Annotated in this window: 100 protein-coding genes, 2 tRNA genes and 1 riboswitch (1 of these 103 running past the window's edge); of the genes, 43 read left to right on the plus strand and 59 right to left on the minus strand. The window is 57.1% G+C overall.

Annotation, left to right across the window (positions count from 1 at the left end):
• The 4 genes from AO726_RS18770 to AO726_RS18785 all read right to left on the minus strand — a co-directional run.
• Nucleotides 1-1,987: Ig-like domain-containing protein (locus tag AO726_RS18770; protein ID WP_152987324.1), on the minus strand; the 1,987-nt coding region annotated here is incomplete at its 3' end.
• A 279-nt stretch (nt 1,988-2,266) separates the two neighbouring features.
• On the minus strand, nt 2,267-3,397 hold the full coding sequence (locus AO726_RS18775; protein WP_241492151.1) for an HlyD family efflux transporter periplasmic adaptor subunit: 1,131 nt from the start codon (nt 3,395-3,397) through the stop codon (nt 2,267-2,269).
• A gap of 109 nt (nt 3,398-3,506) precedes the next feature.
• Nucleotides 3,507-5,681: a type I secretion system permease/ATPase gene (locus AO726_RS18780; protein ID WP_058069640.1), complete on the minus strand. Its 2,175-nt coding sequence runs from the start codon at nt 5,679-5,681 to the stop codon at nt 3,507-3,509.
• Entirely contained in the window at nt 5,678-7,198 is a 1,521-nt protein-coding gene (locus tag AO726_RS18785) for a TolC family protein (protein ID WP_082629189.1), read from the minus strand. Before AO726_RS18785 ends, AO726_RS18780 begins: the two co-directional genes overlap by 4 nt.
• Nucleotides 7,199-7,532: 334 nt before the next feature.
• On the opposite strand from AO726_RS18785, the gene AO726_RS18790 reads away from it, so the two are divergent.
• Complete coding sequence (locus AO726_RS18790; RefSeq protein WP_241492147.1) at nt 7,533-8,762, plus strand: tetratricopeptide repeat protein; 1,230 nt, start codon at nt 7,533-7,535, stop codon at nt 8,760-8,762.
• Nucleotides 8,763-8,819: 57 nt separating this feature from the next.
• Here AO726_RS18790 and speA read toward each other — a convergent pair whose 3' ends face one another.
• The 5 genes from speA to AO726_RS18815 form a co-directional block, all read right to left on the minus strand.
• On the minus strand, nt 8,820-10,733 hold the full coding sequence (gene speA, locus AO726_RS18795; RefSeq protein WP_058069643.1) for an arginine decarboxylase: 1,914 nt from the start codon (nt 10,731-10,733) through the stop codon (nt 8,820-8,822).
• 212 nt (nt 10,734-10,945) lie between these two features.
• Nucleotides 10,946-11,317 (minus strand): translation initiation factor Sui1, encoded by a 372-nt coding sequence (locus AO726_RS18800; protein WP_058069644.1) that lies wholly within the window; start codon nt 11,315-11,317, stop codon nt 10,946-10,948.
• Between the two features lie 20 nt (nt 11,318-11,337).
• A complete protein-coding gene (locus AO726_RS18805) occupies nt 11,338-11,523 on the minus strand; it encodes a hypothetical protein (RefSeq protein ID WP_058069645.1) in 186 nt (61 codons plus the stop codon).
• Between the two features lie 53 nt (nt 11,524-11,576).
• Complete coding sequence (locus AO726_RS18810; protein ID WP_058069646.1) at nt 11,577-12,119, minus strand: NUDIX hydrolase; 543 nt, start codon at nt 12,117-12,119, stop codon at nt 11,577-11,579.
• Nucleotides 12,120-12,122: 3 nt separating this feature from the next.
• A complete protein-coding gene (locus AO726_RS18815; protein ID WP_058069647.1) occupies nt 12,123-13,184 on the minus strand; it encodes a DUF2333 family protein in 1,062 nt (353 codons plus the stop codon).
• Nucleotides 13,185-13,490: 306 nt separating this feature from the next.
• Between AO726_RS18815 and AO726_RS18820 the strand changes: the two genes are divergently transcribed.
• The 19 genes from AO726_RS18820 to ureC all read left to right on the plus strand — a co-directional run bounded on the left by AO726_RS18820 (nt 13,491) and on the right by ureC (nt 36,182).
• Nucleotides 13,491-15,122: a response regulator gene (locus tag AO726_RS18820; RefSeq protein WP_058069648.1), complete on the plus strand. Its 1,632-nt coding sequence runs from the start codon at nt 13,491-13,493 to the stop codon at nt 15,120-15,122.
• Between the two features lie 1,293 nt (nt 15,123-16,415).
• Nucleotides 16,416-17,195 carry a methyl-accepting chemotaxis protein gene (locus AO726_RS21675; RefSeq protein ID WP_446737435.1) on the plus strand — a complete coding sequence of 260 codons (780 nt, stop codon included), beginning with the start codon at nt 16,416-16,418 and terminating at the stop codon, nt 17,193-17,195.
• A 148-nt stretch (nt 17,196-17,343) separates the two neighbouring features.
• Entirely contained in the window at nt 17,344-19,116 is a 1,773-nt protein-coding gene (dsbD, locus tag AO726_RS18830; protein WP_082629195.1) for a protein-disulfide reductase DsbD, read from the plus strand.
• A 120-nt stretch (nt 19,117-19,236) separates the two neighbouring features.
• Nucleotides 19,237-19,686, plus strand: a complete 450-nt coding sequence (gene aroQ, locus AO726_RS18835) for a type II 3-dehydroquinate dehydratase (protein WP_058069651.1) — start codon at nt 19,237-19,239, stop codon at nt 19,684-19,686.
• 22 nt (nt 19,687-19,708) lie between these two features.
• Nucleotides 19,709-20,170 carry an acetyl-CoA carboxylase biotin carboxyl carrier protein gene (accB, locus tag AO726_RS18840; RefSeq protein ID WP_058069652.1) on the plus strand — a complete coding sequence of 154 codons (462 nt, stop codon included), beginning with the start codon at nt 19,709-19,711 and terminating at the stop codon, nt 20,168-20,170.
• Between the two features lie 17 nt (nt 20,171-20,187).
• Complete coding sequence (gene accC / locus AO726_RS18845) at nt 20,188-21,537, plus strand: acetyl-CoA carboxylase biotin carboxylase subunit (RefSeq protein WP_058069653.1); 1,350 nt, start codon at nt 20,188-20,190, stop codon at nt 21,535-21,537.
• Between the two features lie 197 nt (nt 21,538-21,734).
• A complete protein-coding gene (gene prmA, locus AO726_RS18850; protein ID WP_058069654.1) occupies nt 21,735-22,613 on the plus strand; it encodes a 50S ribosomal protein L11 methyltransferase in 879 nt (292 codons plus the stop codon).
• Nucleotides 22,614-22,676: 63 nt separating this feature from the next.
• A complete protein-coding gene (locus tag AO726_RS18855; protein WP_058069655.1) occupies nt 22,677-23,969 on the plus strand; it encodes a DUF3426 domain-containing protein in 1,293 nt (430 codons plus the stop codon).
• Nucleotides 23,970-24,144: 175 nt separating this feature from the next.
• A complete protein-coding gene (dusB, locus tag AO726_RS18860; protein WP_058069656.1) occupies nt 24,145-25,146 on the plus strand; it encodes a tRNA dihydrouridine synthase DusB in 1,002 nt (333 codons plus the stop codon).
• Nucleotides 25,143-25,463, plus strand: coding sequence for a DNA-binding transcriptional regulator Fis (gene fis, locus AO726_RS18865; protein ID WP_058069657.1), 321 nt, complete (start codon nt 25,143-25,145; stop codon nt 25,461-25,463). Before dusB ends, fis begins: the two co-directional genes overlap by 4 nt.
• 74 nt (nt 25,464-25,537) lie before the next feature.
• Nucleotides 25,538-27,145, plus strand: a complete 1,608-nt coding sequence (purH, locus tag AO726_RS18870) for a bifunctional phosphoribosylaminoimidazolecarboxamide formyltransferase/IMP cyclohydrolase (RefSeq protein ID WP_058069658.1) — start codon at nt 25,538-25,540, stop codon at nt 27,143-27,145.
• A 251-nt stretch (nt 27,146-27,396) separates the two neighbouring features.
• On the plus strand, nt 27,397-28,686 hold the full coding sequence (gene purD, locus AO726_RS18875; protein ID WP_058069659.1) for a phosphoribosylamine--glycine ligase: 1,290 nt from the start codon (nt 27,397-27,399) through the stop codon (nt 28,684-28,686).
• Nucleotides 28,687-28,801: 115 nt separating this feature from the next.
• A complete protein-coding gene (locus AO726_RS18880) occupies nt 28,802-31,579 on the plus strand; it encodes a hybrid sensor histidine kinase/response regulator (RefSeq protein WP_058069660.1) in 2,778 nt (925 codons plus the stop codon).
• Nucleotides 31,580-31,687: 108 nt separating this feature from the next.
• The gene (locus tag AO726_RS18885) at nt 31,688-32,290 is read left to right on the plus strand and encodes a MarC family protein (RefSeq protein ID WP_058069661.1); all 603 of its coding nucleotides are present in this window, start codon (nt 31,688-31,690) and stop codon (nt 32,288-32,290) included.
• A gap of 182 nt (nt 32,291-32,472) precedes the next feature.
• Nucleotides 32,473-33,306, plus strand: a complete 834-nt coding sequence (locus AO726_RS18890) for an urease accessory protein UreD (protein ID WP_058069662.1) — start codon at nt 32,473-32,475, stop codon at nt 33,304-33,306.
• A gap of 3 nt (nt 33,307-33,309) precedes the next feature.
• Nucleotides 33,310-33,612, plus strand: a complete 303-nt coding sequence (gene ureA / locus AO726_RS18895; RefSeq protein WP_058069663.1) for an urease subunit gamma — start codon at nt 33,310-33,312, stop codon at nt 33,610-33,612.
• Nucleotides 33,613-33,622: 10 nt separating this feature from the next.
• Entirely contained in the window at nt 33,623-34,159 is a 537-nt protein-coding gene (locus AO726_RS18900) for a GNAT family N-acetyltransferase (RefSeq protein ID WP_058069664.1), read from the plus strand.
• Nucleotides 34,156-34,485, plus strand: coding sequence for an urease subunit beta (locus AO726_RS18905; protein WP_058069665.1), 330 nt, complete (start codon nt 34,156-34,158; stop codon nt 34,483-34,485). Before AO726_RS18900 ends, AO726_RS18905 begins: the two co-directional genes overlap by 4 nt.
• Complete coding sequence (ureC, locus tag AO726_RS18910; RefSeq protein ID WP_058069666.1) at nt 34,482-36,182, plus strand: urease subunit alpha; 1,701 nt, start codon at nt 34,482-34,484, stop codon at nt 36,180-36,182. The genes AO726_RS18905 and ureC overlap by 4 nt, the downstream gene beginning before the upstream one ends.
• 65 nt (nt 36,183-36,247) lie before the next feature.
• Here ureC and AO726_RS18915 read toward each other — a convergent pair whose 3' ends face one another.
• The 5 genes from AO726_RS18915 to AO726_RS18935 all read right to left on the minus strand — a co-directional run bounded on the left by AO726_RS18915 (nt 36,248) and on the right by AO726_RS18935 (nt 40,253).
• Complete coding sequence (locus AO726_RS18915; protein ID WP_058069667.1) at nt 36,248-37,138, minus strand: DMT family transporter; 891 nt, start codon at nt 37,136-37,138, stop codon at nt 36,248-36,250.
• A gap of 97 nt (nt 37,139-37,235) precedes the next feature.
• Nucleotides 37,236-38,132: an alpha/beta hydrolase fold domain-containing protein gene (locus AO726_RS18920; RefSeq protein ID WP_058069668.1), complete on the minus strand. Its 897-nt coding sequence runs from the start codon at nt 38,130-38,132 to the stop codon at nt 37,236-37,238.
• Nucleotides 38,133-38,147: 15 nt separating this feature from the next.
• Nucleotides 38,148-38,414: a DksA/TraR family C4-type zinc finger protein gene (locus tag AO726_RS18925; protein WP_058069669.1), complete on the minus strand. Its 267-nt coding sequence runs from the start codon at nt 38,412-38,414 to the stop codon at nt 38,148-38,150.
• Between the two features lie 74 nt (nt 38,415-38,488).
• A complete protein-coding gene (locus tag AO726_RS18930) occupies nt 38,489-39,352 on the minus strand; it encodes an isocitrate lyase/PEP mutase family protein (RefSeq protein WP_058069670.1) in 864 nt (287 codons plus the stop codon).
• 169 nt (nt 39,353-39,521) lie between these two features.
• The gene (locus AO726_RS18935) at nt 39,522-40,253 is read right to left on the minus strand and encodes a substrate-binding periplasmic protein (protein WP_241492148.1); all 732 of its coding nucleotides are present in this window, start codon (nt 40,251-40,253) and stop codon (nt 39,522-39,524) included.
• Between the two features lie 302 nt (nt 40,254-40,555).
• Between AO726_RS18935 and AO726_RS18940 the strand changes: the two genes are divergently transcribed.
• From AO726_RS18940 to AO726_RS18955, 4 genes are all read left to right on the plus strand, one after another.
• A complete protein-coding gene (locus AO726_RS18940) occupies nt 40,556-41,290 on the plus strand; it encodes a VC0807 family protein (RefSeq protein ID WP_058069671.1) in 735 nt (244 codons plus the stop codon).
• 24 nt (nt 41,291-41,314) lie between these two features.
• The gene (locus tag AO726_RS18945; protein WP_058069672.1) at nt 41,315-41,752 is read left to right on the plus strand and encodes a YqaA family protein; all 438 of its coding nucleotides are present in this window, start codon (nt 41,315-41,317) and stop codon (nt 41,750-41,752) included.
• Nucleotides 41,753-42,013: 261 nt separating this feature from the next.
• Entirely contained in the window at nt 42,014-42,958 is a 945-nt protein-coding gene (locus AO726_RS18950) for a lysylphosphatidylglycerol synthase transmembrane domain-containing protein (RefSeq protein WP_177330573.1), read from the plus strand.
• A gap of 80 nt (nt 42,959-43,038) precedes the next feature.
• Nucleotides 43,039-44,310: an Hsp70 family protein gene (locus AO726_RS18955; RefSeq protein ID WP_058069674.1), complete on the plus strand. Its 1,272-nt coding sequence runs from the start codon at nt 43,039-43,041 to the stop codon at nt 44,308-44,310.
• A 60-nt stretch (nt 44,311-44,370) separates the two neighbouring features.
• On the opposite strand, the gene AO726_RS18960 is transcribed toward AO726_RS18955, so the two are convergent.
• From AO726_RS18960 to rnr, 10 genes are all read right to left on the minus strand, one after another.
• Nucleotides 44,371-46,671 carry a YgiQ family radical SAM protein gene (locus AO726_RS18960; protein WP_058069814.1) on the minus strand — a complete coding sequence of 767 codons (2,301 nt, stop codon included), beginning with the start codon at nt 46,669-46,671 and terminating at the stop codon, nt 44,371-44,373.
• 236 nt (nt 46,672-46,907) lie between these two features.
• Nucleotides 46,908-47,348 (minus strand): hypothetical protein, encoded by a 441-nt coding sequence (locus tag AO726_RS18965; RefSeq protein ID WP_058069675.1) that lies wholly within the window; start codon nt 47,346-47,348, stop codon nt 46,908-46,910.
• Nucleotides 47,349-47,549: 201 nt separating this feature from the next.
• On the minus strand, nt 47,550-48,629 hold the full coding sequence (alr, locus tag AO726_RS18970; protein WP_058069676.1) for an alanine racemase: 1,080 nt from the start codon (nt 48,627-48,629) through the stop codon (nt 47,550-47,552).
• Nucleotides 48,630-48,719: 90 nt separating this feature from the next.
• Nucleotides 48,720-50,114: a replicative DNA helicase gene (dnaB, locus tag AO726_RS18975; protein ID WP_058069677.1), complete on the minus strand. Its 1,395-nt coding sequence runs from the start codon at nt 50,112-50,114 to the stop codon at nt 48,720-48,722.
• Between the two features lie 115 nt (nt 50,115-50,229).
• A complete protein-coding gene (gene rplI / locus AO726_RS18980; RefSeq protein WP_058069678.1) occupies nt 50,230-50,676 on the minus strand; it encodes a 50S ribosomal protein L9 in 447 nt (148 codons plus the stop codon).
• Between the two features lie 21 nt (nt 50,677-50,697).
• Nucleotides 50,698-51,591, minus strand: coding sequence for a hypothetical protein (locus tag AO726_RS18985; protein WP_058069679.1), 894 nt, complete (start codon nt 51,589-51,591; stop codon nt 50,698-50,700).
• 36 nt (nt 51,592-51,627) lie between these two features.
• Nucleotides 51,628-51,858 (minus strand): 30S ribosomal protein S18, encoded by a 231-nt coding sequence (gene rpsR, locus AO726_RS18990; RefSeq protein ID WP_013793173.1) that lies wholly within the window; start codon nt 51,856-51,858, stop codon nt 51,628-51,630.
• A gap of 28 nt (nt 51,859-51,886) precedes the next feature.
• Entirely contained in the window at nt 51,887-52,315 is a 429-nt protein-coding gene (gene rpsF / locus AO726_RS18995; protein WP_058069680.1) for a 30S ribosomal protein S6, read from the minus strand.
• Between the two features lie 188 nt (nt 52,316-52,503).
• Nucleotides 52,504-53,256, minus strand: a complete 753-nt coding sequence (gene rlmB, locus AO726_RS19000; RefSeq protein ID WP_058069681.1) for a 23S rRNA (guanosine(2251)-2'-O)-methyltransferase RlmB — start codon at nt 53,254-53,256, stop codon at nt 52,504-52,506.
• On the minus strand, nt 53,253-55,811 hold the full coding sequence (rnr, locus tag AO726_RS19005) for a ribonuclease R (RefSeq protein WP_058069682.1): 2,559 nt from the start codon (nt 55,809-55,811) through the stop codon (nt 53,253-53,255). Before rnr ends, rlmB begins: the two co-directional genes overlap by 4 nt.
• Nucleotides 55,812-56,008: 197 nt before the next feature.
• On the opposite strand from rnr, the gene AO726_RS19010 reads away from it, so the two are divergent.
• A tRNA-Leu gene (locus AO726_RS19010) sits at nt 56,009-56,095 on the plus strand.
• 78 nt (nt 56,096-56,173) lie between these two features.
• Nucleotides 56,174-56,260: transfer RNA gene (locus AO726_RS19015), tRNA-Leu, on the plus strand.
• A 124-nt stretch (nt 56,261-56,384) separates the two neighbouring features.
• Here AO726_RS19015 and AO726_RS19020 read toward each other — a convergent pair.
• The 12 genes from AO726_RS19020 to AO726_RS19075 all read right to left on the minus strand — a co-directional run bounded on the left by AO726_RS19020 (nt 56,385) and on the right by AO726_RS19075 (nt 69,344).
• On the minus strand, nt 56,385-57,680 hold the full coding sequence (locus AO726_RS19020; RefSeq protein WP_058069683.1) for an adenylosuccinate synthase: 1,296 nt from the start codon (nt 57,678-57,680) through the stop codon (nt 56,385-56,387).
• Between the two features lie 63 nt (nt 57,681-57,743).
• Nucleotides 57,744-58,931, minus strand: coding sequence for an ATP phosphoribosyltransferase regulatory subunit (locus AO726_RS19025; RefSeq protein WP_058069684.1), 1,188 nt, complete (start codon nt 58,929-58,931; stop codon nt 57,744-57,746).
• A gap of 37 nt (nt 58,932-58,968) precedes the next feature.
• On the minus strand, nt 58,969-59,154 hold the full coding sequence (locus AO726_RS19030; RefSeq protein WP_058069685.1) for a DUF2065 domain-containing protein: 186 nt from the start codon (nt 59,152-59,154) through the stop codon (nt 58,969-58,971).
• Nucleotides 59,155-59,256: 102 nt separating this feature from the next.
• Nucleotides 59,257-60,126: a protease modulator HflC gene (gene hflC, locus AO726_RS19035; protein ID WP_058069686.1), complete on the minus strand. Its 870-nt coding sequence runs from the start codon at nt 60,124-60,126 to the stop codon at nt 59,257-59,259.
• Nucleotides 60,126-61,289, minus strand: a complete 1,164-nt coding sequence (hflK, locus tag AO726_RS19040) for an FtsH protease activity modulator HflK (RefSeq protein ID WP_058069687.1) — start codon at nt 61,287-61,289, stop codon at nt 60,126-60,128. The genes hflC and hflK overlap by 1 nt, the downstream gene beginning before the upstream one ends.
• A gap of 96 nt (nt 61,290-61,385) precedes the next feature.
• Nucleotides 61,386-62,687: a ribosome rescue GTPase HflX gene (gene hflX, locus AO726_RS19045; protein ID WP_058069688.1), complete on the minus strand. Its 1,302-nt coding sequence runs from the start codon at nt 62,685-62,687 to the stop codon at nt 61,386-61,388.
• A 16-nt stretch (nt 62,688-62,703) separates the two neighbouring features.
• Nucleotides 62,704-62,964: an RNA chaperone Hfq gene (hfq, locus tag AO726_RS19050; protein ID WP_058069689.1), complete on the minus strand. Its 261-nt coding sequence runs from the start codon at nt 62,962-62,964 to the stop codon at nt 62,704-62,706.
• Between the two features lie 98 nt (nt 62,965-63,062).
• On the minus strand, nt 63,063-64,037 hold the full coding sequence (gene miaA, locus AO726_RS19055) for a tRNA (adenosine(37)-N6)-dimethylallyltransferase MiaA (RefSeq protein ID WP_058069690.1): 975 nt from the start codon (nt 64,035-64,037) through the stop codon (nt 63,063-63,065).
• A 33-nt stretch (nt 64,038-64,070) separates the two neighbouring features.
• Entirely contained in the window at nt 64,071-65,963 is a 1,893-nt protein-coding gene (mutL, locus tag AO726_RS19060; protein ID WP_058069691.1) for a DNA mismatch repair endonuclease MutL, read from the minus strand.
• Complete coding sequence (locus AO726_RS19065) at nt 65,960-67,372, minus strand: N-acetylmuramoyl-L-alanine amidase (protein ID WP_058069815.1); 1,413 nt, start codon at nt 67,370-67,372, stop codon at nt 65,960-65,962. Before AO726_RS19065 ends, mutL begins: the two co-directional genes overlap by 4 nt.
• Before the next feature lie 14 nt (nt 67,373-67,386).
• Nucleotides 67,387-67,857, minus strand: a complete 471-nt coding sequence (tsaE, locus tag AO726_RS19070; protein ID WP_058069692.1) for a tRNA (adenosine(37)-N6)-threonylcarbamoyltransferase complex ATPase subunit type 1 TsaE — start codon at nt 67,855-67,857, stop codon at nt 67,387-67,389.
• Nucleotides 67,845-69,344, minus strand: a complete 1,500-nt coding sequence (locus tag AO726_RS19075; RefSeq protein WP_058069693.1) for a bifunctional ADP-dependent NAD(P)H-hydrate dehydratase/NAD(P)H-hydrate epimerase — start codon at nt 69,342-69,344, stop codon at nt 67,845-67,847. The genes tsaE and AO726_RS19075 overlap by 13 nt, the downstream gene beginning before the upstream one ends.
• A gap of 59 nt (nt 69,345-69,403) precedes the next feature.
• Here AO726_RS19075 and queG point away from each other — a divergent pair, with 59 nt between their 5' ends.
• Nucleotides 69,404-70,465, plus strand: coding sequence for a tRNA epoxyqueuosine(34) reductase QueG (gene queG, locus AO726_RS19080; RefSeq protein ID WP_058069694.1), 1,062 nt, complete (start codon nt 69,404-69,406; stop codon nt 70,463-70,465).
• Between the two features lie 150 nt (nt 70,466-70,615).
• Here queG and orn read toward each other — a convergent pair whose 3' ends face one another.
• Nucleotides 70,616-71,158 carry an oligoribonuclease gene (gene orn, locus AO726_RS19085; RefSeq protein WP_058069695.1) on the minus strand — a complete coding sequence of 181 codons (543 nt, stop codon included), beginning with the start codon at nt 71,156-71,158 and terminating at the stop codon, nt 70,616-70,618.
• Between the two features lie 40 nt (nt 71,159-71,198).
• The gene (locus AO726_RS19090; protein WP_058069696.1) at nt 71,199-71,972 is read right to left on the minus strand and encodes a class I SAM-dependent methyltransferase; all 774 of its coding nucleotides are present in this window, start codon (nt 71,970-71,972) and stop codon (nt 71,199-71,201) included.
• A gap of 116 nt (nt 71,973-72,088) precedes the next feature.
• Between AO726_RS19090 and rsgA the strand changes: the two genes are divergently transcribed.
• Complete coding sequence (gene rsgA / locus AO726_RS19095) at nt 72,089-73,120, plus strand: small ribosomal subunit biogenesis GTPase RsgA (RefSeq protein ID WP_058069697.1); 1,032 nt, start codon at nt 72,089-72,091, stop codon at nt 73,118-73,120.
• Between the two features lie 47 nt (nt 73,121-73,167).
• Here rsgA and motB read toward each other — a convergent pair whose 3' ends face one another.
• Entirely contained in the window at nt 73,168-74,145 is a 978-nt protein-coding gene (motB, locus tag AO726_RS19100; RefSeq protein WP_058069698.1) for a flagellar motor protein MotB, read from the minus strand.
• Between the two features lie 8 nt (nt 74,146-74,153).
• Nucleotides 74,154-75,005: a flagellar motor stator protein MotA gene (motA, locus tag AO726_RS19105; RefSeq protein ID WP_058069699.1), complete on the minus strand. Its 852-nt coding sequence runs from the start codon at nt 75,003-75,005 to the stop codon at nt 74,154-74,156.
• Between the two features lie 121 nt (nt 75,006-75,126).
• Here motA and AO726_RS19110 point away from each other — a divergent pair, with 121 nt between their 5' ends.
• From AO726_RS19110 to AO726_RS19135, 6 genes are all read left to right on the plus strand, one after another.
• A complete protein-coding gene (locus AO726_RS19110) occupies nt 75,127-76,641 on the plus strand; it encodes an HDOD domain-containing protein (RefSeq protein WP_058069700.1) in 1,515 nt (504 codons plus the stop codon).
• 53 nt (nt 76,642-76,694) lie between these two features.
• Nucleotides 76,695-77,510, plus strand: a complete 816-nt coding sequence (locus AO726_RS19115; protein ID WP_058069701.1) for a rhodanese-like domain-containing protein — start codon at nt 76,695-76,697, stop codon at nt 77,508-77,510.
• Between the two features lie 26 nt (nt 77,511-77,536).
• Nucleotides 77,537-78,394 carry an archaetidylserine decarboxylase gene (gene asd, locus AO726_RS19120; RefSeq protein ID WP_058069702.1) on the plus strand — a complete coding sequence of 286 codons (858 nt, stop codon included), beginning with the start codon at nt 77,537-77,539 and terminating at the stop codon, nt 78,392-78,394.
• A 159-nt stretch (nt 78,395-78,553) separates the two neighbouring features.
• A complete protein-coding gene (locus tag AO726_RS19125) occupies nt 78,554-80,353 on the plus strand; it encodes a hypothetical protein (RefSeq protein ID WP_058069703.1) in 1,800 nt (599 codons plus the stop codon).
• 62 nt (nt 80,354-80,415) lie between these two features.
• Entirely contained in the window at nt 80,416-82,485 is a 2,070-nt protein-coding gene (locus AO726_RS19130; protein ID WP_058069704.1) for a GGDEF/EAL domain-containing response regulator, read from the plus strand.
• Between the two features lie 108 nt (nt 82,486-82,593).
• Entirely contained in the window at nt 82,594-83,337 is a 744-nt protein-coding gene (locus tag AO726_RS19135; RefSeq protein WP_058069705.1) for an SDR family oxidoreductase, read from the plus strand.
• Between the two features lie 36 nt (nt 83,338-83,373).
• Here the strand turns inward: AO726_RS19135 and serB are convergent, their stop codons facing one another.
• Nucleotides 83,374-84,588: a phosphoserine phosphatase SerB gene (gene serB / locus AO726_RS19140; protein ID WP_058069706.1), complete on the minus strand. Its 1,215-nt coding sequence runs from the start codon at nt 84,586-84,588 to the stop codon at nt 83,374-83,376.
• 276 nt (nt 84,589-84,864) lie between these two features.
• On the opposite strand from serB, the gene AO726_RS19145 reads away from it, so the two are divergent.
• Nucleotides 84,865-86,436, plus strand: coding sequence for an AhpA/YtjB family protein (locus AO726_RS19145; RefSeq protein ID WP_058069707.1), 1,572 nt, complete (start codon nt 84,865-84,867; stop codon nt 86,434-86,436).
• 91 nt (nt 86,437-86,527) lie between these two features.
• On the opposite strand, the gene AO726_RS19150 is transcribed toward AO726_RS19145, so the two are convergent.
• From AO726_RS19150 to AO726_RS19190, 9 genes are all read right to left on the minus strand, one after another.
• Nucleotides 86,528-87,241 (minus strand): PqiC family protein, encoded by a 714-nt coding sequence (locus AO726_RS19150; protein WP_058069708.1) that lies wholly within the window; start codon nt 87,239-87,241, stop codon nt 86,528-86,530.
• A gap of 138 nt (nt 87,242-87,379) precedes the next feature.
• Nucleotides 87,380-89,638, minus strand: coding sequence for a DNA topoisomerase IV subunit A (parC, locus tag AO726_RS19155; protein ID WP_058069709.1), 2,259 nt, complete (start codon nt 89,636-89,638; stop codon nt 87,380-87,382).
• 7 nt (nt 89,639-89,645) lie between these two features.
• Nucleotides 89,646-90,185 carry a retropepsin-like aspartic protease family protein gene (locus AO726_RS19160; RefSeq protein ID WP_058069710.1) on the minus strand — a complete coding sequence of 180 codons (540 nt, stop codon included), beginning with the start codon at nt 90,183-90,185 and terminating at the stop codon, nt 89,646-89,648.
• A complete protein-coding gene (locus AO726_RS19165; RefSeq protein WP_058069711.1) occupies nt 90,182-91,189 on the minus strand; it encodes an esterase-like activity of phytase family protein in 1,008 nt (335 codons plus the stop codon). Before AO726_RS19165 ends, AO726_RS19160 begins: the two co-directional genes overlap by 4 nt.
• Nucleotides 91,189-93,087 carry a DNA topoisomerase IV subunit B gene (parE, locus tag AO726_RS19170; protein WP_058069712.1) on the minus strand — a complete coding sequence of 633 codons (1,899 nt, stop codon included), beginning with the start codon at nt 93,085-93,087 and terminating at the stop codon, nt 91,189-91,191. Before parE ends, AO726_RS19165 begins: the two co-directional genes overlap by 1 nt.
• Nucleotides 93,088-93,101: 14 nt before the next feature.
• Entirely contained in the window at nt 93,102-93,713 is a 612-nt protein-coding gene (locus AO726_RS19175) for a YqiA/YcfP family alpha/beta fold hydrolase (RefSeq protein ID WP_058069713.1), read from the minus strand.
• A gap of 62 nt (nt 93,714-93,775) precedes the next feature.
• Entirely contained in the window at nt 93,776-94,597 is an 822-nt protein-coding gene (gene cpdA / locus AO726_RS19180) for a 3',5'-cyclic-AMP phosphodiesterase (RefSeq protein WP_058069714.1), read from the minus strand.
• Between the two features lie 147 nt (nt 94,598-94,744).
• The gene (locus AO726_RS19185) at nt 94,745-95,197 is read right to left on the minus strand and encodes a DUF1249 domain-containing protein (RefSeq protein ID WP_058069715.1); all 453 of its coding nucleotides are present in this window, start codon (nt 95,195-95,197) and stop codon (nt 94,745-94,747) included.
• Complete coding sequence (locus AO726_RS19190) at nt 95,188-95,799, minus strand: NUDIX domain-containing protein (protein ID WP_058069716.1); 612 nt, start codon at nt 95,797-95,799, stop codon at nt 95,188-95,190. Before AO726_RS19190 ends, AO726_RS19185 begins: the two co-directional genes overlap by 10 nt.
• Before the next feature lie 206 nt (nt 95,800-96,005).
• Between AO726_RS19190 and AO726_RS19195 the strand changes: the two genes are divergently transcribed.
• Nucleotides 96,006-96,749 carry an RsiV family protein gene (locus AO726_RS19195; RefSeq protein ID WP_058069717.1) on the plus strand — a complete coding sequence of 248 codons (744 nt, stop codon included), beginning with the start codon at nt 96,006-96,008 and terminating at the stop codon, nt 96,747-96,749.
• A 68-nt stretch (nt 96,750-96,817) separates the two neighbouring features.
• Here AO726_RS19195 and thiC read toward each other — a convergent pair whose 3' ends face one another.
• A complete protein-coding gene (gene thiC / locus AO726_RS19200) occupies nt 96,818-98,701 on the minus strand; it encodes a phosphomethylpyrimidine synthase ThiC (RefSeq protein ID WP_058069718.1) in 1,884 nt (627 codons plus the stop codon).
• Between the two features lie 93 nt (nt 98,702-98,794).
• A riboswitch (TPP riboswitch) is annotated at nt 98,795-98,901 on the minus strand.
• Between the two features lie 219 nt (nt 98,902-99,120).
• On the opposite strand from thiC, the gene AO726_RS19205 reads away from it, so the two are divergent.
• Nucleotides 99,121-100,563, plus strand: a complete 1,443-nt coding sequence (locus AO726_RS19205; RefSeq protein WP_058069719.1) for a TolC family outer membrane protein — start codon at nt 99,121-99,123, stop codon at nt 100,561-100,563.
• Nucleotides 100,564-100,661: 98 nt separating this feature from the next.
• Here AO726_RS19205 and waaA read toward each other — a convergent pair whose 3' ends face one another.
• On the minus strand, nt 100,662-101,948 hold the full coding sequence (gene waaA, locus AO726_RS19210; protein WP_058069720.1) for a lipid IV(A) 3-deoxy-D-manno-octulosonic acid transferase: 1,287 nt from the start codon (nt 101,946-101,948) through the stop codon (nt 100,662-100,664).
• A gap of 33 nt (nt 101,949-101,981) precedes the next feature.
• Nucleotides 101,982-102,866 (minus strand): LysR family transcriptional regulator, encoded by an 885-nt coding sequence (locus AO726_RS19215; RefSeq protein WP_058069721.1) that lies wholly within the window; start codon nt 102,864-102,866, stop codon nt 101,982-101,984.
• A gap of 85 nt (nt 102,867-102,951) precedes the next feature.
• On the opposite strand from AO726_RS19215, the gene AO726_RS19220 reads away from it, so the two are divergent.
• The 4 genes from AO726_RS19220 (at nt 102,952) to AO726_RS19235 (ending at nt 106,298) form a co-directional block, all read left to right on the plus strand.
• Complete coding sequence (locus AO726_RS19220; RefSeq protein ID WP_058069722.1) at nt 102,952-103,284, plus strand: DMT family transporter; 333 nt, start codon at nt 102,952-102,954, stop codon at nt 103,282-103,284.
• A 66-nt stretch (nt 103,285-103,350) separates the two neighbouring features.
• The gene (locus AO726_RS19225) at nt 103,351-104,523 is read left to right on the plus strand and encodes an NAD(P)/FAD-dependent oxidoreductase (RefSeq protein WP_058069723.1); all 1,173 of its coding nucleotides are present in this window, start codon (nt 103,351-103,353) and stop codon (nt 104,521-104,523) included.
• Nucleotides 104,523-105,329: an aldo/keto reductase gene (locus tag AO726_RS19230; protein ID WP_058069724.1), complete on the plus strand. Its 807-nt coding sequence runs from the start codon at nt 104,523-104,525 to the stop codon at nt 105,327-105,329. Before AO726_RS19225 ends, AO726_RS19230 begins: the two co-directional genes overlap by 1 nt.
• A 93-nt stretch (nt 105,330-105,422) precedes the next feature.
• Nucleotides 105,423-106,298, plus strand: coding sequence for a hypothetical protein (locus tag AO726_RS19235; RefSeq protein ID WP_058069725.1), 876 nt, complete (start codon nt 105,423-105,425; stop codon nt 106,296-106,298).
• Nucleotides 106,299-106,309: 11 nt separating this feature from the next.
• Here AO726_RS19235 and AO726_RS19240 read toward each other — a convergent pair whose 3' ends face one another.
• From AO726_RS19240 to msbA, 4 genes are all read right to left on the minus strand, one after another.
• Nucleotides 106,310-107,518, minus strand: coding sequence for an acyl-CoA dehydrogenase family protein (locus AO726_RS19240; RefSeq protein WP_058069726.1), 1,209 nt, complete (start codon nt 107,516-107,518; stop codon nt 106,310-106,312).
• A gap of 10 nt (nt 107,519-107,528) precedes the next feature.
• A complete protein-coding gene (locus tag AO726_RS19245) occupies nt 107,529-108,812 on the minus strand; it encodes an acyl-CoA dehydrogenase family protein (RefSeq protein WP_058069727.1) in 1,284 nt (427 codons plus the stop codon).
• 113 nt (nt 108,813-108,925) lie between these two features.
• Nucleotides 108,926-110,347 (minus strand): bifunctional D-glycero-beta-D-manno-heptose-7-phosphate kinase/D-glycero-beta-D-manno-heptose 1-phosphate adenylyltransferase HldE, encoded by a 1,422-nt coding sequence (hldE, locus tag AO726_RS19250; protein WP_058069728.1) that lies wholly within the window; start codon nt 110,345-110,347, stop codon nt 108,926-108,928.
• Nucleotides 110,348-110,387: 40 nt separating this feature from the next.
• Nucleotides 110,388-112,190 (minus strand): lipid A export permease/ATP-binding protein MsbA, encoded by a 1,803-nt coding sequence (gene msbA / locus AO726_RS19255; RefSeq protein ID WP_058069729.1) that lies wholly within the window; start codon nt 112,188-112,190, stop codon nt 110,388-110,390.
• A gap of 109 nt (nt 112,191-112,299) precedes the next feature.
• On the opposite strand from msbA, the gene AO726_RS19260 reads away from it, so the two are divergent.
• The gene (locus tag AO726_RS19260; protein ID WP_058069730.1) at nt 112,300-112,992 is read left to right on the plus strand and encodes a toluene tolerance protein; all 693 of its coding nucleotides are present in this window, start codon (nt 112,300-112,302) and stop codon (nt 112,990-112,992) included.
• Nucleotides 112,989-113,957: a glycosyltransferase family 2 protein gene (locus AO726_RS19265; RefSeq protein WP_058069731.1), complete on the plus strand. Its 969-nt coding sequence runs from the start codon at nt 112,989-112,991 to the stop codon at nt 113,955-113,957. Before AO726_RS19260 ends, AO726_RS19265 begins: the two co-directional genes overlap by 4 nt.
• On the opposite strand, the gene AO726_RS19270 is transcribed toward AO726_RS19265, so the two are convergent.
• Together AO726_RS19270 and AO726_RS19275 are read right to left on the minus strand one after the other, a co-directional pair.
• A complete protein-coding gene (locus AO726_RS19270) occupies nt 113,925-115,091 on the minus strand; it encodes an O-antigen ligase family protein (protein ID WP_160320971.1) in 1,167 nt (388 codons plus the stop codon). The genes AO726_RS19265 and AO726_RS19270 overlap by 33 nt on opposite strands.
• Nucleotides 115,084-115,343, minus strand: partial view of a glycosyltransferase gene (locus AO726_RS19275; protein ID WP_058069733.1) — the 3' end only. Its footprint extends 874 nt past the window's final position; 260 of the gene's 1,134 nt are visible here — the last part of the coding sequence; its start codon lies beyond the right edge, outside the window; the stop codon is at nt 115,084-115,086. The genes AO726_RS19270 and AO726_RS19275 overlap by 8 nt, the downstream gene beginning before the upstream one ends.

Genomic DNA, 115,343 nt, shown 5'->3' on the forward strand with positions numbered 1-115,343 from the left:
CGCCAAGACCGGTTTCGTTATTGGTCTCGATCACCGGTGCATCCGGCGCGATCAGGTCAGCCTTGCCGGTAGCCGTTTCACCGCTGACGTTGCCGCTCGGGTCAGTCGCAGTGACCTTGCCTTCTTCGCCGTCAGCCAGTGGGTTCGGTTGCATCGCCCACTTGCCATTGGCGTCAGTCACGGTGGTAACCGTGCTGCCGTCTGGCTTGGTCAGGGTGATGGTGCTACCGGCTTCACCTGTACCGGTCAGGCCGCCCAGGTTGTTGCTCTCTACGATCGGAGCATCCGGAGCAATCACATCGGAGCCACCGGTGTTCACCGGTTTACTGATGTTGCCAGCCTCGTCGGTCACGGTGACGTTGGCGCTTTCACCATCATCCAGTGGGTTCGGCTGAATCAGCCAATGACCGTTTTCATCAACGGTTGTCGTCAGTGTGCTGCCGTCCGGCAGTTTGACCACGATGGTGCCACCTGCCTCGGCACTACCGCCAAGACCTGACTCGTTATTGCTCTCGATCACCGGTGCATCCGGCGCGATCAGGTCGGCCTTGCCGGTAGCCGTTTCACCACTGACGTTGCCGCTTGGGTCAGTCGCAGTGACTTTGCCTTCTTCGCCGTCAGCCAGCGGGTTCGGTTGCATCGCCCACTTGCCATTGGCGTCAGTCACGGTGGTGACCGTGCTGCCGTCCGGCTTGGTCAGGGTGATGGTGCTACCGGCTTCACCTGTACCGGTCAGACCACCCAGGTTGTTGCTCTCAACAATCGGAGCATCCGGTGCGCTGAGGTCGGTCGTATCAGTTTCGGTCGGCTCACTGGTGTTGCCGTTTGGATCGGTGATGGTAACGCTACCCTTCTCGCCTTCGCCTAGCGGGTTCGGGTGGATTTCCCAGTGACCGTTCTCGTCAACAATGGTGGTGACTGTCGATCCATCTGGACGCTCAACCACGATGGTGCCGCCAGCTTCACCACTACCGCCAAGGCCTGACTCGTTGTTGTTTTCCACAACCGGAGGGGAAGGCGGAGTGACATCAGCGGCGCCGGTTTCAGCATAATCCCCCTCGTTGCCCGCTTTATCGGTCGCGGTGACTTTGCCTTGTTCTCCATCCTCAAGTGGATTGGGTATGAACGCCCAATGGCCGTTCTCATCTGCATTAACCGTAACGGTATTACCACCCGGGAGGGTTAACGTGATTGTCGCGCCAGGCTCACTGGTACCTGTCAAACCTGAGAGATTATTTTGATCTACAACCGGCGCATCAGGAGGTGTGATATCAGTCACCCCCGTAGACGTTTTTTCACTTTCATTGGAGGAAGCGTCTTTTGCAGATACATAACCCTGCTCACCTTCCCCCATTGGGTTGGGGTTGAAATGCCAGAGCCCATTTTTATCTGCTTGAGTAACTACTGTCGTACCGTCCGGGCGATACAACGTGACAGTGGCGTTAGCCTCAGAAGTTCCCGTCAAGCCATGCTTGTTATTGAATTTGATTACCGGACGCTCAGGAGCAATCTCATCAGGCATGACTTTAGGACCAGAGCCATAGTTATGCCCTGAACCGCCATCATCACTGGCCAGCGCAACAGCACCTGCAGCTCCAGCCCCACCCAGTAGAAGTAGCGGCACCATTCCGATGCCACTCTCAGGCTCTACTAGCGTGTCCAGCGAATCCAGCTGGACCAAGTCTGCGCCATCCCAAGGCTCTTCATATTCAGCCAGCCACAAGGTACCTCCAGCCTGGTCGTCCTCAATAACCAGATCGCTCTTCGTCCCCTCGTGAACAATGAAGAAATCCGCAAAGGTTAGTACCTCGCCACTTTTCAACTTCACTATAAGCGAGTTCCCTTCCCGGCTAATAGATACAACATCTTTCGGGGAAGCCTTGATTACAACAACTGAACTACTATCCAGCCAGATTTCACTATCAAGCCCAGTTACTTTATTGCCGGTAGACTTATCAATAAGCGTTATAGAAGGCATATTTTCCATTCCATTGAATCCATAGCTGCGCAAACCTGGCACTCTTTAAAAAGACAAAAGAGCACCACAGCCGCACAGCAGAGGCGATTTATTTAATTGACTATTAATTTGAGATCAGAATCTCAATCTGTACTACACATTAAACGTGGGAAATGGCATTACACCTAGGAGAATTCCTAAATGGACGAAAGAACCAAATACGGCAAGTACGAGGAGCAAAAAACAAACTACCGAGGCAACCGCACAATAAAAGAACCGTACAAATTCATTGCAAAAAAACCAAAGCTTTCAGCGCTCTCTCAAGGCTTCTTTGGCACGATTAAGCGGCTTAACCAGATACTCCCAAACTGTTTTACTTCCCGTATTAATATCCACACTGGTGATCATCCCTGGAAAGATTGGAAACTCATCCCCGCCTTTATTATTCAGAACATCCTCAGCCGTACGAACAAACACACGGTAGTAATACACATCACGTTTAACGTCGTCTTGAATCGTATCGGGGGAAATCATCGTTACATACCCCGTCAGCCCGCCATAAATTGAATAGTCATATGCTGTTACTTTGACCGTGGCCGTCTGACCAGGATGAATAAAAGCCACATCCCGCGGCGATATGCGCGCCTCCACCAGCAATTGGTCTTCCATCGGCACAATTGCCATCAATCGACCATTCGGCGGAATCACCCCTCCGACGGTAGTGACAGTCACATCCTTGACTACGCCACGCACTGGCGAAGTGATGGTCATACGCGAGAGCATGTCAGCCCGCCCTTGCATGACCGAGCCCTGGGCCTCTACTTCAGCATTGGCCTTAGCCAGTTCTTCATGGGCTTTCACGTAATATTGGCTAAGCGTGTCGTTGGCCTTCATCTCCAACTCGTTAGCCTGCCGTTTCAGTCGAAGCACTTCGACGTTACTGGCCGCCCCCTGCCTTACCAGCGCTTCAGTAAGTTGCAACTCTTTACGCACCAGACTCAAGGCTTCAGAGAGTCCACTCAGGCTTTTCTCAAGACTTTCTCGGCGCGAGTTGTAGAGCGCGGTTTCTGAGCGAACCAAGGCAGCATCCGCCCGGATCTGCTCAGGAAAAACCAACGGTTCTCCTGTCACCTCAGCTCGTAATCGCGCAGCAGTAGCCAACGCAGAATTAACCCGCGAGGCACTCTCATCGACAGTGGACTTGATCCGTGTCTTGTCCAGCTGAGCCAATATTTGCCCACGCTCAACAACCTCACCTTCCTTGACTTTAAGCTCAGCAATAATCCCCCCCTCAAGGGATTGAATAATTTGCTCTCGCGAAGTGGGAATAACTTTGCCAACTCCGGTTGTTACCTCATCCAAGCGAAATGTGTAAGCCCAGAGGAAAAAAGCCAGTAGGCCTACAGCTATCAGCCAGACCATTACCGATGAACGCGGCATTTGAGCTGCCTCACTACTCAGCCGCGCCTGTGGACTTCCACCAACCGAACCACTAGCCGACATCGCAGCGACAGTACTACCGTGACCACAAACAACACCTGTGCCCTGTTTACTCATGGGACTTCACCTTGTGCTGCGCAGGTGAGCTGCCCGACCTCAGAGACAGCTCCTTAATAACCTGCTCCTTGCTGCCATCCATAACCACGCGTCCTGCCTCAAGAACAATGATTCTCTGCGCCCAGCTCAGTAACGCCGGACGATGTGTAGCGACCACCAAGGTGCGCCCGGCCAACCAAGGTTGAAGTGTCTGAATCAGGTTGCCCTCGGTGACTTCATCCAGCCAAGCCGTCGGCTCATCGAGCAACAAGACATGCGGATTACGAATCAGTGTTCGTGCTAGCAATAACGACTGACGCTGCCCACCAGACAGCCCCTTCCCACCTTCCATCAGCACATGATCAAGGCCGTCCGGCAACACCTCCAGAAGCGTCAGGGAACCACTGAGTTTCATCGCTTTGAGGATTTCATCATCACTGGCCTGAGGGCACCCTAGCGTGACATTTTCACGCAAGGTGCCGTAAAACAGTGTTGAGCTCTGAGACAGCAAGCCAACATCCCGACGGACATCTGACGGATCAATCAAAGGCAGGCTCAAACCATCCAGACTAACCATGCCCTTCTCAGGAGTCGCAAGCCCGGACAGCAACTGAAGCAAAGTTGACTTACCAGCACCGTTACGTCCGAGTATCGCAACCCTTTCACCTGCTCGGATTTCCAGATCGGCAATGTTAAGCGCGACTTCTTTCGACTCCGGATCGTATTTGAAGAGCGCCCCCTTCAGACGGAAATGCCCCCTCAAAACCGGACGGTGTAAACGCTTGCTATGTGCTGGCTGGTCAACTGGGCGCTTCATCAGCTCCTCAAGTCCCTCGCGAGCCACTTTCGCCTGCTGCCAACGCGCCATGATTCCGGATATTTGCGCAAGTGGGGCCACCATCCGAGATGACAGAATCGAAGCACCGATCAAAGCTCCAGTGGTGATATCTCCATTCATCACCATGAAGCAGCCCACTAGGATGACGGTCACATAAACCAGTGACTGAAGCTCTTGTGTCCAGGCAATCATCGCCCCGGTTATGAAGCGCTGGCGCATGCTGAAGCCCGCCGTGACTTCATTGGCATAGTTCCATTGATTCTGAAACTTGGCCTCAGCCCGCAGCAGCTTGATGTCATCAATCCCCTGCACCGCCTCGACCAGCATGGAGTTGCGTAATGAAGATTCACGCATGCCCAATTTGGCCAGCTTGGCCAAAGGCTTCTGCAGAAGCAGCCCTGGAATCACTAACAGAGGAATCACTGCCAACGGAACCAAGGCAATTGATCCGGCCACCATCCACAAAACCACCAGGAACAGGAAAAAAAATGGCAGATCCGCGATAGCCCCTAATGTGCTTGAGGTAATCAACTCCCGCACTTGCTCCAACTCTCGCAGTTGAGAAATAAACGAACCCGTTGATTTAGATCGGTACTCACTGCGAATCCGCAGAGCATGCCCGAACACTCGGTCTGAGATTCTCAAATCGGCACGTTTGCCAATCCTGTCCGAAATATGCGTTCGAGCCAGGCGCATACAGAACTCAAGGACAATGGCCAGCATTACACCGCCAAACAAAACCCACAGAGTGGGCTCCGATTGAGCAGGAATAACCCGATCGTAGATCTGCATAGAAAAAATCATCGAACTCAACGCCAGCAGATTGGCCACCAGCGAAGCGAGCATGATGTCGCCGTAGCGCGGCCAGTCAGACAACGCCAACTTCCAGAACCAACCTGCGTCATAGGGCTTTATATAGTCGTCAACCCGCGCATCAGGCACGGCGATTTGCGGCCTTAGAATGACAACCCGCAGCGTTCTTGCCGCCACATCTTCAAGCGACCAGCTCTGCACAACTGAATGCTCGTCGCCTAGGCGTACGCCAACCTGGCCATCACTGCCCATACTTTCAATAAGGCCGACCCGACCTTGGCCAAAATCAGCAAGCAGCGGTAAGCGCCAAGAATCCAAACAAGACAAGCTAAATGGCTGAACAGAAAAGGAGAGGCCGATATTGCGGGCCATTTGTTCCAGCTGTTGTTCCAACGACTGGCCTTGCCCCCACGAAAGAGCGACACGGATCTGCTCAATTGAAGCGTTCAACCCATAGTGCCGGGCGATCCCCAAAAAACCCTGAATCCAAGCCTCATGAGGAGAAGGCTGAGCCTCCCTGTTCTGCACACTGCTCATTGCCTTGCCTCCGCAACCAACGACTCAGAGAGGTCAAAGACCGTACGCATCTGCCCGGTTGCCTGAACGTAATCGAGGCGCGCCTGTAGCAGATCATGTACGGCGTTCTGCCACTCAAGTTCGGCCTGAAAAATTTCCTGCTCGGAGTTGAGCAAGTCCAACAGCGAACGTGTTCCCAGTGAAAGATACTGTTCACGGTATAAGCGGCGCGTTTCAGTGATGCTCTTCTTACGGGATGCCAACATCGGCAAGCGCGTCTCGAGACCGGCAATTTGATCGCTAATACTCTGCCACCGCTCTTTCAGCCCCAGGCTGACATCGTCAATATTTTCCTGAGCCGACGTGATCGCATGCCCGGCGGCACGCTGTTTAGCTCGGAGCGCCCCCCCCTCAAACAGGCTGTTGGTGACATTGATCATCAGGTTGTAATCGTGATCATTCTGAGTGTTGCGCAGCTCGCCCATATTTTGATCAAGCCCCGCACTTACAGAGATCGTCGGCAATTGATCCGCTTTCGCTCGGTTCAACTGCAAACGGGCAATCTCAAGCTCGAGCAGCGCCACCTGCACCTGAGGCACCTGATTCAAATCGGGCGTAATGAGCTGGGTGGCCTGTAATAGCTCAGGCTCGGGGGAAACGCTGATAGAGGCAGGCAGCGGCTCATTCACCAGCTGCCGAAGCTTGCTCTGCCACTGCAAGAGCTGCGTTCTGATGAAATGCAGTGTCGACTGTGCTGCATCCAGACGTGACCCAGCCTGTACAGGGTCGGCCTGATTACTGGCCCCGAGCGATACCCGCGCCTGAGCAACTTTAAGCAGATCGGTAATTGCATCAATCTGCTTCCGCGCAGCAATTTCCTGCAGCTGAAAACGTCGCACCTCTATGACAGCCTGAGCAGTTTTACGGGCAACGTCATCAACAACTATCAGCACCTGAGCATACTGACGCTGCACATCAGCATTGGCTCGACTCACCTGGCTGCCGACCTTGCCAAAGTCGTAGAGCATCTGTGATGCATTGACTGAAAAGGTTTGACCACTGCCGACGTTGCCCTGACGACCAGCGCTAACACCTGCTTGTACCGTGGGGTAATACCCCGCACGGGCAACATCCAGCGAGCTGCTCTGCTGTTCCAAGGCTGCAATTGCACTGCGGACAGAGGGGTACGTACTCACAGCAGAATGCACCGCTCGCCACAGATACAAACCTGTACGAGCCTTTTGCTCTTTCCCAATACTTTCAGGGCTGAAACTTGCCGCACCTTTAACAGTGGCTGGCGTATCTAACGAGGGCAGGGATTTATATGCGCCAGATGAGTTGGATGAAACATTATGGGAAAGTGAGAACGTATCTCGCCCCATCACTCTGTTATCAACTTCCTTGCACTGGGGATTACACTCGTAGTAAAGACCAGCTTCTACCGACTCCCCAACCAACATAATAAAACCAATAAAAAACCCGGTAAAAATGCATTTAAGCCAAATTTTAACCGAAACCAACAATGAAGACTTAGACATCAGAAAGACCTAACAGAACCCTTAAAAAACAGCAAAAACCCATGAGCCACCAAACGCTAACTCCGTCTCAAAAAAAGCCCGCGAACCCTAGACGCATTCCTCAAACACCTAAATCAGACCATTCCTAATCGACACCAAGAGCAACGCGCACAAAATATAAAAACGCACAAAAACCAATTAAATTTTAATTATTCAAAACAAACACAGCTCAAACTTATTTAAAAATAGAACTAATACGAATTTTCCTCATCGCATAAACAACGCCACCATAAGCAGGTCAGCAATGAAAAATTCTGGACCGAGAAAAAGCTCGGGCAATAAACTTCAACTCTTATTGAACTCAGTTGAAAAGAAAGCCCGGCGCGCCTACAAAGAGGGCCGTTTTGAAGATGCACTCGGAGCATGCCTGCAAGCCACCCGGATCAATCCAGCCCTGGCTCCGGCGTGGATCGATGCCACCGTTAACTGCATCAAACTTGAGCGCTGGAATTCAGCTATTGAGTACGCCAGTCAGGCCGTGAAACTCGGTGCCAGAACACTGCCGCTTTTTGATGCCCTGTCCCACGCCCATGGTGCCCTTAAGCAGTGGGACCAAGTCCGTCAGTTCGGCCGGCAGGCCCTCGAGCTGAGAATGGAACTTTTCTCAAAACCACACCCATTACCCGCACCGCCACCAAGCCCACTGCCAGGCCCGCCGAGTCTGGCAACCCGCGAGCGCAACCTCATCGCCTTTTCACTGTTCGGTGGCAATTCAAAGTACTGCGAAACGGCGGTGATCAATGCCACAGAACAGCCCCGTATTTATCCCGACTGGACATGTCGCTTTTACATTGACGAAAGCGTCCCGCTTGCGGTGGTGAAGCGGCTTGATGAGGCTGGTGCACAGATCATTTATGTCGATGAACAGACGCGTCGCTGGCCCGGCCCCATGTGGCGACTTATGGCGCTGGATGATCCCGACCTTGATCGGGTGATTTTCCGTGATGCCGACTCCGTCATTTCCATGCGCGAGGCCCGCGCGGTCGAACGCTGGATCGCTAGCGACAAGCGCTTCCATGCCATGCGCGATAGTGGCAGCCACACCGAACTGTTGTTGGCTGGATTGTGGGGCTGTGTAGCAGGGTCCTTGCCTTCAGTGCAGGCGCTGCTGGAGGTGTTTGCTCAACAGCCCTTGAGCTCGACGCACTTTGCTGATCAATACTTTCTGCGCCAACTGGTCTGGCCCTATGCCCGCGAGTCTTTGCTGCAGCATGATTCAGTTTTCGGCTTCCTTGATGCTGAACCTTTTCCTGATGGACCCGCTCCGGAAGATTTCCATGTCGGCTATGCAGAAGGCTCTCCCCTCTTCAGTTTGCCGACCCAATTGCCGGATGGGACGGATGTTGACTGGCACTTTTACCAACTGGATAAACACGGGGATGAGACCAAACGCCGACGACTGTGCAGCTATCCTGCGACTGTATGCGATGGGCAAGTTAATGCGCACCTACCGGCCCGCTACGCCGATCTGATTGAACGAGGGCTGGGCAACATTCGCCTGAAAGCGCGCCAAGAGACAGCCTGAATACTTTTTCAGCTAGCATGAAAAAGCCCCGCATTGCGGGGCTTTAAGCTCATTCGATCAGGATGACAGGTACGACGAGCGAGTCAACCCCAGTCGCAAAGCATCCAAGAACTGCGTGCGCTCACGGGCACTGATCTTGGCTCCGGCCACCTTATCTCGGTAATGCGTCATCAGCTCATCCGGAGACAAATGCACATAACGCAGCATGTCCTCAATGGTGTCATGCGTCTCGATACCTGCGTGGTACACCTTGCCGTTGCTGTTCTGGTAAATGTTCACCGAATCGGTATCACCAAACAGGTTGTGCATATCCCCGAGAATTTCCTGGTAAGCCCCAACTAGGAAGACGCCCAACAGGTAATCCTCCCCCTCACGCACCTCATGTACAGGCAGGCTGGTTTCGATGCTTTGCTCGTCTACATACTGGCGAATCTTTCCATCGGAGTCGCAGGTCAGGTCTTGCAACACGGCGCGACGCAGCGGCTCCTCGTCCAGACGGTTGAGCGGGATGATCGGCAGAATCTGGCCGATTGCCCACGTATCCGGCAGGCTCTGGAACACGGAGAAGTTGCAGATGTACTTGTCTGCCAGCTTGTCGTTGAGTTCATCCAAAACCACGCGATGGGAACGCTGACGTGCCTTGAGCGAGTTGTGCAGACGACGGCAAACGGCAAAGTAGCACTGCTCAGCCAGAGCCTTCTCCGGCAGAGTGATCTTGCCATCGGCGTACTGGGTCGCCACATCGCTCATGTAGTGAGTCGCACGCCAGTAGGTCTCAGTGACCATTTCCAGGTCAGTTGGGCCGAGCAGTTCAACCAGGTACTGCACCACCTCCGGCAGGCTGGTGATATCCTCGATTTCCGGGATCTCGTCGTTGTGCTTTTCCACGTCCGTCACTTGCACCACCAACATGGCGTGGTGTGCAGTCAGGGAGCGGCCGCTTTCAGAGAAAATATTCGGGTGCGGCAGTTCCTGGGCATCGCAGAACTCTTTGAGCATCCCCACAACGACGCCGGCGTAGTCGTCCATGTCGTAGTTAATGGAGCTGGCATTGCGCGAGTGGGTGCCGTCGTAATCCACACCCAGGCCACCGCCCACGTCGATGTGGTCCACTGGCAGGCCCAGCCCACGTAGCTCGCCGTAGTATCGGATGGCTTCTTTGAAACCATGCTGGTAGTCCGCCAAGTTGGCAATCTGCGAGCCCATATGGAAGTGCAGCAAACGAATGCCCTGATCCAGCCCAGCAGCACGGAAACGCTCAACCACGGACAACAGCTGCGCCGCTGACAGACCGAATTTCGACTTCTCACCGCCGGTATCAGCCCACTTCGACGACGCCAGTGATGACAGGCGTACGCGCAGGCCGACTTGAGGCGCAACCTTAAGCTCGGCCGCCTCCTCAATCACGAACTGCACTTCGGACTCTTTCTCGATGACGATAAAGACGTTGTGGCCAAGCTTCTGCCCGATCAGCGCCAGGCGAATGAACTCACGGTCTTTATAGCCGTTACAGACAATAGTGCCGCCCTTAGGGGCCAGCGCCAGCACCGCCATCAGTTCCGGCTTGGAACCGGCCTCGAGTCCGATGGAGACGTTCTCAGTGGCGATGATGTTTTCCACCACCGCTTCTTGCTGGTTGACTTTGATTGGGTACAGGGCGGTGTAACGGGCCTGATAGTCCAGACGAGCAATATTGGCGTCAAACGCCCCCGTCAGACGACGCACACGATCCTGCAAGATATCCGGAAAACGCACCAGCAACGGCAGACTCAGGCCGCTCTCACGCAGTTCGGCAACCTGCTCATAAAGATCGATTGGCGTGCTTTGCGGGCCATTCGGACGGACCTCAACACGGCCCTTATCGTTAATAGCAAAGTAACCAGCGCCCCAATGGCGAATACCGTAGACACTACGACTGTCCGCCACGGTCCACTGGCTACCATCGTCCTTGCGTGTGCGTCGTGCAGACATCGGAGTCTCCTGTATGACGTAAGTCCCCCCTGAAGCGGGGCGACAACAGATTAATAGGCAGAAATGACATTTACCCGGTGATGGACATCCATCAAACCGGAGAAGTTTAGTGAGCGAGCAGGCACCCGCAGCACTTGAACCGGCAATCAATTACCCGTCTGGCAGATGCGAACAGCTGCCCCGAGCATTGATTGCGCGGATCTAAGCGCTGCTCAGCCGCCCGACTTTTTGGCTTTGAAACCCCGTTTGACCAGCTCAGCCAGCAGTAACTCAACATGATCGCCCTGAATCTCGATCACGCCGTCTTTGAGCCCACCACCGCAACCACAGCGCTTTTTCAGCGCACTGGCCAACTCTTTTAACGGTTCTTCAGCCAGCGGTACCCCCGTGATGGTGGTCACCGTCTTGCCGCCGCGACCTTTAGTTTCGCGACGCACACGGGCAATCCCATCACCAGCAGGAATCTGGCTTTGTTTGCAGATGCAGGCGTCCACAGGCTGACTGCAGTCCGGGCAATGCCGGCCGCCATCGGTGGAGTACACCAGGCCGCTGAGCGCGGCGAATGAAGAAGCTTTCTTGACCACCGGCTGGTTCCTCGAAGGGGTCAGGATAGCGATTGATCGATGACCGATGGCGCATCGACCGCGAAGCCCCACTCTGGCAGGGGCAGCGCGCCCGGCAGGTGCAGGGCTTGAAGGCGGCGCAGTGTACCGGCAATCGCGGCAAATGCTAAGTGTAAAAATGCGCCATTAAACGGCGGATTGGCGACGCCGTGCAGGATGCTGCACATCAATCCTACTTTTATTGCACAGAATCAGGCCCGATGCGGGCTAGAGGATGGATTCAGACGCTGGCGCAACGGCTCAGATAATGCTTCAGGGCCTGTTGCGAATCCGGGCACCAGTCACGCTCGGACAACTCGCGCTGTAGCTGTTCAAGCGTTAAAAACCGGGCCTCAAGAACCTCCTCTGGCTGAATGCGCACCGGCGCATCCGACACGGCGCGGAACACGCCACACCACAAACGGCTCTCGGCCGAGGCGTAGAAGAAACGCCCGAAATCCTCCAGCGCCACGCCCTCTATGCCAAGCTCTTCCGCCAGCTCACGGCAGGCGGAAGAGCTGTAGCTTTCGCCTTCATCCACCATGCCACCAGCTGCCACATCCCAATAGCCGGGATATAACGCCTTGCTGAAGGTGCGCTGGTGTACACACAACTCCCCGGAGGTGTTGAACAACAGAATAAAGGTGCAACGCCCGATCAGATGCCGCTCGCGCAGCTCACGCCGGGACAAGGCACCTAGCAGACGATCTTGCTCATCTACCCAGGCCACACGCTCGGCATCCGAGGCAGCGCGATGCGCCACCTCGGCATCGGACCAGGCCATCAATCAGCCCTGAGACAGCAGCTGGCGCAGGTCAATCAGACCGGCGTTGGCGCGGGATATGTAGTTGGCCATGACCAGCGAGTGGTTGGCCAGCAGGCCATAACCGCTGCCATTGAGTACCATCGGGCTCCAAAGAGTTTCCTGAGCGGCCTCCAGCTCGCGGATGATCTGACGCACGCTGACAGTGGCGTTTTTCTTAGCCAGTACATCAGCAAAATCCACTTCAATGGCGCGCAACAGATGCATCAGCGCCCATGCCTGACCGCGTGCTTCGTAAAACACGTTGTCGATCTGCATCCAAGGCGTCTCGTAGTTGGAGCCTTCGATCACTTCACTCTGGCTGTTGACCCGCTCAAGCGCAGGATCGACCACCAGAGTGTTCAAACGCACCTGTCCGACACTGGCAGATAAACGCTGGGACAGCGAACCCAGACGGGTCGCGGCATCCCCCAGCCAGTTATTGAGGTTATCGGCACGGGTGTAGAACTGCGCTTCAGAGCGGTCCGGATTGCTCAGGCGCTTCAGGTAGCTGTCCAGCGCCTTAATGCCTTCAGCATATTTGGCTTCGGAAGCAGGCAGCGCCCAGCTCTTATTATCGAAGTGGAACAGCGGCTCAGCTTTAGACAGGTCCGGATCTTCGGTGGACTGTGACTGCGAGCGGGAGAAGTCTTTACGCAGCGCACGTGACATATCACGTACCTGCACCAGCACGCCGTATTCCCAGCTCGGCATGTTATCCAGCCAGAGCCCCGGAGGAGCCAGGTCGTTACTCAGGTAGCCACCTGGTTTGTTCAACAACGTGCTGACCACATGGCGCAGGGTCGCCACGGTGGTATAGCCGTTGACCATTTTCTGCTGACGGGCTTGGGCTAGCTCTTCGGCGCTGCCTTGTACGGAGAACGGCTCAGGCTCCAGACTCCAGTACCACCCCACCAACACCGCACTCAGCAGGTAGAGCCCCAGCAGGCCTCCGACAGTGCGCCCAATCCAACCGCCGCCGCGCTTCGGCTTGGATTCAACTGCGCTCGATTGCGCAGCTCCAGTACGATTCTTCCAGTCCAGCATGGGAGTTTCCTTTATTACTGAAATAGCGATGCAGCACCTTTGACGCCGGCACATAACCTGACATCAGAATGATGTTCGACAGCAACCTGCCAACAGGGTTGCGCATTATACCGATGAGGCGGAGGAACCCCGCATTTCATACGCTGCCTTAGACAACACGTTAGCACGCTTCGTCTATCTGCCCGCGTTTGGAACAGATAGACAGAAATCCGACGCCAATAGATGATCGTACCTAGTAAATTTGTATGACAGTGTTAGCATGGCCACTAATAAGCCATCACTCCAGCGCATGAGCCAATACCCCGCATGACCGAGAGCGAAGACCACAGCCACGATCGACTGAAGCAGCACTTCGCCCAGCGTGTGATCCACCAGGCGCGCCTGGTCCTTGAAGTGTGGCAGCGTCTCCAACTGGCAGAGTGGAGCGAAACCGGGCTGCATGAACTGCGCGATGCCGTACAGGTCCTGCAGCGTTATGCTGAGCGTTTCGAGCAAACGGATCACTTCCTGTTGGCGAAAGACTTGGATGAGTGCCTGCAACAGGTCGGTGACAACCGTGGGCGACTCAACAGTGAACTGATTGTCCAGATCAACCAGCTGTTGCAGCGCCTGTCCCGCACAGGCTTGCGTCATAGTGACCGTCTCGAGCACGTCGTTTTGCCGCCGCTGCGCAAGCCACTGTACTTAGCCCTGCAACACCCGGAACGCGCCGAACAACTGGTACAACGCCTGGAATTCTTTGGCATGCACTCGGTGGTAATGGACAGCGCCAACGCGTTTCGAAGCGCCATGACCGAGCGCCACCCGGCTGCCATTGTGATGGACGTGGATTTCTCCGGCCCCAAGGCTGGCCTGCAACTGGCCCAAAGTATTCAGGAAGGCCGCGAACAAAAGATTCCCATCCTGTTCTTCAGCCTCGAAGACACTGATACCCGCACGCGGCTTGAGGCTGTGCGCGCCGGTGGCCGAGAGTTTTTTACCGGCACCCTGGATGCCTCGAACCTGTTCGAGCGCATCGAAGTACTGACCCACAATGTTCAGTACGACCCTTACAAAGTGCTGATCATCGATGACTCCCGCGCGCAAGCGACTCAAACCGAACGCGTGCTCAACAGTGCTGGCATCATCACCCGCACCTTGACCGAGCCCATTGAAGCCATGCGCCATCTGGCTGATTTCCAGCCGGACCTGATCATCCTTGATATGTACATGCCGGAGTGCAACGGCCCCGAACTGGCTCAAGTGATCCGTCACAACGACCGTTACGTCAGTGTGCCGATTATTTACCTCTCTGCCGAAGATGACCTAGATAAGCAACTGGACGCCATGAGTGAAGGCGGTGACGACTTCCTCACCAAACCCATCAAGCCGCGCCATCTGATCGCCACAGTGCGCAACCGCGCAGCCCGCGCCCGTAACCTCAAAGCACGGATGGTCCGCGACAGCCTGACCGGGCTCTACAACCACACCCACACCCTGCAACTGCTTGAGGATGCCCGCTTCCTAGCCCAACGCGACGGACATCCACTGAGCTTTGCGATGATCGATATCGACTTCTTTAAGAAGGTCAACGATACCTACGGTCACCCCATGGGTGATCGGGTGATCAAAAGCCTTGCCCTGTTCCTCAAACAGCGCCTGCGCAAAACCGATCATATCGGCCGCTATGGCGGTGAGGAATTTGCGGTGGTGATGCCAGGCACAGATGCAGTTTCGGCAGCCAAAGTGCTGGATGAAATTCGTAAGCGCTTTGCCGAAATTCAGTTCTCGGCAGAGCCCCACGATCTGTCGTGCACCTTCAGTTGCGGGGTTGCTCAGCTCCGCGCCGACATGGACAGCAAGCAGCTGTCCCAGCAGGCGGACGAAGCCCTTTATATCGCCAAGCACAGCGGCCGCAATCAGGTTTCGGTGTTTGCGCAGGATGACAGTAGCGTTTAGCCATAACGCCACATTACTGTCATCTGAGCGTCATATAAAAGCAATAAATTCATAGACTTAAATCCGCCCCACCAAGGCGGAACATCCTGCCCGCTGCCGGCTGAGTCTATGCGCCTGAAATCCCTGACCGACCTCAACACTGCCCTCTTACTCACCGTATGTATTGCCCTGGGAGCCTCACTCTGGTGGTCCCAGCGCGCCCTAGAGCGCCCGTACCTGCTGATGTCCAACTACCTGAACCTGTCCCAGCAGTTTCAAAACAACGTCGCCAGCAGCATCCGCACCTACCTGCTCAACGGCGATGCCATGCATCACAGCAGCGCATTGCAAGCGGTTGAGCAGATGGACCAGGCTATCCACAGCCTGCCGACTCAACTGAGCGAAGACCTGCAACACAACCTAAGCCAACTGCAGGCGTTTGCGGTCAGCGACCTGCTCGCTGCGGGCAAGCTCTCAGGTGACCCGCAAGGGCTGCTACTACAGGCAGAACGTGAAGCTGCAGCCTTGCTGGTTCAACTCCGCCAGTATGCCGATAGCGCCTCATCAGCCGACGCCAGCCGCTACAACATGCCGTTGCTGATCACATCCCAACACCTGACCCGGCTGGTACACGCCAGGGACAAACTTGTCGCCACTGGCCGCGATGAACTGGCCAGCGAAGTAGAGCGCGAACTAACCGCACTCAGCCAACAGGCCCACCTGATCAATAATCTGCCCTTGCTGGGCGTCGTGGATCAGACCAACAGCTCGACCAGCAGCTTCTCCGACCTGCTCGGTCTGGAAACTCAGGACAGCAACATCGATACCCAAGACAAAGGCATAACGCTAAAACGCGAGCTTCTCAGCCTGATCAGCCGCTACCCAGCTGAGCTGCAACGGACACGGGATTTGATTCGCCAGCGCCACGAACTCATTAATGTCACCAATGCCCACATCGGGGGTGTGCAACAGAGCCTGGCCGGGATGGAACCACTGGTCAGAGCCGAGCACAGCCGAATCCAAGGCCAAGTCCAGCTACTCTTTGGCCTGCTGATCGGCAGCATCCTGCTGATTGCACTGGTCATCGACCGGATCCAGCGCCGCCTCAACCAAACCCTCAACCATCTGGCACCAGCTCTGTCATCCTGGGCTCAGGGCAACTTCGCCGAGACCATCCACATCAAAAGCCGGGTGCGCGAACTACAAGACATCGAAGAGTCTCTCAACCGCCTGCGTACCTATCTGGTCGAGCTGGTCAGCACCATACGCAGCCACGCCGAGGAAGTACTCGGCTCAAGCCGCACCCTGACCGACATGAGCGGCAACCTGCACAGCAGCGCGGAACGCCAGACCCACGACAGCATACTGATCCACGACTCACTCGGTGAACTCCAGAGCAGCATTGAGCAGGTCGCCACAGACGCCTCTCAGGCCACCGAAGCAAGCCGCAACGCCAGCAACGCGCTGAAGCACGGGCAACAGGTGATCAGCCAGAGCCTGACTGGTTTGCATGATCTGGTTGGCCAAGTTCAGGGCAACGCTCACGCCATTGAGAACCTGGCAGCAGAAACTGCCACTATCGGCAATGTCCTCACCGTGATTCGCGGAATCGCCGAGCAGACCAACCTGCTTGCGCTAAATGCTGCCATTGAGGCTGCAAGGGCGGGCGAACTGGGCCGAGGCTTTGCGGTGGTGGCCGATGAAGTGCGCACCCTATCACAGAGCACCAGCGGCGCCACCGCCGAAATTCAAGGGCTGATCAGCCGCCTGCAGCACGCAGCTTTACAATCGCTTGAAGCGATGCGCAATCAGGTGGTGCATGCAGAAATTACCGCAGGTCACGCCCAAGCTGCCGATGGGGCACTGGATGAGATCGTGGCGGCCATCCACACCATCTCTAACATGGCAGAGCGCATTGCCGTGGCCACCGCCCAACAGACCAGCGCTGCCAGCAGCATCCGCGAAAACAGCCAGCGCATTAACGCCCTGGGTAGCAATAACCTGGAGCGGATTGGCGAGGGCCACCAACAAGGCGAGCACTTGCTCCAATTGGGTGGCAAGTTGCATACCGCCGTACAGGCGTTTCGGGTTTAAAGCATGATTACTCCCCAATAAGAGTGGCGGCGCTGCGGCACCCCGCTGCTGACCGTCCGGCATCCAGACACACCCTCTTGCCTTGTCGGACATGCCACCGGTCGACAGCTCCGCTATCATGGGACAGTTTTTCCCGACCGAGCCTGCTATGCATCGAATTCTTTGCCTGCTCTTACTGCTGTTCGTACTGCCCGCCAACGCCAACCTGTTTGAACGGCCTAGTACACAGTTGCAACTGGGTTCTCCACTGAATAACAGTGCCGACTTCCTCCCTGTTGCCGAGGCCTTCAAGCTGAGCTTGGTCAGCGCCACGGAAAACACGGCGACCATTCGTTTCGTCGCCGCGCCGGGCTACTACCTTTACCGTCACCGTCTGAACTTTGCCAGCGAACCTGCCGATGTCATTCATGCGCAGCCGCCCCTTCCTGCCGGGCTGGCTAAAACCGATGAGTACTTTGGTGACGTCGAGGTCTATTACGAAGTTCTGGACATCGACATCCCCCTGAACAACCCCGGCAACAAACCGTTCAAGCTCAAAGTGGGTTTTCAGGGCTGTGCCGACAAAGGGCTGTGCTACCCGCCCGAAACCAACATATTGGAGATCGGTGAGTCCAGCGCCCAGAGCGCCACAACCAATCCCCCCACGCAAGGCTGGAGCTGGTCGGAGCTGGCCTTGTATTTCCTGGGCGGCCTGGCCCTGACGTTTACCCCATGCGTCCTGCCGATGCTGCCCATCCTTACTGGTGTGGTCCTGCGCGGCCAGCCAGGCGGCGCGCGCAGCCTGGCTCTGTCGCTTGCCTATGTGCTGCCAATGGCTATCAGCTTTGCTGTTCTCGGCGCACTGATGGGGCTGTTCGGCGCAGAACTTAATCTGCAGGCCCGCATGCAGTCGCCTTGGGTTTTGGTGCCGTTTGCGCTGTTCTTCAGTCTGTTCGGCTTCGCTAGCCTGGGCTTTCTGGAACTGCGCCTGCCTGCCTTTATCGACGGCCCGCTGCAACGCATGAACCAGCGCCAGCAGGGCGGCACCCTGGGCAGCGCCGCCATCCTGGGCGTCCTCTCCAGCATTCTGGTCTCACCATGCGTCTCCGCACCGCTGGCCGGCGCTCTGCTTTATATCAGCGCCAGCGGGGATGCCATAGGCGGCGGCCTGAAGCTGCTGGCACTGGGGCTCGGCATGGGCACACCACTGGTCCTGTTCGCCTTGGGCGGCGGCGCTCTGCTGCCTAAGTCCGGCCCCTGGATGCTGATTGTGCGCAACTTTTTCGGAGCCCTGCTCCTGGCGGTGGCCATCTGGTTACTGGAGCGCGTTGTCCCCGGCCAAGTCAGCCTTGCCCTGTGGGGCCTGCTCGCAGCAGGTGTAGCCCTGTGGCTGGGCGCTCTGGAACTGACACCGAAAACCCACCACCAGAAGCTGGCCCACGTCTTTGGCCTGCCCTTTTTGGTTTACGCCGTCGTGGCTTGGGTGGGTGCCCTGCAAGGCAATAGCGATCCCTTGCAGCCGCTCGGGCATAACAGTGGCCAGGTGCAGGCCAGCCAGAGCACTGCTGCACAAGGCCAATGGCAGACCATCACCACCCCAGCCGAACTGGATGCAGCTCTGAGCGCCGCCAAAGCCAGCAGCCGGCCAGTTCTACTCGACTGGTACGCCGACTGGTGCATCAGCTGCAAAGTAATCGAACGTAAGGTGTTCAACTCTCCGACAGTCGGTCCGCTTCTGGCTGACTACCAGCTGCTGCGTTTTGATATCACAGAGAGCAATGCCGCCCAACGCAGCCTTCTGGACCGCTATAACCTGTTCGGCCCGCCCGCCATCCAGATATTCACTAAAAAGGGTGACGAGTTGCAGGATTTACGTGTCGTAGGTGAGGTTGATGCCGCAACGTTTGCAGATCGTCTGCACGCCGCACGGGAACTTCTTTAAGACATGCAGTCATAATCTGCTGCAATCTTCAGTCATCGTGTCGACTTTTGCTGAGAACTGGACACCCGCAGAGCATCGCGGCATAGTCCCGCGCAGCACAGAATAAGGACAACACTTATCATGGCAACCTTTCTGGTCTTGCACGGCCCCAACCTCAACCTGCTGGGGACACGTGAGCCGGGCGTCTACGGCGCCACCACGCTGGAACAGATCAATCAAGATCTCGAACGCCGCGCACGCGAGGCAGGTCACCATTTGCTGTACATGCAGAGTAATGCCGAGTACGAACTGATTGAGCGGATTCACGCCGCGCGAGACGAAAGTGTCGACTTTATTCTGATTAATCCTGCTGCTTTTACGCACACAAGCGTCGCATTACGTGACGCATTGCTGGCAGTGAGCATCCCATTCATCGAAGTGCATCTCTCTAACGTGCACAAACGCGAAGCTTTCCGCCATCACTCCTATTTTTCGGATGTAGCTGTAGGAGTGATCTGCGGCCTTGGCGCCAGCGGTTACCGACTGGCCTTGGAGGCTGCAATTGAACAACTTGAACTTAAGCGCCCCTGACCATTTTGGGAGTTGAATCACTATGGATATTCGTAAAGTCAAAAAACTGATCGAGCTGCTGGAAGAGTCCGGCATCGACGAGCTGGAAATTCGTGAAGGCGAAGAATCCGTACGCATCAGCCGCAACAGCAAGCAAGCTGCTGTTGTTCAGCAGCCGTACTATGCACCTGCTCCGGTTGCTGCCGCACCTGCAGCTGCGCCGGCAGCCGCTGCTGCTGAGGCCGCTGCCCCGGCTGCACCGAAGCTGAATGGCAACGTCGTTCGCTCGCCAATGGTCGGTACCTTCTACCGCGCATCCAGCCCGACTTCTGCCAACTTTGTTGAAGTCGGCCAGACCGTCAAGAAAGGCGACATCCTGTGCATCGTCGAAGCCATGAAGATGATGAACCACATCGAAGCTGAAGTTAGCGGCACCATCGAATCCATCCTGGTCGAAAACGGCCAACCGGTTGAATACGACCAGCCTCTGTTCACCATCGTCTGATGTCCCGGGAGCCTGCAATGCTGGAAAAAGTCCTGATTGCCAACCGCGGCGAAATCGCCCTGCGCATCCTGCGCGCCTGCAAGGAAATGGGCATCAAGACCGTTGCCGTGCACTCCACTGCAGACCGTGAACTGATGCACCTGGCCCTGGCCGATGAATCCGTCTGCATCGGCCCTGCGCCGGGCAACCAATCCTACCTGCATATTCCAGCGATTATCGCTGCTGCAGAAGTGACCGGTGCTACCGCCATTCACCCGGGCTACGGTTTCCTCGCAGAAAATGCCGACTTCGCCGAACAGGTCGAAAACTCCGGTTTCGCCTTCGTAGGTCCGAAAGCCGACACCATCCGCCTGATGGGCGACAAGGTTTCTGCCAAGAACGCCATGATCAAATCCGGCGTACCGGTTGTACCGGGCTCCGACGGCCCGCTGCCGGAAGACGAAGAAGAAGCCCTGCGTATTGCCCGTGAAGTGGGCTACCCGGTGATCATCAAGGCCGCTGGCGGTGGCGGTGGTCGCGGCATGCGCGTGGTTCACCAAGAAGAAGACCTGATCAAATCAGCCAAACTGACCCGCACCGAAGCCGGTGCAGCGTTCGGCAACCCGATGGTCTATCTGGAGAAATTCCTCGGCAACCCGCGCCACGTCGAAGTTCAGGTTCTGTCTGACGGCCAGGGCAACGCCATTCACCTGTATGACCGCGACTGCTCCCTGCAGCGTCGTCACCAGAAGGTGATTGAAGAAGCTCCGGCCCCGATGATCGATCCAAAGGCCCGCGAAGAAGTACTGCAACGCTGCGTCGATGCCTGCATCGAGATCGGCTACCGCGGTGCCGGCACCTTCGAGTTCCTTTACGAAGACGGTCGCTTCTACTTCATCGAAATGAACACCCGCGTTCAGGTCGAGCACCCGGTTACCGAAATGGTTACCGGCATCGACATCGTTAAAGAGATGCTGAGCATTGCCGCTGGCAACAAGCTGTCGATCAAACAGGAAGATGTGAAACTCAATGGCCACGCCATCGAGTGCCGTATCAACGCTGAAGATCCGGACACCTTTATGCCATGCCCTGGCAAGGTCAAACACTTCCACGCCCCAGGCGGCAACGGCGTGCGTGTTGATTCACACCTATACAGCGGCTACAGCGTTCCACCGCACTACGACTCGCTGATCGGCAAAATCATCACCTTCGGCAACAGCCGTGATGAAGCCATGGCACGTATGCGCAACGCGCTGGATGAAATCGTCGTTGACGGCATCAAAACCAACACCCCGCTGCACCGCAACCTGGTGCGCGATGCTGGTTTCTGCAAAGGCGGCGTGAATATCCACTACCTTGAAAAGAAACTGGGTATGGATAAGCACTAAGCTTGGCATTTGCCTGTGCTGTATCACAACAAGGGCTGCCGAAAGGTGGCCCTTGTCGTTTGTTGGCGCTCAACGCTGGCAGGCCCCACCACCTTCAAGTAAGCTGCGCGCCCATCACCCAAGCCTGCTGCTGATCCGCCACCTAGCGCATCAGAATGTCGGCTCTATTTGCTTTAACTGCGCCACGAGGTTTTCCCATGCCCTGGTTACAAGTCCGTCTCGCCATCACCCCGGATCAGGCGGAAACCTACGAAGATGCCCTGCTGGAAGTCGGCGCAGTATCCGTAACCTTTATGGACGCCGAAGATCAGCCGATCTTCGAGCCCGAGCTAGGCACTACGCCGCTGTGGTCGAACACTCACCTGCTCGCCCTGTTTGAGGCAGACGCAGAACCGGAAAGCGTATTTGCTCACCTGAAGCTGCTGACCGGCTCCGAACTGCCCGAGCATCACGCTGAAGTGATTGCCGATCAGGACTGGGAGCGCAGCTGGATGGACGGTTTCAAGCCCATGCGCTTCGGTGAGCGTCTATGGATTGTCCCGAGTTGGCACGACGCACCTGAGCCTGACGCGGTAAACCTCCTTCTAGATCCAGGCCTGGCGTTCGGCACCGGCACCCATCCAACCACCGCACTGTGCTTGGAATGGCTGGATGGCCAGCAACTCGAGAACAGCAGCGTGATCGACTTCGGCTGCGGCTCAGGCATTCTGGCCATTGCCGCGCTGCTGCTGGGAGCGCCACGCGCTGTGGGTACAGACATTGATCCACAAGCGCTGGAAGCCTCCCGCGACAACGCCAATCGCAATGGCATTGCGGCAGAACGCTTCCCGGTTTATCTCCCGGAAGACATGCCGCGCGACCAGGCTGACGTGGTCGTCGCCAATATCCTCGCAGGCCCGCTGGTGGCACTGGCAGAACCAATCACCCGCCTGGTCAAACCAGGCGGACGCTTGGCGCTTTCCGGCATTCTCAGTGAACAGGGAGAAGAAGTCCGCGCCGCCTATGCAGACGCCTTTGAGCTCGACCCAACAGCTGAAAAAGACGGCTGGGTACGCATCAGTGGTGTACGCCGCTGAGTCCCCACCCAGCATCTGATCAACTTGATATAAACTAACCGCCTTGTTTGCCCGGACCTGCGCATGACCCAGAGCTTCATCACCCAGTGCCCCCATTGCCGCACCAGTTTTCGCGTGAGCAACGCGCAACTGAATGCCGCCCATGGAGCAGTGCGCTGCGGAGCCTGTCTGCACGTGTTCAATGCTGCTCAGCAACTGCGCGAGCAAGGCGTCGATCTGAGCCCTGCCACTGCGCCCCGCACACCTGCACCTGCACCTGCACCTGCACCTGCACCTGCACCTGCACCTGCACCCAGCAAGCCTGAGCCCGTTACCCCGCCTCCACCTAGCCCTGTTGCGCCTGTGGAAAAACCGGCTCCGACAACTGACGACACCCTATGGATCCATGACGACCTGGATCTGGGTGATCTCGATCTGGACGAGGAACTGGCCAAACTGCAAGCCGAAGAGCTGGATCTATCCAAAGAGTTTCTCGACCTGGACAAACCAGCCACAAACACCACCCCTCTGACGGCAAGCAAGACCGAAGAACTGGCCGATGAACGCTGGGCCGAGGCACTTCTGATCCAGGAGCAACAGGACGATCCCGAACCTATCCCTGTTCAGGAACCAGCCATCCCATTCGAAGTGGCGCAGCTCGAGCCAGAAAAAGCTGAGCCCTCAATTGGCCCATTAGATGACCCCGAGCCAGAGGTTCAGTACACCCCTATAAACCTACGCGAGCCGCACGAGACAGCACCACTTAAGGCGAAAAAGCTCGAGCCGCAACCTCTCGCCACGGCTAAGACGCCTCGTACGCCACGACTAAGCGATGAGCGCCTGATTGAGCTTGACGATGAACCCCTGCAGCTTAACTGGCAAAAGCCGAAAAAACCCTGGGGACGCTGGCTTGGCTGGGGCCTGCTGAACCTACTGGCCGCTGCAGGTCTGGCCGCGCAATACGTGACCTATAATTTTGCGGAACTGTCGCGCAACGACCAATACCGCCCATGGTTCGAGAAGATCTGTCCAACGCTTGGCTGCACCCTGCCCTCCAAAGTGGATATCGACCAGATCAAGAGCAGCAATCTGGTTGTACGTAGCCATCCCGAATTCAGCGGCGCACTTGTGGTCGATGCGATCATCTACAACCGCGCCTCGTTCTCGCAACCGTTCCCACTTTTGGAAATGCGCTTTGCAGATGTGAACGGAAAACTACTGGCCAGTCGCCGCTTCAAACCCAGCGAATACCTCGCGGGCGAGCTGGCAGGCAATGCTGAAATGCCCACCCAGACCCCGATCCATATTTCCCTGGATATTCTTGATCCAGGCGCTCAGGCCGTGAACTACAGTTTGAGTTTCCACTCGCCGGAATAGCCCTCTCACAGGCATAGCGCGTTTTTGTCGCACAGTCTCGATAGCCGCACAACGAGAGCTGTACATAAAATGTCCAAAACCACCTTTCTCCGGTCTTCCAGAGCGAGTATCATGCCCACCCTTTTTCGCACTCTCCTATTTGTTCAACAGCATGCCTCTTGAACAGGGAAGCCCTATGCCGGCCCTAACCATTGGCCCTTATACACTGCCGAACTCGCTGATCCTCGCCCCTATGGCGGGAGTCACTGACCAGCCGTTCCGTCAGCTGTGCAAACGCATGGGCGCAGGATTGGTAGTATCGGAAATGGTTACCAGCGATGTACGCCTGTGGAACACTCGTAAATCCAGCCTGAGGATGATCCATCAGGGCGATCCTGAGCCACGATCGGTCCAGATCGCAGGTGGCGATCCGCAAATGCTGGCTGAAGCCGCACGCAGAAACGTAGAGCTGGGCGCGCAGATCATCGATATCAACATGGGCTGCCCGGCCAAAAAGGTCTGCAATAAAGCAGCAGGTTCTGCGTTATTGAAAGACGAATTGCTGGTACGCGATATACTCAATGCCGTGGTGGGCTCTGTCAGTGTCCCGGTGACACTGAAAATCCGTACAGGGTGGGACCGCCAGAATAAGAACGGCATCAATGTCGCACGTATTGCTGAAGACTCTGGAATCGTGGCACTTGCAGTGCATGGCAGAACCCGCGCCGACCTGTACACCGGTGAGGCTGAGTACGAAACCATCGCAGCAATCAAACAGGCTGTCACGATTCCAGTACTGGCCAACGGTGACATCGATTCGCCGGCCAAAGCAAAACAAGTTTTAGATTTTACAGGTGCAGATGGCCTGCTGATTGGACGGGCTGCTCAGGGCAGACCCTGGATTTTCCGGGAAATTGAGCATTACTTGCGTACGGGTAACACGCTTCCTGCGCCAACGCTTCAGGAAGTGGAACGAATTCTGCTGGAACACTTGGCTGCGTTACACACCTTCTATGGTGATGTGATGGGCGTAAGAATCGCCCGTAAACACGTCAGCTGGTACTTAGCAACCTTGCCGGGCGCCAAGGAGTTTCGCGCCCAATTCAATCGTCTGGACAGCACGGACGCACAGTGCGCCAACGTTCGAGAGTTTTTCAACGAACGTCATAAAAACGGAGAAGAAGGGGTAGCCGCATGACGGTGTTGACTGAGACTTTAGGAAGTGGAATGGCTCCCGTGAGTGACAACAGCAGCTTGAAGCAGCATCTCAATACGCCCACTGCAGAAGGCCAGACCTTGCGCGGAAGTGTGGAGAAAGCGCTGCACAACTATTTTGCCCACCTTGAGGGCGCTGACGTATGTGACGTCTATAACTTGGTGCTGACCGAAGTTGAAGCACCGCTGCTGGAAACCGTGATGAATTACGTCAAGGGCAACCAGACCAAGGCCAGTGAACTGCTTGGCCTGAATCGCGGAACCCTGCGTAAGAAACTCAAGCAATACGACTTGCTGTAACCCGAACTCCCGAAAAGGGCGGCCCACTCGAGCCGCCCTTTTTTGCTGATATCACCGTTCTGATGGATTCTGAAATGACCGACCAGACCACCCGCCTCCCCGTTCGCCGCGCCTTGATCAGTGTTTCCGACAAGACCGGTATCCTCGAGTTCGCCCGCGAACTGAGCGCCCTTGGCGTGGAAATCCTCTCGACCGGCGGCACCTACAAGCTGCTCAAAGACAATGGTGTTGCGGCTGTTGAAGTCGCCGACTACACCGGCTTTCCGGAAATGATGGATGGTCGCGTCAAAACCCTGCACCCGAAAATCCACGGTGGCATCCTCGGCCGCCGCGCCCTCGACGGCGACGTGATGGATCAGCACGGCATCAAACCGATCGACCTGGTTGCAGTCAACCTGTACCCATTCGCTGCCACCGTGGCCAAGCCAGGTTGCGATCTGGCTGATGCCATCGAGAACATCGATATCGGCGGCCCGACCATGGTTCGCTCAGCAGCCAAAAACCACAAAGACGTTGCCATCGTGGTGAATGCAGGGGACTACAGCGCCATCGTCGAGTCCCTCAAAGCAGGCGGCCTGACCTACGCCCAACGCTTCGACCTGGCCCTGAAAGCCTTCGAGCACACTGCTGCCTACGACGGTATGATCGCCAACTACCTGGGCACCATCGACCAGAGCCGTGAAACCCTGTCCACCGAAGAGCGCGGCATGTTCCCCCGCACCTTCAACAGCCAGTTCATCAAGGCGCAGGAAATGCGCTACGGCGAAAACCCGCACCAGAGTGCAGCCTTCTACGTTGAAGCAGAAAAAGGCGAAGCCAGCGTTGCAACGGCTGTTCAGCTGCAAGGCAAAGAACTGTCGTTCAACAACGTCGCCGACACCGACGCTGCACTGGAGTGCGTGAAGAGCTTCGTTAAACCGGCTTGCGTGATCGTCAAACACGCCAACCCGTGCGGCGTGGCAGTTGCGCTGGACAGCGAAGGCGGCATCCGTCAGGCCTACGAGCTGGCCTACGCCACTGATACCGAATCGGCTTTCGGCGGCATCATCGCCTTTAACCGTGAGCTGGACGGCGAAACCGCCAAAGCCATCGTTGACCGCCAATTCGTTGAAGTTATCATCGCGCCGAAAATCAGCGCAGCTGCCCGCGAAGTCGTCGCAGCCAAAGCCAATGTGCGTCTGCTTGAGTGCGGCGAATGGCCTGCTGAGCGCAGCGCTGGCTGGGACTTCAAGCGCGTCAACGGCGGCCTGCTGGTACAGAGCCGCGACATCGGCATGATCACCGCTGAAGACCTGAAGATTGTGACCAAGCGCGCACCGACCGAGCAGGAGATCCACGACCTGATCTTTGCCTGGAAAGTGGCCAAGTTCGTTAAATCCAACGCCATCGTATACGCCAAAGGCCGTCAGACCATCGGTGTTGGCGCTGGCCAGATGAGCCGCGTGAACTCCGCCCGTATCGCGGCGATCAAGGCTGAGCATGCTGGTCTGCAAGTCGCCGGTGCGGTCATGGCGTCCGACGCATTCTTCCCGTTCCGCGACGGCATCGACAACGCTGCCAAAGCAGGTATCACAGCTGTGATCCAGCCGGGCGGCTCCATGCGCGACAACGAAGTGATCGCAGCGGCTGATGAAGCCAACATCGCCATGGTCTTCACCGGCATGCGTCACTTCAGGCACTAAGTCCGGCCGCACTCGGACAGGCATCTGCTGCGTTGCCCGGCCCTCGCTCCATGCTCATTGCCAGACGGCAACTGCGCTGGATGAAGAACCGGGCGTCTTGCATCTACCTGCCCGATTGCGACCTCAATGATTCAATTAATGGTGTTGAAATGCTGGTTCATCCAACATGATTCACCAGTATTTGTAGGGTGAATAAGGCTCTGCCTATCCACCAATCGGGCCACACGCCCGCCTCCACGAAGGAGCACGCAATGAACGTACTGATTATCGGCAGCGGCGGTCGTGAACACGCCCTGGCCTGGAAAGTGGCTCAAGACAAGCGCGTCGAAAAAGTATTCGTCGCACCGGGCAACGCCGGTACTGCCACGGAAGCCAAATGCGAAAACGTCGCCATCGATGTACTGGCCCTTGAGCAGCTGGCTGACTTTGCCGAGAAAAACGTACAACTGACTATCGTTGGCCCGGAAGCTCCGCTGGTTGCCGGTGTAGTTGACCTGTTCCGCTCGCGCAACCTGCCAGTATTCGGCCCGACTAAAGGCGCAGCTCAGCTGGAAGGTTCCAAGGCATTCACCAAAGACTTCCTCGCTCGCCACAAGATCCCGACTGCTGACTACCAGAACTTCACCGAGGTTGAGCCTGCACTGGCTTACCTGCGCGAGAAAGGCGCTCCGATCGTTATCAAGGCTGACGGCCTGGCTGCCGGTAAAGGCGTGATCGTAGCTATGACCCTGCAGGAAGCTGAAGATGCCGTACGCGATATGCTCGCTGGCAATGCCTTCGGCGAAGCCGGTTCCCGCGTGGTGATTGAAGAGTTCCTGGACGGTGAAGAGGCCAGCTTCATCGTCATGGTTGACGGTGAAAACGTCCTGCCGATGGCCACCAGCCAGGACCACAAGCGTGTAGGCGATGGCGATACCGGCCCGAACACTGGCGGCATGGGCGCTTACTCCCCAGCTCCGGTGGTGACAGCCGACGTGCACAAACGCGTCATGGAAGAAGTCATTTACCCGACCGTTCGCGGCATGGCCAGCGAAGGTAACGTGTATACCGGTTTCCTCTATGCCGGTCTGATGATCGACAAGAGCGGTGCGCCGAAAGTCATCGAGTTCAACTGCCGCTTTGGCGACCCGGAAACCCAGCCGATCATGGTGCGCCTGGAGTCCTCGCTGGTGCTGCTGGTCGAAGCCGCACTGGCTAAGGCGCTGGACAAAGTCGAAGCCACTTGGGATCCGCGCCCGACCGTTGGTGTAGTTATCGCGGCCGGTGGCTATCCAGGCGATATCACTAAAGGTGATGCTATTGATGGCCTTGAGGACGCTGCGCAACTGGACGGCAAAGTGTTCCACGCCGGTACTGCACTGAAAGACGGCAAAGTTGTTACAGCCGGTGGCCGCGTGCTTTGCGCAACTGCAATCGGTCGCAGCGTGTCTGAAGCCCAGCAGCAAGCATACCGTCTGGCCGAGAAAATTCGCTGGAACGGCAGTTTTTACCGCAACGATATCGCTTACCGCGCCATTGCCAGGGAAAACGAAACGAAATAATCGTCAATAATATGTAAACAAATGATTAAAGGTGGCCACAAAGCCACCTTTATCGTATTTCCCACTGAAATAGCATGGCTATAATCCGTGCAACTATTCACGAAGGGAACTCTCTGTGCTTCGGCTGAGGATCGCCACTCATTTTCTTCTGAGTTTTCTGCTACTAGCCCTCACCAACGGGCCGGCCATGGCAGACAACACCTCCTGGTCGATCCTGAAAGACCCGGAAGCCAGCCTGCAGCTCAACGATATCCGTACGCCACAAATTCGCGGGCAATTCACGCCTGTTGATCTGAAGCGCCTCTACACTCCCGGCCGCAATACCGCAATCTGGCTGCACTACTCATTACCGGCCAGCGAACAAGCCCAAATGCTACGGGTGTTTGCTCCCTACCTCGGTTACCTCGATCTGTATGTATTGCACGGCAATGAACTGGTCGAGCAGGTCCACACCGGAACCAACCTGCCCCTGTCCAGCCGCCCGTTACCCAGCCGTGATTTTCTGCTGCCACTGCCCGTAGCCAAAGAACCGCTGGATGTGTTCCTGCGTCTGGCCTCTGAACATTCGTTACGCCCAAGCATTACGCTACAAAGCTCTCAAGAAATGGCCTCTGATGACTCCCGAGCCCTATTGTTCGGCGCGTTGATGGGAGCATTAGTGGTTTTATTGGCCTATAACCTGGCGCGTTTTTTCTATACCCGCAGCTACTGTGGATTGTGGTTAGCAGCCAGTATTGCGTTCCTGCTGGTGGCAGCTAGCAGCGTATTAGGTATCAGCGCACCATGGCTAGGCGAATGGCTGGTGTATCAACCGCAGATCGTCAATCTGTCGATCCTGCTGTGCATGTTTTGCACCCTGTTATTCACCATCAGCTTCTTCCGCAAGAGCCAGACCTACTCCGTTCTCAGCTATCTGCTGGGGGTGGAGGCCGCCGTGACCGCGGGTTTCTGCGTGGTACTACTGGTCATTCCGGGCATCAACTTCAACCAGTTTGTGTACCTGATCAATACCGCTTCCGCCTTTAGCATTCTGGCGCTGTCCCTCAAGCAGTGGCACAACGGCTACGCACCGGCGCGGATTTTTTCCTTTGCGGTGCTGCTCTACAGCATCAGCTTTTTGGCATCAATTCCGGTGTTCTTCGGCTACTGGGAAGTCAAGACCGAGTACGTCAGCTACGCTCTGGTCGGCAGCATGGTGGTGTCTAACTTCATCCTCGGCATGGCCCTGACTGAACGGGAACACCTGCTGGACCTGCAGCGCCTGACCACCAGCCGGGCGCTGGCCGCAAGCTCAGCGGAGTTAAAGGCCAAAGCCGAGTTCCTGGCCAAGATCAGCCACGAAATCCGCACTCCAATGAATGGCGTGCTGGGCATGACCGAACTGCTGCTGGGCACACCACTGTCGGCTAAGCAACGTGATTACGTGCAGACCATTCACAGCTCCGGCAATGAACTGCTGACTCTGATTAACGAGATTCTCGACATCACCAAACTGGAATCCGGACAGATTGAGCTGGATGACGTGCAGTTCGACCTCAACGCCCTGATTGATGACTGCCTCGACATCTTTAGGGCCAAAGCCGAGCAACAGAAGGTCGAGCTCATCAGCTTTGTTCAGCCTCAGGTTCCACGGGTGATCAGCGGTGACCCTACGCGTTTGCGTCAAACCATCCTCAGTTTGCTGGATAACGCCTTTAAACAGACCGAAGAAGGTGAGGTGTTGCTGGTGGTCGCGCTGGACAGCAGCGTGTCACCGCCACGCCTGCGTATAGCTGTACAAGACAGTGGTCAGCCGCTGAATATGAAAGAGCGCGACGCCTTGCTCAACACCGAACTGCACAGCAAGGACTTCCTCTCCGCAACCAAACTGGGCGGTCGCTTGGGCCTGATCATTGCCCGCCAGCTGGTGACCCTGATGGGCGGCGATTACGGCATTCAAACTGGCCGCAGCCGAGGCTCAACCTTGTGGTTCACCTTGCCACTGGACCCAAGCCGTCTCGAACAGCCCAACACCAATCTGGATACTTCTCTGCAAGGTGCACGGCTGCTGGTGGTGGATGACAATGACACCTGCCGTAAAGTACTGGTGCAGCAGTGCAGTGCTTGGGGCATGAACGTCAGCGCTGTGCCGTCCGGTAAAGAGGCCCTGGCGCTGTTGCGTACCAAAGCACATCTGAAAGAGTACTTCGATGCGGTTCTGCTTGATCAGGACATGCCGGGCATGACCGGCATGCAGCTGGCGTCCCGAATCAAAGAAGACGCCAATCTCAACCACGACGTGCTGATCATCATGCTGACCGGGATCAGCAACGCACCAAGCAAGGTTATTGCCCGCAATGCCGGGATCAAGCGCATTCTGGCCAAGCCTGTCGCCGGGTATAGCCTGCGCACCACACTGGCTGACGAGCTGGCCCAGCGTGGTAAGGCTAACTCGCCCATGTTTGTACCGCCGCCAGTGGTTGCCCCGCTGCACGTACCGGACGACTTCCGCATTCTGGTGGCCGAAGACAACACCATTTCGACCAAAGTCATTCGCGGCATGCTGGCTAAACTCAACCTGCAGCCGGACACCGCCAGCAATGGCCAGGAAGCACTGAGCGCCATGAAAGAGAAGCTCTACGACCTGGTCCTGATGGATTGCGAAATGCCGATCATGGATGGCTTTTCCGCAACCGAGCAGTTGCGCCTCTGGGAACAGCTCCAACAGCGCCCGCGCACTCCGGTGGTGGCCCTGACCGCACATATTCTCAGCGAACACAAAGAACGTGCGCGCAAGGTCGGCATGGACGGACATATGTCCAAGCCCCTGGAAATGTCACAGCTGCGCGAGCTGATTGAACATTGGGTAGTTGAGCGAGCCAAACGCCGCCAACGTGACGCTCAGTCCAGCTAACCCATCCAATCAATTAGACGCAGCACCGAACCACGCCGGCCTGCATCGCTGAGCCCAAACGGCATGCGATAACACCCTTAATTCGAATTTTCGAGACGAGTCCCTGCCATGGCCTCTGCGCTATTCAGTATTTATTTGAGCCTTCTGGTGCTCTACAGCCCATTCTTCGTGCTCTCGTGTTTTGTCACTCTTAGCCGTGGCCATACGCCCAAGGAACGCCAGCGCATGGCGTGGAAAGTGGCGCTGGGCGTGCTGGTGGCCAGTGTGCTGCTGTACTTGTTCGGCAAGTACATCTTCACCCTGTTCGGCATCACCATTGACGCATTCCGCATCGGCGCGGGCAGCGTCCTGTTCATTTCCGCGCTGGGCATGGCGCAGGGCAAATCAGCAGTACAGGCTGACAATGTTCAGCAGGACGTAACCATTGTGCCGCTGACCATTCCCCTCACCGTTGGCCCCGGCACCATTGGTGCACTACTGCTGATGGGGGCCAGCCACCCGGAATGGGACGATAAGCTGCTGGCGGTGCTGGGCATTACCCTGGCCAGCCTGACTGTGGGCATTGTGCTGTACCTCTCCAACCAGTTTGAACGCCTGCTCGGCGAACAAGGTCTGCAGATCGTCAGCCGTCTGATGGGCCTTTTTGTGTGCGCCCTGGCTGCTCAGATTATCTTCACTGGCGTACGCAATTATCTGGTGGTCGGCAACTAACAAGCACCAACATGGTGCGAAACAGTAAATACCGCACCATTGCAGTCCAGCCGCATAACAAATGAGAGTCCCAACTCATAGGTTATGCCGGTCTTAGCGCAGTCATCTCTGCCAATGCACTCTTCTGGCGCGATCGGCACGGCTATTGCTCAGTCAGAGCACGCCAATTACTGCGACGTCCCATGAACAGCCCTGCCTCACTCTTTCATCCAGCCTGGCACGCCACCCTGGAGCTGGCCTACACACGCAACGGAGACTGCACCCGCCCCGCCCTGCGCCGCCACAGCGGCCCGCTGCGCGTGCAAAAGCATCTGTACGCCGAAGGCCCCGATGTGTGTCAGCACATCATCGTGCACCCCCCGGGTGGTATTGCCGGAGGCGACACCCTGTCAATCAGCGCCTGCGCAGGCCGCGACACCTGGGTGCAGCTAACCAGTCCTGGTGCGGCCAAGTGGTACCGTGCCGCCACACCGGCGTCCCAGCATCTTCAGCTCACGGTGGAAAACGGAGCGACGCTGGAATGGATGCCGCAAGAAACCATCCTATACTGCGCAGCCCAGGCTCAGCTTAAGACCGACATTGAACTGGCCAACGACGCCAGACTGCTGTACTGGGACATCGTTGCCCTTGGCCGCCCTGCCAGCCAGGAACGATTCGACCAGGGCAGCTATCAAGCCGAACTGAACATTCGCCGCAAGGGACAGTTAATTTGGCATGAACGCCAGCGCATAGAGGGCAACGACGGCCTGCTGGATTCCCCCATCGGCCTCAACAGCCAGCCGGTTATCGCCACGTTACTGCTGACCGGTGAAATCGACAGTGAGTTGCTACAGCGTTGCCGCGAATTACCCAATCCGGTGCAAGGTGATTTAAGCCAACTGCCCGGCCTGCTGATCGCCCGTTGCCTGGCCGCTGAGGCCCTGCATGCCCGAGACTGGCTGATCGACTTGTGGCACTTGCTACGCCCTGCTGCCTTGGGCAGGCCCGCCATTCCCCCAAGAATATGGAGTACCTGACGCATGAACCTGAGCCCACGCGAGAAAGACAAACTGCTGATTTTCACAGCCGGGCTGGTTGCCGAGCGCCGCCTGGCCCGTGGCCTGAAGCTCAACTACCCGGAAGCCATGGCTTACATCTCCGCTGCCCTGCTTGAAGGTGCGCGGGATGGCCAGAGCGTGGCCGAACTTATGCACTACGGCACCACCCTGCTCAGCCGTGAGCAGGTCATGGAAGGGGTGCCGGAAATGATCCCGGACATCCAGATTGAAGCCACCTTCCCGGATGGCACCAAACTGGTGACCGTGCACCAACCTATCGTCTGAAGGAACAGATATGAGCTACAGCATCCGCGATGCCAACGAGGGCGACCTCGAAGGCATCCTTGGCATTTTCAACCATGCAGTGATCAACAGCACAGCGCTTTGGATAGAACGCCTGTCCGACCTGGAGGAGCGCCGCGCCTGGCTGAAACAACGCAATGCCGTCGGCTTTCCGGTCTTGGTGGCAGTGGCTAACGGTGAAGTACTGGGCTACGCCAGTTACGGCACCTGGCGAGCCAACGAAGGCTTCTGCCATACCGTCGAGCATTCGGTTTACGTGCGTGACGATCAGCAAGGCAAAGGTATCGGTAAAGCCCTCATGCAGGAATTGATCGAACGGGCCAAAACAGAAAACCTGCATGTCATGGTTGCCGCTATTGAAAGCAGCAACAGCACATCAATTGAACTGCATAAACGCTTCGGCTTCATCACCACCGGACAAATGCCACAGGTGGGACGCAAATTTGGCCGCTGGCTGGATCTGACCTTTATGCAGCTGATGCTGAATACAACCGTCACACCAACGCCTGCCAGCGGAGAGCAGCCATGATCCCAGGTGAATACAAAACCCAGGACGGCGAGATCGAAATCAATGCCGGCCGCCGCACACTAAAACTAAAAGTTTCCAACAGTGGTGACCGACCGATCCAGGTCGGCTCGCACTATCACTTCTTCGAAACCAATGATGCGCTGATCTTTGATCGCATAGCCGCCCGCGGCATGCGTCTGAATATCCCGGCCGGAACCGCCGTACGGTTTGAGCCAGGACAAAGCCGTGAAGTCGAACTGGTAGAGCTGTCCGGACGCCGTCGGGTGTTCGGCTTTGCCGGTCGGGTCATGGGCGATCTGGATACAAAGGACGACACACAACCATGAAAATATCCCGACAGGCCTATGCCGACATGTTCGGCCCAACCGTGGGCGATAAAGTCCGGCTGGCCGACACCGACCTGTGGATCGAAGTCGAGCAGGACTTCACCACCTACGGTGAAGAAGTGAAGTTCGGCGGCGGCAAGGTTATCCGTGATGGCATGGGACAGAGCCAACTGCTGGCCGCCGAAGTAGTCGACACCCTGATCACCAATGCCCTGATCATTGATCACTGGGGCATCGTCAAAGCGGACGTAGGCTTGAAGGACGGCCGTATCGCCGCCATCGGCAAAGCAGGCAATCCAGATATCCAGCCAGATGTGACCATCGCCATCGGCGCCAGTACTGAAGTCATCGCCGGTGAAGGCATGATCCTTACCGCAGGCGGTATCGACACGCACATCCACTTCATCTGCCCGCAGCAGATTGAAGAGGCTTTAATGAGCGGCGTCACCACCATGATCGGTGGCGGCACCGGCCCGGCCACCGGCACCAACGCAACGACTTGCACCTCCGGCCCGTGGCACATGGCGCGCATGCTCCAGGCCGCGGATGCCTTCCCGATGAACATCGGCTTTACCGGCAAAGGTAACGCCAGCCAGCCGGAGCCGCTGATTGAGCAGGTCAAGGCTGGCGCTATTGGCCTGAAGCTGCACGAAGACTGGGGCACTACGCCTGCCTCCATCGACAACTGCTTAAGCGTTGCCGATCAATACGACGTGCAGGTGGCGATCCATACCGACACTTTGAACGAATCCGGTTTTGTCGAAACCACCCTTGGCGCTTTCAAAGGCCGGACAATTCACACCTATCACACCGAAGGTGCCGGTGGCGGCCATGCCCCGGACATCATCAAAGCCTGTGGCTTTGCCAACGTGCTGCCCAGCTCGACCAACCCGACCCGGCCGTTCACCAAGAACACCATTGATGAACACCTGGACATGCTCATGGTCTGCCACCACCTGGACCCGAGCATTGCCGAAGACGTGGCCTTCGCTGAAAGCCGCATCCGCCGCGAGACGATTGCCGCTGAAGACATCCTGCATGACCTCGGCGCATTCAGCATGATCAGCTCTGACAGTCAGGCCATGGGCCGCGTCGGTGAAGTGATCACCCGCACCTGGCAAACCGCCGACAAGATGCACAAACAGCGCGGCCCGCTGCCGGGCGACGGCGAAGGCAACAGCAACTTCCGGGTCAAACGCTATATCGCCAAGTACACCATCAACCCGGCGATCACCCACGGCATCAGCCATGAAGTCGGCTCGATTGAAGTGGGCAAGTGGGCCGACCTGGTGCTATGGCGCCCGGCATTCTTTGGTGTCAAACCAACCCTCATCCTCAAGGGTGGCGCGATTGCCGCCAGCCTGATGGGCGATGCCAACGCCTCAATCCCGACACCGCAGCCGGTGCACTACCGGCCAATGTTCGCCAGTTATGCCGGTAGCCGTCACGCCACCAGTATCACCTTTATCAGCCAGGCTGCCTTTGATGCCGGCGTGCCGCAACAACTGGGCCTGCAGAAGAAAATTGGCGTGGTTAAAGGTTGCCGGGATGTGAAAAAGACCGACCTTATCCACAACGACTATCTGCCGAACATTGAAGTGGATCCGCAGAACTATCAGGTTAAAGCCGACGGTCAGCTGCTCTGGTGCGAGCCGGCAGACGTACTGCCCATGGCGCAGCGCTATTTCCTGTTCTGAATCTCAGCCCATAAAAAAACGCCGTGCAGTACGCTGCACGGCGTTTTTGTTATCAGCGCCAGCTATCAGGCCGCTTCAGCTTTTTTGTTGCGATGCCGGTCGCGGGCTTTACCAATGGCCAGGCATACGCCGCTGATGATGATGATCGCCATCCCCAGCATGCCGCCCCAATCCGGTACATGGCCGAAGATGATCATGCCCAGCAGCGTGGCGAAGATAATCTGCGAGTAGGTAAACGGAGCCAACGTAGCCGCACTGGCGTGATGGTAGGCGTTAGTCAGGCACAGATGCCCCCCCATGGCCAAAGCCGCCAGAGAAACAATTGCCAGTGCATGCTCAAAACTCGGTACAACCCATACCCACGGCAGGAAGACGCTCATCACCAATGTACCGATGATGCTGCTGATGTAGTTGCTCGCAACCGGGTGATCAATCCCACTCAGACGACGGGTCAGAACGTGGTATGTCCCGAAACAGATCGCAGCGGCAACCGGTAACAGAATTGCCGGGGTGAACAGATCGCCGCCCGGACGCACGATGATCATCACGCCGAGCAGTCCACCCGCCACCGAGGCCCAAACGCCAAGGCTGATTTTCTCTTTGAGCACAAAAGCCGAGATCAGAATCACCACAACTGGCGACAGGAAGATCACCGCAGTCGCTTCACCCAGCGGGATGAACATCAGCGCACTGAAAATAAACAGGCTAACCCCAACCAGGCACATTGCTCTGGCGAACTGCAACTTGGGTGCCTGCGTGGTGATCAGGCGTTTGCCCATACGCGGGGCAAACATGGCCGTCATCATCACCGTCTGCGCCAGGTAACGCGCCCAGACGATAAAGAAGACCGGATAAATTTGTGTCAGATATTTGGAGAGGCCATCATGACTGGCCAACAGTAAGCCGGAAGCAAGGATCAACAGGATCCCCAAGCCAAGGCGATTGGTAGTGGGCACTTCGAAACCATACGAATAATTAGCAGGCTAAGAATGTTACCCGAGTGTCACTTTAAGTAACAGATTGCTACACACCTGTACGAACGTCACCGGGCGATTACCGTACAACAATCGACTTGATCACACTTCTGGCCTGCCTCCCCTCTGGGGTCGGCAGCAGCGGCCAGACATGAATCATCTCCGGTTCAACGTGTAGATCCAGCGTACCGCCCTGCTCCCGCACACGCTCAGCCAGACGCAGCGCATCGGAGCCAATCAGATCGTTACCAGCACTCCACACCGTCATGCCGGGCAAGCCCTGAAAATCACCAAATATAGGGCTGACCCAAGGATGCTCAAGAGCCAGCGCACCGGCATATAGACGCGCCGCCTCAGCCGCTCCGTCGCGCGCCAACATTGGATCACGCCGCAGCTGGGCGGCGCTGTGCGGCTCGCGCAAGGTCAGGTCAAGCCAGGGGCAGATCAACAGTAAATGAGCAGGCCGCGGTCTTGCCCGCTCACGTAAATCCATCGCCAGGGCCAGCGCCAGCCCGGCTCCTGCAGAATCCCCCGCGAGTAACAATGCCTGTGTGCCGACGCGCTGTTGGGCACGATCCCACGCCTGTCGGACAACATTTAGCGCCTGCTCGCAATCACCCTCTGGCGCCAGCGGATAGAGCGGTACGCTGATGTGGCAGCCGGTATCCAGCACCAGCTCCCGTAACAGCCGCCAATGGTGACGGGTAATCGGGCGCACATACGCACCGCCGTGTAGATAAAACACCTGTGGAGCCTGAGCACGTGGCTGTTTGGGAGCTAGGTGATAGACCGGGTGAGTCCCGACCAGCTCGAAGGTCACATCCAGCTGCGCGCACATACGCCGCCCTGGCAGGGCCGGCCCGGCGCGGCGGGTCTGGCGGATACCGGAATGTAAACCCTCAATGCTGGCGTAGATGCGCTTGCGCCTGCTTAGCCGAAGCCACAAAACCACCAGACGATGCTGCCAGCTGGGCATGTGTGGCCACCACCCTCAGCGCAGCTGACTATCTTTACTGCCGCGGCGGTTGTAGCCACTGCTGGCCACCTGCTGACGATCCTGCTCCGCCTGGCAACTAACGCATAGCCGCACACCGGGAACGGCCTTACGCCGGGCCTCAGGAATTGCAGCGTCGCAAGCCTCACAGTGAGTCAGGCTCTCACCCTGAGGCAACTGGCTGCGAGCGCGGGCTACAGCATCTTCAATGCTGCTGTCGATCTGCTCCTGAACCGCGCCATCACTTGCCCAACCGCCTGCCATGCGACACCTCCCCGCCCCACAGTCATGATCTGCTAGGTATGCATGAGCTTAGGAAAAAGCTCAAGTCCTGCGGTTTACTCGCGAACTTTCATAAAGGCGTCGGCCCATGATTTGTAGGCCTCGGGCAGGCTGTACTTTTTAGCCAGCTCGGACGCGCTCAGCTCGCTGGCATCAACCCCACGCTGTTCACGCAGGCAGTCGTAGGTGGCTTTGATAGCCGCAAAGTAAGCCGCATGCCCATCCACCACGACCCGCACCCGTAACGCGGCCAGGCGCTCAGGATCACGCAGTTTGGGGTTACCGTAGGTGACCAGCATCAACGGCACATCTACTGTTTTGGCGATCAACTCAAGATGCTCGAAATCTTCGATACCAACCATGCAGATGGCGTCGGCGCCAGCTGCGGCATAAGCCTGAATCCGCTCAATCACCTCTGCCGTGCTCAACACCCCGGCGTGAGTCCGCGCAATGATGGCCAAGTCAGGATCAATCCGCGCCTCGACTGCCGCTCGAATTTTGCCAACCCCTTCGGAAATGCAAATCAAATCAGTGGACTTGCCCTCAAACTGAGTCGGCAGCAGCGTGTCTTCAATGGTCAGCGCAGCAACACCAGCCCGCTCCAGCTCAACCACCGTACGCATGACATTCAGCGCATTGCCGTAGCCATGGTCAGCATCGACTATCACCGGCAAGCGGCTGACCCGACCGATGCGGGTAGCCTGTTCGACAAACTCACTCAGGGTGATAAGGGCAAAGTCCGGAGCCGCCAGCACCTGTAAAGAAGCAACCGAACCGCCCAAAATACCGACTTCAAAGCCTAAGTCAGCCGCAATACGCGCAGCCATTGGGTCGAAAACAGACGCAGCACTGTGACACCGATTACCCGCCAGCAACGCGCGAAACTGCGCACGAAGTTGATGGGGAGAAATTTTCTGCATGACATACACCCTAACGCAAGGACGCGCCGGACTCAGGCTAGCCGGACGACATTTTTTTGATATGTAGTAAGACTACATAATCCTCCACTTTGCTTACTCGCGCCTTTCATAGCGGCGCAATCCCGACCGCTGACCGAATTTATGGTCAGCTTTGACGGGGCATGGACGATCAAGGTGGAGCTAGCGGCACCAGATAGGGTTCAGTGAACCAGCGGCGGTGGATGCGCTCCAGCGTGCCATCACGATTAATCTGGTCCATTGTCTTCTGCAAATGCTGGATCAGTGCAGGACTGGTATCCAACGAGAACGCAATATAGGTGTACGAATCGAGAATATGGAACTGCAGCTCGACTTCGTCACGACTCATGCCCTCCTCAGCGAGCAGGTCATCCAACACCATATCCGTAGTGACTAACACGCCGATGCGGCCATGTTTGAACATCCGCGCCACGTGACGCGGCGTAGGCACAGCGTAAAGACCTTTAAGACCAATATCGGACAGGTACTCATAGGTGTACCAAAGTTTGGGGACAGCGGTGACACCCTGATCCTCTAGGTCTTGTAGGTTTCTCAAGTGCAGACCGCTGTTACGTTTGGTGTAGACACCGGTGCGACTCACCGCGATTGGACCGACCCAAGTGAACTGATCTTCGCGCTTGGCCGTACGGGCAACTGGGAACAGAGCCAAGTCGCTTTCGCTTTGCACCTGGTGGTAACCGCGCGTCCAGGGCACCAGCTCGATTTTTCCGGCAACGCCAGCGCGCTGCAGCAGTAACTCCACCACCTCAACCGCCATACCTTTGAGCTGACCATCCTCGGTGTAACTCAGTGGCCGGTATTCCTCTGTAAACAGGCGTAATTCTGCAGCCGCCACCGAGCTTGCGCCGCTAACCAGCAGCAATAAGCCCAACCCGGTCAGTATGCTTGCCGCCCATCGACTAAGACACCTATCCAACACGTAACCCCACCAAATTCGTATGAAATGTCCTGGAAGAATGCAGATATGGAACATCTATACGCGTTCAATCTAACATCAGCGACTTCAGATGAAGCCTGACAGATTAACCGTTCATCCGTTTTGCAGGAGCTACTCAGATCAAAGTATGGTCTAAACAACCTTTTTAGAACTCCAATAACTGTCGGGCTGGCAGATACATCCCGATCAAGCGATCATCGCCCCCCCTTTACCGCCATTTGACTAATATGACCGAAACCACTCCCAGCAGCACACCGACCCACAAACCACGTCCGATGATGGATTTGCTGATCAGCATCCTGATTCCATCCGTGATTCTGATGAAGCTCAGCGGCGAACAAAACCTCGGTGCCGATGGTGCTCTGGTTTTGGCTCTGGCATTCCCGCTTGGCTGGGGCTGCTTCGAACTGGTCAAGTACCGCAAGTTCAACTTCATCGCCCTACTGGGCCTGATCAGTGTGCTGATGACCGGCGGTATCGGCCTGCTCAAACTCGACAATCAGTGGCTTGCCATCAAAGAGGCCGCGGTACCTGGCCTGATCGGTATCGCCGTACTGGTATCCACCTACACCCGGTATCCCCTGATCCGCACCATGCTGTACAACAAGAACGTACTGAATGTAGACAGGATCCAACAGCGCCTGGAAGAAACCGGCAACACCGCACAGTTTGAAAACCGCCTGCTTAAGGCCACCTACTGGCTGAGCAGCACCTTCTTTTTCTCCTCGGCCATGAACTACGCGCTGGCCAAGTGGATCGTGATCAGCCCGGCAGGAAGCGAGGCGTTCAACGAAGAACTGGGACGTATGAACCTGCTCAGTTACCCAATGATCGCTATCCCGTCCATGATTATGCTGATGGGCATTTTTTACTATTTGTGGCGCACCATCAGCGGCCTGACCGGACTCAAGCTGGAAGAAGTAATGGCCAATCAGGATCAGCATCCAGACTCAGAGCGCTAAGCACTCGCCCAAGCAGCCTGACCAGTGCTGATCTTTTCCGCCTACGCGGGCCTATTCCTCTCTGCGCTTGCAGCCGCCAGCCTTCTGCCTCTGCAGTCAGAAGCGGTGCTAGTGGCCATGCTGCTTTCAGAGCAATACAGCGTCTGGCTGCTGGTGGCCGTTGCCAGCCTTGGCAACACTCTCGGCTCACTGATCAACTGGGGGCTAGGGTGCTACCTTGAGCGCTTTCGCAACCGCAGCTGGTTTCCAGTCAGTGAAGAGCGCCTACTTAAGGCACAGCGTTTTTATCACCGCTTCGGCCGCTGGTCACTGTTACTAAGCTGGATGCCAATCTTCGGCGATCCGCTGACACTGGTAGCCGGCCTGATGAGGGAACGTCTGGGAATTTTTCTGCTGCTGGTTGGCGCAGCTAAGACCACCCGCTATATCGCGCTGGCCCTGATTACGCTTGGGATGACATGAATCATCTCGTTGTAAAAAGACACACTCCGTAACGCCATTACAAACACAGGAGGTTGAGCTGACGCCGCGTCTCCGGGATACTGCGCCCCTCGCGCGAAATCAACGCAAGTCTATGTTTACAAGTACGGCAGCGATTTTTACATCCAAGGCAAGCGCTACACCTCCCTCTATACGCCGCTTACCTATCCCTTCCGGAGTTAACAGTTCGGGAAGCAATGCTGCATGCAATGATCGCCACCCTGTTAAGGAGTTACGCCAGTGATGAAAAGGAGCGACCTGATCTGGACCCTTGTGGGTCTCGGTGCAGTCCTGCTGTCGTGCTATCTCCTGTATCACGAAGTCCGCAACATCTCCCTTGAAGAAATCGCCGACAGCCTGCGGGCCATTCCCCGTCATAACTGGATTCTCGCAGCAACAGCCACACTGGGTGCTTACTGTGCGCTGGCCTGGTATGACCGCATAGCCTTGTCCCATCTGGGCAAAAAAATTTCCTGGCGCTTTATCAGTCTCTGCTCGTTTACCACCTACGCCTTGGCACACAACATCGGTGCTTCAGTCTTTTCCGGCGCACTGGTCCGTTATCGCGCATACCGCACCAAGGGCCTGACGCCGCAGGAAATCGGCATTCTGATCGTTTTCTGCTCATTTACTTTTGCCCTCGGCACGATCCTCGCGGGTGGCTGCGTCCTGGTTCTTGAGCCTGATCTGATCCAGCGCGTTGCCGATATTTCACCGCGGGTTTCCGAAGTCATCGGTGCCATATTGCTCCTGCTGGTAGCCCTCTACGTGCTCGGTTCCTGGCTGCAGTTCAAACCCTGGAGCTGGAAAAAGTTCCACCTGGAGTACCCGCGCCTGAGGATCGTCAGCCGCCAATTGCTCGCGGGCCCACTGGAGCTTGCCTGCGCAGCAGCGATCATCTACTACGCGCTACCCGCTGAAACCAATCCCGGCTATCTGGTCATCTTCGGGGTGTTTTTGGCATCGTTCTCACTCGCCCTGCTGTCGCACGCACCGGGCGGTCTCGGTGTCCTGGAAGTCACCTTCCTGGCCGCTCTGCCAGAGATTCCGACCTCTGACGTGTTGGCCGCCCTGATCGTCTTCCGAGGCTTCTACCTACTCCTGCCGTTTGCTCTTTCCTTGCTGGTGGTACTCGGCTTCGAATGGTCGCAATGGCAGGTACGCCGCCATTCGCCAGAAGGGAAATAACACCTCTCAGGCGATAATAGGGGCAGCATTACGCGCGGCACTCGCATAGAATGCGCGGCCGTTTTTTCAGGATGCGTTGCATGCCCCTCAACCTCCCAGCCCGCGCCTGTGGGATCGACTTCGGCACCTCCAACTCCACCGTTGGCTGGCTGCGCCCAGGCGAAGAAACCCTACTTCCACTCGAAGATGGCAAGATCACCCTGCCCTCCGTAGTCTTCTTCAATACCGAAGAACGCCGCCCCGTATTCGGCCGTCTGGCTCTGCACGAATACCTGGAAGGCTACGAAGGACGCCTGATGCGCTCACTGAAGAGCTTGCTGGGCAGCAAACTGCTTAAAAGTGAAACCACCGTTCTGGGCAGCGCCCTGCCGTTCAAAGACCTGCTGGGTTTCTTCATTGGCGAGCTCAAAGCCCGTGCCGAAGCCATTGCCGATCGCCCGTTTGAACAGGTCGTACTGGGGCGTCCCGTGTTCTTTGTGGATGACGATCAAGAAGCGGATCAGGAAGCCGAGAACACGCTGATCGCGGTCGCAAGCAAGCTCGGCTTCAAAGATATCTCCTTCCAGTACGAACCCATCGCGGCTGCCTTTGACTACGAGTCCGGCATTGAGCGTGAAGAGTTGGTACTGATTGTGGATATTGGCGGCGGCACGTCTGACTTCTCTCTGGTACGTCTGGCCCCGGAACGACGCAGCGTAGCCGATCGCCAAAGCGATATCCTCGCCACCGGCGGTGTGCATATTGGTGGTACTGACTTCGATAAACAGCTGTCGCTTGCTGGCGTCATGCCGTTGTTCGGTTACGGCAGCCGGATGAAAAGCGACGCTCCGATGCCAACCAGCACGCACCTGAACCTGGCCACCTGGCACACCATCAACGCAGTATATTCCGCACAGTCCCAGCGCCAGTTGCAGAGCATGCGTTACGACATTGTCGACCCGACCGGCATCGATCGCCTGTTTAAGCTGATCGAGCGCCGTGAAGGCCACTGGCTGGCAATGGAAGTGGAAGAAAGCAAAATCGCCCTGACCGAACAAGCGACCCGACCGATAGACCTGGGGCGTATCGAGAGCAATCTCAGCGCCGACCTCACTCGCCCGCTGTTCGAGAACGCCATCGAACCCTTGCTGGAGCGCGTTCGTGCCAGCATTACCGATTTGCTCAAGCAGGCGGGTGTCGGCCTTGAGCAGGTCGATACCTTGTTCTTCACCGGCGGTTCCAGCGGTATTCCAGCTCTGCGCCAGAGCGTGGCAGCTATGCTGCCCAATGCCCGTCATGTTGAAGGCAATACATTCGGCAGCATCGGCACTGGCCTGGCCATTGAAGCCTACAAACGCTACGGCACAGTCTGAGAGAGTAATACCCAATAAAAAACACCAGCTCAAGGCTGGTGTTTTTTATTGTCTCGATAATCAGCGTGGAGCGACGGGCTTACGGCTCGGTTTCTTGCCCGTTTTCTTACCAGCCCCTGCACGCTCCCTCGCAGCCTGCTGATTACGCGCCTCAGCGGCGGCCTTGGCCTGCTCACGCTTATCCCACGGTTTACTGCCATCACTGCCACGCGGCGGCAGGCCGGTGTGCTGAGTCAGGATACGGGTAGTGTCCTTACCAACCTTCTTGCTGCCTGCCGGTGTGGAGTTCTTGCGACGGGCACTCTGATAGCTGTCAGTAGCAGGCTGATGCAGCGGAATCAGTTGATGCTTGCCTGAGCCAATCAAATCCCCACGCCCCATGCGCAACAAGGCTTCACGCAGCATCGGCCAGCCTTTAGGGTCGTGATAACGCAGGAAGGCTTTGTGCAGACGGCGCTGAGCCTCACTCTTAACGATGGTCACACCGTCACTCTTATACGAAACCTTACGCAGCGGGTTCTTACCTGAGTGATACATCGCAGTAGCTGTGGCCATCGGCGACGGATAGAACGCCTGCACCTGATCAGCGCGGAAGCCGTTGGACTTAAGCCACAGCGCCAGGTTCATCATGTCTTCGTCAGTCGTGCCCGGATGCGCAGCAATAAAGTACGGGATCAGGTACTGCTCTTTGCCGGCCTCTTTCGAATACTTCTCGAACATGCGCTTAAAGCGGTCATAGGTACCGATGCCCGGCTTCATCATCTTGGTCAGCGGGCCTTCCTCGGTGTGCTCCGGCGCAATCTTGAGGTAACCACCGACGTGGTGGGTCACCAGCTCCTTCACATACTCCGGCGACTCAACTGCCAGGTCATAACGCAGACCGGAGGCAATCAGAATCTTCTTCACACCCGGCAATGCACGGGCACTGCGGTACAGCTGAATCAGCGACGAATGGTCGGTGTTCAGGTTCGGGCAGATGCCCGGAAAGACGCAGGACGGCTTACGGCACGCGGATTCAATCTCCGGACTCTTACAAGCGATGCGGTACATATTCGCCGTAGGCCCGCCAAGGTCGGAAATGACTCCAGTAAAGCCCGGCACCTTGTCACGGATTTCTTCGATCTCGCGAATGATCGACTCTTCCGAACGGTTCTGAATGATCCGGCCTTCGTGCTCAGTAATAGAACAGAAGGTGCAGCCGCCAAAACAACCACGCATGATGTTGACCGAGAAACGGATCATCTCGTAGGCCGGAATCTTCTCCTTGCCGTACGCCGGGTGCGGCACACGCTGATAAGGCATGCCAAACACATAGTCCATTTCTTCAGTGGTCATCGGCACTGGCGGCGGGTTCAGCCAGACGTCCACATCACCGTGCTTCTGCACCAACGCACGAGCGTTGCCAGGGTTGGTTTCCAAGTGCAGGACACGGTTGGCGTGGGCGTACAGCACCGCGTCATTACGTACCTTCTCCATGGATGGCAGGCGGATAACGGTTTTGTCGCGGGTCATGCGCGGGCTTTCCAGAATCTGCACAACCTTAGCTTCGTTAGGGTCCTCCTGCGGACCTTTTTCCTGTTCGATGGCGCAGGCCGCAGTGTCCTGAGTATTTACATACGGGTTGATGATTTTATCGACCTTGCCCGGACGATCGATGCGGGTCGAATCCACCTCGTACCAGCCCTTCGGCGTGTCACGACGAATAAACGCAGTACCGCGCACATCGGTGATGTCCTCAACCTTCTCGCCCCAAGACAGGCGCTGCGCCACCTCAACGATTGCCCGCTCGGCGTTGCCGTACAACAGAATATCGGCGCAGGCGTCGATCAGAATCGAGTTGCGGACTTTGTCTTGCCAGTAATCGTAATGAGCGATCCGGCGCAGCGAAGCCTCAATACCGCCCAACACGATTGGTACATGCTTGTAGGCTTCTTTGCAGCGCTGGCTGTAGACCAGGCTGGCGCGATCCGGACGCTTACCGGCCAAACCGCCCGGCGTATAGGCATCGTCCGAGCGCATTTTCTTGTCAGCGGTGTAGCGGTTGATCATCGAGTCCATGTTGCCGGCGGCCACACCGAAGAACAGGTTCGGCTCACCCAGCTTCATAAAGTCGTCTTTCGACTGCCAGTTCGGCTGAGCAATGATGCCCACACGGAAGCCCTGAGCCTCAAGCAAACGCCCGATAATGGCCATACCGAAGGATGGATGATCAACGTACGCGTCACCGGTCACGATGATGATGTCGCACGAATCCCAGCCTAATTGATCCATCTCCTCCCGGCTCATCGGCAGGAACGGAGCAGGACCAAAGCACTCGGCCCAGTACTTGGGATAATCAAACAATGGCTTGGCGACTGGCATGGACATGGGGAAGTGACCGGCGATAACAAACAAGGAGGGAAAAAGCGGGCGCGGAATATAGCACAAATTTTGACCAAATCCGACCTTAACACTTGGATAAGTCTAGTGCTTGTTTCAGATCAGGGGAGAACTAGGGGATTGGCCTTGGAGAGCCAGCAGCAGGCCAGTAGAGGGCCCAGCGAAGGTAAACGGAGAGTCTGCAGTAGGCGGGGCGCTAGGCCCCACCCTCACACCAATCAACGAATATTGTTGATGGTGCCTTTGTTACCGGTCACGGTTACGTCAACTTTCTTGAAGATGAAGTAATCCTTGACGTTGACCTCGTAGCGCGGCGCTACGATCAGGTCAGCATTGGAACCTTTAACGGCTTTGTAAGCAGCAGCCGACTTAACCGAGGAAACCGGATCAAACGCAGCCAGGCTCATGCCGCCACCGCTTTCAGCGCCGTAAGTTACGCCGTCAGCAAACTGGCTGTCGCCACCGAATTTCAGAACACCGAACAGGATGTTGACCTGAGACTGACCACGGATGGTCTCACCAACAGTCACGTCTGCTTTCAGGTCAGTTTTTACAGCGCCGGCAACCGGGGCGATCGGCTGGCTGACGTTGAGGCTGGTGCAGCCTGTAGTCAGAGCCAGAGCGGAAACCAGTGCTGCTGTAGACAAAATGCTTTTCATGCTTACTCCTTAGCGTGCATTTATGGCCCAAATTGGGCGCAGCGAATCTAGTCTGCTCGCCGGAGTACCTAAACCCCACACTCACTCTAAATGGGACGCTCCCCACACCCTGACAACACGACCCAGCCAGTAATTCGTGCCAGGTCTTAAATCGGGACACTTAGGAAGTTTCCCATGCAGCACTCAATTGATGCCCGCTACTCAGTTCGCAAAATAGCGCCGCGTGACACGCGAAGTGACTTTACTCAACAACTCATATCCAATGGTTCCGGCAGCTCTGGCTACCTCGTCTACTGACAGATGCTGGCCCCACAGCTCAACCGTGTCACCGACCTGCGCATCAGGTGCATCAGTCAGATCCACACTTAACAGATCCATCGAAACCCGCCCAACCAGCGGCACACACTGCCCCCTCACCCACACCGGCGTGCCTGAAGGTGCATGGCGGGGATAACCGTCAGCATAACCGCAACTGACCGTCCCGATTCGCGACGGCCGCTGAGCTTTCCAGATCGCGCCATAACCGACTGACTCGCCAACCGACACATCCCGACAACCCAACAGCTCGCCTTGCAAGGTCATTACCGGACGCAAACCCAGTTCGGCTGCGGAGATATCTGCAAACGGGCTGGCCCCATACAGCATGATCCCAGGCCGCAACCAGTCCATGTGCGCAGCCGGAATGGTCAGAATGGCTGCCGAGTTGGCAAGGGAGCGCTGTGCAAAGTTCAGATCAAGCAGACCTAGAAAAGCCTCCAGCTGATCCTCAGTCTGCTCACAGCCGCGCTCATCGGCACAAGCTAAGTGACTGATAAGATTCAACTCAGCCACCTGCTCCGCCGCCTGCATGCGCGGATACAGCGCACGCACCGCCTCCCCGGCAAAGCCCAAACGGTGCATGCCACTGTCCAGCTTCCACCAGACATTCAGCGGGCGCGGTAACTTACTCTCGAGCAACTGCTCAAGCTGACGCGGGCTGTGCACCACCACATCCAGGCCAAGCTGGGCCGCATACTGATATTCCGCCGCAGCAAAGCAGCCCTCCAACAACATCACCCTGGCACCGGCATGTAGCGCCCGTACCTCAGCGGCCTCCTCCAGGCTGGCAACAGCAAACCCTTCCACATCATCATGCAGTGCGGTGACAACCTCCCGTACACCATGGCCATATGCATTAGCCTTCACCACCGCAAAAATCTTCCGTCCTGGCGCACAACGCCTGACGACCGAAGCGTTATGACGGACTGCAGCAAGGTTGATGGTGGCGGCTAATGGGCGCATAAATACTCATCCTCAAAGCAAACGGGCGACCAGTTTAACCACTGGTCGCCCGTTTTCATTGATCTGGCACGGTATGTTTGGCCCCGCCGATCAGTCCTCATCAAACTGATAGATGCCCGGTGCAAGGTTCTCGAAACGCGAGTAGCGCCCCAAGAACGCCAACCGGGTCGTACCGATCGGGCCGTTACGCTGCTTACCGATGATGATTTCAGCCACCCCCTTGTATTCGGTCTCGGGGTGATAAACCTCATCCCGGTACACAAACATAATGATGTCGGCGTCCTGCTCGATCGCACCGGATTCACGCAAGTCGGAGTTGACCGGACGCTTGTTTGGGCGCTGCTCAAGAGAGCGGTTTAGCTGCGACAGCGCAATCACCGGGCAGTTAAATTCTTTAGCCAGTGCCTTTAGGGAGCGGGAAATCTCAGAGATCTCGTTTACCCGACTGTCGCCGCTTGATCCCGGGATCTGCATCAGCTGAAGGTAGTCGACCATGATCAGAGCGATCTCACCATGCTCACGCGCCAGGCGTCGGGTACGTGCACGCATTTCTGATGGCGAAATACCCGCGGTATCGTCGATAAACAACTTACGGTCATTAAGCAGGTTAACTGCCGAAGTCAGACGCGGCCAATCGTCATCATCCAACCGCCCCGCACGCACTTTGGTCTGGTCGATCCGCCCCAAAGAAGCCAGCATACGCATCACGATAGAGTCGGCGGGCATCTCCAGTGAGAACACAACCACCGCCTTATCAGTACGCAGAACGGCGTTTTCCACCAAGTTCATGGCAAATGTGGTTTTACCCATCGAGGGACGACCCGCCACAATAATCAGGTCGGCGGGCTGTAGGCCGCTGGTCTGTGCATCCAGGTCAGTAAAGCCGGTAGACAAACCTGTAATCGCATCCCCTGCATTGAACAGCTCGTCGATGCGGTCGATGGTTTTCACCAAGATGTCATTAATACCAACCGGACCGCCTGTCTTTGGACGAGCCTCGGCAATCTGGAAAATCAGTCGCTCGGCTTCATCCAGAATTTCTTCACCGGTTCGCCCCTGAGGCGAATAGGCGCTATCAGCAATCTCACCACTGATACTGATCAATTGGCGCAACGTGGCGCGCTCACGAATGATCTGCGCGTAGGCTTTGATGTTGGCAACCGAAGGGGTGTTTTTTGCCAGCTCACCGAGATAAGCCAAACCACCGACTTCCGCCAACTGCCCTTCCTTGTCCAGCTGCTCGGACAAGGTCACAACGTCAAACGGGTGGTTACGCTCTGCAAGCTTGAAGATGGCACGGAAGATCAGCCGATGGTCATGCCGATAAAAATCACCATCAGACACTGCATCCAGCACCCGCTCCCAGGCATTGTTGTCGAGCATCAGACCGCCCAGCACCGCTTGTTCAGCTTCGATCGAGTGCGGTGGCACCTTCAGCGAAGATGTTTGCAGGTCGTACTGTTCCGGCAGATTGATCTCGTTCATAAGGTCCTGAATAACTTACTGCTTAATAAAAACAAAGGGCACGGCATCACTCTCGCAATGCCGTGCCCGATGTTAGCGGGCTCACACCTGAGTGCAAGCCCAGACTGCGGTTTGCTTAGGCAGCAACCACAACAACCTTAACGGTTGCTTCAACGTCGCTGTGCAGGTGCAGAGCAACATCGTATTCGCCAACTTGACGAATAGTGCCGTTCGGCAGACGCACTTCAGCTTTGGCCACTTCAACACCGGAAGCAGTCAGAGCGTCAGCGATGTCGTGAGTACCGATGGAGCCGAACAGTTTGCCCTCATCACCAGCAGTAGCAGTGATGGTGACTTCCAGTTCAGCCAGCTGAGCAGCGCGAGCTTCAGCAGCGGCTTTCTTATCGGCAGCCAGTTTTTCCAGCTCAGCGCGACGAGCTTCGAACGCAGCAACGTTTTCAGCGGTAGCGGCGGTGGCTTTGCCTTGCGGCAGCAGGTAGTTACGGCCGTAACCAGCCTTAACTTTTACTTTATCGCCCAGGTTGCCCAGGTTGGCGATTTTTTCCAGCAGGATCAGTTCCATTTGGTATTAACCTCTTAACTTTTAACCTTCACCGTTCGTGGAGCCAGGGCGTTGTTGGCGCTCAAAACGACCACGAAAATCAAGCAGACTGTCGACAATGGCCAAAACCACCAGTAACGGATAAGTCAGCTGTCCAACCAGCAACAGCGTGATGTACATCCCCACCAACCAGAACCTTGCCATTCGGCCCTGCGCAACCAGCCCATGCATCAGGGCGGCACCCGCGAAGGCCAGCGGCACGGTACTCAGCGGCGTCAGCATCGCCAGTTCGGGGCCGATGTTCGGTCCCACCAGCATGCACACCAACAGCAGTACAGCAGCTGCAGGAGGGAGGCGCAGCTCGCGAAACTCGCGACCAAAACCTCCCGGGTTGTACAACTCCGCCTGCCAGAAGCGCCCGAGCACCAGGCACAACAGGCTGACGACCTGCAACAACGCCGCAATCAATCCGGTCAGCACCGGTGCAATCAGGCTGTCTAAACGGGCTCGCTCTTCCACCGACATCTGTTGGTGAATGCCATCCAGCATCTGCGGTACATGCTTCTGCAACTCTACCGCCATCGCATCGATGGGCTCACGAAACACCGAGTTAAGAATCAACCCGTACACCAGGCCAAGCGCTAAGCTGCAGAGCAGCACACGGTTCCAAGACATGCTGGCGCGTAACAACATCGCCAGCCCCAACGTACCCACCAATACCAACAGGGTGCGTGGTTCCCCGAAATACAACCAGCCAATGGCTGGCAACAGGGCCCAGACGAGGATGCCTGCAGCATCTCTCCAACCGCGCCGCAGAAGCACCAGGCTTCCGGCGGCAGCACTTAACCAGAACAGCAGCGGCAATGCCGCAGAAACTACAACCACCAGAGTGGCCTGCATACGGCCGCGCATAATGAACTCAGCTAAAGCGCGCATGCATGTTATCCCTTACTACTTTGTCGAAAGCTGGTCTCAGCGGCCGTGGCTGTCGGTGTAAGGCAGCAGGGCCAGGAAGCGGGCACGCTTGATAGCAGTGGCCAGCTGACGCTGATAACGAGCCTTGGTACCGGTGATACGGCTTGGAACGATTTTGCCGGTTTCCGAGATGTAGGCTTTCAGGGTGTTGAGATCTTTGAAATCGATCTCTTTCACGCCTTCAGCGGTGAAACGGCAGAATTTACGACGACGGAAGAAACGTGCCATGACAGTGGCTCCTCAATAGATCCGTGGATTACTCGTCAGCGTCAGCGTTGTCGCTGTCGTTGCTGTCGCTGTCATCGCCGTCTACAGAGTCGGCATGCTCAGGACGCTCACGACGCTCACGGCGCTCGCTGCGGTTTTCTTCGGCCTTCAGCATCTCGGACTGCTCAGTAACAGCTTCGTCGCGACGGATGACCAGGTTACGGATCACTGCATCGTTGTAACGGAAGTTGTCTTCCAGCTCGGCCAGAGCCTTACCGGAGCACTCAACGTTCAGCAGGACGTAGTGAGCTTTGTGGACGTTGTTGATGGCGTAAGCCAGCTGACGACGGCCCCAATCTTCCAGGCGGTGGATTTTGCCGCCGTCTTCTTCGATCAGCTTGGTGTAACGCTCAACCATGCCGCCGACTTGCTCGCTCTGGTCCGGGTGAACCAGAAAGATGATTTCGTAATGACGCATAAATGCTCCTTACGGGTTGTAGCCTGCCACGTGATTGCGGTCAGGCAAGGAGTGAATGACTCTGTATGTCTTGCAGAAATAACAGGGCGCAAAAGCGCCTGCCATTACGGCAAGGGGCGACATTCTAGTGAAGCCCCCTGTCGCACGCAAGGAAAACTGGCGATTATTTGTACAACTAAGCGCGATACTCAGCCCTTAGAGCTGAGTTTGCGTTGGCGCACCGCCTCAAACAGGCAAACCCCTGTTGCCACCGAGACATTGAGGCTACTGACGCTACCCGCCATAGGCAGCTTCACTAGGTAGTCACAGTGTTCACGGGTCAGACGGCGCATGCCTTTGCCTTCAGCCCCCATGACCAGCACTGTCGGCCCGGTCATATCCTGCTGATACAACTCCCGCTCAGCCTCACCAGCTGTTCCGACAATCCACAGACCGCGCTGCTGAAGCTTCTCCAGCGTGCGCGAAAGATTAGTCACTGCCACCAGAGGGATCACCTCCGCCGCACCGCACGCCACTTTACGCACAGTAGCATTCAGGGTGGCCGACTTATCCTTAGGCACGATGACCGCATGCACGCCCGCCGCATCAGCGGTACGCAGACACGCACCAAGATTATGCGGATCAGTCACACCATCGAGAACCAGCAACAGCGGCGCGCCAGAAGTGCGATCCAGCAACTCATCGAGCATGGCCTCACCCCAGACTTGGCTCGGACTAACCTCAGCCACCACCCCCTGATGCACACCCTCGACCCAAGCATCCATCTCACGGCGCTCGCATTGCCCCACAGCAACCCGCGCTTCACCCGCCAGCCCCAGCAAGGCCTGAACACGTGGATCATTGCGCCCCTCAGCCAGCCAAATCTGCTTAACCCGCTTGGGATGATGACGCAGCAGAGCCTCAACCGCGTGCACACCGTAAATCTTTTCCAACTGACTCATGACTTCGCCTTACGTTTACGTGCACCACCCGCAGGCGCTGCAGCAGCACTGGAACCCTTACGGTGACCACTGGACTTGCCAGCTTTGCCCACACGCTTGCTAGCTCCAGTGCCTTTCTCTGCACTGTTCTTCTTCGCACCCTTGCCTTTGGACTCATCCAGCAATGACTTCTTGATCGCCCGACTCTTCTCAACATCGGTATTCGCGACAGTCTTACGCTCCTTGCGTCGCGCATCACGATCCTGAGCTGACTCAAAACCACCGCGGCGCGCCCCTTTTTCAGCAGGCGCGGAAGTACGGCTATCCGCGAGTTCGAAGTCAATCTTGCGCTCATCCAGATCAACCCGCATGACCTTGACCTGCACACTGTCGCCCAGACGGAAACTGCGCCCATTGCGCTCACCCGCCAGACGATGATGCACGGGATCAAAGTGGTAATAGTCTGCAGGCAGCGCCGTTACGTGCACCAGGCCTTCTACATAGATGTCCTGCAACTCCACAAACAGACCGAAACCGGTTACTGCAGTGATGACACCCGCAAAAGTTTCTCCCACCCGGTCGCGCATAAACTCGCACTTGAGCCAGTTCACGACATCTCGAGTAGCCTCATCGGCCCGTCGCTCAGACATTGAGCACTGCTCACCCAACTGTTCCAGAGACGCATCATCGTATGGATAGATACGCGCCTTCGGCATGATCGCAGCACCGGCGCGCTGAACATGCGGAGTCTCGCGCTTGGAGCGGATCACACTGCGAATCGCCCGATGAATCAGCAAGTCTGGATAACGGCGAATCGGCGAGGTGAAATGGGCATACGCTTCATAATTGAGGCCGAAGTGCCCCTGATTGTCCGAGCTATACACCGCCTGACTTAACGAGCGCAGCATAACAGTCTGAATCAGATTGAAATCCGGACGCTCACGAATGCTTTCCAGCAGCAACTGGTAGTCCTTCGGCGAAGGGCCATCGGTTGACTTGCCACGATGCAGGCTTAAGCCTAACTCACCCAAAAACGCGCGAAGCTTCTCTACACGCTCAGCCGGCGGTGCATCGTGAACACGATACAACGCCGGAATCGAATGCTCCTGCATAAAGGCAGCAGTCGCGACGTTGGCCGCCAGCATGCATTCCTCAATCAGACGGTGCGCATCGTTACGCTGAGTCGGCCGAATCTCCGCAATCTTGCGCTCGGAGCCAAAGATGATCCGGGTCTCCTGGGTTTCAAAATCAATCGCACCGCGCTCATGACGAGCCGCCAATAACACCTGATAGAGCGAATAAAGCTGCTTGAGATGCGGCAGGACCTCTTTGTATTCAGAACGCAGCGCCTTGCCTTCAGTACTCTTAGACTGCTCCAGCATGGCGCTGACTTTGTTGTAAGTCAGGCGCGCATGGGAGTGGATAACCGCCTCATAGAACTGATAGCCAGTCATCTTGCCGGTCTTCGAGATTGTGATCTCGCAGACCATAGCCAGACGATCAACATGCGGATTAAGCGAGCACAGGCCGTTGGACAGCTCCTCCGGCAGCATCGGAATGACCCGCTCAGGGAAATACACCGAGTTACCACGCTGCTGCGCTTCAGCATCCAGCGCCGACCCCACTTTCACATAATGGGAAACGTCAGCGATGGCCACATACAGCTTCCAACCACCTGACAGCAACCGCCAGCTACGGCCGCTCTTCTCGCAGTAGACCGCATCATCAAAATCGCGAGCATCTTCACCGTCGATGGTTACAAACGGCAGGTGACGCAGATCGACGCGCTTCTCTTTGTCCTTCCCTTCAACATAGGACTTGAGTTTGCGCGCTTCTTTGATCACTGCCTCAGGCCAGACATGAGGAATGTCGTAGCTGCGCAGAGCCACATCAATCTCCATCCCTGGCGCCATATAGTTGCCAATGACTTCGACCACATCGCCCTGCGGCTGAAACCGCTGAGTCGGCCAATGAGTAATCTTCACCTCAACGAACTGGCCGATGCGTGCGCCACCATTGCGCCCTGCCGTTACCAGCACCTCTTGCTGAATTTTTGGATTATCAGCTACGACATAGCCGATACCGCTTTCTTCGAAGTAGCGACCGACTATTGTTTCGTGGGCACGGGAGATTACCTCAACCAGCACCCCCTCACGACGCCCACGGCGGTCCAGACCGGAAACACGCGCTAAAGCGCGATCACCATCAAACACCAAGCGCATTTGCGCCGGACTCAGGAACAGGTCATCCGAACCATCATCCGGAATCAAAAAGCCGAAGCCATCGCGATGACCGCTAATTCGCCCCAGAATCAGATCTAACTTGTCCACCGGAGCATAAGTGCCTCGGCGCGTATAAATAAGCTGACCATCACGCTCCATCGCTCTCAGGCGACGGCGCAAGGCTTCAAGTTGGTCATCACTGACCAGGCCAAACTCTTCTGCCAGCACTTCGCGGGCTGCAGGAGAGCCTCGGTCAGACAAGTGCTGCAGAATCAGCTCACGGCTGGGGATAGGGTTTTCATATTTTTCCGCTTCACGAGCGGCCTCGGGATCGAGGGATTGCCAATCGGCCATTAGAAAGGATTCACCTGTTTATAAGATCGGAATGTCTTGTCTCTATTGAAGCGCGAAAACCCATCGGGGTCAGCTTTTTAAGAATAATTTTTTTATCTTCAGGGGTTTACAAGATATCGAACCCCCCGTATAGTTCGCGCCCACAGCGTCACACAGACGTTGTAACACGAAACAGATGAACACTCATCGGTTTCAGTGCCCAGGTGGCGGAATTGGTAGACGCGCTGGTTTCAGGTATCAGTGGTGGCAACACCGTGGAAGTTCGAGTCTTCTCCTGGGCACCAAATTCAACGAAACGATTTTAATCGGTTCGTCGTTTAAACGGACGCAAATACTCCGGTCGTTTTTGACAAAGATTGCATGCCCAGGTGGCGGAATTGGTAGACGCGCTGGTTTCAGGTATCAGTGGTGGCAACACCGTGGAAGTTCGAGTCTTCTCCTGGGCACCAATTCATAAAAAACCGAGTTTAGGCTCGGTTTTTTATTGCCTGCGATTTTTAATCTCCCCTGCCGATTAAATTACAGCCAATAAAAAAGGCCGCTATTCAGCGACCTTCTTTATTACAGCTGCAATCAGGCAAACGGATGGCGCAGCACGATAGTCTCGTTACGATCCGGCCCAGTGGAAACGATATCGATCGGCGCACCCACCAACTCTTCCACACGCTTGATGTAGGCCAAGGCATTTGCCGGCAACTCATCCAAGCTCTTGATACCCACAGTTGACTCAGCCCAGCCCGGCATTTCTTCGTAGACCGGCTGCAGGCCGATATAGCTATCCGCATCTGTTGGCGCATCTTTCAACAGGTTGCCGTCAGCATCTTTATAGCCAGTACAAATGTGCAGAGTTTCCAAACCATCCAGCACGTCCAGCTTGGTCAAGCACAGACCGGAGATGCTGTTGATTTCGATGGCGCGACGCAGAATCACAGCATCGAACCAGCCGCAACGACGCGCACGACCAGTCGTAGAACCAAACTCATGCCCCTGCTTAGCCAGGTGCGCACCGATGTCATCAAACAACTCAGTCGGGAACGGACCAGACCCCACACGCGTGGTGTATGCCTTGGTAATACCCAGGATGTAGTCGATATACATCGGACCAAAACCGGAACCCGTGGCAATACCACCAGCAGTGGTGTTTGAGCTGGTCACAAACGGATACGTACCATGGTCGATATCCAGCAGCGATCCCTGCGCACCTTCGAACATGATGTCTTTACCCTCACGACGCATGTCGTGCAGAACAGCAGTGACATCACCCATCATCGGGCGCAACTGCTCAGCGTATTCCATGCACTCATCCAGTGTTTTCTGGAAGTCGATAGCAGGCTCTTTGTAGTAATTAACCAGTACGAAGTTGTGGTAGTCCAGCAGCTCACCGAGCTTGGAGGCAAAACGCTCACGATGGAACAAATCACCAACACGCAGACCGCGACGAGCAACCTTGTCTTCGTATGCTGGGCCGATACCACGACCTGTCGTGCCGATTTTGGCGTCACCACGCGCCTTTTCACGAGCCTGATCCAACGCCACGTGGAAAGACAGAATCAGTGGGCAAGAAGGACTGATGCGCAGACGCTCACGCACCGGCACACCCTTCTCTTCCAGCTTAGCGATTTCACGCATCAGCGCGTCCGGCGCAACAACAACGCCGTTACCAATCAAGCACTGCACGTTTTCACGCAAGATACCGGAGGGAATCAGGTGCAAAACGGTTTTCTCGCCGTCAATTACCAGCGTGTGTCCCGCATTGTGGCCGCCCTGATAGCGCACAACAGCAGCAGCCTGTTCAGTCAGCAGGTCGACGATCTTGCCCTTACCCTCGTCACCCCACTGAGTACCCAGAACCACGACATTCTTGCCCATTACACTAACCCTCTTCACAAACTTGATGCCGGCCGCAGCCGGCGGAAACTTTCGCCACGCGGCTCAGGCCGACAATTCAGCCAACTGCCAGCGACCATCACGCAACAACAACTGACGATCACAACCAGCAGCCTTCGCATCCGCTACATCCTGCCCCGGCAATGCCTGGACGACACGCAGCCCCTCAAGACGCAAACGCTGAATCGCCTGCCACAAAAACACATCATGATTATCCGGTGCCCACACACCCGCCGGCTCTTCGTCCAGCGACATTTGACCGAGACTAACCAGCGTCTTCAGGTCAGTGGAGAATCCTGTGGCCGGACGCGCGCGACCGAAATCGGCCCCGATATCGTCGTAGCGACCACCCTGGGCAATGGCATAACCCACTCCCGGAACAAACGCAGCAAACACCACACCCGTGTGGTAGTGATAGCCACGCAGCTCGCCCAGATCAAAATACAACGGTAATTCCGGATAACGCAGACTAAGCGCATCAGCAATCGCCATCAGCTCATCCAGAGCCTGGTGAACATCTTCGGGCGCCTCAACCAAGCAGGCCTGAGCCAGATCCAGCACTTCGCGACCGCCACACAGATCACTCAGGGCGCGAATCATCTTGCCCAAATCGTCCGGGAGCGAAGCGGTCAGCTCAACAATTTCATCAATCGCTTTGCGCTGCAGCGCATCGAACAGTTGCTGCTCGACCTCGCGGGACAACTTCGCAGCACGGGCAAGGCCACGGTAAATACCGACATGCCCAACATCCATATGCACATCAGGCACTGCCGCCAGCTCCAAGGTGCTGACAAGCAGACTAATAACTTCCACGTCACTAGCCGGACTGGCATCGCCATACAGCTCTGCACCCAACTGAATAGGACTGCGTGAAGTCGTGAGCGGGCGAGGTTTGGCATGCACGACACTGCCGGCATAGCACAGACGGCTCGGCCCTTCGCGACGCAGGGTATGAGCATCAATACGCGCCACCTGCGGCGTAATATCCGCCCGGAACCCCATCTGCCTGCCAGACAGCGGGTCCGTCACTTTCAAAGTACGCAGATCAAGATCCTGGCCTGCACCAGTGAGCAGCGATTCCAGGTACTCGATATGAGGTGTGACTACAAATTCATATCCCCAGCGCTGGAACAAATCCAACACCTGACGACGCGCCACCTCAATACGCCCTGCGTACGGCGGCAGTACTTCTTCGATGCCATCTGGCAGCAGCCAGCGGTCTACCGTTGCCATTTCGCCATTCCCCTCTTCAACCGGGCGGCACAAGCCTTCAGTGAAGCCAATATAGAAGAGCCACTCCCAGCAACATGCTGGTCAGCCCCATGATACGCAGTTGCCGATCGGACAGCCGAATCAGCTGCCACAGCGTTGAACGCCAGCCCCGCGGGCTCAGGAAGGGCAGGATGCCTTCCAGCACAAGCACAAGACACAGCGCTATGCCCAGTTCCTGCCACATGCTTCCCTCAGACGCAAAAAAGCCGGGATTTTCCCGGCTGCCGCATGATAACACGTTTTCAACAAGGATCACCCCGGCGGCGAACCGCCGGGGACAATCATCTTATGGATTGGCTTTTTTCAGGAAACGGAAGAAATCGCTCTTCGGATCCAGAACCAACACGTCCTGCTTGCTGGCAAAGCTCTCACGATAAGCCTGAAGGCTGCGGTAGAACGAATAAAACTCCGCATCTGCACCGTAAGCTTTGGCATAGATTGCAGCCGCTTGGGCATCACCCTCACCGCGCAACTCCTCAGCCTTACGATAGGCCTCAGCCAACAGCACCCGGCGCTGACGATCAGCATCAGCACGAATACCTTCAGCCAGCTCCTTACCTTTGGCGCGATGCTCACGAGCCTCACGCTCACGCTCGGAACTCATTCGATCGAATACGCTGCGGTTGACTTCCTTCGGCAGGTCAATGGCTTTGACACGCACGTCCACTACCTCAATACCCAACTCACGGTGAGCGGCACGATTGAGCGAAGCGGTTACATCAGCCATCAATGCATCGCGCTCACCGGAAACCGACTCATGCAGAGTGCGCTTACCAAACTGGTCACGCAACGACGCCTCAAGACGACGCGCAAGACGCTCATCAGCGATCTGCTTCATGCCCGATGTTGCGGTGTAGTACGCCTCAGCATCCATTACCCGCCACTTGGCGAACGCATCCACCATCAACGCCTTCTTCTCCAACGTCAGGAAGCGCGAACTAGTCGAATCCAGCGTCAGCAGGCGGCCATCAAACTTACGCACCTGGTTAACGTAAGGAATTTTCACATGCCAGCCAGGCTTGACGTCCGGTTGGACAATCCGACCGAACTGCAGCAAAACTGCACGCTCAGTTTGCGAGACGATGTAGAAACTGTTCCAAGCAACGATTGCCAGAACAACTGCAACAATCAGGGCAACCAGAGATTTATTGCTCATCAACGGCTCTCCCTTGTACGCAACTCAACCTGACGCGGATCAATGGTCACACGCGACGGCACCTGATCAGCACCACTAACAGTCGAAGGCGCTACACCAGCAGAGGAACTGCTACGGCCATCAACCATCTTGTCCAGAGGCAGGTACAACAGGTTGTTCTGACCGTTTTCACCTGTCACCAACACCTTACTGGTGTTGCTCATCATCTCTTGCATGGCGTCCAGATACAGACGTTCACGGGTTACTTGCGGGGCCTTACGGTACTCCGCCACCAGAGCAGTAAAGCGATCAGCCTCACCCTGAGCGCGAGAAACGACTTCATCGCGATAACCACTGGCATCCTCGATCAAACGCTGAGCCTGACCACGCGCTTCCGGTACCACACCGTTGGCATAGGTTTCAGCTTGGTTTTTCTCACGCTGCTCGTCTTCACGGGCACGGATTACATCGTCAAAGGCTTCCTGCACCTCACGCGGTGCCGCGGCACTTTGCAAGTTCACCTGAGTTACAGAAATGCCGGTGCCATAGGTGTCCAGGAACCGCTGCAGGCGCTCCTTAACCTCAACAGCCATTTGCTCACGACCTTCCGTCAGCACCTGATCCATCTCAGTCGAACCCACGACGTGACGCACCGCACTGTCAGTGGCGTGCTGCAAGCTCACCTCAGGCTGATCAACATTGAGGACAAAGTCTTTCAGGTTGTTGATCTTGTACTGAACCGTCAGTGGCACCTCGATGATGTTCTCATCCTCGGTCAGCATCTGCCCCTGCTTGGTATAAGCACGCTCACGGGTGACGTTTTCCTGGAACTTGCGATCAAACGGCGGGAAGTAGATATTCAGGCCCGGACCGACTGTTTCGTAGTACTTTCCAAGACGCAGAATGACTGCCTGCTCCTGCTCGTCAACGACGTAGATTGCACTGTACAACCACATCACAAGCAGAATGCCCAAACCCACAAACAGCATGCCAAAGCCACCGCCCTTGCCAGAGCTGGCTTCGCCGCCACGTTTTTTACCGCCGCCGAACATACCATTCAGGTTGTCCTGCAGCTTGCGGAAGGCCTCATCAATATCCGGCGGCCCCTTGCGGTCACCGTTATTTTTGCGGCCACCCCATGGATCCTGGTTATTCGAATTGCCACCCGGCTCATTCCAAGCCATAGCGCTCTCCATCTAATAAAGCAAAGACGCACCCACGGCGCGCCCACCAATGCTACAGAATGCATGCAACCAGCGCTAAATTCGCTGGCATGGGCTTTATTGCAAAGTGTGTTGCTCAATAAAATCCGGCGGACTAAACCCTTCACGACTTACCAGTCGATTCAGCTCAGTCGTCGGCAACCGCACTTCTAACAGGCTACTGCCATCATCAGCATGGGACTCACGCTGCACAGCCCCCAGTGAAAACAACTGCGCACGCAACCGCCCCATACGCTGCGGAAGTTGCAATGTACCGACAAAGAGATCATTACCCAAGAGCTCTGCAATCGCCTGGCGCAACAACGGCAACCCACGCCCATCACGAGCCGAGAGCCAAACCCGTTGCGGCTTACCATTGGCATCCCGCTGAATCTGTGGCTCAACACCCTCCAATAGGTCCAGCTTGTTGTAGACCTCTAAAATAGGCAGCTCATGAGCGCCGATCTCACCCAGCACAGCCAGCACCTGCTCGATCTGCTGATCACGCTCCGGCTCATGCGAGTCAATCACATGCAGCAGCAAGTCCGAGTTACTGGACTCCTCAAGCGTAGCGCGAAATGCCTCAACCAGCTTGTGCGGCAAATGGCGGATGAAGCCCACCGTATCAGCGAGCACGACTGGTCCCAGATCATCGAGTTCCAAGCGGCGCAGCGTCGGATCAAGGGTCGCAAATAACTGATCTGCTGCGTAAACCTCGGATGTTGTCAAAGCGTTGAACAACGTTGACTTGCCGGCGTTGGTATAGCCAACCAGAGAAACCGAGGGAATATCTGCGCGCTGGCGACCACGACGCGCCTGCTCGCGCTGGCTACGAACCTTTTCAAGTTTCTGCTTGATCTGGCGCATGCGAACACGCAGAAGGCGGCGGTCAGTTTCGAGCTGGGTTTCACCCGGCCCACGCAGACCGATACCGCCCTTCTGTCGTTCAAGGTGAGTCCAGCCACGAACAAGGCGTGTACTCATATGATCGAGCTGGGCCAGCTCGACCTGCAGTTTGCCCTCATGGGTACGGGCGCGCTGAGCAAAAATGTCGAGAATCAGACCGGTACGGTCCAAAACCCGACATTCGAATGCACGCTCAAGGTTACGCTCCTGACTGGGAGTCAGAACGTGATTGAAGATGACCAAGTCAGCCTCTGTGGCCTTGACCTGCTCACGCAACTCTTCAACCTTACCGGTACCAATAAGATACTTAGCCGCCAGCTTATTACTCGGGATACTGAAAAACGCTACCGTTTCAGCCCCAGCGGACAGCGCTAACTCCTGGAACTCCTGCGGATCCTCGCTCGCCTCGGAATTTTGACCATCCAGATGTACAAGGATGGCCCGATCTCCACCTTCATGGCGTTCGAAGAACAATGCAGCCCCCTAAAAGTCAGGCGTTACCAGCGTCAGCATCAGACTGTTCGGTCTCACCGGCGGTAGGCAGGCGTACCGGACGGCTTGGCACTACGGTAGAAATAGCGTGTTTGTAGACCATCTGGCTGACAGTGTTTTTCAGCAAAATCACGAACTGGTCGAAAGATTCGATCTGGCCCTGAAGCTTAATGCCATTAACCAAATAGATAGAAACCGGTACGCGTTCCTTACGCAAGGTATTCAGGTAAGGGTCTTGTAGCGAATGCCCTTTTGACATGTGCCGCACTCCTTTAAGGATCAATTTTCAATAATTTATATAAACCAACAACGGCATAGAGCTGTCTAGCACAATGGCTGACAGCAATCGGCAGGGTCCTAATGCAATATGGAGACGCCGGCCAAGTATTTCAAGGCTCGCGACAGATTGTCGCAATCACTGCTATCCAGCCAGTGAACATTCTGCCAACTGCGCAACCAAGTGAATTGACGCTTAGCTAACTGCCGCGTAGCAATAATTCCACGCTCACACATCAGCTCTTCACTTAGGTCGCCATCCAGATATTCCCACACCTGGCGGTAGCCTACTGCTCTTATAGACGGCAATCCGGTATGCAAGTCACCTCTTTGCCGCAATTTTTCGACCTCAGCCACGAGCCCCTGTTCCAACATGAGTCTAAATCGCAGTGCAATTCGCTCATGCAGCAGCTGTCGCTGGGCCGGTGCAATGGCTATTTGGGCGACAGTATAGGGGAATTGTGCCGAGCTCGACGCATTTACCGCTGTATTTTCCTTTACTTGACGTAACCGATGCTCGGTCATGCTCAGTCCACTTACATGATAGACCTCCAGCGCACGTATCAAGCGCTGGGGATCATTAGGGTGGATTCGCAGTGCCGATTCAGGATCAACCTGCTGTAACTCATGATGCAATGCTTCTAGCCCTTGAGCCTGAGCTAGGGCCTCAAGCCGGGCGCGAACAGCTGGATCGGCGCTGGGCATGTCAGCCAAACCTTCCAGCAATGCTTTGAAATACAACATGGTCCCGCCCACCAGCAGCGGGATACGACCTCTAGCGGTGCTGTCAGCCATGGCGACTAGCGCATCCGTACGAAATTCAGCAGCAGAATAGCTTTGCGCCGGGTCGCGGATATCAATCAGCTGATGCGGGAATTCGGCCAGAGTCGCCTTGTCCGGCTTGGCTGTACCAATGTCCATCTCGCGATAGATAAGCGCAGAATCGACGCTGATCAGATCACAAGGCAGCACTCGCGCTAGCTCTATGGCCAGATCGGTTTTACCAGCCGCTGTTGGCCCCATCAGGAATATTGCAGGCGGAAGGGCCTGGGTCATACAAAAAATCTCTGGATAAAAAGATGCAACGACCTAGCGGCCGCGCATAAACAGCTTGTCGAGGTCATCCATGCCCAGTTGCGTCCAAGTCGGACGACCATGGTTGCACTGACCACTGCGTTCAGTGCTTTCCATATCACGGAGCAACGCATTCATTTCAGGAATGGTCAGGCGGCGATTGGCGCGCACTGCACCGTGACACGCCATGGTTGCCAGCAACTCATTCAAATGCGCCTGAATCCGGTCTGTGGTGCCATATTCCAGTAAATCACCAAGGACATCCTGCACCAGTCTGGTCGCTTCAGCCTGTTTGAGCAGGGCCGGAATTTGTCGGATGGCTAAGGTTTCCGGGCCAAGGCGCTGAAGTTCAAAACCCAGCTTCTGGAACCACTCAGCGTGCTCCTCAGCACAGTCGGCCTCTCGCTGGCTGACTGCAATCGACTCAGGCACCAGTAATGGCTGGCCTCGCAAGCCCTCGCTAGCCATAGCCAGCTTGAGGCGCTCATAGGTAATTCGCTCATGAGCGGCATGCATATCCACTAGCACCATGCCCTGGACATTCTCAGCCAGGATGTAGACCCCCTTCAGCTGCGCAATGGCATAGCCAAGTGGCGGTACATCGCCCTGCGCCTCAGGCAGAGCGACAGGTGCTGCCTGAGACGAGGAAGGCGTATTGAGCGGTGCATAAAACTCACGGTAAGCCCCTCTACTTTCCTCAACCGGCACTACAGGCGCCGGACGCGGTGCCTGATAGCCAGCTCCCGCCGAGCGCCAGGCAGGCTCGGGCGAAGGTGAAGATTCGAGCAGCGTTGCCGACAATCCAATCTCACCTTGCGGACCGAACTCACCAGCCGCTGCACCAGTGACCCTGACCACTTCATGCACAGCAGCGGGCGGTGCCAGTTGATCTTCCGGACGAACCTCGCCCAAAGCACGATGCAACGTGCCATACAGGAAGTCGTGGACCATTCGACTGTCACGGAAACGTACTTCATGCTTGGTCGGATGCACGTTTACGTCGACCACGCCCGGATCAATTTCCAAAAACAGCACAAAGGTCGGATGCCGGCCATTGAACAGCACATCACGGTAGGCCTGACGCACCGCATGGGCGACTAGCTTGTCGCGCACCATGCGCCCATTCACATAGAAATACTGAAGGTCCGCCTGGCTGCGGGAAAAGGTCGGCAAACCCACCCACCCCCACAAATGCAGGCCATTACGCTCAATATCGATAGGCAATGCCTGCTCAAGAAATGCCTGACCACAGACCGCAGCCACCCGACGCGCCCGGCTGACTTCGTCCCGCGCCTCATGCAGATTGAGGATGGACTTGCCGTTATGGCGCAGGTTGAACGCCACATCAAAGCGGGCCAGCGCCAAACGCTTGATGACTTCCTGCAGGTGATCGAACTCGGTTTTCTCGGTCTTAAGAAACTTGCGTCGCGCCGGGGTGTTGAAAAACAGGTCGCGCACCTCTACCGAGGTGCCCACCGGGTGAGCTGCAGGCTGAACCCGCGCCTCCATTTCCCGCCCTTCAGTCTCAACCTGCCAAGCCTGGTCTGCCTCAGCAGTACGCGATGTCAGAGTCAGACGCGAAACTGAACTTATGGACGCTAGTGCTTCGCCGCGAAAGCCCAGGCTCATCACATGTTCCAGATCCTCAAGATCACGGATTTTGCTGGTGGCGTGACGCGCCAGAGCAAGCGGCAGATCGTCTGCCGGTATGCCACCACCATCGTCACGCACCTTGAGCAGCTTGATGCCACCCTGCTCAACATCCACCTCAATGCGCTTTGCGCCAGAGTCGAGACTGTTCTCCAGCAACTCCTTAATGACGGAGGCAGGCCGCTCAACCACCTCGCCCGCAGCAATCTGGTTGGCCAAGCGCGGGCTGAGTAACTGAATACGAGACACGTCACTCATGGCTGTGCCGCCAGAGAAGTTGCCGGAATCTGCAACTTCTGCCCGACTTTGATCACGTCATTCTTCAGCGAGTTAGTCGAACGCAAAGTGGACAAAGGCACCTGATAGCGTTGAGCAATCAGAGCTAGGCTTTCACCGGAACTAACCACATGCTCACGCGGCCCCATGGCGATCTGGCCACTGTCGCGCAAATAGGCGATGTAAGTGCCAGGCGGTGGGTTCTCATGGAAGAACTGTTTCACACCGGTGACGATTGAACGGCTCAGAGCCTGCTGATGACTAACAGTAGCCAGCTTTTTTGCCTCGTTCGGATTGGAGATAAATCCAGTCTCGACCAAAATTGATGGAATATCCGGAGACTTCAGCACCATAAAGCCAGCCTGTTCGACACGTCGCTTGTGCAGCGAGGTCACTCGCCCCATGTTGCTCAACACTTTGTTGCCAACATTGAGACTTGAGGACATGGAAGCGGTCATCGACAGATCCAGCAGCACCCCAGCCAACATACGGTCTTTGTCGTCCAGGCTCACGTTACCGACACCACCAATCAAGTCAGACTGGTTTTCGGCATCAGCCAGCCAACGGGCGGTTTCGGAGGTAGCGCCTCGATCCGACAGCGCATACACCGATGCTCCAAAGGCTGATGAACGCGGGGCCGCATCCGCATGGATGGAGACGAACAGATCAGCACCTTTTTTGCGGGCGATCTCAGTACGTTTGCGCAGCGGAATAAAGTAGTCACCGGTACGCACCAACTCACCCCGGAAGCCGCGCTCGGCGTTGATCTGACGCTGCAACTCGCGGGCAATGGCCAGGGTGACGTGCTTTTCATACTGTCCTTTAACCGGCGACAGCGCGCCCGGGTCTTCGCCGCCGTGACCGGCATCAATCGCGATGACAACGTCACGCTTACCGTTAGGCACAGGAGTGAGCTTTTGCGGGGCCTGAGTCGGCGTCACCGGAACCGGCGGTTTGCTGGCCGCACTGGCAACAGGCGTGGACGGTGCCGGCGCGTCATCAAACAGATCGACCACCAGGCGGTGTCCGTACTGCTGGTTAGGTGCCAAGGTAAAGCTCTTCGGCGAAACGGGCTTTGCCAGGTCGATCACCACCCGCAGCTCATCGGCGGTGCGCTGAGCCGAACGTACACCGGTAATTGGGGTATTAGCCAATGCCAACTGATCGAGACGCGTTGCCAGTTTGGCGCCTTTAACATCGATCACAATGCGATTGGGCGCTGCCAGCTGGAACACGCTGTGCTGAACCGGGCCCGACAAGTCAAAGACCAGTCGAGTGTTATCCGGTGCACGCCACAGACGCACACTGCGCACATCCGATGCAGCAACGGCCTCAAATGTCAGACACAGCAAGGCCATTGCCAAAGCAATGAAACGTGCGCGTTTGCGCATAGGCAACCCCATCATCAATTAGCCTCTACAGCCAAAGCACTGCACCATGCAGCGCCACGCTCACCCTGAGCTTGCAGGTGCAACCTGCGCCCTGCGCCATGCGGGGTAATGGTAATGTCCAGATCTGCCTTTGGCAAAACGCCCGCTCCACGTTGCGGCCACTCGACCAGACACAGGTTGTCGGCATCGAAATAATCACGAATACCCATAAATTCGAGCTCTTCAGGATCGACCAGTCGATACAGGTCGAAGTGAAAGGCACGCACTGAGCCAATCTCGTACGGTTCAACCAAAGTGAAGGTCGGACTTTTCACCGCACCGGTATGGCCCAGCCCGCGGATGATCCCACGGGACAGGGTGGTTTTACCGGCCCCAAGATCACCGTGCAGATAAATCACCCCGGCACCACCTGTCACTTCGGCAATTTTTGCCCCAAGCACCAACATGGCCGGCTCGTCAGCTGCAAACAGCTCTATTTCAGACACGCAGAATGCTCCTGCATTAATTCTCTTATCACCACACACAGATCACTCGCTGCCAAACCACGGCCTAAAGACGACAAACGCTCACCAGCGCAGGCATGCAGATAAACCGCCAAGCGGGTAGCATCAACCGTGGACAAGCCCTGCGCCAGCAGACTGCCAATCAAACCACTCAACACGTCACCTAACCCGGCCCCGGCCATAACCGGATGCCCCCGTTCACACAACCACAGCTGGCCACAGGGGGTTGCTATGAAGCTGCCAGCGCCTTTCAGGACACATACCTGACCGTAGCGCACCGCCAATGCCCGGGCAGCACCGGGACGATCTGCCTGCACACGGGCACTGCTAATGCCCAACAAGCGTCCGGCCTCCCCCGGATGAGGGGTCAGTACCGCGCGCTCAGGCAACCTGACAACACCCTGCGCTAACAGGTTCAATGCATCAGCGTCCCAGACTTGCACTGCTGAACTGATCGACGCAGCCGACAACAAGCTCCGCGCCCATGCGCCCTGCCCCAGCCCAGGACCGACCACCCACACGCTGGCAGCTGCTCCCAGCGCCAGCAGTTGGTTGGCCGACTCCACCCCAATCGCCATCACTTCAGGCTGACGGGCTTGGGAGGCCAATACATGCTCACTGCGTGTCGCCAGGCTGACCAACCCTGCCCCAGAGCGCAACGCACTTTGTGCGGCAAGCAAGCCTGCGCCGCCATATCCGCGCTCGCCAGCTACAACTAACACATGGCCCAGCTGCCCCTTATGCGTCGTAGCCTTACGCGGCGCCAACGCAGGCAGACTCTGAGCGTTTAAACGCAAGGCTTCATAAGCATGACTGGTCACAATGGAGGGATCAGCCCGCAAATCGGCAAAGTGCAAGTCACCGATATAGTCAGCCGCCTGGCCCGTAAAAAGACCAAGTTTCAGACCGATCAGGGTTACGGTCAATTGCGCCTGCACAGCAATACCCAGCACATTCCCGGTATCGGCGCAAAGGCCTGATGGAATATCTACAGCCACCACTGGCAGGCCAGACTGATTAACCTGCGCGATGGCCTGAGCATAAGGCTCACGTACCGTGCCGCTGAGGCCAGTGCCCAGCAATGCATCAACCACCACACCGCGCAACTCGATACTTGCCTGCCAAGGCTCAATGCTGATTCCGGCTGCAACGGCCTTTGCCCGCGCCAGGGCTGCATCACCCTGCAAGCACAAGGGATCGCCCACCGCCAGCACACGCACCTGCCAACCGGCCTCACCCGCAAGACGAGCTATCAGATAACCGTCACCGGCGTTATTGCCTCGCCCGGCCAGCACTGTCATTTCCCTAACACGAGGCCATTGCTCGCGCAGCAGCTCCCAAATGGACTCAGCTGCTCGCGTCATCAGCTCAAAACCGGGAGTACCGGCTGCAATCAGACGCGCGTCCAGCTCGCGTACCTGAGCAGCGCTATAAAGGGGCAAGGGAAGATTGTCTGGAGAATGCGTCATGCGTTGGCTCCGTTGTCTGGCAGAATTATACGCACCTCCGCCGCGCTTACCCGAATTGTATGAACACTCCAGCACTCAACCTCGACACCCTCGCCCAATCGATCAAGGACTGGGGCCGCGAGCTGGGCTTTCAACAAGTCGGCATCAGCAGTGTTGATCTCGGCGAGCACGAGCAACACCTGCAACGCTGGCTCGAGGCCGGCTATCACGGCGAAATGGATTACATGGCCGCGCACGGCACAAAACGCTCGCGCCCGGCCGAACTGGTGCCAGGCACCTTACGTGTGGTGTCACTGCGCATGGATTACCTGCCCGGCGACACCCAAATGGCTCAGCGCCTGACCGAGCCGGATAAGGCCTACATCTCTCGCTACGCCCTGGGCCGCGACTATCACAAACTGATCCGCAAGCGCCTGCAGCAACTGGCCGAGCGTATTCAGCAGGAAATCGGCCCTTTCGGCTATCGCGCTTTTGTCGACAGCGCGCCGGTTCTGGAAAAAGCCATCGCACAACAGGCCGGACTCGGCTGGATCGGCAAAAACACACTAGTGATCAACCGTAAAGCAGGCAGCTACTTCTTTCTCGGTGAGCTGTTTGTCGATCTGCCACTGCCAATAGACGAAGCGCACACCAGCGAACATTGCGGCCGCTGCAGCGCCTGCATGGACATCTGCCCGACTGAGGCCTTTGTCGGCGCACAGGTGCTGGACGCCCGCCGCTGTATTTCTTATTTGACCATTGAGCTGAAAGGCCCAATCCCGGAAGACCTGCGCAAACCGATGGGCAACCGAGTGTTTGGTTGCGATGACTGTCAGATTGTCTGCCCGTGGAACCGCTTTGCCAAACCCACGGAGCAAACCGACTTCCTGCCCCGACACAATCTGGACAATACTGAGCTGGCCGAACTGTTTTGCTGGAGCGAAGAGGAATTCCTCAGCCGCACCGAAGGCTCACCACTGCGCCGAGCCGGTTATGAGCGCTGGCTGCGCAATCTGGCTGTCGGATTAGGTAATGCCCCGTCGACAATTCCAGTGATCGAAGCACTCAAGTCACGCCTCAACTATCCGTCAGAGCTCGTGCAAGAGCACGTGCAGTGGGCATTGGCGCAACATGGGCTGTGAGCAAGCCTAAAACCTGCTTACCTCACACTCAAAGGCACCTCCAAACGCCCCTTCGGCCCCGCAGCCTGGATTAGCCGCAGGCGTAATCCGCCCCACAGAGAAACGCTCGCCCAAACAAAAGCCCGCATCAGCGGGCTTTTGTTCATCCAATCACACTTTAAGAAAGTGCTGCCGGTAATGCTTAAGCTCGGCAATCGACTCCCGGATATCGTCCAGCGCTTGGTGAGTGCCTTGCTTCTGGAAGGAGTCCTTGACCTGCGGGGCCCACATGCCAGCCAGAATCTTCAAGGTCGACACGTCCAGATAGCGATAGTGGAAATAGGCTTCCAGCGCCGGCATGTACTTATAGAGGAAGCGACGGTCCTGACCGATGCTATTGCCGCAAATCGGCGACTTACCTTTCGGCACCCACTTTTCCAGAAACGCGATGGTCATTGCTTCGGCTTCAGCCTGGCTGATCGTGCTCTCACGCACACGCTGGGTCAGGCCGCTTTCACCGTGGGTGCGGGTGTTCCACTCATCCATGGCTGCCAGCTTCTCATCGCTCTGATGCACAGCGATGACCGGCCCTTCGGCCAAAATGTTCAGATCACTGTCAGTGACGATAGTGGCCATTTCGATGATGACATCGGTCTCCGGCTCCAGACCGGTCATTTCCAGATCAATCCAGATCAAGTTGTTTGGATTCTGCATGCTGTGCTCCTCGGCTAAGTCCGACAGTTTAGCGAAATAATCAGCCCTGCATCTGCCAGATCAGCAGACGCGAGCCACGCCAATCACCCACTTCAATGACCTGCTCAGCCGGTTGCTCCGGTACCTCAAAGCTATTACTGACGAGCAGGCTACCGGGGCGCATCTGCGCCTGCGCCTTGTCCCAGAGCCGCGCCATCGGTGCTGGGGATAAAAAGCAGTACACCACATCGTATGTGGATAAATCGGTACGCCAAAGGTTTTCCAGGCGGACCAGGCAGTTCGGCTGGCGCAAGGCCCGCAACCAGGCCAGTGCAAAAGACAGTGGCGCGGTTTCCACCCCCACAAACTGCGCCTGCGGGAACTGCCGCGCAAGTGCCAGCAGGGCACTGCCTGGGCCACAGCCAAGATCAATAAAACGAAAGTCAGCTGGCTGTTGCTGCAATAAACCGATCAGAGCCTGCCGACTCGGCGCACCACTAAGGTACAGCGGCACCCGCTCACTCACGCTGTTCCAGTTAAGCAGTAGCACCAGCACAAAACCGAGCAGAAACACCCACGCCGGCAGCTCGCTGCCACGACCCAGCAGCAATGCAGGGACAAACAGCAAATTCAGGCCGAACCACCAGCGCGACAGCCCCAAGTAGCGCCCCAGAGTGGCTGCCAGCAGGCCTTGGGCAAGCCCTGCTGCCATAATTGGCGGACGCCAGGACGACAGCTGTGCGGTTAAGTAAACCAGCATGCCGACCAGCACAAGCGCCACACTTTGCGCAATCAGTGCCCGCGCTGCCGGGTACTGCCTGATCCGGTTGACCATCTGAGCGCCCCATCGCACTGCCAATAATCCGCGCAGTGTAGCCGCAGGACAGCGCAACAGGCAGCCCGTGCTAGACTCGCGTCTGTTTATTGCGCATCCAACCTTTCGGAATCTCCATGGCCAAACGCCAACTCAACCGCCGACAAAACTGGCGCATCGAAAAAGTCCAGAGCGAGCGCGCTGCACGCGCCGCCAAGCGCGAGTCACAAGCGCTGCAAATTCTAGAAGGCGGCGATCTTGGGCCGGAGCAGTTCGGCTTAGTCATCGCCCACTTTGGCGTGCAAGTTGAAGTAGAGGCACTGGACGGCGAGCTTGCCGGCCAGGTCTTCCGCTGCCACTTACGCGCCAATCTGCCCAGCCTGGTAACCGGCGACAAAGTCGTGTGGCGCGCTGGCAACCAGGGCATTGGCGTGATCGTCGCGCAGCTGCCGCGCGACAGTGAATTGTGTCGTCCGGACATCCGTGGCCAGCTCAAACCGGTAGCGGCTAACGTCGATTTGCTGGTGATCGTCTTCGCCCCGCTGCCCGAGCCCCACGCCAACCTGATCGACCGCTATCTGGTCGCTGCCGAACACGCCGGCATCCGCCCGTTGCTGCTGCTGAACAAGGCCGATTTGATCGACGAAGAGAACGGCCCGGCGTTGCATGAAATGCTCGGCGTGTATCGCCAGCTCGGTTATCCGCTGCTGGAGGTGTCCGCCCATCAAGGTGACGGTATGGAGCAGCTGAAGAAACGCCTGGACGGCCATGTCAGCGTATTTGTCGGCCAGTCCGGTGTGGGCAAGTCGTCCTTGGTCAACAGCTTGCTGCCGGGCGTAGACACCCGTGTCGGTGCGCTCTCGGAGTTAACCGGCAAAGGTACCCACACCACCACCACAGCGCGTCTGTTCCACTTCCCCGGCGGCGGCGAGCTGATCGACTCCCCCGGTATTCGCGAATTTGGTCTGGTGCACGTAAGCCGGGATGATGTTGAAGCGGGCTTTATCGAGTTCAGCGAACTGATCGGCCATTGCCGCTTCCGCGACTGCAAGCACGACCGCGAACCGGGCTGCGCACTGCTCAAAGCGCTGGAGGAAGGCCGAGTGCATCCACAACGGATCGCCAGCTACCGACATATCGTAGCGAGCTTGCCGGAGCCGGATTACTGATAAAAAAGGCCGCGTCAAACGCGGCCTTTTTTATCAGGAGGGCTAGCTCAGTTGAACTTCAACACACCCTCTTCAAAGATATTCAGCTTCTCCCTCAGCTGATCTTTTTGCAGCGGCTGATCGCTTGCGGGCGGCGCTGCATTCTGCTCAGCTGAAGGCTCATCAGTGCGACCGTGCTCACCATCGATGGCACGCTCAGCCTTTTTGGTCAGCACCACAATATCAATGCGGCGATTGATGGGATTAAGCGGGTTTTGGCGGTCGAACAAGGCCGACGAACCATAGCCAACCACACGCGCCACCTGATCATCGTCATAGCCACCGGCGACCAGCACACGCCGCGCAGCATTAGCCCGATCTGCCGACAAGTCCCAGTTACCGTAGCCGCCTCGGCCCGAGTATGGCTGCGCATCGGTATGCCCGCTGATGCTGATTTTGTTTGGCACAGCCGAAATCGTATCGGACATGGCCAGCAGAATATCCTCGAAGTACGGCTGTAACTGTGCACTCCCGGAGGCGAACATCGGCCGGTTATCCGCGTCCATGATCTGAATACGCAGGCCGTCCTGGGTAATCTCGAACAGAATCTGATCTTTAAAGTTCTGCACCTGCGGGTTTTCATCCACTTTGGTCTGCAGTTCTTGCAACAGCAACTCCAGACGCTCGCGCTCGATCTCTTCAGAAATGGACTCAGCCTGCTGCTTATCGATGTCACCCGGATTGCTCTCGGACGCGTCGCTTGGCTTGATCTCTGGATTGAGGGTGCGATCAGGCGACGGTACAGGGGTGCCGCCCAGATCGATCACGTGGGGGCTGGCGCTTTCAGTGAACCCGATAGGGTCCTGAAAGTAACCGGAAATGAGTTTCTTCTGCTCCGGAGTGGCCGAGGACATCAGCCACATCACCAGAAAGAAAGCCATCATCGCCGTGGCGAAGTCGGCAAACGCGATCTTCCAGGCACCACCGTGATGGCCACCAGCGCCCTTTTTGACCCGTTTAACGATTATCGGCTGATTATTTTCCATGCTCAGCCTCAGCCTCCACGCATTGCCTGTTCAAGCTCGGCAAACGTCGGGCGGTGAGCGGGGTACAGCACCTTACGGGCAAACTCGACAGCCAGCGAAGGCGGCATGCCGGAAGCAGAAGCAACCAAGCCTGCCTTGATGGCCTCATACACGTTCACTTCTTCTTTTGCGTCATGCTCCAGAGCGCCGGCCAGCGGTGCAAAGAAACCGTACGAAGCCAGAATACCCAAGAACGTACCAACCAGAGCCGAGCCGACCTTCTGACCAATCTCAGCGTTATCCGCCTCAGCCAAAATCGACATGGTGATTACGATCCCCAGCACGGCCGCCACGATACCCATTGCAGGCAGACCGTCAGCAATTTTGTTAACCGCATGGGAGGGATGTTCCAGTTCCTCTTTGAGGCTGGCGATTTCCATATCAAACAGCCCTTCCAACTCATGGGGAGCCATGTTGCCGGAAGACATGATGCGCAGGTAATCGCAGATGTAAGCAGTCATCTGCTGATCTTTAAGAATGCCGGGGTACTTACTGAAGATCGGGCTGGCCGCTGGATCTTCGATATCCGCTTCGATGGCCATCATGCCTTCACGGCGGCTCTTGTTAAGAATCTCGTAAAGCAGTTTCAGCACATCAAGATAGTACTGTTGAGTGAAACGCGAACTGAACATGCTCAGGGACTTTTTAAAGACCCGCATAAACATGCTGCCAGGGTTCGCCTGCAGGAACGCACCAAGTGCCGCGCCCCCGATGATCATGATTTCGAATGGATGCACCAAGGCCATGAAATGACCACCCGAGAGAACAAAACCCCCGATGACGCACACGAAAACAACAACGATGCCGATGATTTTTACCATAGGGAAACAACTTGCCTAAATGAAGGACCAAGGCGAATAGCCAAACAACCCTTCTATTTATCGGGAGTTTTGCGCGAGACTATAGCCAGTTAAGATCAAAAAGCCAGTCTGTGACACTTGTATGCCAAATTCCCCCCATACGCAGCGCACATTGAACGACTGGCTGAAGCAGCTGGATAGCCCTCTTCTTCCTGCCTCCAACGACAGCGTGCAGAAAATGCGCCGAGGCCTGCTCAACAGCAACTGCTCAATGCGCGAGCTGGCCGACCTGATGAGCCACTGCCCTGCACTCGCACTGGCGGTCTTGCGTGAAGCCAATCGCAACACCAGCGCCCTCAGCACTAAAACCGAAAGCCTCGAAGCAGCGCTCAACCGCCTTGGCCTCAAGCGCGCCGAAGAGCTGCTGAGCAAACTCCCCAGCCTCGCAGAAGAGCAGCTGCCTACAGCCCTGCGCCAGATGCAGCTGATCAGCCAGCATGCCAGTCAGCAGGCCAGCGGTTTGTTTTCAGCCCGCCTGGCCCGTCTGTGGCAAGAGATTCACTGGGGCTCACTGCTGTTTCTGTCGCCGATCTGGACGCTGGTTACAACCGAGCCTGAGCTGTTCAACGCATGGGAGCAGCGGGTACTGATTGGCAAAGAATGCAGCCAGCGCGTTGAGCAGGAGCTGCTCGGCATGCCCTTACTTGAGCTGTGCCTGGCCCTGAGTGAGTGCTGGCAGTTGCCAGACTGGATCATTCAAGGCTACCGCCTGCTGCTCAACGACCGTCGCCTGCTGGTCAAAGCCCTGCACTTGGCCCGCGATAACGACAACCCGCTACGCCAGCAGCAGCGCTTGGATGAAGATCCTGTACTGTTGCGCTGGCTGACCCAACCGGCCAACAGCATCCTGCTGGCCAACGGCCTGGCGCTTTCCGCGCACTATGCCTGGAACAGTGACCATAACCTGCGCTGGCAACGCCTGAGCAGCCTGTTTTTGAAGCTGCCGATTGCCGAGTTGCAGCAGTTGATTCACCAAAATGCCGTCAACAGCGCCCGCGAACATGCCCGCCCGGGCATCTGGCATCCGGCCGAATCGCTGCTGTGGCCTTGGGATGAACGTCGCCTGCAAGCCGTCGCCCAACACAACAAAAACGAGATGAGTAAGGAATGGCGCGAACTGTGTCTGCAACTGCTGGCCAGCCCGAGCCGCTTCAGTAATGTCCTGCAACTGACCGACTGTGCCAACCAAGCCTTAAAGGCCTGCGGTTTCACTCGTGTTCTGTTGTTTCTCGCGGATCGCCAGCACTCCCGCCTGCAAGCCCAGCAGCAAACCGGCCTGGATAAAGCCAACGTCGGCATGGCTCTGGCCCCACAGCAAAGCCAAGTGCTACGCAGCATGCTAGCCGAGCCACGACAACTGCGCCTGACACCATCCAACGTAGCCAAGTTCTCTGCCCTACTACCGGGCTCACTGAAGAGCCTGTTCCCCAGCGAGCACTGGCTGCTGCGCTCAGTCGCGACCAACAACCGGGTGGTCATGCTGATTGTCGCCGACCAAGATGGCCACCCCATCAGTGATTCAGACCTGCAGACCTTTGGCAAAACCGTGCAATGCATTGAGCGGGCATTGGGGAATTTTGCCAACCGGGGACACTAGTCTTTCCGTTACAATCCGCCTCAGCCACTTCCCGAATACCATTGAGGCCCGGCATGACTGACTTTGCTGACCAGCCATTACTGATAGAGCCTGCGCAACTGGCCAGCCGACTGAACGCCCCGGGCCTGATTTTGGTCGACCTGACCAATGCGCAGCGCTATGCCGAAGGCCATATTCCCGGCGCCCACTTCGTTGAGCCCAAACGCACGCAGTTTGGCCAACCGCCAGCGCCCGGTCTGCTGCCAAGTAAAGAGCAACTCGAACAGCTATTCAGCGAGCTGGGTCATCACCCGGACGCCACCTACGTTGTGTACGACGATGAAGGCGGCGGCTGGGCCGGCCGCTTTATCTGGATGCTGGATATGATCGGGCACACGCGCTACCACTTCCTCAACGGCGGGCTGATTGCCTGGCTGGAAGATATCGGCACTCTGAGCACAGAGATACCGCCGGTGGCTCAGCAGTCGCTCAGCCTGACCCTGCATGAGACACCGAACGCCACCCGTGAGTACATCCTCAGCCGTCTGGGCGCAGAGGATCTGGTGATTTGGGATGCCCGCTCACCAGAAGAATATCGCGGAGAAAAGGTTCAGGCGCAGAAAGCCGGACACATCCCCGGCGCGGTCAACTTCGAATGGACTGCCGGCATGGACCCACAACGCGGCATGCGCATGCGCAGCGACCTGCAACAACAGCTCACTGCTCTGGGCATCACCCCGGACAAGGAAATCATCACCCATTGCCAGACCCATCGCCGCTCCGGTTTCACCTATGTGGCCGCCAAGGTGCTGGGCTACCCTCGGATCAAGGCCTATGCCGGCTCCTGGGGCGAATGGGGCAACCACCCGGACACTCCGGTCGAGCGCTGAAACACAGCGTCAATTAAGGAAAACACATGAAAGACCGTCTGTTTATCATCAGCCAGTACCTGCTGCCTCATCACCTGCTGTCGCGCCTGATTGGCTTCGTCGCTGAGTGCCGCATTGAGTGGCTCAAGCGCCCGCTGATCAACTGGTTCGCCAAACAGTACCAAGTGAACATGAGCGAAGCGCAGGTTGAAGACCTCAACGCCTACGCGCACTTCAACGACTTTTTCACCCGCGCCCTCAAAGACGGCGCCCGCCCGCTGGACACAACGCCCGGCGCAATACTTTGCCCTGCCGACGGAGCAGTTAGCCAACTGGGCAAAATTGAGCAAGGCCGTGTGTTCCAGGCCAAAGGCCACAGTTTCAGCGTGACCGAACTGCTCGGCGGCGACAGCGAACGGGCTGCAGCGTTTATGGGCGGCGACTTCGCCACTATTTACCTATCGCCGAAGGACTACCACCGCGTACACATGCCCCTCACCGGCACTCTGCGTGAGATGGTGTATGTACCAGGTCGCCTGTTCTCGGTTAACCAGACCACCGCCGAAAACGTGCCTGAACTGTTTGCCCGCAACGAGCGCGTGGTTTGCCTGTTCGACACCGAGCGCGGCCCGATGGCCGTTGTGCTGGTCGGTGCGATGATCGTGGCCTCCATCGAAACCGTCTGGGCAGGTCTGGTGACACCACCTAAGCGCGAACTGAAAACCGTGCGCTATGACGAAGCCGCACGCGGACCAATCACGCTGGAGAAAGGTGCCGAGCTGGGTCGTTTCAAACTTGGTTCAACTGCAATCGTTCTGTTCGGCCCTGAACAAGTCACTTGGGCCCAAACATTGGCCGCTAACAGCCCTGTGCAAATGGGCCAACTGCTAGGCACTGGAAACTAACCATCCGCCCCAACCTGGCGGTCAAACGACCGCCAGAGCCCTCTTCAGATTCGCAGACATCACCTGCCGCTGCCTTAGCGGCTGCCATGAAGGCAATATGATGCTACAGTCACCCAAACACTGATTTCCCAGCCATTATTGCTGGAGCAGCCGGTCGCAATGGATAAACAAAACGCGCTTTCCCGTCTACGAACCACAACCCCCAACAACCCCTTCCTCACCTTCTGCGAGGCTTCGCCCCGCCATGTGAAGAAGTGGATCGAAGGCTTACCCAAAGCCAATGTGGGAGAAAGCGCCCGTCAGCTCTACCAAGCCCTTCTGGAAATCAACCAACTGCAAACCAGTGCTGAAAACCGCCTGCAGATGCTGGAGCTGCTGCGCCCGGAAATCTTTTTTGTCTGCAATCAATTGGAAAAACACTTCGTCAACCTGGCGATTGTCCTGGACGAGCGCCCGCGCAAAGTCGCCAACTTGTGTCAGGCCCTGCAACACCATCTGGCCATTGGCTACAAACTGATTGTCACGGCCCTGGGTAGTCAACCCACGCGGGATGAACAGAATCTGCTGGCCGCCGCACTGCAGCGCTCCATCCATAGTCTGTGCGGTCCGCTGATCCGCTCCAGCCAGCTGTATTGCCCGGTTCCTGAAGGTTTATGGCTGGAGCTGCACCTGCTCTACCAAATCGCCCGCGCCCACGGGCTGCACAAAACCTCCATTCGCGACCCACAAGCCCACCACACCCAGGGTTTGAGCAGCGAACAGTGCTACCTGGTCGCACTGCTGCTGGGCAGTTCGCGCTGCAACCAAATGCGCCAGAACACCATTGCTCAGTTGGCCAAAATCCTTGAACTGTGGGCCAACCTGGTAACGCTGAATCCAAAGGATGCCAGCACCTGCCTCTTTGCGGTCAACCCAGCCCAGGATGCACCACCGCGCTACACCACCCAGTTAAGCCCGCAAGACATGCAGGATGCATTGGGCATTGATCCCTCAGTGCTGGCTCATGCACTAAACGACTATTTACAGAGCAAAGACCCTTCACACCTGCACGTTCCCACAAATTTCAGTCAGGACATGCTGCAACATTTGACTGCTGCCTGGGGCGACATTGCTGAGCGCACATTTCAGCGCACTCAAAGCCAGGGCAACCTGACCCTGAGCCTGGGGATGAGCGCGGTGCACTATTACCTCGCCGGCCAACGCCTGTTTAACGATGTCCTACGCCAATCAAGCCAGAGCAACGCGGCGGTGTTCAGCGTGCAAAGTGGTGACGCGGACATCTGGTCCGGTGCCTTCGATGCGAAGAAGGGCGAAAACCAGGAAGACGTTCTGCCGTTCGAAGAAATTCAGTACAGCCGACCGGATGACGAAACCCAGCAGTCAGCGCTGTATCAGCAGCACACCGCCAGCTACCCAACTTTCGAGGTCTCCATCGTCAACATCAGCCCCGGCGGTTACTGCCTGTCCTGGGGCCGCGAAGTGCCCAACCAGCTTCAGGCTGGTGAGCTGCTGGGCGTACGCAGCCAGCAACAGGACAGTTGGAGCATCGCCGTGGTGCGCTGGATTCGTCAGGTACGCGGCGGTGGCACACAGATGGGCATCGAGCTGATTGCCCCACAAGCGCAGACCTGCGGCCTGCAATTGCTGCGCAATGGCGATCAGAACAGCCAGTTCATGCGCGCCCTGCTACTGCCGGAGATCAGTGTTATTTCACGGCCTTCAACCCTGATTACCCCACGCATTCCGTTTCAGGAAGGCAGCAAAGTCAGCATCAACATTAATGGTACCGAACATCGCGCAGTGCTCATGAAACGCATTAGCAGCACGGGCAGCTTTAATCAGTTTGAGTACAAACTGATTAAAGAGGTTGAAGAGAGCCCGGATTACGGCGATACGATAAAAGTCAGCAACAGCAAAGCAGGCGCGGAAGATTTTGACTCACTCTGGAAGTCGCTGTAGATTGCCCAAACCTTACCGTTTGTCGCCTTTTAGCGGCAGCTTGGCGAAGAATTGATATCAAAATGCCTCTCGAAAAAAAAACCATCCGCCTCTTAATTCTCGAAGACTCGCAGAACGAAGCTGAGCGTCTGGTTAATTTGTTTCGCAACGCCGGACAAGCTACCCGCGTCCATCGCCTGAGCGCAGCAGATGATCTCAATGAGGTTCTTCAGCACAGCTGGGACCTGCTGATTTGTGCGCCGCACAGCGAACATGTCGCCAGCAGCGAGGTGATTGCCAGCATCCGCCGTCAGGCCAAAGACATTCCTGTTATCCAGCTACTCGCTGACAACGACTCCGACAGCATCACCGAAGCTCTCACTCTGGGCGCGCAGGATGCCCTGCCGCAAAGCGAGGATGAACGCCTGATTCTGGTGGCCAAGCGTGAACTGGCCAACCTCGAGCAGCGCCGTGCACGTCGCGCAGCCGAAGTCGCTCTGCGTGAAGCAGAAAAGCGTTGCCAACTGCTGCTCGAAAGCTCCGTAGACGCTATTACCTACGTTCATGATGGCATGCACATCTACGCCAACCGCTCCTATCTGGAGCTGTTTGCCTATGAAGATGCTGAAGAATTGGAAGGCATGCCGATGATTGACCTGATCGCCAGTCAGGATCAGTCCAGCTTTAAAGAGTTCCTCAAGAGTTACCACAGCGGCGAAGGCCATGCCGAACTCAAGTGCACGGGCGTTAAAGCCAGCGGCGAAACCTTCACCGCACAAATGAGTTTTTCACCGGCCACCTACGACGGCGAACCCTGTATCCAAGTTGTCATTCGAGCCGAAACAGACAATGCCGAACTGCAGGAAAAACTCCGCGAGATCAGCAGCCAAGATCTGGTCACCGGCCTGTTTAACCGCAGCCACTTCCTTGAATTAATGGACGCGGCAGCCGAGCGCGCAGTCAACTCGGGTCAGCCTTCGACCTTGGCTTATATCCGCGTTGACCACTACGCCACCCTGCTGGCACAAATCGGGCTGGCCGATATCGATATTCTGCTGACCGATCTGGCTAACCTTTTGCGTGGCCATTTCTCGGCCGAAACCCAGCTTGCACGCTTTGGCGATGACGTCTTCGCTGCACTGATTCCTGCGGCAACACCCGAGGCGGTTCAGGAAGATCTGGAAAAACTGCTGAAGAAAGTTGAAGGCAACCTGTTTGATATCAGCTGTCGCACCGTCCAGACCACACTGACCATTGGTGTCGCGGGCTTGAACGAGACCACAGCCAAAGCTCAGGAAGTGGTCGACCGCGCGCATCGCTGTGCCGACGAGCTTAGCAACGGCAACGCGATCAAACTCTATGACCCAGCTGAAGAGCTGGCCGCTGCAGCCAGCCGCGGCAATATCATCGCAATGATTCAGCAGGCGCTGGATAACAATAGTTTCACGTTGTTGTTCCAACCCATCATCAGCCTGCGCGGTGACAACTACGAACACTACGAAGCCCTGCTGCGCCTGCGCAGCCCACAGGGTGAAGACATTCCGCCGCTTGAGCTGTTCAAGTCTGCAGCGGAAGCAGGAATGGCGGAAAAAATCGATCGCTGGGTGATCCTGAACTCGATCAAACTGCTCACTGAACATCGCGCCAAAGGCCACAACACGCGCCTGTTTATCCACGTCTCGGCCAGTAGCCTGCAAGACCAAACCCTGCTGCCCTGGCTCAGTGTGGCCCTCAAAGCAGCCCGCCTGCCGTCCGATTCGCTGGTATTCCAATTCAGTGAGCCCGACGCAATCGCTTACCTCAAAGCGGCCAAAGCCATGACCCAGGGGTTGAACGAACTACACTGCAAAACGGCCCTGACTCAGTTCGGCTGCGCGCTTAACCCGTTCAATACGCTGAAACACCTGCATATCGATTTCGTCAAAGTCGACAGCTCCTTCTCTCAGGACCTAAGCAAACCAGACAACCAGGAAGCGCTGAAAACGCTGCTGGCCAGCCTGCATGCCCAAGCCAAGTTGACCATCGTCCCATTCGTCGAAACCGCCAGCGTGCTTGCCACCCTGTGGCAGGCCGGCGTCAATTACATTCAAGGCCACTACCTACAAGGCCCTAGCCAGACGATGGATTACGACTTCTCGGCTGACGACGAATAAGTAAAAAGGCCGCCTAATGCGGCCTTGTCTTAGCGCCCAAATACGTTGACAGCTCTGCGAACCACGCCCTAAGTTCGACCTAGGTTCTCGTCAACAGGGGTTATCGCCATGGGACTGGCACTGGTCACCGGCGGCAGTCGCGGCATAGGCGCAGCTACAGCATGCACACTTGCCCGCCTCGGCTACAGGGTTTATCTGACCTACGAGCGTGACAGCCATTCGGCAGACCACGTCGTTCAATCCATCACCCAGGCAGGCGGCTCAGCTAGAGCCTGGCAACTGGACGTCTCCTCCGAAACAAGCATTCTGCGTATCTTTCAGGCACTTGATCAGGAGCCTCAACCCCTATCATTACTGGTCAATAACGCCGGTATCACCGCAGGTTTCAGCCTCCTTGAGGAGCTATCACTAGAACAGCTTGAGCAAGTATTCCGGGTCAACGTCTTCGGAGCCTTTATATGTGCACGCGAAGCCGTGCGCAGGATGGCACGCTCACAGGGCGGCAATGGCGGGGTCATCATCAATGTGTCTTCGCGAGCCGCCGAACTGGGCGGCAGTGGCGAATGGATTCACTACGCGGCGACCAAAGGCGCACTGGACAGCATGACCCGTGGTCTAGCTAAAGAAGTTGCCGACGAAGGAGTCCGAGTCAACGGCGTAGCCCCGGGGCTGATCGAAACGGATCTGCATGCCGCTGCGGGTATGCCTGAACGTACGGTGCAAATGGCAGCCACAGTACCGCTCGGGCGGGCGGGACTTCCTGAAGAGGTTGCCAACTGCATCGGTTGGTTGGCCTCGCCGGAAGCGAGCTTTGTAACGGGAGCGATTATTCCGGTCTCGGGAGGCAGGTGAGGATGCGCTGCATCCTCCCCCCTAAAAGCAAGCCCGTCAGACTTGGCCGTCGCGGTCGCGAAAACCCAGCAGATAGAGCACGCCATCCAACCCTAGGGTGGAGATGGCTTGTTTGGCAGACTGTTTAACCAGTGGCTTAGCGCGGAAGGCCACGCCCAGACCGGCAATTGCCAGCATTGGCAGATCATTGGCGCCGTCACCCACCGCAATGGTCTGTTCCAGACGCAGCCCCTCTTTTGCGGCCAGTTCACGCAGCAGATCAGCTTTACGCTGCGCATCCACAATTGGCTCGACAGCAACACCGGTTACCAGACCGTCAACAATTTCCAGCTCATTAGCGAACACGTAATCGATGCCCAGCTTGGCCTGCAGCTGCTTGGCAAAATAGGTGAAGCCACCGGACAGAATCGCCGTCTTGTACCCCAGACGGCGCAGCTCGCTAAACAGCGTTTCCGCGCCTTCGGTCAAACGCAGGGATGCGCCGATATCCGCCAGCACGGTTTCCGGCAACCCTTTAAGCAGTGCCAGGCGTTCACGGAAGCTGGCCGCGAAATCCAACTCACCGCGCATGGCGCGCTCGGTAATCTCCGAAACCTTATCGCCTACGCCGGCAGCCTTGGCCAACTCGTCGATAACTTCAGCCTCGATCAGCGTCGAGTCCATATCAAACACAGCCAAACGGCGGTTACGGCGGAACAAGGAGTCAGCCTGGAAGGCAATATCCACATTCAGCTCCTGCGCCACACTCAGGAACTCGGCACGCAACGCAGCAGGGTCTGCAGGTTCACCGCGCACGGAAAACTCGATACAGCCCTTGCCTTGCTCGGCCGGCATATCCAACGGCATCCGCCCGGACAAACGATCAATATGGTCGATATTCAGGCCGTAGCGGGCAGTAATAGTACTGACACGCTGCAACTGCTCAGCCGTAACCTTGCGGGTCAGCAGAGTCACGATATGGCGGGCCTTGCCCTGACCATTGACCCACTGCTGATAATCCTCCTCTGACACCGGCGTAAAACGCACCTGCTGGTCCAGCTTGTAGGCGGTAAAAAGAATGTCCTTAAGTACAGAGGACGCCTGCTCAGTGTCAGGAATCTCGACCAGAATGCCGAATGACAGCGTGTCATGAATCACCGCCTGGCCGATATCGAGGATGTTCACTCCTCCCTGCGCCAGCACACCTGTGATGGCGGCAGTCAAACCGGGACGGTCTTCACCGGTGATGTTGATCAGGACAATTTCGCGCAAGGCGCACTCTCCGGGAAATGATTGATCGCAAGCGACCTGAAACAATGACAGGGTTAACTCAGGCTGTGGCGGGCCGGCTGCAATGCCCGTCAAAGAACCGATCAGAGCAGTTGATCGGCCAGGGCACCGTGATTGGAGCGGGTTCCACGCTGTATTCAGCCTGAAAGGCAACCATTCTACCTACTTTCGCATGACAACACTCACGGACGGTGCTTTGCCCACAGACGGTGCATCGTTATACTGCGCGGCATCGTCAGTCGAAAAGAGCCGAGCTCTGTGAACCGGCCCGCCCCCGTAAAGCCCGATAATTTCTTTCTCCTGCTGTTCCAGGCCTTGCGGCAACGCCGCATTCCACTGGCGCTGCGCATTGTCAGTCACAGCCTGCTGCTGGTTGCTCTTGCCCTGCTGATTTATGGCTGGGTCATTGGCATGCAGTTCAAGCATGCGATGCAGCAACAAGCCGAAGCGCTGGGCAGCAGCCTGATAACCCAGACAGCCGCCTCCGCTACTGAGCTGCTGGTGTCTAACGACATCCTCAGCCTCAACGTGCTGCTCAATAATCTGGTGAAGAATCCACTGGTGGCTCATGCCGCTATTTACAGTGTGGATAACCGCATCCTCGCTGAGGCAGGCTCGCGCCCCAGCCAAAACATGCTGGGTGAAACCGACGGGCTGTACTCCACGCCCATCACCTTTCAGGAGGTGATCGCCGGGCAACTGCGCATCAGCCTAGATATGCAACAGTTCCAGCAGCCCATGACTATCAGCCTGCAGAGCATGGGCATCCTCAGCCTGATTTTGCTGGCCCTGACCCTTTCCCTGAGCATGCGTCTGGGGCGGCATATCTCTACACCGCTGCTGCAATTACGCGTCTGGCTGCGTGACCCGGATGATCCTGCTCCAGGCGCCGGACGTCAGGACGAAATCGGCGACCTGGCTCGCCAGCTGCAACATCGTCTGGTTCCTGAAAAGCCGGCCCCGGTTGAAGAACCGGAAGCCTTTGACGATTTGCCAGTCGAACTACCGGAAGACGATGAGCCGGCCGTTTCTTCCCGCATTGAACCGGGATTTGACGTACCCAATCTGCGTGCTGAACGCCATTACGATAACGCTGACGACTTCGACGACCTGGACGAACTGGAGCCCGCCCCTAGCGCCCAACGCCCAGCTACAGTAGTGAAGCCAACCCATTACGACGATGATCTGGACGATCCGTTTGCAGACCTGCGTGACGATGAGGACCAGCCTCAACCAGCACCTGCAGCAGCACAGACGACGCAGGAAGCAGCACAGACCAGCGCAGTTCTGGCCATTCAGCTGGGCGCACAGGAACAACTGCGCCGCCTGCCCCGCGCACGCCTGATGGAGCTTCTTAACCGTTACCGTGATTGCCTTGAACAGGCTGCAGAGTTGTATGAGGGTGAATTGTTTACCCTCAGTGATGGCAGCAGCCTGATTCTGTTCCATGAGCAGGGATGTGGCGAAGACTACCTGACCCACGCCATCTGCTGTGGCGAGCTGATGCGCGCCCTGGGCCATGCCTTGCAAATAGAGGTAGCCGACAGCGGCATCACCCTCCAGCTTCAACTGGGCCTGTGCCTGGGTGAGGAACTGGCGGGGCTGACACAGGGCGACCTGTTGCTGAGTGAGACTGCGCAGAATGCGCTGGCTTTGTCGCAACATAGCCGCAACCTGTTACTGGTTGAGCGCAGCATTGCTGATGACGAGTTGGTCAGCCAACGCGCGCGCATCCGCGCCATTGCCAGCCCACAAGGTGCGTGCTGCGTCGAGCGCCTGCTTGAGCCATACCCATCACTTCTTGAGCGCCAACTGGCGCGTATGCACTGACAGACAGCAATGAGCCGGGCATGCCCGGCTCATTTTTAGCTATGTCATGCATCCCGATCCAGGACTGCCCGGCACTTGCCGGGCATTTTGCTTAAAAGCGGAAGACTTCGCTTTCGCGAATCGGCTCAGCCACCGGAATGCTCGGTGCTGTCTGTACTGGAGGCTCTACAGGCCTGACCTGAGGAGGCTTAGGACGTGGCCGTGGGGTGACCTGCTGCGCTTGCACAGGTTTGTTCTCTTTGATCGCAACCGCCATTTGCTCCACCAGTTGCTGGATCAGCAAACTCTGGGCACGCACCTGATCACTGATGCTACCGTCATGCAGCTCCTGCAAACTGACCAAACGGCTGTCGACCAGCTTGCCGTCGCTGCCAGACAGACGCCACTGCCCTTCAAGGACCGCCGGGCGCTGCGGACCAGAATCCAAACGGGTGAGGGTCAAAGAGACCCGGGCTTCGGGCACAAAGCCTGCGGTTGCAGGTGCCAGCACGACGCGTTGTGTATCCAGTCGCGAGGCCAACTGACGAAGCAGCTGCTGATCGATATCTGCCGCCAAGCTTCCCGCCCAACGAGCGTCTCGGGCTTCAGATAGGGTGCCGTCGAGTTGGCGCTGAAGGAGTGTGTCACGCTGCAGGTAATCTGCCACCGAAACAGGGCCAAGCAACACTGCTACACCCTTTTCAGCCACAGGAACCGTAATGGACCCGCCGTCGAGCTGATACAGGGAAACAGGCGTGGTATGCATGCACCCGCCCAGTACCAAAAACCCGCTTAACAAAACCCCAGATACTCGCAGTCGCATCATTCTATTCAATCCCGCCGGCAGACCACCGATTCACATGCTCATCCTTGCAGGGAGCTACGCGCCCTCCTGAGGGCGCGTATCATCCTTGAAACCGGCCTGAGACACCAGTGCATACATACCGTGCGAGCGTCTCAATTATCAGCTTTGAGACTCGACCAAAAGCCCATCAACCCGCTGGAAGCCCCGTGGTAGCTTGTTGCCGCGACGACCACGCTCACCCTTGTAATGTTCCAGGTCATCTGGTTTAAGCGACAAAGTGCGCTTTCCGGCCTGCAAAACCAGCGTTGCACCGACAGGCAAAACTGCCAGATCGGTCAGATATTCCTCTCGGGAAGCGACACGTTCCCCCGGAATTCCGATGATTTTGTTGCCCTTGCCTTTACCCAACTGCGGCAGATCGCGGACCGGGAACAACAAGAGGCGACCCTCTGTCGTCACCGCCGCCAGCCAATCTTCCTCACGGTTGCTCAGCGGCTTAGGTGCGATGACCTGAGCGCCTGTCGGCAGAGTCAGCAATGTCTTGCCGGCCTTGTTCTTAGCCTGCAAGTCTTCACCCTTGACCACAAAGCCGTAGCCGGCGTCAGAGGCGATCACATAGAGCGCGCTGTCATCAGGCATCAGCACGCACTCAAACGTAGCGCCTGGTGGCGGCGTCAGACGGCCGGTCAGAGGCTCGCCCTGCCCGCGCGCAGAAGGCAGCGAATGCGCTGTCAGTGAATAGCTGCGGCCAGTGGAGTCGATAAACACTGCAAACTGGTTTGAGCGCCCCGGTGCGGCCGCTTTGAAACCATCGCCGGCTTTGTAAGACAAACCAGTCGCATCGACATCGTGGCCTTTGGCACAACGCACCCAGCCCTTCTCGGACAGCACCACAGTGACAGGCTCAGTCGGCATCAGCTCCGTTTCGCTCAGGGCGCGTGCTTCGGCACGGGCCACAATCGGCGAGCGACGGTCATCGCCGTACTTCTCGGCATCTTCGAGAATTTCCTGGCGCACCAGCTTCTTAAGCTTGGCCTCACTGCCCAGCAGAGCCAGCAGCTTCTTCTGCTCTTTCAGCAGTTCGTCCTGCTCGCCTCGGATTTTCATCTCTTCCAGTCGCGCCAACTGACGCAAACGGGTATCGAGAATGTAGTCAGCCTGGATCTCGCTGAGTTGGAAGCGCTCGATCAGCACCGGCTTGGGCTGATCTTCAGTACGGATGATGTGGATAACTTCATCCAGATTAAGAAACGCGGTGAGCAAGCCCTCCAACAGGTGCAGGCGCTTCTCGACCTTATCCAGACGGAACTGCAGGCGGCGGCGCACCGTGTTAACCCGGTACACCAGCCACTCGGTCAGCATCTCGCGCAGGTTTTTCACCTGCGGTTTGCCGTCCAAGCCAATCACGTTGGTGTTAACCCGATAGCTGGATTCCAGATCGGTTGTGGCAAACAGGTGCTGCATCAGCTCATCGGCATCGACGCGGTTGGAGCGCGGGATGATGACGATGCGGCAAGGATTTTCGTGATCGGATTCATCACGCAGGTCAGCCACCATCGGCAACTTCTTAGCCTGCATCTGTGCAGCAATCTGCTCCAGCACCTTGGCCCCGGAGACCTGATGCGGCAGCGCGGTCACCACGATGTCGCCATCTTCAACACGGTACACCGCCCGCATGCGCACGGAGCCGCGGCCGGTTTCATAGACTTTCAGCAGATCCGCCTTAGGCGTAATCACTTCCGCTTCGGTGGGAAAGTCCGGCCCGAGAATGTGCTCACAGAGTTCTTCAACCGTGGCATTCGGCTGATCCAGCAGGCGCACACAGGCGGAGGCGACCTCTCGCAGGTTGTGCGGCGGTACATCGGTGGCCATGCCCACGGCGATACCGGTGGTGCCGTTGAGCAGCAGGTTGGGCAGACGCGCCGGCAGGGTTGCAGGCTCATTCAGGGTACCGTCGAAGTTCGGCACCCAGTCGACAGTACCCTGGCCCAATTCGGTGAGAAGCACTTCGGAATAACGTGACAGACGCGCCTCGGTGTAACGCATGGCCGCGAAGGATTTGGGATCATCCGGTGCACCCCAGTTACCTTGACCATCCACTAAGGTGTAGCGGTAACTGAAAGGCTGGGCCATCAACACCATGGCTTCGTAGCAGGCAGAGTCGCCATGCGGGTGGAACTTACCTAACACGTCACCGACCGTACGGGCCGACTTCTTATGCTTGGAATCGGCATCCAGGCCCAGCTCGCTCATGGCGTAGACAATGCGTCGTTGCACAGGCTTGAGGCCGTCGCCGATATGCGGCAGGGCACGGTCCATGATTACGTACATGGAATAGTTGAGATAAGCCTGCTCAGTAAACTCAGCTAAGGAGCGGCGCTCAACGCCGTCCAGGCTCAAATCGAGGGTTTCGCTCATGCGGGCCTCATTGCAAAGTGGAATGTTGCGTAATCGACTGGCGCAACAGCAACTTGCCGTCGCGCTGGGTAAATTCGAGCTGTTTCAGGGCGCTCATCCCCAGTAAAACGTCATCACTCTGCATGCCCGGCGCTATCAACGCCGGTACATCCTGCAGAACAATCGCCCCCAGCTGTAACCGCTGAAGACGGGTGCGATGGGCAACTGCACGCCCATTCGCGGTGTTAATCATGATCTGCGCACCTGGCTCCAGGCCAAGACGCTCGGCCACTTGAACCGGGACTGCCACCTGAGTCGCGCCGGTATCCAACAGGAATGTTACGGCCTCGCCATTAATCTTCCCGCCTGCCAGATAATGGCCCTGGGCACCGCTATTAAGCAGCACCTCCACATAGCCGTCACGCTGCACAGAGTCCGGGTTGGCATTAGGGTTGCGGCGGTTTTCTTCCCAGTCCGCAAAAAAACGCGTGGCCAGTAGCAACGCAGCCCCCCAGGCCAGCACCAGCATCACCCGGCCAGCCCGTGTCCCCGGTGCCTGTGCGCTCAAGGCACGCTACTCCAACCGCCTTCAGGCGCAGCAAAACGCCAGATGATCGGCCGAGTTTCACCATCAGCACGGGTATAGCTGCCGTTATCGATGCCGATCCAGGCGCCCGTCTCATCCACCCAGAGCGCCTCTGCCATGCCGTGCTCAGGTGAGTAGCGGCGCGGCTCAGTCAGGCCCTCATCTGCAAATGACCAACAGCGCTCAACCTGGCCTTTCTCCAGATCGCGGCGGCAAATCTGGTAGGTCTGACGTTCGAGGGTGAACAGCTTGTTGTCGAAAAAGGCCAGATCGGAGAAATCCCTTGGCTTCATCTGATCCGTACCCAGCTCCAGTGGGCCCAGCACGCTGCCGCCCTCACTGAACAGCACGCAGCTTTCCACACAGCGCCAGGCGTTGTTTTGCTTGAACAGCACCAGCACGCCACGCCGCTTGCGCTCTGCGGCCAGGTATAGGCGACCGCCAGCCGGATCGACCGCAAGCCCCTCAAACAAAGAGTTGAATTGCAGCAGCATGCCGCTGGCACGGGCCTGACGTATCAGTTCGGCAGGCAGGTCCAGCCATTGGGGCTCACCCTCAGGCGGAAAGTGCAACACGCTCAGGGTCGACTCGCTGACCAGATAGCGGTTGCCTGCGGTATCGCAAGTCACCCCTTCAAAATCCAGCTCACCGCCACGGGCAAACCCCGCCAACTTGGCACTGGTACGCATACCCCACGGCAATCCGGCATCCGGTGCGGGTGGTGCCACAAACGGCTCAGCTTCGGCTTGCCAGACGCCATCTTGATCCTGAAAACGATATAACTGCTGGTCATCGCGGTCAGACACACCCCACAACGCACCATTACACCAGGCAAGACCAGACAGGTTGCCACCTGTCATCCCGTCCACCGGGCGCTCCTCCAGCAGTTTCAGGCTTTCAACAGGTGCCAGACTCTCGGGCTCATCAGGTGCAGCAAACAGACTCTGCGCAAAAACCAGCGCGCAGACTGCAGTCAATTTGTGCATCAGAGCATTACCTCAGCCAGATTACCTTTTGATTCCAGCCACGACTTGCGGTCGCCCGCACGCTTCTTCGCCAGCAGCATGTCCATGATCTCGCGGGTGCCGTCGAAATCATCCAGCGTCAACTGCACCAAGCGGCGCGTATTCGGGTCCATGGTGGTTTCACGCAGCTGCGGCGGGTTCATCTCACCCAGCCCTTTAAAGCGCGTGACCTGCGGTTTGCCGCGACGTTTTTCAGCCTGCAGACGATCAAGAATGCCGTCGCGTTCAGCCTCGTCGAGGGCGTAGAAAATATCTTTGCCGCAGTCAATTCGGTACAGCGGCGGCATTGCCACATAGACGTGCCCGGCGTCCACCAGCGGGCGGAAATGCTGCACAAACAACGCGCAGAGCAAGGTAGCGATGTGCAGACCATCCGAGTCAGCATCCGCCAGAATGCAAACTTTGCCGTAACGCAGCTGGCTCAGATCACTGGATCCCGGATCAAGCCCAACCGCCACAGCGATGTTGTGTACTTCCTGGCTGGCAAGGACTTCACCGCCATCGACTTCCCACGTGTTCAGAATCTTCCCGCGCAGCGGCAGGATCGCCTGAAATTCTTTATCCCGTGCCTGTTTGGCCGAACCGCCCGCAGAATCACCCTCCACCAGGAACAGTTCGCAGCGCATCGGCTCCTGCCCCGCACAGTCGGCCAGCTTGCCGGGCAGCGCCGGGCCCTGAGTAATTTTTTTGCGCTCAACTTTCTTCCCGGCCTTCAGACGGCGACCAGCGTTGCTGATGGCTAGCTCAGCCAGGGCCAGGCCGGTTTCGGGGTTGGCGTTGAGCCACAGGCTAAAGGCATCTTTGACCACGCCGGAGACAAATGCCGCTGCCTCACGGGACGACAGACGCTCTTTGGTCTGCCCGGAGAACTGGGCATCCTGCATTTTCATTGAGAGGACGAACGCGATCCGCTCCCAGACATCTTCCGGGGCCAGCTTCAGGCCACGCGGCAGCAAGTTGCGGAACTCACAGAACTCACGCATGGCATCCAGCAGGCCCTGACGCAGACCATTCACGTGAGTGCCGCCTTGCGCGGTGGGGATCAGGTTAACGTAGCTTTCCTGAACCGACTCGCCGCCTTCCGGCAGCCACAGCAGGGCCCAGTCTACAGCTTCCTTATCACCCGCGAGGGAGCCGCAGAACGGCTCATCCGGCAGGCGCAGGTACTCACTGACGGCATCCTGCAGATAGGAGCGCAGGCCATCTTCATACATCCACTCGATGCGCTCGCCGCTGGCTTTATCCACGAAGGTTACGGACAGCCCCGGGCACAGCACAGCTTTGGCTTTGAGCACATGCTTAAGGCGGCTGACGGAGAATTTGAACGAGTCGAAATACTTGGCGTCCGGCCAGAAATGAACGCTGGTGCCGGTATTGCGCTTGCCAACCGTGCCGATGATTTCCAGATCAGTCGCCTTAAAACCATCGGCAAAACTCATCTGGTACTCATTGCCATCACGCTTGACCGTGACCACCACCTTGGTCGACAACGCGTTGACCACGGAGATACCCACACCATGCAAACCGCCGGAGAACTGGTAGTTCTTGTTGGAGAACTTACCGCCAGCGTGCAGCTTGGTCAGGATCAGCTCTACCCCAGGCACTCCTTCTTCAGGATGGATGTCCACCGGCATGCCACGGCCATCATCAATCACCTCCAGCGAGTTGTCCTCGTGCAGGATCACCTGAATGGATCTGGCGTGCCCGGCCAGGGCTTCGTCGACGCTGTTGTCGATGACTTCCTGGGCAAGGTGGTTGGGGCGGGTGGTATCGGTATACATGCCCGGGCGTTTACGCACCGGGTCAAGACCGGAAAGAACTTCGATGGCGTCTGCGTTATATGCGTTCTGCTGGGCCATGGGTCTCTGATTCATCAATTGAAAACGGAAAAGTCGATATCCTGCCATAGCGAGCGCGGGATACCGGCGAAAGCAAAGAGCATCGGTAAGCGCTGGGCAAACCCCTGAAATCCATGGTCGCCTCCGGCTTGGATGCGCAATGCGCAGTGCCGGTAAAATGCCTCGGCACGTCGGTAATCCAGTGTCTCGTCAGCGGTCTGCAACCACACTTGGTAGCGCGCCGAATCCATCGGTGCCGGCACATCAAGTTCTGCCAACGCAGTCACATGATCTTGGGTCAGCTGCCAAATTTCACCGGTGTAATGATTGGTCTGCTGACCGAGATAACCGTCAAACAGCTTATGTGGACGGACCGCAGGATTGATCAGCAGCGCCGACAATCCATGCGTATGCGCCAGATGGGTCGCATAGTAGCCGCCAAGGGAACTCCCGACCAGCAAGGGCTTGCCCAATTCGTCGATCAACGCCTCCAGCTGCGCAATGGCCTGGCGGGGATGATGATGGAGTGCAGGCACCCGAAGCTGGCCCTCAAGCCCAATGTGCGCCATAGCGCGACTCAGCTGAGAAGCCTTCTGGGAGGTGGGAGAGCTGTTAAGCCCATGAATATAGAGAATAGATGCTGTCATGGACGGCAGGCTAACCGCTAGCGGCGACAGGCTGCAACCGCTTGCATGTTCAGCATTCAGGCCTAATAACCCTGAATGCTGTCATCAACCTCAAAGGCGAAGTCGGTGAGGCGCGACACACCCGTTTCAAGGTGGCCATCATCAAACAGTCGTAACCAGCGATAACCTGGCGAACAGGTGTCCACCCGAAAATCCTCACTGCCCGGCGCGAACTGCACACAGGTTGAGGGCGAGGCCAGCAAGCGAACTGACCGGCGGTGTTGATCGAACTCCTGGTGAACGTGCCCCCAAAGCACCGCCCGCACCTGAGTGAAGCGGTCCAGCACCTTGAACAGCGCGTCAGGGTTGCGCAGGCCAATCGGCTCCATCCACTGGCTGCCGATTGAGACGGGATGATGGTGCAGACAAATCAGGTGATGGCGCTCAGGTGCCTCGCTAAGGGCCCGCTCGAGCAACGCCAGCTGGGCATCACTCAGATAACCCGGCACGGCACCCGGGATGGTCGAGTCAAGCATCGTTACCCGCCAGTTGCCGATATCCGTAACCGCACGCAACAAGTCGGAACCGACACAAGCCGCCTGCATCGGAGAAAGCTCATCGTGGTTACCCGGCAGCCAGCGGGCAGGCGCAGAGATTGGCGCTGACAGATCGCGGAAGCATTGATAGGACTCCACACTGCCATCTTGGGAGAGATCGCCGGTACCGAGTACCAGATCGACTTGCTCCTGATCCTTCAGGACCAGAGCCACGACCTGTTTCAGACTGTCCTGAGTGTCCATGCCCATCAGACGACCTGTCGAATCAGCAAACAAGTGACTATCAGACAGCTGAACAACCAAAACTGAATTATCAATAGCAGAGGTTTGAGTCGACACGTCGGGCAAGCCTTTTCCTTCAGCGGATGCACGGATTATGGTAGCTGCTTGCGTGATCGGTAAGACGTTTAGAGTGTTTCAGTTCACATAAAATCGGCCACAGACAACATTCTTTACAAACTCGCGCACATCTCAGCGTGAATGCTTCTGCGGTTTTCAGCGCACCGGCAGGAGCTCGTGACCGCAGTTCAGACAGTGGCTCAGCCACTCTCCCAGAAACACGTTGAGCTGAGTCTTCTCGTCCGGGTGGTGCATAGCTGCATTGGGATAGGGATAGATGCCACGGAAACGCCGGGCATTCTGCGCACTGATGACCTCAGCCATGCGCGCATCGTGATAAACCCGCACCTCCATACGTGAGCTTGGTAACCAGTCCAAGCGGGACTCCTGACACACCTCGATGGTGGAGGTATACGGGCAGGTTTCCAAAACCTTGAGACTCAAAACGCCGTAGGCATAATCGCCCTGACTCAAGGCCACACGGCGCACCTCGACGGTTTCACGCATGCCTGGCAGCAGGCGCATCAGGCGTGCGTAATTAGCCTCGCAAGCGGCCTGCAACTCGATCAGGTCGACCCGGTAACGCTCGCGAACCAGACTCACGACCATGCGCTCCGCAATTCATCGCGGTTCAGCGCCAGCCACTGCAGGGCGATAATGCTGGCGGCATTGTCAATGCGGCCGTCTTTAACCGCCGCCAGCGCTTCGGCCACTGACCAGACGTGCACACGGATATCCTCGCCCTCTTCTGCCAGACCATATACACCGCCCACACCGTCGCTATCGCAGCGTCCTACATATAAATAGACGCGCTCGTTGGAGCCACCGGGTGACGGGTAATACTGGGTAATCGGATGCAGCTCGGTGAGGGTCAAATTGGCTTCTTCCACCGCCTCGCGGCGCGCCACCTCTTCCGGCTCTTCGTCCTTATCAATCAGTCCGGCCACCAGTTCCAGCAACCAGGGATTTGCGCTCTTGTCCAACGCGCCAACCCGGAACTGCTCAATCAGTACAACGCGATCATTAACCGGATCGTAAGGCAGCACGCACACCGCATCATGGCGCACAAACAGCTCACGATTCAGTTCCGGTCCCATACCGCCGGCAAATTGCTCATGGCGCAGATTCAGCCGATCGACACGATAAAACCCTTTAAAACAGTTTTCCCGGCTCAGCAGTTCAACATGGCGGGGGCTGGAGTTGGCCGTCATAAATTCCTCAAAAACAGATGCTTGGCGCAATTAAACTGGGCATAAGGGCCATCCTATCGCGCCCCGATGCAGGCACATAATCCTATGTGACAGTTGGTGGTCCAAGCCTGCCACACCTACTCTATACAACCGAGCCACTAGCCGAGAACTCGCAAACCTTACGGTAGTCGAACTCAGACTGACGTTTCACACTTTCAAGGATGCACATGCAGCTCGTTAAACCAGCCTATCTGATCAGCCTCTCACTGCTCCTTGGCGCTTGCCAGAGTAGCGGCACACAGGGCCCTGACATTCCATACACCCGCCATGCTACTGAAGAGATTAAAGCGGGTTGTCAGGGCGAACAGTGCCCGTTGGTCAATATCGACACACTGGAATTCCCAAGCGAACCGCAACTCAATGCGCTGATCGAGCACCGCCTGCTGGAAATGACCCGGCTCACTCCTGAGCAGCAACTGGCACCGTCGCTTGCTGCCTATACCAGCGAGTACCTGCGTAGCGCCCCGGATCGCAACAGCACCTGGCTGCAAGCCAAAGTACGCGAGCAGCATGACGACTTGGTGGTGATCGAGTTTGCGACTTATCTGGATACTGGCGGTGCCCATGGCATGCCGGGCCGTGGCTTCATTAACTACTCGGTTTCTGAGGATAGAGCCCTGCACCTTGCAGATATGCTGCTGCCCGGCCAGGAAGAGGCGTTCTGGAATGCGGTGAAAGTGGCGCACAACAGCTGGCTGATCAATACACGCCTGGACCGCGACCCGGAGTTCGTTAAAGACTGGCCTTTTGTGAAGTCGCCGAACGTAGCCTTCCTCAAGACAGGTGTGCTGGTTAAGTACGACGTCTACGCCATTGCACCCTATTCGATGGGCCACATTGAGCTGCTGGTTCCGTACAAGCGCCTGACCGGCATCCTTAAACCTGAGAAGTTTCCCGCTCAAACTGATTAAGCAAGCCGCCAGACCGGCAGCGGTCTAAAACACCGCGCCCGGAATACATCCGGGCGCGGCAGGCAGGTTTAAACCTTGTGATACAACTGGCTGCCTTCGTGCTTAAAGCGTTCAGCCTGCTCGGCCAGGCCCTTTTCCACATCCACATCGACCGTCTCGATGCGCTGGCTGGCCGCATAATCACGCACTTCCTGAGTGATCTTCATCGAGCAGAATTTCGGCCCGCACATGGAGCAGAAATGCGCCACCTTGGCTGAATCCTTCGGCAGCGTTTCATCATGGAAGGCCCGCGCAGTGTCCGGGTCGAGCCCTAGGTTGAACTGATCTTCCCAACGGAATTCAAAGCGCGCCTTACTCAGGGCGTTATCGCGGATCTGCGCGCCCGGATGACCTTTAGCCAGATCAGCGGCGTGGGCTGCGATCTTGTAGGTAATGATGCCGGTCTTCACGTCATCCTTATTCGGCAGGCCGAGGTGCTCCTTCGGCGTGACGTAGCACAGCATGGCGCAACCGAACCAACCGATCATGGCCGCACCGATGCCCGAGGTGATGTGGTCGTAGCCCGGCGCAATGTCCGTGGTCAACGGGCCAAGGGTGTAGAACGGCGCTTCGTCACAGCATTCCAACTGCTTGTCCATGTTCTCTTTGATCAACTGCATCGGCACGTGCCCAGGGCCTTCGATCATGGTCTGCACGTCATGTTTCCAGGCGATTTTGGTCAGCTCGCCCAAGGTCTCCAGCTCACCGAACTGCGCAGCATCGTTGGCGTCGGCAATCGAGCCCGGACGCAGACCATCACCCAACGAGAAGGACACGTCATACGCCTTCATGATTTCGCAGATGTCGTCGAAATGGGTGTAGAGGAAGTTCTCTTTATGGTGCGCCAGGCACCACTTGGCCATGATCGAGCCGCCGCGACTGACGATGCCGGTGACGCGCTTGGCGGTCAGCGGCACATAGCGCAGCAATACGCCGGCGTGAATGGTGAAGTAATCCACGCCCTGCTCGGCCTGCTCGATCAACGTGTCGCGAAACAGCTCCCAAGTCAGGTCCTCAGCGATGCCGCCAACTTTTTCCAAGGCCTGATAAATCGGTACGGTGCCGATTGGGACTGGCGAGTTACGGATGATCCACTCTCGGGTTTCGTGAATGTGCTTGCCGGTGGACAGGTCCATTACCGTGTCCGAGCCCCAGCGAATACCCCAGGTCAGCTTGGCCACTTCCTCTTCGATGGACGAACCCAAAGCGCTGTTGCCGATATTGCCGTTGATCTTCACCAGGAAGTTACGGCCGATGATCATCGGCTCCAGCTCGGTGTGGTTGATGTTCGCCGGGATGATGGCGCGACCACGGGCCACTTCATCGCGAACAAACTCGGCGGTGATTTCTTTCGGGATCGACGCGCCGAAACTGTGCCCGGCATGCTGCTCGGTGAGCAGCCCGGCTTCACGGGCTTCCTGCAGCTTCATGTTCTCGCGGATGGCGACGTATTCCATCTCAGCGGTGATGATGCCTTTGCGCGCGTAATGCATCTGCGTGACGTTCTGCCCGCTCTTGGCGCGGCGCGGGTTGCGCACGTGGGCAAAACGCATAGCGGTCAGTTCGGCGTCATTGAGACGGCGCTGGCCGAACTCGGAGCTCAGCCCCGGCAGCTTCTCAGTGTCGCCTCGGTCCTCAATCCAGGCGCTGCGCACGTCAGCCAGGCCTTTGCGCACATCAATGGTGACATTCGGGTCGGTATACGGACCGGAGGTGTCGTATACCAGCACTGGCGCATTGATTTCACCGCCGAAGTCGGTGGGTGTCACATCCAGAGAAATCTCGCGCATTGGCACGCGGATATCAGGACGCGAGCCCTGCACATAGACTTTCTGCGAACGCGGAAAAGGTTGAATGGATTGCTGATCTACCTGGGCGCTTTCGCTCAGATTTTTTGATTGTTGCAGGCTCATCGACAGGCTCTCCGTGACTGAATGTCGGAGTGAACCTGAGGAGTCGGACAGCGCAAGACGCACCTATAGCGGTGCCAGAACACACACCCGGAACGGGTGGTACATCTTGTTCCCTACGCAGGCTTTAACCTGATCAGGTTCAACGGGATCCGGCAACTGCCAATCTCAGCCCCTCAGTTAGGGCACCCCGACAAGAACCCGGGCAGTCTAATCAAGGCAATCTCAGAACACCAATAACCTTTTCTATTTGTCTGACCGGCGAGTCAGCCCCGGCCCTGCGGACTCCACTCCAAAACAGCCCTCAGGCCAAGCAAACTCAACTGATGACAACTAGACTACCCTGAACCGTATGAGCCTTGACCCTCAGGCCCCGGCCCCCTTAGCCTTTACCGATTATCGCCCAATTCAGGACACGCTCCATGTTGCGAAAACTCTCTCTGGCTCTAGCCGTCGCCACTGCTACTTGCAGCTTGGCGTGGGCTGAACAGGCCCCGCTGTCTACCAAAGCCAGTCTGATTTCCGTTTATCAGGAAGCTGCTGCCAACAACGCTGATCTGGCCGCGGCCCGCGCTGACTACAAAGCACGTAGCGAGGTTGTCCCGCAGGCTCGCGCCGGGCTGTTGCCCAACTTGTCAGCAGGCGCTGAACTGGGTAGTACCCGCACCAGCCTGGACTCACCATCCATGGCCTCCAACCGTAACGGCGTGGTCTATCAGGCTAACCTTAGCCAGCCCCTGTTCCGCATTGACCGCTGGTTCCAGCTGCAAGCAGCGGAAGCGGTCAACGAGCAGGCTGCCCTGGAGCTGTCTGCGACCGAACAGAATCTGATCCTGCAAAGTGCCGAAGCTTACTTCGCCGTGCTGCGAGCTCAGGACAATCTGGCCTCGACCAAGGCTGAAGAAGCCGCCTTCAAGCGCCAGCTGGATCAGGCCAATGAGCGCTTTGACGTTGGTCTGTCCGACAAGACCGATGTATTGGAATCCCAGGCCGGTTACGACACCGCCCGCGCTAACCGCATCATCGCTGAACGCCAGGTTGATGATGCCTTCCAGGCACTTGTCACCCTGACCAACCGCGATTACAGCGCCCTTGAGGGGATTGTCCACAGCCTGCCAATTCTGGCCCCAACCCCCAACGATGCCAAAGCCTGGGTCGATACAGCCGCTGCGCAGAACCTCAATTTGCTGGCCAGCAACTATGCTGTCGATGCTGCTCAGGAAACCCTGCGCCAGCGTAAATCCGGCCACGCACCGACGCTGGATGCGGTTGCCAGCTACCGCAAAGGCGATAACGACAACATGGGCTTCACCAACTCCGGTATTGCGACAGCCCCGCGCTACAGCGGTGATGTTGAGCAGAGCAGTATCGGCGTGCAGTTGAACATCCCGTTATACAGCGGCGGCCTGACCTCAAGCCAAGTGCGCGAGTCGTACCAACGCTTGGATCAAACCGAGCAGTTGCGTGAGAGCCTGCGCCGTCAGGTGGTGCAAAACACACGCAACCTTCACCGCGCGGTCAACACTGACGTGGAAACCGTACAGGCACGTAAGCAGTCGATCATCTCCAACCAGAGTGCCCTGGAGGCCACAGAGATTGGCTATCAGGTCGGTACCCGTAACATCGTTGACGTACTGGATGCCCAACGCCAGCTGTACAGCGCCGTGCGCAATTACAACAACGCGCGTTACGACTACATCCTCAACAATCTGCGACTGAAGCAGGCCGCCGGGACGCTAAGCCCCGATGACCTCAAAGCACTGGAGCAGTACCTGAAGTCGGACTACAACCCGGACAAAGACTTCCTGCCGCCAGATCTGGCCAAAGCTGCCGAAGCCCAGCTGCGGGGCAAAGCACCGTACTGAATGATCAAAAACAACAAGCCCGGCACATGCCGGGCTTGTTGTTTGGGGATGCCTTAGATCTAGGCTATCGCCATAACAGTGACTTTGTAGGAGTGGCTTCAGCCACGAATCAGACGACCCAGCCCATCCAGCAGCTTTGCCAGCGCACCTTGGTTGGTCTTCATAACCCCTGCGCCAGCTTCAGCCATGGATTTAGCCCGTTCAGGATGGCTCCACAATTCAGCCAGAGTTGCGGCAAGAGCCGCGCTGTCCACCGGCTCGCGTAGCGCCCCGGCGTCTCGCAGCATGGCCGCGATTTCGAGGAAGTTAAAAGTGTGCGGGCCACTCAGCAACGGCTTACCCAGTGCTGCAGGCTCTAACAGGTTATGTCCGCCATGGGGCACCAGACTACCGCCGACAAAAGCCACATCAGCCAGGGCATACATAAACAGCAACTCGCCCATGGTGTCGCCCAACAGCACCTGATCGGTTGGCTGCACGTTTTCCCCAATCGAGCGGCGGCGGGTGGTAAAACCCTGGTTCTGGCAAAGCTCGTAAACCGTGCCGAATCGTTCTGGGTGCCGCGGCACCAGAATCAGCAATGCATCCGACCACTGCTGCAACAGCTGTTGGTGTGCCGCCAGAATCTGCTCGTCCTCTCCCAGATGGGTACTGGCCGCGATCCATACAGGGCGCGCCGTAGCCTGCCACTGATCACGCAGCTCAGCGGCCCGTACCGGCAACTGCGGGTCGATGTTCAGATCAAACTTGATCGAACCGGTCACCTCGACACATTCAGGGCGTGCCCCCAGGTTTCGAAAGCGTTCAGCTTCAGCTTCTGTCTGAATCGCTAACAGAGACATTTCCGCCAGCATCGGCGCAGTCAGCTTGCCGAACCGGGCATACCCCCGCGCTGAGCGCTCGGACAGGCGACCGTTGGCCAGCGCCACCGGAATTCGACGCTTAGCGCACTGATGAATATGGTTGGGCCACAGCTCGGTTTCCATAATCACCGCCAGGCGCGGCTTGATCTTATTGAGGAAGCGCGCCGCAGCCCACGGCAGGTCATAAGGCAAGTAACAATGCTGCACGCGCCCAGCGTATTCAGGGCCACCAAACATTGCCTGAATACGCTCCGACCCGGTGGGCGTCATGCAGGTCATGGTGATGGGCAAATCTGGGTAACGCTTGAGCAGTTCGCGCACCAGCGGCGCAGCCGCGATGCTCTCGCCCACCGATACTGCGTGCAACCAGATACCACCGGACTTAAGGGGCGGCATGCCGAAGGCGAAACGTTCTCCAATGCGCTTGGCATACGCAGGAGCTTTCCAGGCGCGCCACGCCAAACGCAGCGCCACCAAAGGCAGACCGAGGTGAAAAAGCAGGGTATAGAGGGTTCTGTTCATAGGCGCGCAGCTTAGCAGACAGCGTTCAAGGCTTCAGCCAATCGCCCGCAGACGTTCACCCAGGCAATCAGCCAACCAGCGCGCAGCTGGGCCGAGGCTCTCATCACGTCGACAGACCAGCTCAACCACCAGTGATGGCGGACTCCAGTCACTGGTGAGCTCAATCAGGTGATTGCGATAGGTTGGGTACTGCACCACATGCCGTGGTAACCAAGCCCACCCCAAGTTACGCATCAGCAGTTCGGCCATTTGATAGAAACTGTCCGTACGCCAGACTTCAGGGCTTAGCTGCTTGCTGTCGGGATGCTGATTGTCCTGCGGCGGTAAAAGCAGTTGGCGGTGCCGCGCCAACTCACGCAGGTCCACATGGCCAAGCGTGGCCAATGGATGACCAACACCACACACCGTCACCATTTCCACCAGTCCCAAACGCTGCCGTTCCAGCGAGCCCGGCATTTCTCCGGAGCGAAACAACAGCCCCAGGTCAGCACGTTTCTCCACGACCTTGAGGGCAACATCGCCCTGAGAGACGTTGGTCAGTTGCATTTCGACCATGGGAAAAACCCGCGCCAGATCCTCCAGGCTGTCCAACACGGGCTGATAAGGCATCGCTTCATCCAGCGCCAGACGCAGGCGTACCTCCTCACCCCGCACCAGCCCCTTGGCCCGTCCATCCAGCCGCTGACACTGGCGCAATACCTCCCGCGCTTCCTCCAGCATGGCAGCACCGGCCTCGGTCAATTTGGGCTGTTTGCCGCTGCTGCGCTCAAACAGAACCACGCCGAGATCATCTTCCAATGCCGCAATTGCACCACTGACAGCGGACTGCGCCCGGCGCATCTCGCGCCCAACGGCAGAGAAGGAGCGCCCTTCGGCAACACTCACAAACAGGCGGATTTGCTCGAGGTTCCACTGCACAACCTATCTCCTATTCAGATAGGTATTCACTTTACCTCATCCACGACAGCCCTAAAATGCCCGCAGATATTAAGGAGATTCTGATATGGGCGGCTTTCTCTATCTTTCCATCGCCATCATTGCCGAAGTGATTGCCACCGCCTCAATGAAGGCGCTGGATGGTTTCAATAAACCCTTGCCGCTGTTTCTGGTGGTAACGGGCTACCTCATCTCGTTCTGGATGTTGAGCCTGGTGGTCAAAACGATCCCGGTCGGCATTGCCTATGCGATCTGGGCAGGGATGGGCATTGTGCTGGTCAGCATAGCCGCCGTTTTTCTCTATCAGCAGCGCTTGGATCTACCGGCCATCCTCGGTATGGGCCTGATCGTCAGCGGTGTGGTGGTGATCCAGCTGTTCTCCAACAGCACCGGACACTGACGCAAGGCAAGCGCACGCTCACCAGCGGGTTATACTGCGCATCTGTTTTCCCGGTGAGACCCCTGCATGACCCAGGCACTAAGCACGGATGTATTGATCGTTGGCGGCGGCGTTGCCGGACTCTGGCTCAACGCCCGCCTTCGCCGCAAAGGTTTTTCCACAATTCTGGTGGAAAGCGCCACGTTAGGCGGCGGCCAGAGCATCAAATCTCAGGGAATCATTCACGGCGGGGCTAAATACGCCCTGCACGGCGCTCTCACCGGCGCTTCCGAAGCGATTGCCGATATGCCGCGACGCTGGCGTGAAGCGCTGGCTGGCTCGGGTGAGCTGGACCTTTCTGGCGTGCGCCTGCTGTCCGATGCTCACTATCTGTGGTCCCCCGGCAGTCTGGCCGGGAACATCACCAGCTTCTTCGCCAGCAAGGCGGTACGGGGTCGGGTGGATCAGGTCAAAGGTGATCAGCTTCCCCCGGCCCTGCAAAACCCACGTTTCAAAGGCAAAGTCTATCGTCTGGCCGAACTGGTGCTGGATGTGCCCAGCCTGATTCGCCGACTGAGCGATTTGGCCGCTGATGGTCTGCTCGCCGGACAAGACATCACTCCACTGCTGGAGAATGGCCAACTGGTAGGCCTGAACGTCGACGGACAAGCTATTCTTGCCCAACGTATTGTCCTCAGCGCCGGCCGCGGCAATGCCGAACTGCTCAGCCGCCTTGGCCTCAGCCAGCCCGCTCAACAACTGCGTCCGCTGCACATGGTGCTGGTGAAGAGTCCCAACCTGAAACCTCTATACGCTCACTGCCTCGGCGGTGGTCCAAAGCCCCGAATCACCGTCACCACACACCCGGCAGCGGATGGCCAGTGGGTCTGGTATCTGGGCGGTGACTTGGCCGAAGCCGACGGCGTGGCCCGCGAGCCTCAGCAGCAGATTGCGGCAGCGCAGAAAGAACTGGGCGACCTGCTGCCCTGGGTGGATTTATCCACAGCGCAGTGGGCTACGCTGCGGGTCGACCGAGCCGAGCCAGCGCAATCTGGCCTGGTACGCCCGGACAATGCCTTCCTGCACGAAGACAATACACTGCTGGTGGGCTGGCCGACCAAACTGGCCCTCGCGCCAGACTTCGCTGACCGCGTGCTGGCAGCTTTCGAGCGTGATGGTATCCAGCCTCAGCAACACCCTGCTCTGCCTGACCTGCCACGCCCGGCAGTGACGGCCCCAGTCTGGGAGGAGTTGTTCTGATGAACTCACTGCACAACCTATACCGCCCACTGGGCAGCACTGGCCTGCTGGTCTCCCCTATTGGCCTGGGCACCGTGAAAATCGGCCGCGACCAAGGCGTGAAATACCCCAACGGTTTTACCATCCCGGATGATGCCGCGGTGCGCAATCTGCTGGCACAGGCGCGGGACTTAGGCATCAACTTGATCGACACGGCACCGGCTTACGGCACCAGCGAAACCCGCCTCGGCCCGCTGCTGCGTGGCCAGCGCGACGCTTGGGTGATTGTCAGCAAAGTGGGTGAAGAGTTCGAAAACGGCCAATCCAGCTTCGACTTCAGCCCGGCTCACACCCGTTTCTCGGTGGAGCGCAGCCTCAAGCGTCTGGAGACGGATTGCATCGACTTGGTACTGGTGCACTCCGATGGCAACGATGTGGCCATCCTGCGTGACAGCGGCGTCTACGAAACCCTGCAAGACCTCAAGCGTGAGGGCAAAATACGTGGTTTCGGCTTGTCGGGCAAAACCGTTGAAGGCGGCCTGCTTGCCCTGGAAAAAGGCGACTGCGCCATGGTCACCTACAACCTTAACGAACAGGCTGAAGTACCGGTTCTGGACTACGCCGAAGCTCACAGCAAAGGCATTCTGATCAAAAAAGCACTGGCCAGTGGTCACGCCTGCCTTGCCGGCGAAGACCCGGTGCGCGCCAGCTTCGAGCTGATCTTCAGCCACCCGGCGACCAGCAGCGCCATTATCGGCACCATCAACCCACAGCATCTGGCCCATAACGTGGCCACTGCAGCGGCTGTGCTGCAGGATATCGCCTAGGCAGCAGTGCGTTCGTCAGCAAGCGGCTCTACACAGCGCATTTTTGTGTGCCAAGCTGTCTGACCTGAACGCACAGATGGGAGGCACCGCCCTATGCCGAAAACCCTGATTCGCAAAGAACCCGGACACTTCAAAACCCGCCAACTGTTTGTTGAAGCGACCCCGGAAAGCCTGGTGTATCAGGCCGTGGGCATGCCTCTGAACTTCCCCCAGATGCTGGAAAAGCGAAAAACAGTCGAAGTTGCCGATCCCCAGCGCTTTGCCTTACAGCTGGCCAACCTTGGAGTATCCGTGCGTCTCACGCTGAGCTGGCAGGGACGTGAGTACTGGGTGCTGGTCCGCCAGCGCCGGGCGGATCGCGGCGATATCGTGCTTAAGCTGATCTCCGGCTACGTACCCAGCCATGAACTGAATCTGCCTCTGCACACGGCCCTGCAGGAAGTCGCTGAAGAATGCCTGCTGGAAACCCCGGAAGGCTGGCTCAGCGGTCGCTTTGGTGAAACCTGGCTACATACGCCTTACCAGAAAACCCTGCGTTACCGCGAAACGGCCCACTTCAGCCTGCATACGCTGTCCGGCTCAGCCCGCCCGGTGCAGTGTGAAAACCTCAAGCTGCTGGAACGCCCGCGCGCCTACGTGCATTTGCCGACAGCCTCACTACAGTTGGTCTACGACTTGCACCTTGAGCTGCCGAAAGAGGTGCGCCAACTGACCCTGCTGCATGTGGATGAGCAGGTCGAAGACGGTCAACTGATCGCCCGCCTCAACCGTACGCGGCCTGATTTATTCCTGATCCCTCTGGAAAACGGCCGCCCACGCCCCGAGTTGCTGACGCTGAAGAAGGGCCAACTGATCCCGGCAAGTACTCGGGGTATTTGGCTATCCGAAGGCTTTGCCGCGCAGGAAGGCTGGGTGGTGGCAGAAGAGCGTATCCGCTGGAAGGACTGGATGGCGGGCCTCTGTATCTAAGGCCGCCGTCACTACTTCAGCTCACTGGAGCTCTTGCCCAGCAAGCGCCTGGCCACAATCAGCAGCTGGATTTGCTGGGTGCCTTCAAAGATGTCGAGAATCTTCGAATCCCGCGCCCACTTTTCCAGCAGTTCATCTTCGCTATAGCCCATCACCCCGGCCAACTCCACACACTTGAGCGTCACCTCATTAGCGACCCGCCCGGCTTTGGCCTTGGCCATGGACGCCTCTTTGGAGTTGGGCATTTTGTTGTCCGCCATCCACGCCGCCTTCATGGTCAGCAGGCGCGCGGCTTCCCACTCTGCCTCAAGGCGATACAAGGTCGCTTCGGCATGACTGACGCTGAGCAACGGCTTTTTGTAGTCCATCGCACAGTGTTTTTTCAGTAACTGACGAGTACGGTCGAGTGCCGCCTTAGCCACGCCGATTGCCATGCCGGCTACCAGCGGGCGGGTGTTGTCGAAGGTTTCCATCACCCCGGCAAAGCCTTTCTGCACGTCGATTTCAGGGTTGCCCAACAGGTTGCTGGCAGGCACCCGGCAATCGTTGAAGCTAATGGAGGCTGTGTCCGACGCTTTGATCCCGAGCTTCTTCTCCAGCCGCGTCACCGTCATGCCCGGCGTGCCGTGCTCAACAACGAAGGATTTGATCGCCGCCCGACCAAGCCCCTTGTCCAGCGTTGCCCATACCACCACCGCCGAAGCCCGTTCGCCAGAGGTGACGAAGATCTTCTCGCCATTGAGGATGTAGTGATCGCCATCTTTGGTCGCGGTAGTACGGATCGCCGCCGAATCAGAACCACAGCCCGGCTCAGTAATCGCCATGGCCGCCCACTGACCGCCAAAACGCTGCAACTGCTCATCGTTGGCCACCGCAGCAATCGCCGCATTGCCCAACCCCTGCCGCGGCATGGCCAGCAACAGACCGACATCGCCCCAGCACAGCTCCATTACCCCAAGCAGTGCCGACATATTGCCGCCATTGCGCACGCCCGGTGCTTCATCGCGGGCCGCACCACGCTTACTGGCAGAGCCTGCGCCCACAGCATCCGGCGAGCCGGCATTCATGCCGTCCAGCAGCGCCGCGAGCATGTCCAGCTCCTTTGGGTACTCGTGCTCCGCCTTGTCGTACTTACGGGAGATCGGGCGAAAGAAGTGCTCAGCCACTCGATGCGCCTGACCGACCAAACCACGGAATTTGTGTGGCGACTCCAGATTCATCTCCGCCTCCTTAAAGCTGCAAACCGCCGGCCATCACCGACAGCGCACGTAAATCGCGATACCAGCGTTCAACCGGATGTTCTTTGGTAAAACCGTGGCCGCCGAGCAGCTGCACGGCGTTGGTGCCGATCAGCATGGCCTTCTCATTACACAGCAGCCGCGCCAGATAGGCCTCGCGCTGAAAACTCAGGCCCATTTCAGCCCGGGCACAGGCGCGCCAGACCATCAGGCGCATGGCCTCTAACTCGATCCCCATGTCCGCCACCATAAAGGCCACGCCCTGACGATGGCTGATCGGCTCGCCGAACGCTTCGCGCTCATTGCAGTAGGGAATCACATAGTCCAGCGCAGCCTGCGCGGTGCCCACCGCCAGCGCACACCAGGCCAGACTGGCGTAATCAACAAACTGCTGGTAGTTGAACCCCTTGCCATTCAGGCGTGCATCACGGTGCACCTGAACATTGTGCAGACGCACCCGGACGGTCGCCCCCGCCTTCAGTCCCATCGCGGGCTGGGCGCTGAATTGCAGGCCCTTGGCCCCGGCATCCACCATAAACAGGGCCGGCCCACCGGAGGCCTGCGCGGCCACGATCAGCTGGCGGGGCTCAAGGCCACCGAGTACCAGGCACTTCTCGCCGCTGAGCACATAATGATGGCCACGCTTACGGGCGCGGGTAGCGAGCTGATTAACATCGAACATCACCCCCGGCTCTGCCACCGCAATACTCATCGCCGGTGCTGCCTGCTCGCCGACAAACGGCGGTAGCCAACGCGCTTGCTGAGCATCGCTGCCCCAGCGACGGATACAGTTGGCCGCTGCCAGCGGTTGCAGCAAGGTCGCCGCAAGTGACAGATCACCCTTCCCCAACGCCTCAGCAATCAGCGCGTTGGTCACGGTGGTGCGCTCACCGGCCATACCACCCAAGGCTTCCGGCACAGCGTAATGAGTCAGGCCCAGCTCGTGGACTTGCTGAACAAGCTCAGACGGCGTGCATGCGGCTGCATCCGCTTGCTCTGCCAGCGGATGCAGCGCTTCGCTGGCGAAGGCCTCAAGCATCTCCACCAACATTTGCTGATCATCTGAGAGAGTCAGGTCAAACAGGCCATCGGGGTTTGCAGCACGGGGCGTCTTACCGGTCTTCCCCGAACGCTGTGCCGCCGCACGAAAGCCCGCGCGACTGCCGCGATAAATCAGATTTTCGAAACGCTCACGCAGTTTGAAGCGGTCCGGCCAGTCTGACTGAGCAACCCGGCTCAGCAAGGACAGCGCACGGCCCTGAACATCGGTCCTCATGACATTCGCTCCTTGAAGGAATGTCACGATGATGCGCCTGAGCGTAAATCAGGCCAATGACCGCTCCGCCAAGCGTGGCTGGCGCACCAGCCACTTGTCAGCGCGAGGAAGGCTTACTGCTTGCGGATTTTGTTGACGATGGCCGTGGTCGAGCTGTTTTCCACCAACCCGAGCACCCGCACTTCACCACCGTATGCACGAACGATGTCGGCACCGACGACCTGATCAATACCGTAGTCGCCGCCTTTAACCAGAACGTCTGGCTTAATTGCGCGCAGCAGGTTTTCCGGGGTGTCTTCGCTGAAGCTCACCACCCAGTCCACAGCCCCTAAACCGGCCAGAACCGCCATGCGTCGGTCGACACTGTTGATCGGGCGCTCCGGGCCCTTCAGGCGGGAAACCGAGGCGTCATCGTTGACCGCCAGCACCAGGCGGTCACCTTGAGCGCGGGCCTGTTCAAGGTAAGTCACGTGACCGGCATGCAAGATGTCAAAGCAACCATTGGTGAAGACGATTTTCTCGCCATGGGCGCGGGCATCTTCAACCGCCAACAGCAGCTGATCCAGCTCCAGCGCACCGCTTTGCGAGCCGGCTTCACGATGGATGGCGCGGCGCAGTTCAGGCGCACTGATCGCCGCAGTTCCGAGCTTTCCCACCACGATGCTGGCGGCCAGGTTGGCCAGCGCCACCGCATTTTCAAGGCTTTCACCCGCAGCCAAGCTGGCCGCCAGGGTAGAGATCACCGTATCACCGGCACCGGTCACATCGAACACTTCACGAGCCTTGGCAGCCAGATGCAGCGGCGGATGTTCCGGGCGCAACAGGCTCATGCCGTTTTCGCTGCGGGTTACCAGCAGCGCGCCAAGTTCCAAATCGGCAACCAGTTTCAGGCCCTTACTGACCAGTTCTTCATCACTATTGCAACGGCCAACAATGGCTTCGAACTCGCTGAGATTTGGGGTGATCAGGCTGGCACCGCGATAGATCGAGAAATCTTTGCCTTTAGGGTCCGCCAGAACGGTGATGCCCTTCTTACGAGCCAGCTGCACCAGCTCCTGGTGATTCTGCAGGGCACCCTTGCCGTAATCAGAGAGCACCAGAACCTTAACCCCGTCCAACTGCTCATCGACACTGCTGGCAAGTGCGGCCGCGTCGGTGCGGAACATTTCTTCAAAGTCCATCCGCAACAGCTGCTGATGGCGGCTCATGATCCGCAGTTTGACGATGGTGGGTTGATCTTTGATGGTCTGGAAACGGGTCTTGATTCCGACTTTTTGCAGACAGGCGCTGAGGCTTTGCGCGGCTTCGTCATCGCCCGTCACACCAATCAGGGTGGCCGAAGCCCCTAATGCTGCAATGTTCAGCGCAACATTCGCTGCGCCGCCCGGACGGTCTTCCATTTCCTCAACCTTGACCACCGGGACCGGGGCTTCAGGCGAAATCCGTGACGTGCCGCCATGCCAGTAACGATCCAGCATGACATCGCCCACAACCAGAATACTGGCCTGATCGAAATGCGGCATGGACAACTTCATAAGAACTCCGAGGCTTACAATGTGGCGGGCGCGTAGTTTATCAGGCGATATTCACCGGTGTGTCTTCATCAAGCCCCATGGCATGCAGACGCGCGTAATAACCGTTTTGCTCCAGCAATTGGCTGTGAGTACCGCGCTCGACAATATGCCCCTGGTCCATGACCAAAATCATGTCAGCCTTCTCAATGGTCGACAGACGGTGAGCAATCACCAGCGTCGTACGGCCTTTCATCACCCGATCCAGCGCTGCCTGAATGTGCCGCTCAGATTCAGTATCAAGGGCTGAAGTTGCCTCATCCAAAATCAGGATCGGCGCATCCTTGAGCAGTGCCCGGGCAATGGCCAAACGCTGACGCTGCCCACCGGACAGCAGCACACCGTTTTCACCCACCTGGGTATCCAGGCCATTGGGCAGCTTGTCGATAAACTCTTTGGCGTAAGCCGCTTCGACTGCCTGCTCAATCGCTTCGCGCGGCGCTCCAGCCAAGTCACCATAGGCGATGTTGTTGGCCACGCTATCGTTGAACAGGGTGACCTGCTGAGTCACCAGAGCAATGTGACTGCGTAGATTGCGCAGCGTGAACTGCTCAATGCCCACGCCATCAAGCAGAATGTCGCCGTTCTCATGGTGATAAAAACGCGGAATCAGGTTAGCCAGGGTCGACTTACCGCTGCCCGAACGGCCTACCAAGGCAACCATCTGGCCCGGCTCAACAGTGAAATTAATATCGTTGAGCACAGGTTTTTCGGTGTCCGGGTACTGGAAACTCAGGTTACGCACCTCAAGCCGCCCGCTGACGCGCTTCTGCTCGAAGGTGCCCTTGTCCTCTTCAGGCGCTTCATCAAGTTGCTCAAAGATGCTTTCTGCACCGGCCACGCCTTTCTGAATCGTCGAGCTGACTTCAGAAAGTTGGCGGATCGGCTTCGGCAGCAGGCCTGCAGCCGTGATGTAAGCGACCATGTCACCGGCGGTGGCATCGCCCCGCAGCAGCAGCACCAGGAACATCAGTACGGCCATAGCGCTATAGATCACCAGTTGCAGCGTCGGCGTGTACACCGCGCTGGTCTTGGTCATGCGCAGTTGCTTTTCGGTGTTGTCCTGACTCGCCTCTTTAAAGCGCTCAGACTCATAGGTTTCACCGCCGAAACTGCGGACAACGCGATAGCCCTGGATGGTCTCGGAAGCGACATGGGTCACATCCCCCATCGCCACCTGAATCTTCTTACTTTGTTTACGAAACTTTTTACTGGTGCTGCTGACCATCACTGCGATCACCGGAAGAATCGCAAGCATCACCAGCGTCAGTTTCCAGTTCATCCACAGCAAGTAACCGAACAGGAAAACAATCGTCAGCCCCTCACGGATCACCACTTTGATCGCATCAGTTGCCGCGCCGGTAACCATGGTGACGTTAAAGGTAATGCGGGAAATCAGGTGCCCGGAGTTGTGGCTGTCGAAATAGCGGTTCGGCAGTACCATCAGGCTGTTAAACAGGGCGATACGCAGGTCATGTACGAGGCCCAATGAAACCCTGGCCAGAAAATAGTTACCCAGGTAGGAACCAACCCCTTGCCAGGCGGCGATGGCGACAATCAGCAACGGCACCGCCTGCAGCAGCTGCATATCACGCAGATAAGGCACTGTAGGAAACAGCACGGCTTCAGGATTGGAAAGACCGTCGACGAAATACTTGAGAATGCCTGCCAACATTGGCTGGGTAGAGGCAAAGATGATGTAACCCAGAATACTGATCAAAAACATGCCGATATATGGGCGGATGTAGCCCAACAAGCGGAAGTAGATTCTTAGACTGGATGTCTGTCCAGACTCAGGTGTATTCATGCAATGCTGCTCGCTATCTGATAAGAGCCAAAGCTTAACATAGCTACCTGACCTCCTACCGGCCAATCGGGTAGACTGCTGCCCCCTGTGTGCAATTCAGATTTTTGATATGACCCCCATCACTAATGAACAGTATCTGTCACTTCGCCAGAATGCCGAGCTAATTGAAGCCGATCATTGTGGAGAGAAGGTGCTGAAATTAGCTGATGGAAGTTTTCTAAAACTGTTTCGCCGCAAGCGTTTGATCACATCGGAACTGTATCGCCCTTACGCCCGCCGCTTTGCGCTAAACGCCAAGCGTCTGGCGAAATTGCAGATACCTTGCCCGACTATTATTACGACTTACAGCATTCCAAGTATTGAACGGACCGCCGTCCATTACTGGCCTCTGCCCGGCACCACGCTGCGGTATGAGTTCCAGAACATCGACGGCGAATTGCAGGATGCTTTATGCACTATGCTTGGTGCATTCATCGCTAGGATTCATGACTCGGGCGTGTATTTCCGCTCGCTTCACCTGGGAAATATCGTACAAACCCCTGACGGACAACTCGGACTGATCGACATTGCTGACATGCAGGTCTTCCGCGGTCCAATTGGTAGGTTGCGGCGCAAACGCAACTTCCTGCATCTGTTCAGATACAGCAACGATATTCAGAAACTTGTCTTGCACAGCGACGCATTTATCAATGCGTACTGCAAGGATCTGAATACCAGGCAAAGAAACAGTCTGTCCGAGTTTCTGCAAAACCTGTTCACCAGAGCCAGTCAACTCCGCGCCGGACAAGAGCAGATATCATGAACACACTGAGCGTGCTGCTTCCCGTTTACAACGCAGCACCCTATTTGAGCGAAGCCATCGAGTCGTTGCTGGGACAAACCCGGCAAGCCGACCAGATCGTCATTATCAATGACGGCTCAACCGACCATTCCCTTGAGGTCATCGAACAGTACCGCAGGGGCGAAAGCAGGATACAGCTGATCTCGCAGGATAATTCCGGCGTGTCCTCAGCCCGTAATATCGGCCTGAGCCATTGTGAAGGTGACTATGTCGCCCTGATGGATGCGGACGACATCTGCCAGCCAAACCGTTTCGAAGTTCAGCTAGAAGCCATGGACCGCAAGTCTCTGGACCTGTGCGGCAGCTGGATCAGAACATTCGGCAGCAAGGTCAGGGATGTCAGATACCCCACTTCAGATACCGAGTTGAAGTACAACTACCTGTTTCTCGGCAGAACCATTGCCAATCCTGCGGCCATGATCAAGCGCAGCATCATTGGCGACTTGCGTTACAACGAACGCCTGATCTTCGCGGAAGACTTCGGCTTTTTCTTCTCGCTCCTGCTGGCCAACCCGACGTTACGTATGGGCAACATTCCGCAGTTTCTGTTGAACTACCGCACCCATTCAGCACAAGCCTCACAGCGTCACGCTGAGAAGAACCAAGAGTGCCTGAAGCTGCTGTTTATCGAGAAGTTTAATGAGGCCGGACTAGCCGTCACCGAACAACAGTTCGAAACGCACTACCGCATCTGGAAGAGCTACCAAGCCGTCTCCCATGAGCAGTTGGCTGCGTACCTGCCACTGATGCGAGAACTGATTGGCTGGATTGAACAGGCTCCAGACGCGCAAGCCATCGCCAATACGTACTGGAACCGGCTGCACAAGCAACATGCAGCTCTGGGCAAAGACACAGCGCAACTGATCCGAAGCTATTCGGGGGAACCCCAATCCTTACTGCAGCGGCTGTTCCGACGTTTTACCTAAGCGCCACAACACCAGCGCAAGCCCCAGAGGAATCCAGGTGATAAACCAGATATCCCGGGGCTTATCCCACACGTAAAAACCGTCTGAAAGAAACGCCACCGAGGCAAACACCCACACGGCCATCACCACTGAGCCTAGCTTCAGACGCCGGAACTGCCAGGCTGTCAGGGCCACACAGCCCCACATCAGACACCACAGCACAAAGCCCACCGCACCGACCTGAATCAGAATATTCAGGAACAGGTTATGCGGATGGTCAAACTCAGCCCCCAACGACTGCACCGACAGCAAATAGTGCTCGCCCAAGCCAAGGCCCAGCCACTTGTTGCCGCTCAAATACAACTGCAGGCCCTGCTCGAACAATTCGGGGCGATAAGACATGCCGCGCTGGGTCAGCACATCTGGCGCAAACAGGTAGGACACCACAACCGCCAGGACACTTAAGGCGGCCATGACTCGATAGAACGGCTCACGCCGCCACAACGGCGTCAGACAGATTGACACCAGCATCGCCAGCCAGATGCCTTTGCTCTGGGCAAACAGTAAATAAGCGGCAAAACCGCAAATCACCAACAACCAGCCGCATTGCGCCAATCGCCGTTGCGGCATCAGGTTATAGAACATCAGCATAAAGACGCCGAATACCTGAGCAGCCAGAATCGAGTGATCCAGCTGGCCACCGGCGGCAATCCGAAAACTCCAGGGCATTCCCTGCACCAGGTAGGTATTCACCCAGGCATAGCTGGCAACCACCCCCATCAACGCAGCGGCCCCGGCTAAAAGCCTGAGCCAGACGCGCTCAGGTAACCCACCCAGCAGCATGAATGTCCACAGCGACAACGCGATCAGTAGTAGGTATTTAGCTCTGCGCAGCTCATCGCCAGCGGAGGACCAGGTAGCGCTCAGCGCAGACCACAGTAGAAAACCCAAGGCTGCGTACAACATGACACAGCCCGAAAAATGCCCTGCTTCTTTGCGGTAACGCCAGAGTAAAACCAGCCCCGGCCCCCACAGAAAAACGCCAACGATCTGGTGATACAGCTTGTTCGACGGCAACAGCATCCCCAGCAATAAGCAGAGGATGCCGGGAATCAGAAGCTGTCGCGCCTGCACTGACTCAAGAAAATTAGGCACTCTTGACCGTAACCCCATCCAAGAGCGCCATGTAGGCACGGCGGAAGTCCTCGATCGCATGCGCGCTACGCAGGTACGCATAGGCACGCTCGCCCTCAGCCACCCTCGACGCTTCATCCAGTCCCATCAGCTCACCCAGCTTCTGCGCCAGAGCATCGACATCACGCACCGGAAAAATACGTCCGCCGCAGTCCTCAAGAATCGGCCGCAAACTGTCAATATCTGAGCCCAGTACCGGCAGGCGGGCGCTCA

The sequence above is a fragment of the Pseudomonas sp. TTU2014-080ASC genome, assembly GCF_001446935.1.
Taxonomy (GTDB): Bacteria; Pseudomonadota; Gammaproteobacteria; order Pseudomonadales; family Pseudomonadaceae; genus Aquipseudomonas.

Bases quoted from the DNA above. Each gene is read 5' to 3' on its own strand.
- hldE (WP_058069728.1), bottom strand. From the start codon at position 110,347: ATGAAGTTGTCCATGCCGCATTTCGATCAGGCCAGTATTCTGGTTGTG.
- rpsR (WP_013793173.1), bottom strand. From the start codon at position 51,858: ATGGCACGTTTCTTCCGTCGTCGTAAATTCTGCCGTTTCACCGCTGAA.
- accB (WP_058069652.1), top strand. From the start codon at position 19,709: ATGGATATTCGTAAAGTCAAAAAACTGATCGAGCTGCTGGAAGAGTCC.
- AO726_RS19025 (WP_058069684.1), bottom strand. From the start codon at position 58,931: ATGGCAACGGTAGACCGCTGGCTGCTGCCAGATGGCATCGAAGAAGTA.
- AO726_RS18810 (WP_058069646.1), bottom strand. From the start codon at position 12,119: ATGGCCTGGTCCGATGCCGAGGTGGCGCATCGCGCTGCCTCGGATGCC.
- AO726_RS19265 (WP_058069731.1), top strand. From the start codon at position 112,989: ATGAACACACTGAGCGTGCTGCTTCCCGTTTACAACGCAGCACCCTAT.
- AO726_RS18920 (WP_058069668.1), bottom strand. From the start codon at position 38,132: ATGCCCAGCTGGCAGCATCGTCTGGTGGTTTTGTGGCTTCGGCTAAGC.
- queG (WP_058069694.1), top strand. From the start codon at position 69,404: ATGAACACTCCAGCACTCAACCTCGACACCCTCGCCCAATCGATCAAG.
- ureA (WP_058069663.1), top strand. From the start codon at position 33,310: ATGAACCTGAGCCCACGCGAGAAAGACAAACTGCTGATTTTCACAGCC.
- alr (WP_058069676.1), bottom strand. From the start codon at position 48,629: ATGCGCCCATTAGCCGCCACCATCAACCTTGCTGCAGTCCGTCATAAC.
- AO726_RS19165 (WP_058069711.1), bottom strand. From the start codon at position 91,189: ATGCACAAATTGACTGCAGTCTGCGCGCTGGTTTTTGCGCAGAGTCTG.
- ureC (WP_058069666.1), top strand. From the start codon at position 34,482: ATGAAAATATCCCGACAGGCCTATGCCGACATGTTCGGCCCAACCGTG.
- AO726_RS19020 (WP_058069683.1), bottom strand. From the start codon at position 57,680: ATGGGCAAGAATGTCGTGGTTCTGGGTACTCAGTGGGGTGACGAGGGT.
- dnaB (WP_058069677.1), bottom strand. From the start codon at position 50,114: ATGAACGAGATCAATCTGCCGGAACAGTACGACCTGCAAACATCTTCG.
- AO726_RS19260 (WP_058069730.1), top strand. From the start codon at position 112,300: ATGACCCCCATCACTAATGAACAGTATCTGTCACTTCGCCAGAATGCC.
- AO726_RS19125 (WP_058069703.1), top strand. From the start codon at position 78,554: ATGGATAAACAAAACGCGCTTTCCCGTCTACGAACCACAACCCCCAAC.
- hflC (WP_058069686.1), bottom strand. From the start codon at position 60,126: ATGAGCAATAAATCTCTGGTTGCCCTGATTGTTGCAGTTGTTCTGGCA.
- AO726_RS19230 (WP_058069724.1), top strand. From the start codon at position 104,523: ATGAACTCACTGCACAACCTATACCGCCCACTGGGCAGCACTGGCCTG.
- rnr (WP_058069682.1), bottom strand. From the start codon at position 55,811: ATGGCCGATTGGCAATCCCTCGATCCCGAGGCCGCTCGTGAAGCGGAA.
- AO726_RS18900 (WP_058069664.1), top strand. From the start codon at position 33,623: ATGAGCTACAGCATCCGCGATGCCAACGAGGGCGACCTCGAAGGCATC.
- AO726_RS18905 (WP_058069665.1), top strand. From the start codon at position 34,156: ATGATCCCAGGTGAATACAAAACCCAGGACGGCGAGATCGAAATCAAT.
- AO726_RS19065 (WP_058069815.1), bottom strand. From the start codon at position 67,372: ATGCGCAAACGCGCACGTTTCATTGCTTTGGCAATGGCCTTGCTGTGT.
- waaA (WP_058069720.1), bottom strand. From the start codon at position 101,948: ATGAACAGAACCCTCTATACCCTGCTTTTTCACCTCGGTCTGCCTTTG.
- dsbD (WP_082629195.1), top strand. From the start codon at position 17,344: ATGCATCGAATTCTTTGCCTGCTCTTACTGCTGTTCGTACTGCCCGCC.
- prmA (WP_058069654.1), top strand. From the start codon at position 21,735: ATGCCCTGGTTACAAGTCCGTCTCGCCATCACCCCGGATCAGGCGGAA.
- AO726_RS19190 (WP_058069716.1), bottom strand. From the start codon at position 95,799: ATGACGGCCAACTCCAGCCCCCGCCATGTTGAACTGCTGAGCCGGGAA.
- hfq (WP_058069689.1), bottom strand. From the start codon at position 62,964: ATGTCAAAAGGGCATTCGCTACAAGACCCTTACCTGAATACCTTGCGT.
- parE (WP_058069712.1), bottom strand. From the start codon at position 93,087: ATGGCCCAGCAGAACGCATATAACGCAGACGCCATCGAAGTTCTTTCC.
- AO726_RS19150 (WP_058069708.1), bottom strand. From the start codon at position 87,241: ATGATGCGACTGCGAGTATCTGGGGTTTTGTTAAGCGGGTTTTTGGTA.
- AO726_RS18985 (WP_058069679.1), bottom strand. From the start codon at position 51,591: ATGCGCGCTTTAGCTGAGTTCATTATGCGCGGCCGTATGCAGGCCACT.
- AO726_RS19030 (WP_058069685.1), bottom strand. From the start codon at position 59,154: ATGTGGCAGGAACTGGGCATAGCGCTGTGTCTTGTGCTTGTGCTGGAA.
- purD (WP_058069659.1), top strand. From the start codon at position 27,397: ATGAACGTACTGATTATCGGCAGCGGCGGTCGTGAACACGCCCTGGCC.
- rsgA (WP_058069697.1), top strand. From the start codon at position 72,089: ATGGCCAAACGCCAACTCAACCGCCGACAAAACTGGCGCATCGAAAAA.
- AO726_RS19205 (WP_058069719.1), top strand. From the start codon at position 99,121: ATGTTGCGAAAACTCTCTCTGGCTCTAGCCGTCGCCACTGCTACTTGC.
- AO726_RS19220 (WP_058069722.1), top strand. From the start codon at position 102,952: ATGGGCGGCTTTCTCTATCTTTCCATCGCCATCATTGCCGAAGTGATT.
- AO726_RS19135 (WP_058069705.1), top strand. From the start codon at position 82,594: ATGGGACTGGCACTGGTCACCGGCGGCAGTCGCGGCATAGGCGCAGCT.
- AO726_RS19195 (WP_058069717.1), top strand. From the start codon at position 96,006: ATGCAGCTCGTTAAACCAGCCTATCTGATCAGCCTCTCACTGCTCCTT.
- AO726_RS19130 (WP_058069704.1), top strand. From the start codon at position 80,416: ATGCCTCTCGAAAAAAAAACCATCCGCCTCTTAATTCTCGAAGACTCG.
- motB (WP_058069698.1), bottom strand. From the start codon at position 74,145: ATGGAAAATAATCAGCCGATAATCGTTAAACGGGTCAAAAAGGGCGCT.
- AO726_RS18925 (WP_058069669.1), bottom strand. From the start codon at position 38,414: ATGGCAGGCGGTTGGGCAAGTGATGGCGCGGTTCAGGAGCAGATCGAC.
- miaA (WP_058069690.1), bottom strand. From the start codon at position 64,037: ATGACCCAGGCCCTTCCGCCTGCAATATTCCTGATGGGGCCAACAGCG.
- rplI (WP_058069678.1), bottom strand. From the start codon at position 50,676: ATGGAACTGATCCTGCTGGAAAAAATCGCCAACCTGGGCAACCTGGGC.
- AO726_RS19235 (WP_058069725.1), top strand. From the start codon at position 105,423: ATGCCGAAAACCCTGATTCGCAAAGAACCCGGACACTTCAAAACCCGC.
- AO726_RS18805 (WP_058069645.1), bottom strand. From the start codon at position 11,523: ATGTGCAGCATCCTGCACGGCGTCGCCAATCCGCCGTTTAATGGCGCA.
- AO726_RS19090 (WP_058069696.1), bottom strand. From the start codon at position 71,972: ATGGTCAACCGGATCAGGCAGTACCCGGCAGCGCGGGCACTGATTGCG.
- AO726_RS18780 (WP_058069640.1), bottom strand. From the start codon at position 5,681: ATGAGCAGTGTGCAGAACAGGGAGGCTCAGCCTTCTCCTCATGAGGCT.
- AO726_RS18955 (WP_058069674.1), top strand. From the start codon at position 43,039: ATGCCCCTCAACCTCCCAGCCCGCGCCTGTGGGATCGACTTCGGCACC.
- msbA (WP_058069729.1), bottom strand. From the start codon at position 112,190: ATGAATACACCTGAGTCTGGACAGACATCCAGTCTAAGAATCTACTTC.
- AO726_RS18820 (WP_058069648.1), top strand. From the start codon at position 13,491: ATGACCGAGAGCGAAGACCACAGCCACGATCGACTGAAGCAGCACTTC.
- AO726_RS18965 (WP_058069675.1), bottom strand. From the start codon at position 47,348: ATGAAAAGCATTTTGTCTACAGCAGCACTGGTTTCCGCTCTGGCTCTG.
- rpsF (WP_058069680.1), bottom strand. From the start codon at position 52,315: ATGCGTCATTACGAAATCATCTTTCTGGTTCACCCGGACCAGAGCGAG.
- fis (WP_058069657.1), top strand. From the start codon at position 25,143: ATGACGGTGTTGACTGAGACTTTAGGAAGTGGAATGGCTCCCGTGAGT.
- AO726_RS19175 (WP_058069713.1), bottom strand. From the start codon at position 93,713: ATGACAGCATCTATTCTCTATATTCATGGGCTTAACAGCTCTCCCACC.
- AO726_RS19110 (WP_058069700.1), top strand. From the start codon at position 75,127: ATGCCAAATTCCCCCCATACGCAGCGCACATTGAACGACTGGCTGAAG.
- AO726_RS18930 (WP_058069670.1), bottom strand. From the start codon at position 39,352: ATGCAGAAAATTTCTCCCCATCAACTTCGTGCGCAGTTTCGCGCGTTG.
- AO726_RS19240 (WP_058069726.1), bottom strand. From the start codon at position 107,518: ATGAATCTGGAGTCGCCACACAAATTCCGTGGTTTGGTCGGTCAGGCG.
- AO726_RS18890 (WP_058069662.1), top strand. From the start codon at position 32,473: ATGAACAGCCCTGCCTCACTCTTTCATCCAGCCTGGCACGCCACCCTG.
- speA (WP_058069643.1), bottom strand. From the start codon at position 10,733: ATGTCTGCACGACGCACACGCAAGGACGATGGTAGCCAGTGGACCGTG.
- dusB (WP_058069656.1), top strand. From the start codon at position 24,145: ATGCCGGCCCTAACCATTGGCCCTTATACACTGCCGAACTCGCTGATC.
- accC (WP_058069653.1), top strand. From the start codon at position 20,188: ATGCTGGAAAAAGTCCTGATTGCCAACCGCGGCGAAATCGCCCTGCGC.
- AO726_RS18775 (WP_241492151.1), bottom strand. From the start codon at position 3,397: ATGCCGCGTTCATCGGTAATGGTCTGGCTGATAGCTGTAGGCCTACTG.
- AO726_RS19185 (WP_058069715.1), bottom strand. From the start codon at position 95,197: ATGGTCGTGAGTCTGGTTCGCGAGCGTTACCGGGTCGACCTGATCGAG.
- AO726_RS19225 (WP_058069723.1), top strand. From the start codon at position 103,351: ATGACCCAGGCACTAAGCACGGATGTATTGATCGTTGGCGGCGGCGTT.
- AO726_RS18940 (WP_058069671.1), top strand. From the start codon at position 40,556: ATGACCGAAACCACTCCCAGCAGCACACCGACCCACAAACCACGTCCG.
- asd (WP_058069702.1), top strand. From the start codon at position 77,537: ATGAAAGACCGTCTGTTTATCATCAGCCAGTACCTGCTGCCTCATCAC.
- AO726_RS19075 (WP_058069693.1), bottom strand. From the start codon at position 69,344: ATGACGCATTCTCCAGACAATCTTCCCTTGCCCCTTTATAGCGCTGCT.
- AO726_RS19115 (WP_058069701.1), top strand. From the start codon at position 76,695: ATGACTGACTTTGCTGACCAGCCATTACTGATAGAGCCTGCGCAACTG.
- parC (WP_058069709.1), bottom strand. From the start codon at position 89,638: ATGAGCGAAACCCTCGATTTGAGCCTGGACGGCGTTGAGCGCCGCTCC.
- motA (WP_058069699.1), bottom strand. From the start codon at position 75,005: ATGGTAAAAATCATCGGCATCGTTGTTGTTTTCGTGTGCGTCATCGGG.
- aroQ (WP_058069651.1), top strand. From the start codon at position 19,237: ATGGCAACCTTTCTGGTCTTGCACGGCCCCAACCTCAACCTGCTGGGG.
- purH (WP_058069658.1), top strand. From the start codon at position 25,538: ATGACCGACCAGACCACCCGCCTCCCCGTTCGCCGCGCCTTGATCAGT.
- AO726_RS18855 (WP_058069655.1), top strand. From the start codon at position 22,677: ATGACCCAGAGCTTCATCACCCAGTGCCCCCATTGCCGCACCAGTTTT.
- rlmB (WP_058069681.1), bottom strand. From the start codon at position 53,256: ATGAGTCAGTTGGAAAAGATTTACGGTGTGCACGCGGTTGAGGCTCTG.
- thiC (WP_058069718.1), bottom strand. From the start codon at position 98,701: ATGAGCCTGCAACAATCAAAAAATCTGAGCGAAAGCGCCCAGGTAGAT.
- AO726_RS21675 (WP_446737435.1), top strand. From the start codon at position 16,416: ATGAGCGGCAACCTGCACAGCAGCGCGGAACGCCAGACCCACGACAGC.
- AO726_RS18815 (WP_058069647.1), bottom strand. From the start codon at position 13,184: ATGCTGGACTGGAAGAATCGTACTGGAGCTGCGCAATCGAGCGCAGTT.
- AO726_RS18960 (WP_058069814.1), bottom strand. From the start codon at position 46,671: ATGCCAGTCGCCAAGCCATTGTTTGATTATCCCAAGTACTGGGCCGAG.
- mutL (WP_058069691.1), bottom strand. From the start codon at position 65,963: ATGAGTGACGTGTCTCGTATTCAGTTACTCAGCCCGCGCTTGGCCAAC.
- AO726_RS18950 (WP_177330573.1), top strand. From the start codon at position 42,014: ATGAAAAGGAGCGACCTGATCTGGACCCTTGTGGGTCTCGGTGCAGTC.
- orn (WP_058069695.1), bottom strand. From the start codon at position 71,158: ATGCAGAATCCAAACAACTTGATCTGGATTGATCTGGAAATGACCGGT.
- AO726_RS18785 (WP_082629189.1), bottom strand. From the start codon at position 7,198: ATGTCTAAGTCTTCATTGTTGGTTTCGGTTAAAATTTGGCTTAAATGC.
- AO726_RS18885 (WP_058069661.1), top strand. From the start codon at position 31,688: ATGGCCTCTGCGCTATTCAGTATTTATTTGAGCCTTCTGGTGCTCTAC.
- AO726_RS19245 (WP_058069727.1), bottom strand. From the start codon at position 108,812: ATGAGGACCGATGTTCAGGGCCGTGCGCTGTCCTTGCTGAGCCGGGTT.
- hflK (WP_058069687.1), bottom strand. From the start codon at position 61,289: ATGGCTTGGAATGAGCCGGGTGGCAATTCGAATAACCAGGATCCATGG.